This is a genomic window from Burkholderia sp. AU18528, assembly GCF_002223215.2.
Taxonomy (GTDB): domain Bacteria; phylum Pseudomonadota; class Gammaproteobacteria; order Burkholderiales; family Burkholderiaceae; genus Burkholderia; species Burkholderia semiarida.
Genome location: NZ_NKFC02000005.1, coordinates 1 through 112,491, shown reverse-complemented (window position 1 = coordinate 112,491; position 112,491 = coordinate 1). Strand labels below are relative to the sequence as shown.

The window sequence follows — 112,491 nt, the reverse complement described above, 5'->3', positions numbered from 1 at the left end:
CCTGTTGCCGAGCCGCGACGGTCGCACCGTCTACGCGGTCAACGAGCTGCCCGGCGACGACGGGCCCGCGACGCAGCGCGGCGGCGTCAGCGCGTTCCGCTTCGACGCGAAGACGGGTGCGCTCAGCTTCATCGACCGCGTATCGTCGGAAGGGAACGATCCTTGCTATCTCGCGCTGTCGCCGGACGGCAAGTACCTCGTCACCGCCAACTACTCGGTCGCGGCCGACCCGGGTGGCAGCTTCGCGGTGTTTCCGCTGCGCGACGACGGCGCGGCCGGCCAGGCCGTGCTGACCGTCCACCACGAAGGCACCGGGCCCGTGAAGGGCCGCCAGGACGGCGCGCACGTGCATTCGACGGTGTTTTCGCCGGACGGCCGCTACCTGTTCGTGCAGGATCTCGGCGCGGACAAGATCTACGGCTACCGCTACACGGTGGACGGCAGCCGCGGGCTGATCAGCCCGACCGACACGCGCTACACGCCGGTGAAGGCCGGCTCGGGCCCGCGTCACATGGTGTTCGGCGCCGACGGCCGCTTCGCTTACGTGACGAGCGAGCTCAACGCGTCGGTCGAGGTGTTCGGCTATCACGACGGCAAGCTGACGCCGGTCCAGACGGTGCCGATGACGGCGCCGGGCTTCAAGGGCAAGGTCGGCGGCGGCGCGATCCACCTGTCGCCGGACGGGCGCTTCCTGTACGTGAGCAACCGCGGCGACGCGAACGACCTCGTGATCTACGCGGTGAACAAGGCCGACGGCCGGCTCAAGCACGTCGGCCGCCAGTCGAGCCTCGGCAAGACGCCGCGCGAGTTCCTGATCGATCCGACCGGCAAGTGGCTGATCGTCGGCAACCAGGACAGCGACACGTTCTACGTGTTCAGCCGCGATGTCGAAACGGGGCAGCTCGGCGCGAATCCGCAGAAGGTCGCGGTCGGCAAGCCGGTCGACTTCAAGCTGGTGCCGGTCGAGCAGTAAATCCCGGTCGATTCCCGGCCGATGCAAGAAGGGCGCTGCCGATGCAGCGCCCTTCGTATTTGGGGCAGCCGCTTGCGCGGCGCGCCCGTATCGATGAATCGCGGCCGGCGGGCCGCCGGCCTCAGTCGGCCGCGGCCGGCACGAGCACCTCGCGGCTGCCGTTGATGCCCATCGCCGACACGAGGCCCGCCGTTTCCATCTGCTCGACGAGGCGCGCCGCGCGGTTGTAGCCGATGCGCAATTGCCGCTGCACCGACGAGATCGACGCGCGCCGCGTGCGCACGACGAACGCGACGGCTTCGTCGTACAGCGGATCGGCTTCCGCATCCGGCGCGTCGCCGAACAGGTCCTGCGTCGCGCCGTCGGCGGCCGGGCCGTCGAGGATGCCTTCCTCGTATTGCGGCTCGCCGAACTGCTTCAGATACTCGACGATCCGGTGCACTTCCTCGTCGGCGACGAACGCGCCGTGCACGCGCTGCGGATAACCGGTGCCCGGCGGCAGGAACAGCATGTCGCCCATCCCCAGCAGCGACTCCGCGCCCATCTGGTCGAGGATCGTGCGCGAATCGATCTTCGACGATACCTGGAACGCGACGCGCGTCGGGATGTTCGCCTTGATGAGGCCGGTGATCACGTCGACCGACGGACGCTGCGTCGCGAGGATCAGGTGGATGCCGGCCGCGCGCGCCTTCTGCGCGAGGCGGGCGATCAGTTCCTCGATCTTCTTGCCGGCGACCATCATCAGGTCGGCCAGCTCGTCGATCACGACGACGATCAGCGGCAGCGTCGACAGCGGCTCCGGATCGTCGGGCGTCAGCGAGAACGGGTTGCCGATCTTCTTTTCCTTCGCTTGCGCGTCGCGGATCTTCTGGTTGAAGCCCGCGAGGTTGCGCACGCCGACGGCCGACATCAGCCGGTAGCGTTTCTCCATTTCGCCGACGCACCAGTTCAGCGCGTTCGCCGCGAGCTTCATGTCGGTGACGACCGGCGCGAGCAGGTGCGGGATGCCTTCGTAGACCGACAGCTCCAGCATCTTCGGGTCGATCATGATGAGCCGCACGTCTTCCGGCGTCGCCTTGTACAGCAGCGACAGGATCATCGCGTTGATCGCGACCGACTTGCCCGAACCCGTCGTGCCGGCCACCAGCATGTGCGGCGCCTTCGCGAGATCGGTGACGACCGGGTGGCCGGTGATGTCCTTGCCCATCGCGATCGTCAGTTGCGACGGCGAATGCTGGTACTGGCGCGATTCGAGAATCTCCGACAGGCGGATCATCTGGCGCTTCGCGTTCGGCAGTTCGAGGCCCATGCAGGTCTTGCCGGGGATCGTCTCGACGACGCGGATCGACGTGAGGCCGAGGCCGCGCGACAGGTCCTTCATCAGCCCGACGATCTGGCTGCCGCGCACGCCGAGCGCGGGTTCGATCTCGAAGCGCGTGATCACGGGGCCGGCCGATGCGCCGACCACCGTCACCGGCACCTTGAATTCCTGCAGCCGCTGTTCGATCACCTGCGCGGTTTGCGCGAGGTGTTCCTCGGTGATCGTTTCGACGTCGTCGGACGCAGGCTCGAGCAGGTCGAGCGTCGGCAGTTCGACGTTGAACGACGCGGGTGCGTGGAATTCGAACGCGTTCGGGCGCGGCTGACGGGCGGGGGCCGGGGCCGGTTCGGTGGCCTCGGTCGCCTGGGTGGCCGGTGCGCCGATCGGTGCGACAGTGGGCGGTGTCGGCGCGGCAACGACGGCCGCCGGCGGATGCGGGAGGTTCGCGCCGGGGAGGGCCGTAGCCGGCGGTGCCGTGATCGGCGCCTCGGTCACGTCGTGCGACATGGACCAGCCCGACGACGTGGCGGCAGCGGCGGGCGGTGTCGTGAACGTCCGCGTTGCGACCGTGGCAGGGTCGAGCGCGATCGACGGGGCCTGCGTCGCGGCGGGCGCATCGATCGACATCAGCGGTCCGGTTGCGGCGGCAGGCAAGCCCGTGACCGGGTGAGCCGGCGTGGCGGCGAGCGCGGCTGTCGGCGCGATCGCGCTGAAGGATGGCGACGTCGTGGCGGAAACGGCCGGCGACGCGGGAAGGGCGATGGCCGGCTGCGGAGCGGCTGCGCCGGGTGAGCCGGATGAGCCGGATGGAGCGGACGTCGTCGCACCGGTCGAGGTGGTCGTCGTGTCGGCTGGACGCGTTGATGCGGGCGCGGAAGACGGCGCCGCGATCGGCGTGGTTGCGGAAAGCACGGGCGCCGACGTTCCGGCGATCGACGAAGAGGGCAGGGCGGCGAACGGGACGATGCCGTCGGCAGGCTTCACGTCGGCGTGCGCATCGGCGGCACGTTCAGGCACGTTGGCCGGTGCGGCGCGATCGATGACAGGCGCCGGTTGCGTGTCGTCCTTGTCGTCGGTATCGGGCGAGCCGGCCGGATGGCGGGTGGCCGGGTCGCGAACCGCCGTATCGTCTGCCTGCGCGGAGGCGGGATCGGCGGATTCCGATCCCGCGGTGTCCGCCAGCGGTTCGGCGACCGGATTCCCGGTCGACACGTCGAAGGCGGAAGCCGGCGGGCTGGCGACGTCTTCCCACGGCGCGACGTCGATGGGCATGTCAAACGAAGGCGCGGCGGCGATCCCGAATGCCGGCGCGGCGGGCGCATCGTCGACGGGAGGGATCTCGTCGTCGGCACGAGGCGAAAACACGCGATCGTCGACGCGGGTATCCGGCAGCGCGTGCGGGGTGGTGTCATCGAACGACGGGGTGGGCGAATCGCCGACCGGAGCCTGTGTCATGCCGGATTCCGCCGGCATGAAGGCGTCGAGCACGATCGGCGCGGTGTCGTCATGCGCAGGTGCGGCTTGGTCTTCGGCCGGGACAGGGATGTCCTGCGCTGCGATGCCGTGCGTCGCGGAGACGAACGCGTCCGACACAGCCGCCGCTGCCGGCGCGGCCACGCCACTTGCTGCCGCGGCTACGCCGGCAGCGGCTGCGGTAGCGGTTGCCACGTGCGTCGCGTCGGCCGGCTGTGCGCCGCCCAGCGCCGCCCATTGCGCGGTGCTGGCCTCGATCGCGCGCAGCGTGTCGTGAACGCTCGGCGCAGGCGTGATCGGCGCGGCCGGTTTTTCCGTCCACGCATAGAGCGGCGCGCGTGCCGGCGCGGGCGGGGCCGGGCGGCGTCGTGTCGCGTCCGCCGGCAGGCCGGCTGCCGCCGTGCCGGCGGCCGGACGCACCGGCGGACGCTGCGGTGGCGTACTGGCCGGTCGCGGCGCGACCGTGGCGCGCGGCGTAGTCTGCGTGAGCGCGGCGGTGGCCGGCCGCGCGGCGGTCGGACGCGGCCGGACGGGTTCGAATCCCGCCGGAAGCGGAGCGGGCGCGGGGCGCGGCACTTGCGCGTTCGCCGCGGCGCGCGCGAGGCTGGCGGTGCTGCCGGTGGTCGGCGGCGGCATCGCGCTGGCCGGGATCGGCGCGGGCGGCGCCGGGGTGCGTTGCGGCGCGGCGGGCTTCAGCCAGCCCGACGGCGCGACGGGCTCCGCAAGCGGGCGCGGCGGCGTCTTGCTGCGCGGCTTCGGTCGCGCCTGCGGATCGGGCTTCCACACGGTCGGGCGCGAATACCGGCCGTTCTGGCGCGGCGCCATCGAGTTCACGGTGTGCGCGGTGGTCGGCTGCACGACGTCGTCGTCGCGATGCAGCGCACTGCGCGGCAGGTCGGCGATCCCGCGCGCGTCGTCGTCGCCGTCGCGCGACAGCTTGACGCCGAACGACGTGTCGACCCACGCGGCGAACTGCCGCCAGCCGATGCCGGTCAGCCACGGCAAGCCGGCGAACAACAGCACGACCATCGCGACCGGCGTGCCGATCGGGCCGAGCACGCGGGCGAAGCCGGCCGAGCACGCATGGCCGAGCGCGTTCGTGTCGGGGCCGGACAGCGGGCTCGTCAGCGTGCAGCTGGCGACGAATACCGCGGCGAAGCCGAGCCACAGGCGAATCGAGCCGCGGCCGGCGAGCCCGCCGCCGCCGGGCAGCATCGCCTGGACGAGACGCCAGAAGAGAAGGAGGAACCAGACGGCGGAGATGCCGAACCAGCCGAAGACAACCGTGTGCATGCTTTGAAACAGGAGTGGGGAGGGGCGCGCGGGGCGCGACCCGCCGAGTTTAACCGGCCGGCGAACAAGACTCTAACGCGGCGTGATTCCGATTCACGCCGCGCGACGCACGTGAGTGGCACATGCGCGTGGCGCGCCACGCGAAGGCGGTCGGTCGGCCTTCGCGCGCGCCGGGCGTCAGGGGCTCCGGTGCGTGAACGTCAGCGTCGCGCCGGCCTCGGTCACGATCTGCAATTGCTGCGGCGCGCGCATCTGCACGCCGGTCTTCGCGATGTGGGCGAGCGCGTCGAGGTACGCGGCTTCGAGCTGGCCGCCGAGCGTGTTCGGGCAGGCCATTCGCGTGCCGGCGAGCGGGCCGAAGCTCAGCACGCCATTCTTGATCGCATAGGTGCCCACGTAGCGGTTGCAGCCCGAGAACCCGCTTGCGCGCCGGATGCCCGAATCGGTCGACAGCGCGAGCTTGATCGGCTCGCCGTTGTCGCCGTGCGGGATCGCGCGTTGCGTGCCGTCGGCGTTCACCCAGCGGGTGAGCTCCCAGCTCGTGTCGTCGAGCAACTGGACGGCGGCGGGGTTGTACGGGTCGGGCGCGGGGGCGGCGGAATCGGGATGGGTCGGCATCGCGCAGGCGGCGAGAAGCGTGGCAAGCGTCAGCGCGCAAAGCGGCGCGCGCAACGGACGAAACAGGCCGGTGCGTGCGCGTGCGGCCGCGGACAGGTGGGACATGAGCCTCGTTCCTCTTCGGATTCTGATCAAGGCGTAAGAGTAACGCACCCGCCCCGCGGCAGGCGAGCCGACACTTCGCGCGTGAAAACGTTCGCGGGCCGCCCACCGGCCTCGCACGACGACGCGCCGACGCGGCCAAACCGCCCGAACCGGCCCGGATGCCCGTGTTAACATCGAAGCCGTTTTCGTCCTCCAACAGAACCAGCGGGAAATCACATGCAGATCGGTCAGCGGCTCGGTACGCCGCTTTCACCCTCGGCCACGCGCGTCATGCTGCTCGGCGCGGGCGAACTCGGCAAGGAAGTCATCATCGCGTTGCAGCGTCTCGGCGTCGAAGTCGTCGCAGTCGATCGCTATCGGGACGCACCGGGCCACCAGGTCGCACATCGCGCGCACGTGATTGACATGACGGACCCGGCCGCGCTGCGGGCCGTCGTCGAGGCCGAGCGTCCGCACCTGATCGTCCCCGAGATCGAGGCGATCGCCACCGACGCGCTCGCGGCGATCGAGGCGGCCGGCCTCGCCGAGGTGATCCCGACCGCGCGCGCGACGCAGCTCACGATGAATCGCGAAGGGATCCGCCGGCTCGCGGCCGAGGAACTCGGCCTGCCGACCTCCCCGTATGCGTTCGCGGATTCGTTCGAAGCGTTCAGCGCGGCCGTCGCGAAGATCGGCATGCCGTGTGTCGTGAAGCCCGTGATGTCGTCGTCGGGCAAGGGGCAGTCGGTCGTGAAGACCGAGGCCGACGTGAAGCCGGCGTGGGACTACGCGATGGCCGGCGGGCGCGTGAACCACGGCCGCGTGATCGTCGAGGGCTTCGTCGATTTCGACTACGAGATCACGCAGCTGACCGTGCGCGCGATCGACCCCGCGACGCTCGACACGCGTACCTATTTCTGCGAGCCGGTCGGCCACGTCCAGGTGGCGGGCGACTACGTCGAATCGTGGCAGCCGCAGCCGATGAGCGCGGCGGCGCTCGAGAAGTCGCGCGAGATCGCGCACAAGGTGACCGAGGCGCTCGGCGGGCGCGGGCTGTTCGGCGTCGAGCTGTTCGTGCGCGGCGACGACGTCTGGTTCTCCGAGGTGAGCCCGCGGCCGCACGATACGGGCCTCGTCACGCTGGCATCGCAGCGCCAGTCGGAATTCGAGCTGCACGCGCGGGCGATTCTCGGGCTGCCGGTCGATCCGGCGCTCGGCACGCCGGCTGCGTCGGCGGTGATCTACGGCGGGCTCGACGAGCGCGGGATCGCGTTCGAAGGCGTGCGCGACGCGCTCGCGGTGCCGGGCGCGGACCTGCGCCTGTTCGGCAAGCCGGAAAGTTTCGCGAAGCGGCGCATGGGCGTCGCGCTGGCGACCGGCGCGACCGTCGACGAAGCCCGCGAACGCGCGAAGCGCGCTGCCGCGGCCGTGCGGCCCGTGTCGGCGCGCTGACGGAACGAGGAGCGGACGATGGCGTCGAGGTGGTTGCGTATCGGAAAGCTGGGCGCCGCGCTGGCGCTTGTCGCGAGTCTCGCCGGCTGCGGCCTGGCGGCCGCGCCGTGCCGCGTGGCGTCGGCGGGCCTCAAGATCGTGCCGCTCGTCGGCCATGTCGCCGCGGCGCCGACCGATGCGTGCGCGGATGTGATCGATCCCTGATTTCGGCCGCCGACGTGCCTTCCCGTCAACCGTATGGACAATCACCCCGCGCGCCGCGATGGCGCGTTTCCACCGTCTCGTGAGAGGACCTGCATGATTCGCTACACCCTCGCCGCGCTTGCGCTTGTCGGCGGTGCCGTTTCCGTCGCGCATGCCGCGCGATTGACCATCGAAGAGATCGACGCCGACACGCGCCAGCAGGTCGTCTACCAGTGCGCGAACCAGAAGCAGCCGGTGCGCGTGTCGTACTGGCTCGCGGGCAACGGCCAGAGCTTCGCGCTCGTGCCGGTCGACGGCAAGCGGTTGCTGTTCGTCGACACGGTGTCGGCGTCGGGCGCGCGCTACCAGGCCGGCCGCTATACGTGGTGGACGAAGGGCAAGGAAGCGACGCTGCGCGACGAGATCGCCGACCCGAAGTCGCCGCCGCTGCTGGGCGACTGCGTGCAGGTCGAGAAGAAAAAGAAGCAGGGCTGAGCGGCGGGCGCGGTTGCGGCACGCATTCGCGTATTCGCGCGTCGTGACGGCTGTCGGGCTGAAGGCCCGGTACGCGGATGGGCGGCGGACCGACTGGTACGAGGCTTCGGCATCGAACCCCCATTCTTGTTTACTGCCCGATACGGATAGCCCGATCGGGCGACCGCTCGCTCGCACGGGCTGGGGCAGTCCCGCCGCGCGAACCGCCGCCGCGGCCGCTCGCGGCGTTGTCGCGGACAGATTCCCGCACGGTGCTACAATACGGCCCTTTCCGCCGGCATTCGCGCCGAACGGAGTCCGCACGGCCTGGCGTCCAGCGTTCGCATTGAACCGGTCCCAAGCGCCAGAGCGGCGCCGCGCGGCGCGCCGCGGCTCCGTCTATTTCCGAATTGTGATGAGCGCAGGCCCGGCCGGCCTGACGCACGATGTCCCCGCCGCGCCTTTTGAGCGAAACGCCACCATGTCCGATTCTGTCGCCAAGCCCGTCGACGCAACCTTCGATCAATTCGGCCTTGCCGCCGATATCCTGAAAGCCATTGCGGAGCAGGGTTATACGACGCCGACGCCGATCCAGGCGCAGGCCATTCCGGTCGTGCTCGCCGGCCGCGACGTCATGGGCGCCGCGCAAACGGGCACCGGCAAGACCGCGAGCTTCTCGCTGCCGATCATCCAGCGCCTGCTGCCGCAGGCCAATACGAGCGCGTCGCCGGCGCGCCACCCCGTGCGTGCGCTGATCCTCACGCCAACCCGCGAACTCGCCGACCAGGTCGCCGCGAACGTGCACGCGTATGCGAAGCACACGCCGCTGCGCAGCGCGGTGGTGTTCGGCGGCGTCGACATGAACCCGCAATCGGCCGAACTGCGTCGCGGCGTCGAGATCCTGATCGCGACGCCGGGCCGCCTGCTCGATCACGTGCAGCAGAAGACGGCGAACCTCGGCCAGGTGCAGATCCTCGTGCTCGACGAAGCCGACCGGATGCTCGACATGGGCTTCCTGCCCGATCTGCAGCGCATCCTGAACCTGCTGCCGAAGGAGCGTCAGACGCTGCTGTTCTCGGCCACCTTCTCGGGCGAAATCAAGAAGCTCGCGTCGACCTACCTGCGCAATCCGCAGACGATCGAGGTCGCGCGCAGCAACTCGACGAACGCGAACGTCACGCAGATCGTCTACGACGTCGCCGAAGGCGACAAGCAGGCGGCCGTCGTGCAGTTGCTGCGCGATCGCGGCCTCAAGCAGGTGATCGTGTTCTGCAACAGCAAGATCGGCGCGAGCCGCCTCGCGCGCAATCTCGAGCGCGACGGCGTGGTCGCGTCGGCGATTCACGGCGACAAGACGCAGATCGAGCGGATGCAGGCGCTGGACGCGTTCAAGCGCGGCGAGATCGAGGCGCTGGTCGCGACCGACGTGGCCGCGCGCGGCCTCGACATCGCCGAGCTGCCGGCCGTGATCAACTTCGACCTGCCGTTCAGCGCGGAAGACTACGTGCACCGGATCGGCCGTACCGGCCGCGCGGGTGCGACGGGCGACGCGCTGTCGCTGTGCAGCCCGAACGAGCGCAAGCAGCTCGCCGACATCGAGAAGCTGATCAAGCGTCCGCTCGAAGTGCAGACGCTCAAGCTCGACAAGCCGGCGCGCCATCGTCACGACGATCGTGGCGGCGAGCGCGGTGGTGAACGCACCAGCGAGCGCGGTGGCGAGCGGGGCGGCCGGCGCGACCGCGACGAGCATCGCGGCGCATCGGCTCGCCGGTCGGGCAGCGCCGAGCGCGGCGGCCATCATCGCCGCCACGAAGCGCCGGTCGACGACTTCTTCCTGAAGCCGTACGAGCCGCAGGCGTCGGCGAAGCAGCCCGACGACGCGCAGCCCGCGCAGCAGCCCGAGAAGAAAGGGCCGAAGCGGCAGGTCGCCGCGCTGCTCGGCGGGTTCGGGATGCCGCGCAAGCCGTCGGCGTAAGCCGGGCGGCGGGGGCGGCGCGTGAGCGCTGCCGGCAAGCGGGCACATGCGACGAGCATGTGCCCGTTTTTCATTGGGTGACGCGATCGGGGCGGGGGGCGTGCGAGGCGGGGCTATTGCTTGCCGCGCGGGGCGGATCTTTTGATGCCGTGTCGTCGCCAGGCGTGACGGTCACGTTTCCGTCACGTCGTCACGCGGTCGGATTAGCGGCCGACGGACGCACGAGCGTAGTCGGGCACGCGCCGGTGTCCCGCAGGCGACTCAACCCGCGCGCGGGCCGAAGCGACGCGCCCACGCATCGGTCGCGGCCGCGTAGAAGGACGCCATCGTATTGCCCGGTAGATCGCCATCGTCTGCCAAACCGAGATGCGCGGCCGCGGCCCGCAGCGCCGGAAGCGGATCGTTGCGTTCGAGCGCCGTCGCGCCCGTTTGCTTGCTGAGCTTTTCGCCGTTCGCATCGACCACGACGGGCACGTGCAGATACGCGGGAGTCGGCACGCCGAGGCAGCGCTGCAGGTAGATCTGGCGCGCAGTCGAATCGAGCAGGTCGGCGCCGCGCACGACATGCGTGATGCCGGCATCGGCATCGTCGACGACGACCGCGAGTTGATACGCCCATTGGCCGTCCGCGCGTTTGAGCACGAAATCGCCGACTTCGGTCGCGAGGTTCTGCGCTTGCGTGTGCTGCCAGCGATCGTCGAACGTGACGAGCGCGTCGCTGCCGTCGGGCACGCGCAGCCGCCATGCGCGCGCGGGCTTGCCGTGCAGGCCGGTGCGGCAGGTGCCCGGATAGGCGAGCGTCGTGTGGCGTTCGTGGGCCGCGCGCAGCGAATCGGCGATTTCCTTGCGCGTGCAGCCGCACGGATAGACGAGCCCCGCCGCGACGAGCCGCTCGAGCGCGGCCGTGTAGGCCGCATCGCGCGTGCTCTGCCAGACGGGCGGCGCGTCGGGCGTCATGCCGAAATGGGCGAGCGTCGCGAGGATGTCGTCGGCCGCGCCGGGCACCGTGCGCGGGCCGTCGAGATCCTCGATGCGCACGAGCCACGTGCCGCCGTGCGCGCGCGCGTCGAGCCAGCTCGCGAGCGCGCCGACCAGCGAGCCGAAGTGCAGCGGGCCGGTGGGCGACGGCGCGAAGCGGCCGCGATAGCCGTGATTCATCGGCGGGGCGCGACGAGACGTGGCGAGGCGCGCCGTTACGCGGCGCTGGCTGCCTGCACGCAGGCCGGGCACGACTTGCCGGGCACGTAGCTCGGCGACTGTTGCGCTTGCGGCGTGACGACCGCGCGGCACGCGAAGCACGTGACGTTCGCGGTGGGCTGGAGCTGCGGATTCAGCGCGGTGCGGTAGTCGAACACGAAGCAGTCGCCGTGATAGTGCGCGCCGCCGACTTCCTCGAAGTACTTCAGGATCCCGCCTTCGAGCTGGTACACGTTCTCGATGCCGATTTCCTTCATGTGGATCGCGGCCTTCTCGCAGCGGATGCCGCCGGTGCAGAACGACACGACCGTCTTGCCTTCGAGGTCGGCGCGGTTCGCGTCGATCACTTCCGGGAATTCGCTGAACTTGTCGATCCGGTAGTCGAGCGCGTTGTCGAACGTGCCGACGTCGACTTCGAACGCGTTGCGCGTGTCGAGCATCACGACCGGGCGGCCCGTGTCGTCGTGGCCGCGGTCGAGCCACGCCTTGAGCGTGCGCGCGTCGACGAACGGCGCGCGGCCGAGTTCCGGCTTGATCGCGGGCTTCTTCATCGTGATGATCTCGCGCTTCAGGCGCACGAGCATGCGGCGAAACGGCTGCGAGTCGGACAGGCTTTCCTTGAACTGCAGCGTCGCGAACTTGCCTTCGAACAGCGGATCGTGGCGGATGTATGCGATGAATGCGTCGGTGGCTTCGCGCGTGCCGGCGATGAACAGGTTGATGCCTTCCGGCGCGAGCAGGATCGTGCCGCGCAGGCCCAGTTCGTTGCAGCGCGCGGTGACGAGCGGGCGCCATTGCTCGTTCGCGTCGAGCGATACGAAGTGGTAGGCGGCGAGGTTGACGATGGTCATGATGGTCCGACGGGAAAACGGCCGCACGCGGCCCGCAAAAAAGGGTGCGAAGCCGGGGCGTTGATTCGAAAAACCGTATTATCCCGCAAACGACGCCGGCATCGGTATCTGGCCGAACGGCCAGCCGCGCGACGCGTCGCCGCGTGCATCGGCCGAACGGCCAACGCGGGCATTTTTTGGGCAGCCCGCGCGGCGGGGCGGCTACAATAGCGCCCATGTCAGATCCTCGCTTCGTCCATCTTCGCGTTCACTCCGAATTCTCGATTGCCGACGGCATCGTGCGCATTGACGACATCGTCAAGGCGGCGGCCGCGGACGGCCAGGGCGCGCTCGCCCTCACCGATCTCGGCAATGCATTCGGCCTCGTCCGTTTCTACCAGGAAGCCCGCGGCAAGGGCATCAAGCCGATCGCCGGTTGCGACGTCTGGATCGCCAATCCGGACGACCGCGACAAGCCGTCGCGGCTGCTGCTGCTGGTCAAGGACAAGGTCGGTTACCTGAATCTCTGCGAGCTGCTGTCGAAGGCGTGGCTCACGAACCAGTACCGCGGCCGCGCGGAACTCGACGCGAGCTGGCTCGACGGCGAGCTCGCGCAGGGGCTGCTCGCGCTGTCGGGCGCGCAGCAGGGTGACATCGGGCTCGCGCTGGCCGCCGGCAACGAAGAAGCCGCGCGCCGTCACGCCGCGCGCTGGGCGAGCGTATTCCCGGGCGCTTTCTACATCGAGCTGCAGCGTTACGGCCAGCCGGGCGCCGAGGCGTACATCCAGCAGGCCGCGACGCTCGCCGCGTCGCTGAAGCTGCCGGTCGTCGCGACGCACCCGACGCAGTTCATGACCGACGACGATTTCACCGCGCACGAGGCGCGCGTGTGCATCTCGGAAGGCGACATCCTCGCGAACCCGCGGCGGCAGAAGCGTTTCACGACCGACCAGTATTTCCGCACGCAGGACGACATGGTCGCGCTGTTCGCCGACCTGCCGTCGGCGATCGCGAACACGGTCGAGATCGCGAAGCGCTGCAACCTGAAGCTCGAGCTCGGCAAGCCGAAACTGCCGCTGTTCCCGACGCCGGACGGCATGTCGCTCGACGACTACCTGGTCCAGCTGTCGAAGGAAGGGCTCGAGACCCGCCTCGCGCAGTTGTATCCGGTCGAAGCCGAGCGCGACGCGCAGCGCGACACGTACTACAAGCGCCTCGAATTCGAGTGCGGGACCATCACGAAGATGGGCTTCCCCGGCTACTTCCTGATCGTTGCGGATTTCATCAACTGGGCGAAGAACAACGGCGTGCCGGTCGGGCCGGGCCGCGGCTCGGGCGCCGGCTCGCTGGTCGCGTACGCGCTCGGCATCACCGACCTCGATCCGCTGCGCTACAACCTGCTGTTCGAGCGCTTCCTGAACCCCGAGCGCGTGTCGATGCCCGACTTCGACATCGACTTCTGCCAGCACGGCCGCGATCGCGTGATCCAGTACGTGAAGGAGAAATACGGCGCGGACGCCGTGTCGCAGATCGCCACGTTCGGCACGATGGCCGCGAAGGCGGCCGTGCGCGACATCGGCCGCGTGCTCGACCTCGGCTACATGTTCACCGACGGCGTCGCGAAGCTGATTCCGTTCAAGCCCGGCAAGCACGTGACGATTGCCGACGCGATGAAGGAAGAGCCGCAACTGCAGGAGCGCTACGACCACGAGGACGAAGTCCATCAGTTGCTCGATCTCGCGCAGCGCGTCGAAGGCCTCACGCGTAACGTCGGGATGCATGCGGGCGGCGTACTGATCGCGCCCGGCAAGCTGACCGATTTCTGCCCGCTGTACACGCAGGGCGACGACGGCGGCGTGGTCAGCCAGTACGACAAGGACGACGTCGAAGCCGTCGGCCTCGTGAAGTTCGACTTTCTGGGGCTCACGACGCTGACGATCCTCGACTGGGCCGAGCGCTACATCCGCCGCCTCGATCCGTCGAAGGCCGACTGGTCGCTCGCGCAGGTGCCGCTCGACGATCCGGCCTCGTTCCAGATCCTGAAGAAGGCCAACACGGTCGCGGTGTTCCAGCTGGAAAGCCGCGGGATGCAGGGCATGCTGAAGGATGCGCAGCCCGACCGCTTCGAGGACATCATCGCGCTCGTGTCGTTGTACCGTCCGGGCCCGATGGACCTGATCCCGAGCTTCTGCGCACGGAAGCACGGGCGCGAGAAGGTCGACTATCCGGATCCGCGCGTCGAACCCGTCCTGAAAGAGACCTACGGCATCATGGTCTATCAGGAGCAGGTGATGCAGATGGCGCAGATCATCGGCGGCTACTCGCTCGGCGGCGCCGACTTGCTGCGTCGCGCGATGGGCAAGAAAAAGCCCGAGGAGATGGCCAAGCATCGCGAGATCTTCGCCGAGGGTGCGGCGAAGAACGGCCTCACGCGCGAGAAGTCCGACGAGATCTTCGACTTGATGGAGAAGTTCGCGGGCTACGGCTTCAACAAGTCGCACGCGGCCGCGTATGCGCTGCTCGCGTATTACACCGCGTGGCTGAAGGCGCACCATCCGGCCGAATTCATGGCGGCCAACATGACGCTCGCGATGGACGACACCGACAAGGTGAAGATCCTGTTCGACGATTGCGTGTTGAACAACCTCGTCGTGCTGCCGCCGGACATCAACGCATCGCATTACCGGTTCGAGCCGGTCGCGGAAGCCGACGGCAAGCGTTCGCGCACGATCCGCTACGGCCTCGGCGCGGTGAAGGGCAGCGGCCAGAACGCGATCGAGGAAATCCTGCGGGCCCGCGAGGAAAAGGCGTTTACCGACCTGTTCGACTTCTGCGAACGGATCGACCGGCGCGTCGTCAACCGCCGCACGGTCGAGGCGCTGATCCGCGCCGGCGCGTTCGATTCGCTGAACCCGAACCGAGCGCAATTGATCGCGTCGGTGCCGCTCGCGATGGAAGCGGCCGACCAGGCCGAGGCGAACGCGATGCAGGCCGGCCTGTTCGACATGGGCGCCGAGTCGCCGCATGCGCACGCGCTCGTCGACGAACCCGCGTGGGACGACAAGCGCCGTCTGCAGGAAGAAAAGGGCGCGCTCGGGTTCTACCTGTCCGGCCACCTGTTCGACGCGTATCGCGACGAAGTGCGCCGCTTCGTGCGGCAGAAGGTCGGCGACCTGAAGGAAGGCCGCGACAAGCTCGTCGCGGGCATCATCGCGTCGCTGCGCACGCAGATGACGCAGCGCGGCAAGATGCTGATCGCGCTGCTCGACGACGGCTCGGGCCAATGCGAGATCACGATCTTCAACGAACAGTTCGAGGCGAATAAGGCGCTGTTCAAGGAAGACGAGCTGCTGATCGTGCAGGGGCAGGCGCGCAACGACGCGTTCACCGGCGGCATTCGCTTCACGGCCGATACCGTGATGGATCTCGAACGCGCGCGCAGCCGCTATGCGCAGGCCGTGCGGCTGACGATGAACGGCAACGCCGACGCGCTTGCGCTGCGCCGCGTGCTCGAGCCGCATGTGGCGAAGGACGAGCCGGCTGCCGCGAACGCGGTCGAAGCGCCCGCGCCGCGCGGCGGCGGACGCGATGGCGGTCGCCGCCCGCAGGCGCCGCTGCCGAACGGGCTGGCGGTGCAGATTCACTACAGCAATGCGCGCGCGCAAGGCGAAATGCGTCTGGGCGACGCATGGCGCGTGAAGCCGAGCGACGTGCTGCTGGCGGAGTTGCGAGCGGCGTTCGACGGCAGCGTCGTCGAAATCACGTACTGATCGCGTTCCACTTCGACGGCGGTCGCCTATGCACGGCCCGTCGCATCGCCATCGTGCGGTGCGGCGGGCCGTTTTGACGAGCGCGGGCAGGCGGGTCTTGGGCTGCCCATCCGGACGCTATACAATCCCGCGCTGACCGGATGAACTCGGCGCTGGCGCAGGTGTGCGCGGCGGCGAAGCCGGCAGCATGCGCGCAAACGGGGGCGAATTCACGCGCCGTGCGGCAGTGCGCGACAGGGCCGCTCTGGGCAGGATGCCGGGGCAGGGCTCGTCGCGACGATAAAAACTGATTGTCACCACCACAAGACCATGGCCAATGGGAACCCGATGCAGCGGATCCTCGTGATCCGGATTGATTTTCTGGGCGACATGCTGTGCACGACGGCGTTTCTCCGCGCGCTGAAGGCGCGCTGGCCGGGCGCGGAGCTGCATGTGGTCGCGAACCGCTACAACGCGGCCGCGCTGGCCGGCAACCCGGACGTGCACGCCATCCACACCTACGTGTACAGCCGCCAGTGCGAGCGCAACGACCGTCCCGGACGGATGCGCGCATTCTTCGACCGGCTGCGCCTCGTGCGCCGTCTGCGCCGCTTGCGGTTCGACCTCGTGATCGTGCCGAACGGTGGCATGCACCGCAGCAGCATGCAGTTCGCGCGCCAGCTTCGCGCGAAGGATTGCCGCTGGCACGATGCCGAGACCGAATTCGACGATCGCAAGCCCGAGCATGTCGCGCAGCGGCCGATGTGCCACGAGGCGTTGTCGGGTTTTCGCCTGGTGCCCGAACTCGGCTGCGCCGATCTCGACCGTCTCGAGCTGTCGGTTCATCCCGACCGCGCGCTGCAGGAAGTGTGGCATCGCCTGCTCGGCGCGCGCACGAAGCCGCGCGTCGGGCTGTTCGTGTCGAACAAGGCGGTCGAGCGCCGCTGGCCCGCCGAGCGCTGGCGCGACCTCGGCGAGCGGCTCGCCCCCGTCGCGGATGTCATCGTGTTTCGCGATCCAGCCATCGGCCATGCTGCCGAAGGCGACCTGTGGCGCGACGTGAATGCACGGCATGTCGCGCCGGCGTCGGTCGCCGAGCTGGTGGCGGCCGCGAGCCTGCTCGATGCGATCGTCTCGGCCGACAGCGCGCCCGTCCACCTTGCGTCGGCGCTCGGCGTACCGGTGGCCGCCCTGTTCGAGGACCGTCCCGAGAAATACCTGCGCTGGCATCCGCTCGGTGTGCCGCACGTGGTCCTGCGCGCGGGCCCGACCGTCGATGCGATCGGCGTCGATGCGGTCGAGCGCGCGGTGCGCCACCTGCTGCCGCAGGCGAGCCACCGCGACGAAGCGCCGGCCGGCACGGCGCGCGCGCGGCCGGCCGCGGCGGCGCCTGCGACCGTGACGATCGCTTCGTAGCGCCCGGCGGGCCGTACCGGCCGCACATACTGCCATGCCCGGCTGCGCAGGGACGTATCGCGGCAGCCTGCACGACCGGTGTGCGGCGCCGCGCCGGCTGCTGCAAAATCCTGTACATTGCCAGCCTTGTTCAGCCAGCCAGACGATCGCCGTGGCCCTGTTTTCTTCCGCCCGTCCGCCCAGAACCATCCTCGTCGCCGCGCCTCGCCGTATCGGCGACGTACTGTTGACGACACCGCTCGTACGGTCGCTGAAGGCCCGCTGGCCGGACGCGCAGATCGACATGCTGGTGTTTCGCGGCACCGAGGGCGTGCTCGAGCACAATCCGGACGTGCGGCGCGTGATCGTCGTCGCGCAGCGCGCGGGATTGGGCGAGCGGCTGCGCGACGCGCTGTCGATATGGCGTCGCTACGATCTCGCGTGCGCGGCGCTGAGTTCCGACCGGCCGCGTTTCTATAGCTGGTTCGCCGGCCGCAAGCGGGTCGGTCTCGTCGATCCGGATCGCGTCACGTGGCTCACGCGGATGATGCTGCACGGAATCGCGATCAATCACCACGAATCCGCGCATACGGTCGTCAGTACGCTGGCGCTCGCGCCGGTGATCGGCATCGAGCCGGTGTCCGAGGTCGTCGCGCCCGGCATCGGCGACGATCCCGCGCGGCGCGCGCGTTTCGACGCGTGCCTCGCCGAGTCGCCGGCGATCCGCGCCGGCAAGCCACTGGTCGTGCTGCATCCGTATCCGATGTTCCGTTACAAGCAATGGCGGCTCGACGGTTGGGTCGAAATGATCGGCTGGCTGCGCGAGCAGGGCTTCGCGGTGGCGTTGTCGGGCGGCCCGGCCGACCGCGAGCGCGAATATGCGGAGCAGGTCGCGACCGAGGCGGGCGGTGACGTGCTGAACCTGGTCGGCCGCCTGACGTTCGGCGAGAGCGCGGAACTCGTGCGGCGCGCGCGGCTCTTCATCGGCCCCGACACCGGCGCGACCCACGTCGCGGCCGCGACGGGCACCGACACGATCGCACTGTTCGGGCCGTCCGACCCCGTGCGCTGGGGGCCGTGGCCGCAGCACTGGCCCGCGACCGAGAATCCGTGGGCGCTGCGCGGCTCGGGCCGGCATGGGAACGTGTGGCTGTTGCAGGGGGACGGGGATTGCGTGCCGTGCCGGCACGAAGGCTGCGAGCGTCATGTCGACAGCCGCAGCGACTGCCTCGCCCATCTTGGCGCGCAGCGCGTGAAGGCCGCGGCGGCCGAGATGCTCGGGCTGACTCCGCCGGGCCCGGCCGACATTGTCGTCGACACGTCACGGCTGCGCCGCACCGGAACCGACTGAGGCGTGCCTTTTTTCGTTCGCGGACGGGTTGTTTCGCGAAGCGCCACGCGGCTCGGCCGCATCGATGGCGGACATCCGCTGCCGCCGGCGCTGGTCGGCAGGGCAGCGGAACGTATGCCGGCGTGCGTTACACGCTGCGTCGGATCGCCGACGTTTCGCGCGGCAGCGCTTCGCTGCGTTCGCCGCAGCCGAGCAGAATGCCGGCCAGCAGCACGATCAGGTGCCCTTCGGCGAAATCCAGCAGCAGCGAATTCGCGAGACTGCCGATCGCGAAGATCGCGAGCCACGCGAGCAGCAGGTGCCGCGAGCGCGGATCGAGCGCACGGCTGCCGCGCGCGATCTGCACGATCAGGTTGACGAACAGCAGCAGGCCGAGCGTGCCGAGCTGCACGGCCATCAGCAGATATTCGTTGTGCGGATTCGACGTGAGCTGGCCTTCGGCGGCCGTCTTGCCGGCCGTGAGCTTCTCGAATTCGGATTCGAGGCCGCCCGCGCCGTAGCCGATCACCGGGCGCTGGCGATACAGCTCGAGCCCCTTCTTGTACCACTCGAGGCGCAGCCCGGTCGACGTGGCTGCATCGCTCTGCCGATATTGCTGCACTTCCGTCACGACCTTCGTCAGACGGCCGTTGTGAACCGTGCATGCAGCGACCACGAGCGCAACGCCGGCCAATACGAGCACGCCGGCGGCGAGCCCCGCGCGCAGCGCGGACTGCCGGCGCAGCAACAGCACGAAACGCACCGCGACGACGAGGATCAGCAACAGCGCGATGACCTGCCCGGTGCGCCCCTGCAGCATCACGAACACGTTGACGAGCGCCAATGCCGCGACGAACGCATAGGCGGCGCGCGACAGCGTCGTGCGGGCCGCCAGCGCGAGATCGGCCGCCTGGTAGAAGAGCAGTGCGCCGAACATGCCGGCGGCGATGTGGTTCTTGAACACCCACGCGCGCGAAAGCGGCAACTGGGTCGCATACGCCGGCCCGATCGAGGTCAACCCGAGATAGTTGGTCGTCGACAGCAGCAGGACCACGCACAGCGTGCCGAACCAGCAGCGCCGCACGATCGGCGCCCAGTTCGAATGACGGAACGCGAGCACGGCGAATGGAAGCAGCAGCAGCTTGTCGTACTTCGCGACCCAGTTCCACGCCTTGTTGTGCGGCGCGACCGTATAGGCGACGCTCGCGGCCAGCGCGGCCAGGATCAGCAACGCCGCGAGCGAAGCCGGATCGGTGACGAACGAGCGCAGGTCACGCCAGAATTCGGGGGAGATCACGAGCGCGGCGGCGAACAGCCCGCAGAACACGTTGGTCAGCGCGGTCGAAACGGGCACCATGCACAGCGCGGCGACGGCGAATGCACGGGCGGCGGTCAGGCGCCGCGTGGCGGGAGTGGAAAACGAAAGCATTGGAACCTGTCGTATGGACGAATGCGGCTCGCGGACATCGCGCCCCGCGCCGCGTATCCCGGCGAGCGATCCGGGACGAACGGCGCAGTATACGCGAAGCACGACAGGTTTCCGCGCGGTTTTCGGGGTCCGATCAGCTGAACGCGCGCTTGATTCGCGAGCGCAACAGCGCGCGCTTGAGGCGACCTTCCACGACCGGCGTATCGAGCGCGATCTGCGTGCCGACCGGCTCGCCGCGATGCAGGTAATAGCGGTCGAACGTCGCCTGGGTCATGCCCCATTTGTTCAGGAACTGGCGACGGCCGTCGTTCTTGACGATCTTGCCGGTGCTCTTTTGCTGGAAGTGGTACACGAGGCTGTCGCCGACGCCGATGAAGATCCGGCAGCCCGCATCCCAGAATTTCATCGAGAAGTCGTTGTCGCTGCTCATGCCCGGCGACAACTCGCTGCTGTAGCCGCCGATGCGGTTCCACCAGTCGCGGTGCACGAGCGTCGGCGGCCACGTCGAGCCGAGCCAGTCCGCGCGCGCGAGCTTCGGCGTCGCGGCGATCAGGGCGGCGGCGTCGAACTGTTCGGCGTCGCGGCCGAAATTGCTGACGACGACGCACGGGTTGCGCGTGTCGACCGGCTCGATCATCGTGCCCGACAGCATGAACAGGTCGGTCGGCATCCGTTCGATGCGGCGCACGAGCGCCGTATCCCAGCCCGGGCAGCAGAACATGTCGTCGTTCATGTAGACGACGTAGTCGCGCGTGGCGCGCGCGGCGGCCAGGTTGACCGCATGGCAGATGCCGATGTTGGCCGGCGACGCGGTGTGCTCGATCCCTTCGTTGCGCACCCAGTCGAGCGTGCCGTCCGAGCCGTCGTTCACGTGCACGATGATCTGATGGTCGTACGCGGAGTGGCGACGCAGGCTGTCGACGACGAGCTTGAGGTACGGCAGGTTGTTCCAGGTCGGAATGATGATGGAGAACATGGCGGTCGGATTCGGTAGTCGTCGTGGCGGGCGGCGCGTGGCGCCGCCGGTCGGACGGGCACGCGCGGCGCGGGCAGGCCCGCATTGTAACGCCGGGCCGGCTGCATGCCAGGCGGGCGCTCAGCGGGCCCGTTCGTGGCCGAGCTTCAGGAAGCGGTAATACACGGTTTCCGCGTTGAACACGGCGATCATGAAGCCCGCGCGGCCGTCGAGGAAGCCGCGCCGCAGCACGTAGGTGCGCACGAACGCCCACGCGCCGCGGCCGAGCGCCTTGCCGAAGCCGCCGCGCTGGCCAGCCGCGCGGCGCTGGCGCGCGCCGGCCGTCGAATACGCGTCGAGCTTGCGCACGACCGTTTCGAAATCCTCGTACGAGTAGTGCATCAGCTTGCCGGCCAGGCGCTGTGCGGCGGTATCGAATACGAGGCGCTCGTGCACGAGATCGTCCGAGAAGCGCGCGGCGCCGCGCCGGAACAGCCGCGGCACCCAGTCCGGATACCAGCCGCTGTGATGGATCCACTGGCCGCAGAAGCTGGACAGCCGGTCGAGCGCATAGACCTGCGCGGCCGGCGCGCGGATCGCGTCGCGGATCGATCGCGCGAGTTCCGGCGTGACGATTTCGTCGGTATCGAGCGACAGGATCCAGTCGGTGTCGAGCGCGTCGAGCGCACGATTCTTCTGCGGGCCGAAGCCCGGCCAGTCGCGCTCGACGATCACGCGCGCGCCGTGCGCCTGCGCGATCGCGACGGTATCGTCGGTGCTGCCGCCGTCGATCACGACGACGTCGTCGGCGAACGACAGCGCATCGAGGCACTGCGCGAGCCGCGCGGATGCGTTGAGGGCGATGAGGGCGACGCCGAGGGTGGGTTCTGCCATGAAATCGTCGAAAAGGCGGAGAAAACGGTGAGCGGCAGTATACCCGCGCGCCGGCCGGCGGCCGCTGCGGCCACGGCCGTGCCGGTGGGGGCGGTACGGCTATAATGTTGGGCCTTTTTCGGCACCCGCCGGACGGGGCGAATCCCGGGCAGCCACGCTCCGGGCGCCGCGTCGCGGCTCAAGAAGGATTGCCTTGGAAACCCAGAACACTCTTCGCAAACCGATGGACGGCACCGGTACGTCGCCGATCACGGTTCTTAAACGCCTGTGGCCGTACATCCGGCCGCTCATCGGCATCGTGGTGCTCGCCGTGATGACGATGGGCGTCGTCGCGGCTACCGAGGCCGGGATTCCGGCGCTGCTCAAGCCGCTGCTCGACCACGGCTTCGGCGCGCACGGCAGCGACCGCGCGAAATGGTACGTGCCGATCGCGGTGATCGGCCTCGCGCTCGTGCGCGGCGTGTCGCAATACACGTCCAACTACCTGCTCAACTACGTATCGAACCGCATCCTGCTGCAACTGCGGCTCGAGATGTTCCAGCGGATGATCCATACCGGCGCGTCGTTCTTCCAGCGCGAAACCGCGAGCACGGTGATCAACGCGATCGTGTTCGAGGTCAACCAGATCCTGTCGGTGCTGACGGGCGTGATGGTCACGCTCGTGCGCGATTCGCTGACGGTGATCTTCCTGCTCGGCTACCTGTTCTACCTGAACTGGCGGCTCACGCTGATCGTCGCGGTGATCCTGCCGGGCATCGGCTGGCTCGTCAGCAAGATCAATCGCCGGCTGCGTCGCCTGAACCGCGAACACCAGACGCTCACCAACGAACTGTCGTACATCGTCGAGGAGACCGTCGGCGGCTACAAGGTCGTCAAGGTGCACAACGGCGAAGCGTACGAGATGGACCGCTTCACGACGATGAGCAAGCGCCTGCGCGGCTACGCGATGCGCATGACGATCTCGGGCGGCCTTGCGCAGCCGCTCACGCAGTTTCTCGCGTCGATCGCGCTCGCGGTCGTGATCACGATCGCGGTCGTGCAGTCGTCGAACGACCAGACGACGGTCGGCGGGTTCGTCGCGTTCGTCACGTCGATGCTGCTCGTGATCTCGCCGCTCAAGCACCTGATCGACGTCAACCAGCCGCTGCAGCGCGGGATGACGGCCGCCGAGCTGATTTTCGGGCTGATCGACGAGCCGGCCGAGCCGCAGGGCGGCGGGCGGCCGCTGTCGCAGGCGCGCGGCGAGATCGAGTTCCGCGCCGTGTCGTTCGACTACGGCGCGGCCGAGCGGCCGACGCTCGACCGCATCTCGTTCAAGGTCGCGCCGGGCGAAATGATCGCGCTGGCCGGCCCGTCCGGCAGCGGCAAGACGACGCTCGTGAACCTGCTGCCGCGCTTCTTCGACCCGACGGACGGCACGATCCTGGTCGACGGCGTGTCGGTATCCGACTACGACCTCCACGCACTGCGCAGCCAGATGGCGATGGTCAGCCAGGACGTCGTGCTGTTCAACGACACGATCGCCGCGAACGTCGCCTACGGGCAGACGCCCGACCGGGCGCGCGTGCAGGCCGCGCTCGAGGCCGCGAACCTCGCCGACGCGGTCGCCGCGATGCCCGACGGGCTCGACACGCTGGTCGGCGGCAACGGGATGCGGCTGTCCGGCGGCCAGCGACAGCGGCTCGCGATTGCGCGCGCGATCTACAAGGACGCGCCGATCCTGATCCTCGACGAAGCGACGTCGGCGCTCGATTCGGAGTCGGAGCGCCACGTGCAGGCCGCGCTCGAACGGCTGATGGAAGGTCGTACGACGCTGGTGATCGCGCACCGGCTGTCGACGATCGAGCGCGCGGACCGCATCCTCGTGCTCGAGGCCGGCAAGATCGTCGAAGAGGGCAGCCATGACGAACTGCTGCGCCACGGCGGCCTCTACGCGCACCTGCACCGGATCCAGTACCAGCAGCAGGCGGCGTGACCCAGGGTCATGCGGCCACGCGATGCCGTGTGCTATCTTCATCGGGCAGTCCTGGTCGTTTCTTGTTCGACGTGACACCACGGAGGGAAGGACAATGAAGAGGATGCACGGCATGATGCTGGCCGCACTGATCGCGGCGGGCTGCGCCGCGACGGCGGCGATGGCGCAGGATCACGGTAACCACGGCAATCGCGATGACCGCGGCGGCCCCGGCATGCATCGCGGGCATGGCCCGAAACACGTGCCGCCCGGCCACGCGATGCATCGCGACGACGTACCGCCGCGCTGGGCCGACGGGCCGCGCCGCGACTGGCACAAGGGCGACCGGCTGCCGGACGAATTCCGCGATCGTCAGTACGTGGTCGACGACTGGCGCGGCTACCACCTGAGCGCGCCGCCGCGCGGCTATCACTGGGTCGGCGTCGGCGGCGACTACCTGCTCGTGCAGATCGGCTCGGGCATCGTGCTGCGGGTCGGTCCGTAACCACCCGGCCCGTCACCCGTCACCTTCACGCAGCGTTCCGATCGTTCATCCGGCTGCCGGGCGCGTCGCCCGGCGCCGCATCACCTTGCCGCCGCGCGGCCGAACCAGCGCCGCTCGATTCTCGACATCACCCAGCACACGCCGAGCGCGCACACCGTGCCGAGCGTCACTTCGCCGAGCCGGATCAGCGGAACGTCCCACAGCGGGCCGTTGCCCGGGAACAGCAGCACGATCGTCGCGGTCACTCCGCCGAGCCGTGCCGCGCTGCCGATGTTCAGGCACCAGCAGCAGACGATCACGACCGCGACCGTGATCGCGTACGCGACGAGGCGATCGCCGCCCAGCGCCGCACCGGCGAAACCGAGTACGCCGCCGACCATCGCGCCGATGAACTGGTCGCGCGACAGCGACATCGTGTCCGAGTAGTTGTGCTGCGTGACCGCGATCGCGGTGATCGCCGCCCATACGGCCTGCTCGGTATGCATCGCGCGGCCGATCGCATACGCGAGGCACGCGCCGCACACCGCCTGCAGCGCCATCAGTCCGCCTTGCGCGAGCCGCTCGCTGAATGACAGCCCCTTGAACAGATCGAAGATCGACTGCTGGATCTGCTGACGGGCTTCGTTGAGTGTCCTGATCGTATCCATCGTGCGTCGGTCAAGAAGCGGGTAGCGGCGGTGCGCCGCCGTCAATGCGCCTGTTCGGGCGATGCGGCCGCCGGTTCGTCGGCCGTCGCATCGCCGTTCCCGACGCGCGTTTCGGGCATCACGAGCCACACCAGCAGCACCGCGAGCGCGCCGGCGGCCGCGAGCCCGAAGAAGCTGACCGCGTTGCCGAAGTGATCGGCGACGTAGCCGGCCACCGCGGTGCTGAGCGTCGCGCCGATCCCGGCCGCGAGCCCGAACAGCCCGATACACAGGTTGTAGCGGCCCTTGCCGCCCGCGACGTCGGCCGCGATCAGCGGCAGCATCACGCCGAACACGGCCGCGCTGATGCCGTCGAGCATCTGCACCGGCACGAGCAGGTACGGACTGCTGACGCCGGCGAACAGCAGCGCGCGCACCGGCAGCGCGGAGAAGCCGAGCAGCAGGATCGGCCGGCGCCCCCAGCGCTGCGCGGAGCGGCCGACCCATGGCGACAGCATCGCGACGATCGCCTGCGGCACGATGATGCACGCGGCGATCACGAGCTGCACGTTCTCGCCCATCCCGGCCGTGACTTCGCCGGCCGCGAGGTTCAGCATCGCGGCGTTCGACAGATGGAACAGCACGACGCAGGCCGCGAAGATCAGCATCCGGCGATCGCGCAGCAGTTCGAGCAGCGTTTCGCGCTCGCCGGCTTCGTCGACGTCGTCAGGCTTCGACGACTGCGGAATCACCTGGTGCGTCGGCTGGATCATCGCGAGCGCGAACAGCGCGGGCAGCGCCAGCACGGCGGTCAGCCAGAACACCGCGCGGGCGGAGAAGTATTCGCCGGTCAGCCCCATCAGGCCGGCCGCGACCGCGCTGCCGATCGACGCCCAGCGCGCGTTGCGGCCGAGCCGGTCGCCGAGGTCGGCGCGGCCGACGAGCGAGAACGAGATCGCGGCCATCGCCGGCACCAGCATGCAGCTGGCAAAACCGTGGAACACCTCGGCGGCGATCACCGGCACGATCGTCGGACTCGACGCGAGCAGCACCGCGGACAGGATGATGGCCGCGATCGCCCACGCAGCCGCGCCTTTCTTGTTTTTCAGCGCATCGACGGCGGCGCCGCCCGGCACCTGGCTGACCATCGCGCTGATCGTACCGATCGACAGCACCATGCCGATCTCGCCCTGCGTCCACTTGTGCGACGCGAGGTAGGACGCGATGAACGGACCGAACCCGGTTTGAACGTTTGCAACGAAAAAGTTGAGCCAGTCGAGGGCCCGGAGACTGCGAACGCTGACGGAATGCTTGATCGTCATCGGGTGGCACTCGCAGACGAAGCCGGCGCCGCCGGGGCAACGGGCGGGAAGACGGCGACGATCGGTTTGTCGGCCGCGTACGGCGGCGACGCCTTGATCTGCGCGTCGTTCAGGTCGAGTTGCGCGCGCAGCGCCTTGTCGCGCGTGACGAAGCGCAGCGCGCCCCAGCTCGCGGCGATCGAACGCCGGTCGGTATTGACGAGCCCGCCGAGGTCGAGCACGACGGCCTGCGGCTGGGCGCCGCGGTCGATCAGCACGTCGACGATCCGGCCGATCTTCGTGCCGTTCGGGCGCTCGACGTCGCTGTCGAGCATCGGCAGGCGCGTCGCCGGCGACGCCGCGGCCGAGCCGGACAGCGGCACGGCCTTCGGCCGCGCGGCCGGCGGCAGATCGCCCGACGGCACGTCGAGCACGATCGGCTCCTGCTTGCCGCCCGGCGTGAAGCGGAACACGCTCCACGGGAAGATGACCTTGCGGTCGCCGATGCCCATGAAGCCCTGCAGATTGACGATCATCTCGCGCGGCTTGCCGCTCGCGTCGACCACCATGTCGACCGCGCGGCCGACCACCTTGCCGTTGCGGCGCGCGACCTCGCTGTCGAGCAGCGCATGGATCTGGGTACGGTCGAGCGGGCGCGTCGCGACGATCGGCGGGGGCGGAGGCGGCGGCGGGGTCGGCGATTCGGGGCGCTGCACGGGCTTCGGCCGAGCGACCTCGCGGTGCGGCTTCTTCGGCGCTTCCGGCGTCTCCGGTTGCGTCGGCGCGGGCACGGGCGGCATCGTCAGCGGCTCGCCGGCTGTCTCCTCGACCGGCTCGACGAGCGCCTCGCTGATTGGTGCGGGCGGGTTCTGGACCGGCAGCAGTCCGCAGCCGGACAGCAGCGCGGCGGCGGCGAGAATCAGGAAGACCGTCGACGACGGCAACGACTTGCGGGATGCGGGAAACGGGAGTCCGCCGCTCATTGACACTCACTCCATGGGTCGGGGGCGGCCCGAGGGCACGCGGCTGGCGATGGATGGCGGGTGCGGGCGGCGCACCACGCGAGGTGAGAGTTTAACGTGTCTTGCTTTCAGGTCCGATTTCGATGGCGGGTTGCAGGCCGGCCGTCGGGAAAAGGAAGGGATCGAAGGCCGGCCGGCGGTCCGGCGGCGGCGCCGGATCGTCGACAACGACGCGGGCGCCGCCGGTGCGTCGGCTCGGCGAGCCGAGCCGACGCCCGCGGACAGCGACTTCAGCGTCGCAACGCCCGCCGCGATCATGACCATTCGGAAAAGCGACGCCAGCGTGGCCGGCCGTCGTGGCGGGACGGCGCGAGCGCCGTCTTAAGCCGCGTGAAATCCCGAAATCAGGCGTCCGGATACCATGCGTCGGTGAATTCGCTGACCTTGACGTCGGTCAGTTCCGGGCGGGCGGCCAGCCACCCGCGCACGCGTTCGCGGTCGGCGTCGGTCGTCGTGCCGCGCGGCGCGCCGGAGATCACGTACGCGCCGATGCCTTCGTCCGCGGACGCGACGGTCAGCAGCCCGTTCGCTTCGACGAAGTCGATGAACGCATCGATCAACTGGCCGCGCTCGAGGTCGGTCATGTCGTTGCGGTAATGCGCGGTGGCGTTGAACGCGAGTTCCTGGAATTCGCCGATGTGGAGTTTCTTGCGTTGGCGGCGGTTGTGGCCTTGGCTCATGGTGTGTGGTGAATGCGAAAAGGGTCAATGAAAGGGCGGCGGCGGGGCCGGCGCGGCATGCGCGAACAGCCCGGACGCCGCATCGGGGCACCGCCCGGCAATGCTGGCGGCGGATGGGCGAAAGGTTACATCAGCACGATGTCGTACTGCTCCTGGCTCAGGTTCGATTCCACTTGCAGCGACACCGGCTTGCCGATGAAATCGATCAGCATCGCCAGATGCTGCGACTCCTCGTCGAGGAACAGGTCGATCACCTGCTGCGCGGCGATCACGCGGAACTCGCGCGGGTTGAACTGCCGCGATTCGCGCAGGATCTCGCGCAGGATGTCGTAGCACACGGTGCGCGACGTCTTCACCTGGCCCTTGCCCTGGCAGGTCGGGCACGGTTCGCACAGCACGTGCGCGAGCGATTCGCGCGTGCGCTTGCGCGTCATCTCGACGAGCCCGAGCTGCGAGAAGCCGTTGACCGTCACGCGGGTGCGGTCGCGCGACAGCGCCTTCTTCAGCTCGGACAGCACCGCGTCGCGATGCTCGGCGTTCTCCATGTCGATGAAGTCGATGATGATGATGCCGCCGAGGTTGCGCAGCCGCAGTTGCCGCGCGATCGTGTGCGCGGCCTCGAGGTTGGTCTTGAAGATCGTGTCGTCGAAGTTGCGCGCGCCGACGTAGCCGCCCGTGTTCACGTCGATCGTCGTCATCGCCTCCGTCTGGTCGATCATCAGGTAACCGCCCGACTTCAGGTCGACGCGGCGCGACAGCGCGCGCTGGATCTCCGTCTCGATGTTGTACAGGTCGAACAGCGGCCGCTCGCCCGTGTAGTGATGCAGCTTCGGGCTCACGGCTGGCGTGAACTCGCCCGCGAATTCCGCGAGACGCGTGTACGTCTCGCGCGAATCGACCTGGATGCGCGTCGTGTCGTCGTTCGCGAAATCGCGCAGCACGCGCTGCGCGAGATCGAGATCCTGGTACAGCAGGCTCGTCGCCGGCAGCCGCTGCGCTTGCGCGACGATCGTCGCCCACGTCTTGCGCAGGTACGTGACGTCGCCGGCCAGCTCCTCGGAGGTCGCATCCTCGGCGATCGTGCGTACGATGTAGCCGCCTTTCTCGTCCGGTGGGATCACGGCCGTCAGGCGCGCGCGCACGGCCTCGCGCTCGGCCTCGCTCTCGATCTTCTGCGAGATCCCGATGTGCGGTTCCTGTGGCAGATACACGAGCGTGCGGCCCGCGATGCTGACTTGCGTCGACAGCCGCGCGCCCTTCGTGCCGATCGGATCCTTGATCACCTGGACCATCAGTGTCTGGCCTTCGAACACGATCTTCTCGATCGGCTGGTGCGGCGCGCCCGACTGCGGCTCGCCGGCGAGGCGCGGATGCCAGATGTCGGCGACGTGCAGGAACGCCGCGCGCTCGAGGCCGATGTCGATGAACGCCGACTGCATGCCGGGCAGCACGCGCACGACCTTGCCCAGATAGATGTTGCCGACCCGCCCGCGCGACAGCGTGCGCTCGACGTGAAGCTCCTGCACCGCGCCTTGCTGGACGAGTGCGACCCGCGTTTCCTGGGGCGTGAGGTTGATCAGGATTTCTTCGTTCATGGTGGGATTCAGAAGGCGAGGCGCGCGGTGCGCAGCAACGCGGCAGTCTCAAAAAGGGGCAGACCCATGATACCCGAATGGGAACCGTCGATTCGCTCGATGAATTCAGCGGCGCGCCCCTGGATCGCATACGCGCCCGCCTTGCCGAACGGCTCGCCGGTTTCGACGTAGCGCGCGAAGGCGTCGCGCGGGGCAGCCGCAAAGCGCACCGACGAGCGCGACAGCGCGGGCTGCAGCAGTTCGCCGTCGGCGCCGATCACGGCAACCGCGGTGAGCACCTCGTGTTCGCGGCCCGCGAGGCGGGTCAGCATCGCGAGCGCATCGTCGGCGTCGGCCGGCTTGCCGAGGATCGCACCGTCGATCGTCACGGTGGTGTCGGCGACGAGCACCGGCGCGGCCGGCCTGCCGCTCGCGACGAGGCGCGCCCGCGCGGCCTCGGCCTTCGCGACGGTCACGCGCCGCACGTAAGCGTCGGCGGCTTCGCCGGGAAGCTCGGCTTCGAGCGCCTCGGCGTCCTCGTCGGGGCGCGGCAGCAGCAGCTCGAAGCGTACGCCGATCTGCCGCAGCAGCTCCTGGCGGCGCGGGCTTTGCGAAGCGAGGTAGAGCGTCTGGGAAAGCGGGGTCGGGGAAAGTGCGGGAGACGTGCTGGACGGCATGGTGTCGTTATCTCGTTGAGCGCGCGCGGCGCGCGTCTCGAGGACGGCACGTCATGCGCGGTGGTAGGGGTGATTCTGCGTGATGCTCCACGCCCGGTAAAGCTGTTCGGCGAGCAGCACGCGCACCATGCCGTGCGGCAGCGTCATGCTCGAGATGCGCAGCAGCACGTCGGCGCGCGCTTTCAGCTCCGGATCGAGCCCGTCGGCGCCGCCGATCACGAACGCGACGTCGCGGCCGTCCTGCTGCCAGCCGGGCAGCGCCTGCGCGAGCTGCATCGTGGTCCAGTCGCGGCCGCGCTCGTCGAGCGCGACGAGCCGCGCGCCCTTCGGCAGCGCGGCCTCGATCTTCTGCCGCTCGGCCGCCATCACGCTGTCGGCGCTGCGGCCGCCCGAACGCAGTTCAGGCTTGATTTCGCGCAACTCGATGCGCAGCTCGGGCGGCATCCGCTTCGTGTATTCGTCGAAGCCGGATGCGATCCAGCCCGGCATCTTGTGGCCGACCGCGAGGATGAAAAGCTTCATCGGGGAGACGCGCCGCGACTCAGCGGCGGCGGGCGGCCGTCTTGCGCGCCGGGCGGGCGGGCGCTTCTTCCTCTTCCTCGTCGTCTTCGCTCGCCGTCGCGAAGCCGTTGCCCTTGCCGCCGCCGAGCTTCATCCGCACGGGCTTGTCGCCCCAGATTTCCTCGAGGTTGTAGTACTGGCGCAGCGCCGGTTGCAGGATGTGCACGACCGCGTCGCCGCAGTCGACCAGCACCCATTCGCCGGTGTCCTCGCCTTCGGAGCTGACGACGTCGCCGCCGGCTTCCTTGACCTTGTCGCGCACGTTCGACGCGAGGGCCTTGGTCTGGCGGTTGGAAGTGCCCGAGGCGACGACCACGCGGTCGAACAGTTCGGTCAGGTGGCTGGTGTTGAACACCTTGATGTCTTGCGCCTTGACGTCTTCGAGGGCGTCGACGATCACGCGCTGCAGTTTGCGAATATCCATGGGTTCAGGAATGGTAGAGGCGATGTTGAAGAATATAGGCCCATACGGCGGCTGGCACATGTTCGGCCGACGCGTCGGGCATTTGCGCATGGCGTGCGATGCATTCGCGCAGGTGCGCGCGGATGTCGGTCGCGGCGATGTCGAACGAAAGGGTCGTATCGATCAGCAGGCGGCCTGCCGGCGTCGCCTTCAGCACGTCGGCGCCGGCCTGCCGCGCGGCGATTTCCCGCGCGACGTCCGGCGGCGCCGCGCCGAGCTCGAAGCCCGGGCGCGTCGACACGCCGATGTGCGCGTAGTCGAACAGCGTGCGCCAGTCGCGCCACGTATCGAGGCGCACGAGCTGGTCGGCGCCGATCAGCAGCGACAGCGACGCATCCGGGCCGATCCGCTCGCGCCAGCGCGCGAGCGTCTCGACGGTGTAGGTCGGGCCGGTGTGCTCGATCTCGTCGGTGGCGACGGTCACGGTCACGCCCGGCACGGACAGCGTGCCGGCGGCCGCACGCGTCATCGCGAGCCGGTGCTCGGCGGCCGACACGTCGCGTTTCTGGTACGGCTGTCCGGCGGGCAGCAACACGAGCTCGGTCAGGTCGAGCAGTTCGGCGAACCGGCGCGCGAGTGCGAGATGGCCGTCGTGGATCGGGTCGAAGGTGCCGCCCAGCAAGCCGATACGGCGCGGCAGCGGGGCGGGGCGGGTGGTGGTGTCCAGAGAAACGCGTCCTTTCGTTGGGGCAGCGGGGCGGGCGGGTTCAGACCCAGTCGCGCGGCACGAGGAAGTCGCTATACAGGCGCGCTTCCGGCGAGCCCGGCTCGGGCTGCCAGTTGTAGCGCCAGTTCGCGACCGGCGGCATCGACATCAGGATCGACTCGGTCCGGCCGCCGCTTTGCAGCCCGAACAGCGTGCCGCGGTCGAACACGAGGTTGAATTCGACGTAGCGGCCGCGCCGGTAGGCCTGGAAGTCGCGCTCGCGCTCGCCGTACGGCAACTCGGCGCGGCGCTCGACGATCGGCAGGTACGCGTGCAGGAACGCATCGCCGACGCTTTGCATCAGGTCAAACGAGCGTTCGAAACCGGGCTCCGAGAAATCGTCGAAGAAGATCCCGCCGATGCCGCGCGTTTCGTTGCGGTGCTTCAGGAAGAAATATTCGTCGCACCATTGCTTGAAGCGCGGGTAGAGCTCGAGGCCGAACGGGTCGAGCGCATCCTTGCAGGTCTGGTGGAAATGCCGCGCATCGTCCTCGAAACCGTAAACCGGTGTCAGATCCATGCCGCCGCCGAACCAGAACACGGGCGCCTCGCCCGGTTTCGTCGCGATCAGCATCCGCACGTTCATGTGCACGGTCGGGCAGTACGGATTGCGCGGGTGCAGCACGAGCGACACGCCGAGCGCCTCGAAGCCGCGGCCCGCGAGCTGCGGGCGCGCCGCGCTCGCCGACGGCGGCAGCGCGTCGCCCGCGACGTCGGAAAAGCCGATTCCCGCGCGTTCGAACACGCGGCCGCCTTCGAGAATCCGCGTGCAGCCGCCGCCGCGCAGGCGTTCGGCCGGCCCGCGCTGCCACGTGTCGGTCGCGAGCGGCGTGCCGTCGAGCGCGCCGAGCGCGTCGGCGATCCGTGTCTGCAGGCCCTGGAGGTACGTGCGCACGCGCGCCACGTCGTAGGTCGAATCGGTCATGTCTGGACTGGCTGCCCCCGCCTGACGCGGGGGCCGTAAAAAAAGCGTCTGCCGGGCATTCTATCGAACCCCGGCAGAGGGGCCGCCGCCGCGAGCGCGCGGGGCGGCGACGGCGACGTCACGCGCTCTTGCGGTTGAGCGCGCGAAAGCCGATGTCGCGGCGGTACTGCATGCCTTCGAAGTTGATCTGGTTGATCGTGTCGTATGCATGCTGCTGCGCTTCGCGTACCGAATCGGCGAGGCCGACCACGCACAGCACGCGGCCGCCGGACGTCACGAGCTTGTCGCCGTCGTTGAGCGTCGTACCCGCATGGAACGTCACGGCCTGTTCGGTTTCGGCCGGGATGCCGTTGATGCGGTCGCCCTTGCGCGGCGCGTCCGGGTAACCGTGCGCGGCCAGCACGACGCCCAGCGCGGTGCGGCGATCCCAGTCGAGCTCGACCGTGTCGAGCGTGCCCGCGATCGCCTGCTCGACGACCTTCGAGAAATCGCTCTTCAGGCGCGCCATGATCGGCTGCGTTTCCGGGTCGCCCATCCGGCAGTTGAACTCGAGCGTGCGCGGATTGCCGTCCTTGTCGATCATCAGGCCCGCGTACAGGAAGCCCGTGAAGCGCATGCCGTCCTTCTCCATCCCGCGCACGGTCGGCATGATGATCTCGCGCATCACGCGTGCGTGCATCTGCGGCGTGACGATCGGCGCGGGCGAATACGCGCCCATGCCGCCGGTGTTCGGGCCGCGATCCTCGTCGAGCAGGCGCTTGTGGTCCTGGCTCGAAGCCAGTGCCAGCGCATGCTTGCCGTCGACCATCACGATGAAGCTGGCTTCCTCGCCATCGAGGAATTCCTCGATCACGACGCGCGCGCCGGCATCGCCGAGCTTGTTGCCCGACAGCATCATGTCGACGGCCGCATGCGCTTCTTCCAGCGTCATCGCGACGACGACGCCCTTGCCGGCCGCGAGGCCGTCGGCCTTCACGACGATCGGCGCGCCCTTCGCGTCGATGTACGCATGGGCGGCGGCCGCGTCGGCGAAGGTTTCGTAGTCGGCGGTCGGGATGCCGTGGCGCTTCATGAACGCCTTCGCGAAATCCTTCGAGCTTTCGAGCTGCGCGGCTTCGCGGGTCGGGCCGAATACCTTCAGGCCGCGTGCGCGGAACAGGTTGACGATGCCGGCCGCGAGCGGCGCTTCCGGCCCGACGAGCGTGAACGCGACGCCTTCGCGTTCCGCGAAATCGGCGAGTTCGTCGAGCGCCGTGATGTCGACGTTCTTCAGACGCTCGTCCCGCGCCGTGCCGCCATTGCCGGGCGCGACGTAGACCATCTGGACGCGCGGCGACTGCGCGAGCTTCCACGCCAGCGCATGTTCGCGGCCGCCGGAACCGACGACGAGTAGTTTCATGGGATTCCCCGCAGACTAGAAAACAGGGCGGCCGGCACGCTCAGGCGCGCCGGCCGCGGAATCGGTCGGGCCGCCGCCGCGACAGGTGCGCGGCGGCCGGCATCTCATTCCTCGACGATGACGGCGTTCGTGTACACGTCCTGCACGTCGTCGAGGTTCTCGAGCGCGTCCAGCAGCTTCTGCATCTTCGCCGCGTCGTCGCCGGTGAATTCGACTTCGTTCTGCGGCTTCATCGTCACTTCGGCGAGTTCGGCCTTGAAGCCCGCGGCTTCGAGCGCGTCCTTCACCGCCGAGAATGCCTGCCAGTCGCACAGCACTTCGATCGAGCCGTCGTCGTTCGTGTTGACGTCGTTCGCGCCGGCTTCGAGCGCGGCTTCCATCAGCGCGTCTTCCGACGTGCCGGGCGCGAACAGGAACTGGCCGACGTGATCGAACATGAACGCGACCGAGCCGTCGGTGCCCATGTTGCCGCCGAACTTCGAGAATGCGTGGCGCACTTCCGCGACCGTGCGCGTGCGGTTGTCGGTCAGCGTGTCGACGATGATCGCCGCGCCGCCGATGCCGTAGCCTTCGTAACGGATCTCTTCGTAGTTCGCGCCGTCCGCGCCGCCGACGCCGCGATCGATCGCGCGCTTGACGTTGTCCTTCGGCATGTTCGCGTCGGCCGCCTTGTCGACCGCGAGACGCAGGCGCGGGTTCGAGTTGACGTCGCCGCCGCCGAGGCGCGCCGCCACCTGGATTTCCTTGATCAGGCGGGTCCAGATCTTGCCGCGCTTCGCGTCGGCCGCTGCCTTCTTATGCTTGATGTTGGCCCATTTCGAATGACCAGCCATACCTTTCTCCGTGCCCGGGCGCGCGGCGCGGGCGATTGTTTCAGTGTGTCGTTGAATCGGCGGCCGTGTCGGCGGGCATGAAGCCGCGGGGCCGCGCGTGTCGAGTGGAGCGTGATTTTATCACGCGGCGACCGCCGGTTCGGGGCCGCCGCGCATGGCCGAACGGCCAGGGCGGCCGTCGCGGCGCGCCGGGCCGCGCGGCACGGCGGCGCCGGACGCCTGGTGCGGTCAGTTCTTGGTGCCGAACAGGCGGTCGCCGGCGTCGCCCAGGCCCGGCACGATGTACGCGTGCTCGTTCAGGTGCGAGTCGAGCGACGCGACGAACAGCTTCACGTCGGGGTGCGCGTCCTGGAACACCTGCACGCCCTCGGGCGCGGCGACGAGCGCGACGAACATGATGTTCGCGGCCGGCACGTTGCGGCGCTTGAGCACGTCGACCGCGTGCACGGCCGAATAGCCGGTCGCGACCATCGGGTCGCACAGGATGAAGATGCGGTCTTCCAGGTCCGGCAGGCGCACCAGGTATTCGACCGGGCGATGGTCGTCGGCGCGGTACACGCCGATGTGGCCGACGCGCGCGGACGGCACCAGGTCGAGCAGGCCGTCCGACATCCCGATGCCCGCGCGCAGCACGGGCACGATCGCGAGCTTCTTGCCGGCGATCACCGGTGCGTCGACCGCCACCAGCGGGGTTTCGACCCGCTTGGTCGTGATCGGCAGGTTGCGGGTGATCTCATAGCCCATCAGCAGCGTGATCTCGCGCAGCAGTTCGCGGAACGTGCGCGTGGACGTGTCCTTGTCGCGCATGTGCGTGAGCTTGTGCTGGATCAGCGGGTGATCGGTGATGAAGAGGTTCGGGAAACGGCTGTCCTGTTTCATGACGGGGTGCCTTGACGGCAAAAGGGGATCGGGGGCGGCGGCGGGTGTGGGCCGGCCGTCGCTCATGGCCGCAATTTTACCAAGGCGCGCCGCGCGATCCGGATATTATCGACGTCTCACGACAATCCGCGTGCCGCGCCCGCCCGTTCGCCCGTTTGCCTGCCGGCCGGCGGCAACGGGGAGCCGCGTCGGCACGCGCGCCACCAGGGAAGCGAAGATGGATCTCGGCATCGAAGGAAAGACCGCGCTCGTGTGCGCGGCCAGCAAGGGCCTCGGGCGCGGCTGCGCGGAAGCGCTGGCCGCCGAGGGCGTGAACCTCGTGATCGTCGCGCGCACGCGCGACACGCTGGAGGAAACCGCGGAAGAGATCCGCGCCGGCGCGAACGTGTCGGTCACGGCGGTCGCGTGCGACATCACGACGCCGGACGGCCGCGCGGCCGCGCTCGCCGCGTGCCCGCAGCCGGACATTCTCGTGACGAATGCCGGCGGCCCGCCGCCCGGCGACTTCCGCGATTTCTCCCACGACGACTGGATCCGCGCGCTCGACGCGAACATGCTGACGCCGATCGAGCTGATCCGCGCGACCATCGACGGGATGATCGCGCGCGGCTTCGGCCGGATCGTCAACATCACGAGTTCGGCGGTGAAGGCGCCGATCGACGTGCTGGCGTTGTCGAACGGCGCGCGCTCGGGGCTGACCGGCTTCGTCGCGGGGCTGTCGCGCAAGGTCGCGGGGCAGGGCGTGACGATCAACAACCTGCTGCCGGGGCTGTTCGATACCGACCGGATCGCGACGACGCTCGCCGCGTCGGCGAAGGCGCAGGGCGTGACGGTCGACGAGATGCGCGCGCGCCGCACGAAGGACATCCCGGCCGGGCGCCTCGGCACGCGTGCCGAATTCGGCGCGGCCTGCGCGTTCCTGTGCAGCGTGCACGCGGGCTACATCACCGGGCAGAACTGGCTGCTCGACGGCGGCGCGTATCCGGGCACGTTCTGACCCGCGCTTTTCGATTCACGACGACGACAACCGAACGACGAAGGAACTGGAGATGAGCAAACCCCGTATCGCACTGATCGCGCATGACGCGAAGAAGGACGAGATCGTCGCGCTCGCGGGTCAGTTTCGCGAGACGCTCGCGCAATGCCGGCTGGTCGCGACGGGCACGACGGGCGGCCGCATCGCGGCCGCGCACGGGCTTGAGGTCGAGCGCAAGCTGTCGGGGCCGCTCGGCGGCGACCTGCAGATCGGCGCGGAACTGGCCGACGGCCGCGTCGACCTCGTCGTGTTCCTGCGCGACCCGATGACCGCGCAGCCGCACGACCCCGACATCACCGCGCTGGTGCGCGCGTGCGACGTGCACGACGTGCCGGTCGCGACCAACGTCGCGACCGCGCGGATGCTGCTCGACGATCTGGCGAGGAGCATGCAGGACGTTTGCTAGGCGCGGGGCGGGCGCGATTGTCGTTGTACGGTGTCGCCATGTTTGGCCACTACGGCAGGGTGACGCCGCCGGTCAAGGAGAGCGGTGTGGATGACGTAGAATCCGGATACCACCGATTACCGTAGCGGCCAGAACCACACTTCGGATGCCGTCCAGTAGCAGTCTGAACCACAGAGGGCTCGCGCACCGTCGATCAGGTCGATATGCCCGCCACGCCCGTTCATGTATCCCGGAATGTTCCAGAAGGCCGCCATGCCCTTTCTGGAGGCGATGCCGGTCACGGCGTCGTCGCGCCGAAACACTTCGGCTTTGCCGAAATACGCCGGCTCGGCCAGCATCTTGGCCAGCCTGGCCTGCCCCGCCTCGATGCGGCGCCCACGGTGCGGCCCTTTCTGAATGACCAGTCCGCCGCGCAACGTTATTCCGCTTTTGACAAGTGCCACGCTGATCCGGATGGCGCACGTATTCGCATACGACGGATTCTGGATCAGGTCTTGCCAGCCCAATTCCTGAAAAAGCGCTTCCCTCGAAACGGTCTTGTTGCCTGGATAGTGGCTGCTCAGTATGGAGAACGGTGGTTTCAAGCGAGCGTTCCTCGGTTAGCGGCAAGGGAATTTTTGTCGTAAGGCGTGGGCAACCAACCTCGCTGCGCTTGCCTTCAGTACGTCTCTCGGCAGTTGGCGAAGCGCGGCGAGCACTTCCGAATCGATTTCGCCCGGTTTGACGCGACCGTTGTCGCACCAGTCCTTGCCCTCAGTCGTATCGGCGACCCCGGCCAGATACCCGGCCATCGCGTGGCGTTCGGCGTCGGCGTAGGGACTGCTGTCCGATCGACTCACGCCGTCGAGTAGCCGGGTGCCGTCGACACGAGGGACCGCAGCCGCGGTTGCGCTGCCAATACTCGCTGACAACGACGCGAAAACAAGCAAGTTCTGGACAAGAAAGCGTTTCATGGCGTGGGTTGGGTGAATTGGGCAAAGGGCAAAATAGCACGCTCGTCATCTCATAAATGTGCGTAGCACGAATTCGAATTGCCGGCCGACCCGTGTCGATGTCGCCGGTTCCGGGAGCGCAGTACGACAACGCGGCACGGGAGACGTGTCTTGCACGGGCGCAAGGCCAAATTCGCGGTGCGGCCAGCCTCGGTCAACGCGAACGGAGCGCAAATTCGCACGACCCAAAGGTCTTGATATGAATGTGACCAAGTGTGAACGCGGCCCATGCAATACATTTCCTGCGAAAACCCTACCGAGGTGAAGGGATTGCGACGACGCGCTGCACGACCGCGCACGACGCGCGAGAATCGTCCGCCATGACCCGCGTTCACACGCATCGCCGTTGGGACGACGTCGATGCATTCGCCGAACCGGATTTCCAGATTCCAGACAAACGAGGAGCGAAACGATGCCGAAAGCAATCCGATACGACCAGCCGGGCGGCCCGGACGTGATGAAGTGGGTCGACGTCGATGTCGGCGCGCCGAAGGCGGGCGAAGTCCGCATCCGGCAGCACGCGGTCGGGCTCAACTACATCGACGTGTATTTCCGCACCGGCCTGTATCCGCAGCCGTTGCCCGGCGGCCTCGGGATGGAGGCGGCGGGCGAGGTGACGGCCGTCGGCGACGGCGTGACCGCGTTCAAGGCGGGCGACCGCGTCGCCTATGTCGGGCAGCCGCCCGGCGCATACGCGCAAGAACGCGCGATGCCGGCCGAGCGGCTCGTGAAGCTGCCTGACGGAATCAGCTACGACGACGCGGCGTCGGTGATGCTGCAGGGGCTGACCGCCCACTACCTGCTGCGCCGCACGTACCCGGTGAAGGCCGGCGACACGATCCTGATCCACGCGGCGGCCGGCGGCGTCGGCCTGCTCGTGTGCCAGTGGGCGAAGGCGCTCGGCGCGACCGTGATCGGCACGGTCGGCTCCGACGAGAAGGCCGAACTCGCGAAGGCGCACGGTTGCGATCATCCGATCGTCTATACGCGTGAGAACTTCACGCAGCGCGTGAAGGAGATCACGAGCGGCGCGGGCGTACCGGTCGTCTACGATTCGATCGGCAAGGACACCTACGTCGGTTCGCTCGACTGCCTCGCGCCGCTCGGCTACTTCGTCAGCTTCGGCAACGCGTCGGGCCCGCTGCCGCCGATCGACTCGAAGGAGTTCTCGTCGCGCGGCTCGCTGTTCTTCACGCGGCCGACGCTGTTCTCGTACATCGCGAAGCGCGCCGATCTCGAAGCCGCGGCCGCCGAGCTGTTCGACGTGATCCTGTCGGGCAAGGTGAAGACCAGCATCAACCAGCGCTATCCGCTCGCCGAAGTCGGCCGCGCGCATGCCGATCTGGAAGCACGCAAGACCACCGGTTCGACGATCCTCGTTCCCTGATCCGCTCCCGCGTGCCGGCGCCGCGCCGGTACGCGCCTGTCGCGGGCGGCGCCGCCGCGCCGTCCGTCCCGCCTCGATTCGCTCCGGTCCCGCCCCGCGCGTTTACGCGTTTTTTATACCCGCCCCGACAGCTTTGACCCGCCCTTTACGCGCGTTCCCATAAGGTTCTAGTCGTCCGATTTCGACGACGGAGAACATAAAAATGGATGGGGTTTTCATCGGCGCACTGGTGCTCTTCACCGCGCTGATCCTCGGTTTGCTTGCCGGCTGCGACAAGCTCGTGCAATACGGTCGCGGGGGGCGCGCATGACCTGGATGCTTTGGCTGGCGGGCGCCTCGACGGCCCTGCTGTTCGCGTATCTCGTCTTTGCGCTGCTGCGCGCGGAGGACATCGAATGAACGCGAACAACCTGTTGCAGACGCTGCTGTTCATCGTCGTGCTGCTGGCGGCGGCCGTGCCGGTCGCGCGCTACCTGAGCGCCGTGATGGACGGCAGTTCGCGGGTCGTGCGCGTGTTCGCGCCGCTCGAACGCGTGCTGTACCGCATCTCCGGCGTCGATGCGGGCACGGAAATGAACTGGAAGCAGTACACGATCGCGACGATCGCGTTCAACGCGCTCGGCGTGCTGTTTCTTTACGCGCTGCTGCGCCTGCAGGGCTTCCTGCCCGGCAACCCGCAGCAGTTCGGCGCGATGACGCCCGATGGTGCGTTCAACACGGCCGTCAGCTTCGTCGCCAACACGAACTGGCAGGACTACGCGCCCGAGCAGACCGTCAGCTATCTGTCGCAGATGCTCGGCCTGACCGTGCAGAACTTCCTGTCGGCGGCGACCGGCATCGTCGTCGTGATCGCGCTGATCCGCGGCTTCGCGCGCCACACCGCGCAGACGATCGGGAACTTCTGGGTCGACCTCACGCGCGTGACGCTGTACGTGCTCGTGCCGATGGCGGCGCTCGTCGCCGCGCTGCTGATGAGCCAGGGTGTGCTGCAGAACATGAAGGCGTACCAGGACGTGCCGGTGTTGCAGGCGAGCACCTACGCGGCGCCGAAGCTCGACGCGCAGGGCAACCCGGTGAAGGACGACAAGGGCAACCCGGTCACGGTGACGACGCCGCTCACGAAGCAGACGCTCGCGATGGGCCCGGTTGCCTCGCAGGAAGCGATCAAGATGCTCGGCACCAACGGCGGCGGCTTCTTCAACGCCAACTCCGCGCACCCGTTCGAGAACCCGACGCCGTTCGCGAACTTTCTGCAGATCTTCTCGATCCTGATCATCCCGGCCGCGCTGTGTCTCGTGTTCGGCCGCATGATCGGCGACCGCCGGCAGGGCGTCGCGGTGCTCGCGGCGATGACGGTCGCGTTCGTCATCGCGATCGGCGTCGAGGTGAGCGCCGAGCAGGCCGGCAACCCGACGCTCGCCGCGCTGCGCGTCGACCAGTCGGCCGGTGCGCTGCAGCCGGGCGGCAACATGGAAGGCAAGGAAACGCGCTTCGGGATCGCGCAGACCGGCATCTTCACGGTCGCGACCACGGCCGCGTCGTGCGGCGCGGTCGACGCGATGCACGATTCGCTGACCCCGCTCGGCGGCCTCGTGCCGATGCTGCTGATGCAGCTCGGCGAGGTGGTCTACGGCGGGGTCGGCTCGGGCCTCTACGGGATGCTCGTGTTCGCGCTGCTCGCGGTGTTCGTCGCCGGCCTGATGATCGGCCGCACGCCGGAATACGTCGGCAAGAAGATCGAGTCGTACGAGATGAAGATGGTGTCGATCGTCGTGCTGCTCACGCCGCTGCTCGTGCTGGTCGGCACGTCGATCGCCGTGCTCGCCGACGCGGGCAAGGCCGGCATCGCGAACCCCGGCCCGCACGGCTTCTCGGAAATCCTCTATGCGTTCAGCTCCGCCGCGAACAACAACGGCAGCGCGTTCGCGGGCCTGACGGTCGGCACGCCGTTCTACAACTGGATGACCGCGATCGCGATGTGGTTCGGCCGTTTCGGCACGATCGTGCCGGTGCTGGCGATCGCAGGTTCCCTCGCCGCGAAGAAGCGCATCGCGGTGACGAGCGGCACGCTGCCGACCCACGGCCCGCTGTTCGTCGTGCTGCTGCTCGGCACGGTGATGCTGGTGGGCGCGCTGACGTACGTGCCGGCGCTCGCGCTGGGCCCGGGCGTCGAGCACCTGATGATGTGGCTGGGCGCGTGATCCACCCGTGACGCGCCCGCATGGCGACACATAAAAGACTGAAGAGCTTGAAGAGATCGCAATGACTCAACATTCCGCAACACGGTCCATGTTCGATCCGGCGCTGCTGCGCCCGGCGATCGTGGATTCGTTCAAGAAACTCACGCCGCGCACGCAGTTCCGCAACCCGGTGATGTTCTGCGTGTACGTCGGCAGCATCCTGACCACGATCCTGTGGATCGCGGCGCTCGCCGGCCAGGCCGAGGCGCCCGCGGGCTTCATCCTCGCGATCGCGCTGTGGCTGTGGTTCACGGTGCTGTTCGCGAACTTCGCCGAAGCGCTCGCCGAAGGGCGCTCGAAGGCGCAGGCCGCGTCGCTGCGCAGCGCGAAGAAGGACGTGATGGCGAAGAAGCTGAACGAGCCGCATCCGAAGTCGCCGATCCGCATCACGACCGCGTCCGATCTGCGCAAAGGCGACGTCGTGCTGGTCGAGACGGGCGACGTGATCCCGGCCGACGGCGAGGTCGTCGACGGCGTCGCGTCGGTCGACGAGTCGGCGATCACCGGCGAATCCGCGCCGGTGATCCGCGAATCGGGCGGCGACTTTTCGTCGGTGACGGGCGGCACGCGCGTGCTGTCCGACTGGATCGTCGTCAAGGTCACCGCGAACCCCGGCGAGGCGTTCCTCGACCGGATGATCGCGATGGTCGAAGGCGCGAAGCGCAAGAAAACGCCGAACGAGGTCGCGCTGACGATCCTGCTCGTCGCATTGACGATCGTGATGCTGCTCGCGACCGCGACGCTGCTGCCGTTCTCGATGTTCTCGGTCGAAGCGATGAAGGCCGGCCACGTGGTGACGATCACCGCGCTCGTCGCGCTGCTCGTGTGCCTGATCCCGACGACGATCGGCGGGTTGCTGTCCGCGATCGGCGTGGCCGGGATGAGCCGGATGATGCAGGCGAACGTGATCGCGACGTCGGGCCGCGCGGTGGAAGCGGCCGGCGACGTCGACGTGCTGCTGCTCGACAAGACCGGCACGATCACGCTCGGCAACCGTCAGGCGTCCGCGTTCGTGCCGGCGCCGGGCGTGACCGAGGAAGCGCTGGCCGATGCCGCGCAATTGTCGTCGCTCGCCGACGAAACGCCGGAAGGCCGCAGCATCGTCGTGCTCGCGAAGGAGCGCTTCAACATTCGCCAGCGCGACATGGCGCAACTGCACGCGACGTTCCTCGGCTTTTCCGCGCAGACGCGGATGAGCGGCGTCGACCTGCCGGGCCGCGAGATCCGCAAGGGCGCGGCCGACGCGATCCGCCGCTACGTCGAGACGCACGGCAGCCGCTTTCCGGACGAAGTGCGCCGCGCGGTGGACGACGTCGCGCGCCGCGGCAGCACGCCGCTCGTCGTGGCCGACCTGCAGGACGGGGTGGCGCGCGTGCTCGGCGTGATCGAGCTGAAGGACATCGTGAAGGGCGGCATCAAGGAGCGCTTCGCGGAGCTGCGCAAGATGGGCATCAAGACCGTGATGGTGACGGGCGACAACCGGCTGACGGCCGCGGCGATCGCGGCGGAAGCGGGCGTCGACGATTTCCTCGCGGAAGCGACGCCGGAAACCAAGCTCGCGACGATTCGCGAGCATCAGGCGGCCGGGCGTCTCGTCGCGATGACGGGCGACGGCACCAACGACGCGCCGGCGCTCGCGCAGGCCGACGTCGCAGTGGCCATGAACACGGGTACGCAGGCGGCGAAGGAGGCCGGCAACATGGTCGACCTCGACTCGAACCCGACGAAGCTGATCGAGATCGTCGAGATCGGCAAGCAGATGCTGATGACGCGCGGCTCGCTGACGACGTTCTCGATCGCGAACGACATCGCGAAGTACTTCGCGATCATCCCGGCCGCGTTCGTGACGACCTACCCGCAACTGCGCGTGCTCGACATCATGCACCTGACGTCGCCGGCGTCCGCGATCCTGTCCGCGGTGATCTTCAACGCGCTGATCATCGTCGCGCTGATTCCGCTCGCGCTGAAGGGCGTGACCTACCGGCCGCTCGGCGCCGCGTCGCTCTTGCGGCGCAACCTGCTGGTGTACGGCCTCGGCGGCGTGCTGCTGCCGTTCCCGTTCATCAAGCTGATCGACATGACACTCGCCGCGCTCGGCTGGGCCTGAGCCCGCCGCACTTGAAGGAACCATCATGAAATCGTTGATTCGCCCGCTCGTCGTGCTGTTCGTCATCCTGACCGCCGTGACTGGGCTCGCTTACCCGGCCGTGATGACCGTGTTCGGTCAGGCCGTGTTTCCGTCGCAGGCCAACGGCAGCCTGATCGAGCAGAACGGCAAGATCGTCGGCTCCACGCTGATCGGCCAGCCGTTCGACGCGCCGAAGTATTTCTGGGGCCGGCTGTCGGCCACCGCGCCGATGCCGTACAACGCGGCCGGCTCCGGCGGCTCGAACCTCGGCCCGCTGAACCCGTCGCTCGCCGATCAGGTGAAGGCGCGCATCGCCGCGCTGCGCGATGCCGGCACCGACCTGTCGAAGCCGGTGCCGGTCGACCTCGTGACGGCGTCGGCGAGCGGCCTCGATCCGGAGATCACGCCGGCCGCCGCCGCGTATCAGGTCGAGCGCGTCGCGAAGGCGCGCAATCTGGCGCCGGACGCGGTCGCGCAACTCGTCGCCGCGAACACGACGGGCCGCCAGTTCGGCGTGCTCGGCGAGCCGCGCGTGAACGTGCTGAAGCTGAACCTCGCGCTCGACGCGGCGCAGGCCGCGCACTGATCGATCGCGCGGGCTGACCGGCATCCGGCGCGGCCTGAACCGTGCCGGATGCGCTTTTCCCGACGGCGCGCGCGCCGTCTTTGCCTTTTGCGGCGATTTGGAACCACAATGCTCGTACCCGCGCGCATCCGGGCGCTCCGCTTTCCTCACGCATGAATCGTCCCGATCCCGACCAACTCCTCGACAAGCTGCAGCGAGACGAAGAAAAGCAGCGGCGCGGCCAGCTCAAGATCTTCTTCGGCGCGTCCGCCGGCGTCGGCAAGACCTACGCGATGCTGCAGGCCGCGCGTCAGCGCGTGCAGGAAGGCGTCGACGTCGTCGTCGGCATCGTCGAGACCCACGGCCGCGCCGAGACGGCCGCGCTGCTCGACGGCCTCGACGTGCTGCCGTCCGCCCGCATCGACTATCGCGGCCGCACGCTCGCCGAATTCGATCTCGACGGCGCGCTCGCGCGGGCGCCGCAACTGATCCTCGTCGACGAGCTCGCGCATTCGAACGTGCAGGGCGCGCGGCACCTGAAGCGCTGGCAGGACGTCTACGAGCTGCTCGACGCGGGCATCGACGTATATACGACCGTCAACGTCCAGCACCTCGAAAGCCTGAACGACGTGGTCGGCGCGATCACCGGCATCCGCGTGTGGGAGACCGTGCCCGATCGCGTGTTCGACGCGGCCGACGAAGTCACGCTTGTCGACCTGCCGGCCGAGGAGCTGCTCGAGCGGATGCGCGACGGCAAGGTCTATCTCGCGCAGCAGGCCGAGCGCGCGGTGCGCAACTTCTTCCGCAAGGGCAACCTGATCGCGCTGCGCGAGCTGGCGCTGCGGCGCACGGCCGATCGCGTCGACGCGCAGATGCGCGAGTACCGCGCCGACCGTTCGATCCAGCGCATCTGGCAGGCGCGCGAGCGGCTGCTCGTGTGCGTCGGCCCGGGCGCCGAGGCGCCGACGCTCGTGCGTGCGGCCGCGCGCCTCGCCGCGAGCCTGAAGGCCGACTGGATCGCCGTGTACGTCGAGACACCGCGCCTGCAGCGGCTGCCCGACGCGCGGCGGCAGCGCACGCTCGACGCGCTGAAGCTCGCGGCCGAGCTCGGCGCGGAGACGGCCACGCTCGCCGGCGCCGACGCGGTCGCCGCGCTGATCGGCTATGCGAAGGTGCGCAACGTGTCGAAGCTCGTCGCGGGCGGCTCGCCGAAGGTCGGGCTCGCGCGCCGCTTCGCGCGGCCGTTCGGCGAGCAACTGGCGGAACGCGCGGGCGACGTCGACCTGATGCTGATTCGCGCGTCCGCGAGCGACGAGGCGCGCGCCGCGCCGCTCGACGCGCGGGCGCGCGACTGGCGCGATGCGTTCGCGCAGTTCGGCACGCACCGCTCGCCGCCGCGCCACTACGCGTATGCGGCCGCGATCTGCGCGGCGATCACCGTCGTCGCGAGCGTCGTGTCCGCGCGGCTCGACCTCACGAACCTCGTGATGCTGTACCTGCTCGGCGTGGTGTTCTCGGCCGTCCGGCTCGGGCGCGGCCCGGGCGTGCTGCAGTCGTTCCTGTCGGTGGCCGCGTTCGATTTCTTCTTCGTGCCGCCGCGCATGTCGTTCTCGGTCAGCGACACGCAATACCTGCTGACCTTCTTCGGGATGCTGCTGACGTCGCTCGTGATCAGCCACCTGACGTCGACGCTCACGCGCCAGGCAAGCGTCGCGCAGCGCCGCGAGCGCCGCACCGGCGCGATCTACGCGATGGCGCGCGAGCTCGGCGCGGCGCTGACGACCGAGCAGATCGTCGAAATCGGCAGCCGCCACGTCGGCGAGGTGTTCCGCGCGCGCGTCGCGATCCTGCTGCCCGACAGTGCCGACCAGGTGCGCCAGAAGATCGAGGAGCCCGATGCGGCCGTCACGCTGACGGGCGCGGAGCTCGACAGCGACGTCGGCCAGTGGGTGTACGACCAACAGAAGCCGGCCGGGCGCGGCACCGATACCTTGCCGGCGACGGCCGCGCTGTACCTGCCGCTGAAGGCGCCGATGCGCACGCGCGGCGTGCTTGCGGTCGCATCGCGCGAGCCGCGCGAACTCGAGGTGCCCGAGCAGCAGCGGATGCTCGACGCATTCGCCGCGCAGATCGCGCTCGCGCTGGAGCGCGTGCACTACGTCGAGATCGCGCGCGACGCGCTCGTCAACATGGAATCCGAGCGGCTTCGCAACTCGCTGCTGTCGGCGATCTCGCACGACCTGCGCACGCCGCTCACGACGATCGTCGGCTTCTCGTCGATGCTCGCGAACGGGCGCGCGGCCGCGCAGGCCGGCGACGGCGCGGCGGCCGCGCGCCTCGCGCAGCGCGAGGGCGAGCTCGTCGACGCGATTCACGACGAGGCGCTGCGCATGACGGGCATCGTCACGAACCTGCTCGACATGGCGCGGCTGCAGGCCGGCAGCCTGCAGCTCAAGCGCCAGTGGTCGCTGCTCGAGGAAACCGTCGGCGCCGCGCTTGCCGCCTGCCGGCGCGTGCTCGCGCGCCATCCCGTGCGCGTCGCGTTGCCGGCCGACCTGCCGCTGCTGCAGATGGACGCGGTGCTGATGGAGCGGCTGTTCACCAACCTGTTCGAGAACGCGGCGAAGTACACGCCGCCCGATACGTCGCTCGACATCGGCGCGGAGCGCGTGACCGACGACGGGAGCCCGTTCGTGCGCGTGCACGTCGACGATCACGGCCCGGGCCTTCCGGCCGGCATGGAGGCGCGGATCTTCGACAAGTTCACGCGCGGCGAGAAGGAATCGGCGACGCCGGGCATCGGGCTCGGCCTCGCGATCTGCCGTGCGATCGTCGAGGCGCACGGCGGTAAAATCGGCGCACTCAACCGCACCGCGCCCGACGGCCGCGTGACGGGCGCGCGCTTCTGGTTCACGCTGCCGGTCGACACGCCGCCGGCCGCACCGGCCGTGCCCGACGACGAATCCGACCTGCCGGACGCATCGCCCCCATCCGAGTCATTGCCCGACCATGAGTGAACCCACCCTGACCGTCGTCCTGATCGAGGACGAAAAGCAGATCCGCCGCTTCGTGCGCGCCGCGCTCGAAGAGGAGGACATCGCGGTGTTCGAAGCCGAGACGGGCAAGCAGGGGTTGATCGACGCGGCGACGCGCAAGCCCGACCTCGTGATCGTCGACCTCGGGCTGCCGGACACCGACGGCCTCGACGTGATCCGCGAGCTGCGCGGCTGGTCCGAGGTGCCGGTGATCGTGCTGTCGGCCCGCACGCAGGAAGAGGAGAAGGTCGCGGCGCTCGATGCGGGCGCCGACGATTACCTGACCAAGCCGTTCGGCGTGTCCGAACTGCGCGCGCGGATTCGCGCGCAACTGCGCCGGCGCAACCAGGGCGGCGCGAACGAGTCGCCGAAGGTGACCTTCGGCGCCGTGAGCGTCGATCTCGCGCTGCGCCAGGTGTGGCGCGACGACGCGATCGTGCACCTGACGCCGCTCGAATACCGGCTGCTCGCGACGCTCGTGCGCCACGCGGGGCGCGTGCTCACGCATCGCCAGCTGCTGCGCGACGTGTGGGGGCCGTCGCACGTCGAGAGCCATCACTACCTGCGCATCTACATGGCGCACCTGCGCCAGAAGCTCGAGGCCGACCCCGCGCAGCCCGAGCACATCGTCACCGAGACGGGCGTCGGCTACCGGCTCGTCGGCGCCGTGTGACGGGCGGTGCGGGGCCGCGCGCCGGCAGGGTTGCGCCGGCGCGACAGTTTCGCGACCGCGGCCGGCCTTGCACACCGGCCGCGCAATCCCCGCTATCCTGACCGTTCCCCGAACGAAAAACGAGGAGCGTGCAATGTCCGTCCGTCTGGTCGTCATCTGTGCGCTGGCGCTGGCTGCGCCCGGCGCGTTCGCCCAGCCGCTGCCGCCCGGGCAGCAGCCGCCCGCGCGGGCGGCGCTGGCCAATCCCGCGTCGGTCAACTGCGAGAAGCTCGGCGGTCGCCATGTGATCCGTAACCTGTCGAGCGGGCAGGTCGGCATGTGCGTGTTCAAGGACGGCCGCGTGTGCGAGGAGTGGGCGCTGTACCGCGACGACCGCTGCGTCGGCGGGGGCGCGCCCAAGCGCGTGGCGAACTGACCGCGCGGCCCGCTGCGCCCCCGCACCGGCCGCCGGCAGGCCTGTAAGCCGCTTGTTATACTCGGCGCCGTCCGGGGACGACCCCGGGTCATTCGCTTCAACGGGGACGGCCCCATCCGATACGGAGTACGTCGAGATGGCGTGGGTATGGTTGTTGATCGCCGGTTTGCTGGAAGTGGCCTGGGCGGCCGGCTTGAAATCGTCGGACGGCTTCACGAAGCTCGGTCCGTCGGTGTTCACGATCGTGACGGCGCTGGCCAGCTTCGGGCTGCTCGCGGTCGCGATGCGCCAGTTGCCGCTCGGCACCGCGTACGCGGTGTGGACGGGCATCGGCGCGGTCGGCGCGTTCGTGTTCGGCATCGTGATGATGGGTGAGGCGCTGACCGCCGCGCGCGTCGCGAGCGCGGCGCTGATCGTCGCGGGGCTGGTCGGCCTGAAGCTGTCGTCGGCCGCCTGACGACGGTATCCCGGGCGCGCCTGCGCCCGGGCGCCGCGCCGCCTCGCGCAATTGCGCCGGTTGCCCGTCCAGCCTGTCTATAATGGAACGTATTCGGGCCTGAATACCGTCGTGCCTGTCGCGGCACGCGGTGCCGGTCGCCACGCGCCGCGCGGCCAGTCTGTCCGACCCGATGCGGTCAATCGGCAAAACGCACGGAAAGTGCAAGGAGAGGGCCATGATCGAAGCCATTTCCCTCGGCGCGGGGCTCGCGTGGGCGAGCGGCCTGCGCCTGTACCTGACGGTGCTGATCGCCGGCGTGCTGGCGCGGTTCGGCTGGCTCCATCTGCCCGACACGCTGGCCGTGCTGATGTCGCCATGGGTCATCGGCGCCGCTGCCGTGCTCGCCGTGACCGAATTCCTTGCCGACAAGATCCCCGCGTTCGACTCGCTGTGGGATGCCGTGCATACCTTCATTCGCATTCCGGCCGGCGCCGTGCTCGCGGCCGGCGCGCTCGGCCATGCCGATCCGACCATGCTGGCGGTCGCGGGGCTGGCCGGCGGCTCGCTCGCCGGCGCCGCGCACGTGGCGAAGGCCGGCACGCGCGCGCTGATCAACCTGTCTCCCGAACCGATTTCGAACTGGTTCGCGTCGTCGACCGAGGACGGTCTCGTGGTCGGCGGGCTCGCGCTCGCCTTCTTCGTTCCGCTCGCGTTCCTCGTGCTGCTTGCCGCGTTCATCGTGGCGTCGGCGTGGGCACTGCCGCGCCTGTGGCGCGGCGTGTCGGGCGGCTTCCGCGGAATGGCGAACCACATGGTGTCGCGGCTCAATTCGATCGGAGGGAAACGCGATTGAAGGGGCCGCAACACGCGGCGCAGCCGCCGGCCGGGCCCTCCGGCCATGACGGGCGCGTGCATGGCGGCCGCTTCGGCCTGCGCGACCTGATCCACCAGGCTGCCCGGATGACCGCGCGCGACTGGCGCGCGGGCGAACTGACGCTGCTGGTCCTCGCACTGGTGCTCGCGGTCGCGGCGCTGACGAGCGTCGGCTTTCTCGCCGACCGCCTGCGCCAGGGGCTCGAGCGCGACGCGCGCCAGATGCTCGGCGCCGATTTCGTCGTGCGCGCCGATCGTCCCGTCGATCCGTCGTTCGACCGGCAGGCCCGCGCGCTCGGTCTGCGTACCGCGACGACCGCCATCTTCCCGAGCATGATCGCGTCCGCCGCGGGCGCGCAGGCCGCCGATGCGGCGCCGTCGCGCCTTGCGGCCGTGAAGGCCGTGTCGCCCGGCTATCCGCTGCGCGGCGCGGTCGAGATCCTGCCGGCCGGCGCGGCCGTCGCGCACAAGGCGGCCGCGATTCCCGCGCCCGGCACCGTTTGGGCCGATCCGGCGCTGCTCGACGCGCTGCACCTGAAGGCGGGCGATACGGTGCGCGTCGGGCTGCGCACGTTCACGGTCGCCGCGGCGATCACCCGCGAACTCGATCGCGGCTTTTCGTTCGTCAATTTTTCGCCGCGGCTGATGATGCGCGCGGACGAACTCGCCGCGACCGGGCTCACGGGCTACGGCAGCCGCGTCACGTACCGGCTGCTGGTCGCCGGCGACGCACCGGCCGTCGCGCGCTTCGAGTCGTATGCGCATGCGCGCGTCGACGGCGGGAAGCTGCGCGGCGTCGGGCTCGAATCGTTGCGGGAAGGGCAGCCGCAGGTGCGGCAGACGCTGGATCGCGCACGTCATTTCCTGACGCTCGTCGCGTTGCTGACCGCGCTGCTCGCGGCGGTCGCGATCGCGATGGCCGCGCAGCGCTACATGCGGCGCCATCTCGACGGATGCGCGACGATGCGCTGCCTCGGCGTGAGCCGCCGCACGCTCGGCGCGCTGTTCGCGCTCGAATTCGCGGGCGTCGGCATCGTGTCGGGCGCCGCGGGCGCGGTGCTCGGCTATGGCGGGCACTGGGCGTTGCTGGCCGCGCTCGGCAGCCTGATCGACGTCGTGCTGCCGCCGCCGACCGTGTGGCCGGCGCTGATCGGCATGGGCGCGGCGCTCGTGCTGTTGCTCGGTTTCGCGCTGCCGCCGCTCGTGCCGCTCACGCGCGTGCCGCCGGTGCGCGTGCTGCGGCGCGAGTGGGGCGATGCGTCGCGCACCGCGTGGGCCGCGTATGCGGTCGGCGTCGTGCTGTTCGCGGCGCTGCTGATCGTGGCCGCCGGCAACCTGAAGCTTGGCCTGATCGTCGCGGGCGGCTTTGCCGGCGCGCTGGTCGGGTTCGCGCTGATCGCCCGGCTCGTGCTGTTCGCCGCCGCGCGCGCGGTGCGCAACGCGCGCGTGGCCGCGGGCGTCGGCTGGCGTTACGCGCTGGCGTCGCTGCACCGGCGCGGCACGGCCAGCGCGCTGCAGATCACCGCGCTCGCGCTCGGCCTGATGTGCCTGCTGCTGATCGCGATCACGCGCAACGACCTCGTGGCGGGCTGGCGGCAGTCGACGCCGCCCGATGCGCCGAACCAGTTCCTGATCGACATCCAGCCCGACCAGCGCGCCGATGTCGCCGCCTATCTGGCCGCGCACGGCGTGCGCGACGTGGTGCCCGCGCCGATGGTGCGCGGCCGCCTCGTCGCGATCAACGGCAAGCCGGTGAATCCGGACGCGTACCCGTCGGAAGAGGCGCGCCGGCTCGTCGATCGCGAATTCAACCTGTCGTACACGACCGAATTGCCGTCCGACAACCGGATCGTCGAAGGCGACTGGTTCGGCACCGCGGCCACGCCGCAGATCTCGATCGAAGCCGGCCTCGCGAAGACGCTGAACGTGAAACCGGGCGACACGCTGCGCTTCGACGTGACGGGGCTGACGGTCGACGCACCGATCACGAGCGTGCGCAAGCTCGACTGGGGCTCGTTCCGCGTCAACTTCTTCGTGCTGATGCCGCCGCCGGTGCTGAAGGATTTCCCGGCCGTCTACCTGACGAGCTTCCATCTGCCCGCATCGAATGCCGCGCTGCTCGATCCGTTGATCGCGCGCTATCCGAACCTGACCGCGATCGACGTCGCGCCGATCCTCGCGCAGTTGCAGCGCATGATGCTGCAGGTGGTCGGCGCGGTGCAGTTCCTGTTCGCGTTCACGCTCGCGGCGGGCGTGCTGGTGCTGTACACGGCGCTTGCCGGCTCGCGCGACGAGCGCGTGCGCGAGGCCGCGCTGCTGCGCGCGCTCGGCGCGTCGCGCGCGCAGGTCAATGCGGTGCAGCGCGCCGAATTCGTCGTGGTCGGCACGCTGGCCGGCGCACTCGCGTCGGCGGGCGCGATCGCGGTCGGCTGGGTGCTCGCGTCGCGCGTGTTCGACTTCCAGCTTGCCGTCGATCCATGGCTCGTGCCGGCCGGCGTCGCGGCCGGTGTCGTCTGCGCGGCTGCGGCCGGCTGGCTGAGCCTGCATAATGTGTTGCGGCGCCCCGCGCTGCAGTCGCTGCGCGACGCCTGAGCGTCGCCCGCGGCCCCGAAGATTCCGTTTCCCGACTATCCGTATGACCGATGTGAATGACGACGCGCCGTCGCAGCCGACGGCGTTCGAGCTCGTGGGCGGCGAAGCCCGCGTGCGCGAAATGGTGGACCGCTTCTACGACCTGATGGACCTCGAGCCCGAGTTCGCGCAGATTCGCGCGCTGCACCCGCCGTCGCTCGATGGGTCGCGCGACAAGCTGTTCTGGTTCCTGTGCGGCTGGCTCGGCGGCCCCGACCACTACATCGGCCGGTTCGGCCATCCGCGGCTGCGCGCGCGGCACCTGCCGTTCCCGATCGCATCGGTCGAGCGCGACCAGTGGCTGCGCTGCATGGCGTGGGCGATGGAGGACGTCGGGCTGGCGGAGCCGCTGCGCGAGCGGCTCATGCACTCGTTCTACGACACGGCGGACTGGATGCGCAACCGGCCCGGTTGATCGACCGGTACGCCGCTGCCCGCGCGCGGGACGATCTGCGTCTGGGCGCCCGTGCGGCCCGGCGCGACACTGGCCGTTTCCCCCATCGATTCGAGGCTCGCCCGATGACGACACAAGCGCTGTTTCGCGAAGACGCGTACCTCACGCAATGCGAGGCGATCGTCCAGGCCGTCGGCGACGACGGCATCCGGCTCGACCGCACGGTGTTCTATCCGCTCGGCGGCGGCCAGGCCGGCGACGCCGGTACGCTCACGCTGCCCGACGGCAGCACGATCGCGATCGCCGACACGCGCAAGGCGAAGTTCGACGGCGCGACGCCCGACGACGCCGTCCATGTGCCGGCACCGGGCCAGGCGGCGAGCGTCGCGACGCTCGCTCCCGGCACGCGCGTGGTCGCGCAGATCGACTGGCTGCGCCGCTACCGGCACATGCGCCTGCATACGGCCGCGCATCTGATGTGCGCGGTGCTGCCGTACGCGGTCGACGGCTGCAGCGTGACGGCCGACTACGTGCGGCTCGATTTCGCGACGTCCGAGTCGATCGACCGCGACGACGTCGAGCGGCGCCTCGCGGGCTTCGTCGCCGGTGCGCATCCGGTCACGACCGAATGGATCACCGACGACGAGATGGCCCAACGGCCCGAACTCGTGCGCACGATGAGCGTGAAGCCGCCGATGGGCCTCGGCCGCGTGCGGCTGCTGCGCATCGAAAACGTCGACCTGCAGCCGTGCGGCGGCACGCATGTGCGCAACACGTCCGAAATCGGCGGGCTGCGGGTCGCGAAACTGGAAAAGAAGAGCGCGCGCACACGGCGCCTCGTACTGGAGTTTGCATGACGATCGATACCGGGAAGGCGGGCGCGGCAGCGCTCGATCCGCAGGCACGGGAGATTCTCGATTTCTGGTTCGGCGAGCCGGGCTCGGCCGAATTCGGGCAGAACCGCAAGATCTGGTTCAACGGCGGCGCGGCGTTCGACGACGTGCTGCGCACGCGTTACGGCGCGCTGCTCGACGCCGCGTGCGACGGCGCCTGCGATCACTGGGCCGATTCGCCGTCGGGCGCGCTGGCGTTGATCGTCGTGCTCGACCAGTTCTCGCGCAACATCCATCGTGGCACGCCGCGCGCGTTTGCCGCCGATCCGAAGGCGCTCGCGCTCGCCCGCCGCGTCGTCGCGGCCGGCTGGGACGCGCGGTTGCCGAGCGGGCATCACCGTGCGTTCGCATATCTGCCGTTCGAGCACGACGAGTCGCTCGAGAGCCAGCGCGAGGCCGTGCGCCTGTGCGCGGGCATCCGCGACGAGGCCGGGTGCGAGAGCTATCACCGCTTCGCGTTGCTGCATGCGGCCGTCGTCGAGCGCTTCGGCCGCTTTCCGCACCGGAACGCGATTCTCGGTCGCGCGTCGACCGACGAGGAAACGGCGTTTCTGCGGGAGCCCGGCTCGTCGTTTTGATGATTCGGAGGTTGGCGGGATGAGGAGAGGGCGCGGCGAACCCTGGGACGCATGCGGGTTCGTGCCGGCGCCGGTGTTGCAAAAGGCTGCGCACCGGCCGGACGGCTGAGCGCGGCGCGCGCCGAAGAGGAAAGTGAAGGCGGGCAGGACGGCGCATCGCGCCGCCCTGTGTCACTGCGGATGCTGTTCGGGCGTGCGCACGTAGACGCGCAGCAGCTCCTCGTTGTCGCCCGGGCGGGCGCCGGCCCAGAACAGCTTCCATTCATTGCCGGGCGCCGGATCGACGGCCCGCACGCCCTGCACGATCATCCACGTGCAGCGCGTCGTCTTCGCGTCGTCGATCGGCGTGTGCTGGATGCCGGAGAAGTAGTACAGCATCGGCGCTTCCGATTCGCCGAGCCCGTGCAGGCTCGCCATGCAGTCGCCGTCGTTCCATTCGAGCGCGAGATGCGCGTTCAGGTCGTCGAACACCGAGCGGTAGCTCTTCGCGACATCGAGCCACGGCAGCAGCAGCGTATAGACGAGCCCCCACGCGACGAGCGCGCCGGCGCCCCACGACAGCGCGCCGCGCCACAGGCCCGTCGTGCGCAGCTTCGGCAGCAGCGTCAGCCAGCCGACCGTCAGCGCGAGCGCGCCGGTCACGAGCGCGGGCTGGATCGGCATCGTCCAGTCGAGCGGCAGCCAGCGGCCGAGCAGCGCGAGATCGGCGCGCGACGCGGCCGGATCGGCCATCACCGCCCAGATCGCCCATGCCAGCGCGACGACCGTGCCGAACAGGATGCGGCTCAGGTAGTCCCACGCGAAATGCACGCGGCGCGGCAGGCGGTCGATCGCCTGCGCGGCGACCAGCGCGAGCGGCGCGAAGAACGGCAGGATGTAAAGCTGGCGCGACGTCGCGGACACTTGCAGCACGACGAGCGCGATGCCGGCGAACAGCACGGGCAGCGCGATGCGCGGCGCACGCCAGTCGCGCCATGCACCGCGCGCGAGCGCGACGATCGCAAGCGGTGCGACCGGGAAGCCGACCAGCAGGAACGCGCGCAGGATAAAGAACGGCTTGTCGTTTTCCGCGCCGAGTTCGGGGACGGAGAAACCGAAGAAGCGCCCGACGTTGTTGTCCCAGAACCACGTCATGAACAGCGTTTCCGAGCGCAGGAACAGCGCGGTCGGCCAGATCAGCGCGAACGGCGCGAACACGAGCGCGGCGACGCCGAGCGCGCGTGCGAACGCGCGGGTGCGGCAGGCCGGGTAGAGCGCCAGCGTGCAGACCAGCGTGGCCGCGAACACGAGCGGCACGAACAGCCCTTTCGCCATCAGCGCGATGCCGACGCCCGCGCCGAAGAGCGGCGCGGCCCAGCGGCCGGCCGGATGCGGCGGCAGCCCGTGCCGCATCTGCTGTGCGCGCGCGACGTGCTGCATCACGAGTTCGAGCAGCCCGCAGAATCCCATCGCCGTGCCGGCAAACAGCGCGACGTCCGTCATCATGTCGTGCACGTGCTTGATGACGACGAGCGTGCTCGCGCTCAGCACGACCGGGCCGAGCACGCGCAGGTCGAACCACGTGTCCGACCGGCTGGCCACGCGGGCCGCGCGCGCGATGAAACCGAACGCGAGCGCGGCGAACAGGGCGCTTGCCAGGCGTGCCGCGTCGTGCAGCGGCATCACGCGCTGCAGCAGCCACGCGAGGCTCGTCGCGACCCACGCGTAGAGCGGCGGTTTTTCCATGAACGGCAGGCCGGCATTGGTCGGCACGACGAAGTCGCCGGTCTCGAGCATGTGCTGGATGATGCCGAACGTGTAGGTTTCGTCCTGTTTCCACGGATCGTGCCCGAGCACGCCGGGCAGCGTGTACGCGCACACCAGTGCGGCGACGAACAGCCACGCGCGCCAGCCGAGCGGCAGCGAGCGCTCGCGTGGCGGGCTGATCGCGGCGGTCGAGGCGGCGACGGGCGTGCCGGCGGCGTCCAGCGTCGCGATGGCGTCGGTATCGGCGGTCGAGCGGGTGTGCGCGGACGAGGCGGGCACGGGCGTGCGTCGCCGGCCGGGCGCTGCGGTTCCAGGCATGGAAAAGATCTCGGGTCGAGTCGAGCCGGTCCGGCGACATGGGCTGGACCGATTAGCGGCTACATTCGGGTAACGGACAGCGTGTTCAGGACACCTGTCTGGATGTCCGCTAGTAGAGCACGGAATTGTTACGAATGTTTACTGAAACTGTCACGGAATTGTGGAGATTTGTGGCGCCGTGACGAAGGGGCGTTTGTGACCGCCGTATTGTTGCGCCGCGCGTCAGCTCAGCGGCCGCCGCCGACGTCGAGCAGCGCGCCCGTCGTGTAGGACGCCGCATCGCCGAGCAGCCAGACGATCGCCTCGGCGATCTCCTGCGCTTCGCCGGCGCGGCCGAGCGGCGTCTGCGCGCCGAGGCGGGCCGCACGGCCCGGCTGGCCGCCGCTGGCGTGAATGTCGGTCTCGATCAGGCCGGGGCGCACCGCGTTGACGCGTACGCCGTGCGGGCCCAGTTCCTTGGCCAGGCCGATCGTCAGCGAATCGACCGCGCCTTTCGAGCCCGCGTAGTCGACGTACTCGTTCGGCGAGCCGAGCCGCGACGCGATCGACGACACGTTGACGATCGCGCCGCCGCGCCCGCCGCGGTCGGTGGACAGCCGGCGCGCGGCTTCGCGGGCGCACAGGTACGCGCCGAGCACGTTGGTATCGAACATCCGCCGCAGCCGGTCGACCGGCATGTCGGCGAGCGGCATCGACGGCGCGACGATGCCCGCATTGTTGACGAGCGCGTCGAGCCGCCCGAACGCCTCCGCGACGGTATCGAACATCGCGACGACGTCCGCCTCGTTCGCGACATCGCCCGCGACGATGCACGCGCGGCCGCCCGCGTCGCGCACGGCCTGCGCGGTCAGTTCGGCGGCCGCCGCGTCGCGCGCGTAGTTGATGCCGACGTCCCAGCCGCGCTCGGCGGCGAGCACGGCGGTCGCGCGGCCGATGCCGCGGCTCGCGCCGGTGATGAGGACGGCCTTGCGGTCGGACGGTGCGGTCATCGCGTGCGGTTTCCGGTGAAGGTTACTTCGCTGCGTCGGGCGCCCACTTGTCGCGGGCGGGCGGCTGGTAGCGGCGCAGCCGCTCGATCAGCGCGACGGGCTCCGATTCGACGCACAGCGCGTCGAAATAGGCCGGCCGCATGAAGCCTTCGTCGACCGTATGGCGCAGCAGCGCGATCAGTGGATCGTAGAACGAAGCGATGTTGTAGAGCGCGACGGGCTTGCGGTGATAGCCGAGCTGCGCCCACGTGTAGACCTCGAAGAGCTCCTCGAGCGTGCCTGCGCCGCCGGGCATCGCGACGAACGCGTCGGAGAGGTCGGCCATCATTTTCTTGCGATGATGCATGTCGGGCACGACGTGCAGTTCCGACAGCCCCGTATGGCCGACTTCCTTGTCGACGAGCAGCTCGGGGATCACGCCGACCGCACGGCCGCCGGCCGCCATCACTTCGTCGGCGATCACACCCATCAGGCCGACGCGGCCGCCGCCGTACACGAGCGTGAGACCTGCGTCGACGAGCGCGCGGCCGAACGCGCGCGCGGCATCGGCGTAGACGGGGCGCACGCCGGACGACGAGCCGCAGTAAACGCAGACCGCCTTCATTGCTTCGCGTCCTTGGCGGGGGCCGGGCCGGTGGCGACGGGGCTGCCGGCCGGGCGCGGCGAACCGTCGCGCGGGGGCAGGTAATCGGTGAACTGGCGCTTGGGCAGCTTGCCGGAGACGAGATCGTCGAACAGCTGGCGCGAACGGCCGCGCAGGTACGGCGCCATGATCGAGATCACGTGCATGCTCACCTGGTGCAGCTCTTCGCGGATCGCGTCCTGGTCGTTGTACTTGCGCGGATGCATCACGTACTGGTACGACAGCCAGTACGTCGAGATCACCGCCATGTTGGTGGCGATGACTTCGATCTCGGCGGGCGTCGCGACCATTTCGGCATCGGAGACGAGCAGTTCGCACATGTCGTGCGCGAAGCGCACCTTGTGGCTGATGATCTGCTTGAAGTGCGTCTCGAGCGTGCGGTTGCGGGCGAGCAGGTCGTTGAGGTCGCGATACAGGAACCGGTAGGTCCACATGAAATCGGCCATGTACTGCAGGTACGACCAGGTTTCGTCGATCGTCGGACGGTGATCTTCGGGGAAGCGCAGCCGCCGTTCGATCTGCTGCTCGAACTGCGCGAAGATGCTGTTGATGATGTCGTCCTTGTTGCGGAAATGGTAGTACAGGTTGCCTGGACTGATTTCCATTTCCTCGGCGATCGTCGTGGTGGTGACGTTCGGTTCGCCGATCTCGTTGAAGAGTTTCAACGACAACTCGAGAATCCGTTCGCGGGTGCGGCGGGGAGGTTTCGCTTCCATGTCGTCCGGCCCTGTGTGTGCCGGACTGGCGGGCGCTGCAATCGATGCTGCGTGATTCGTCCGGCGCGGGTTGCTGTTCTATGTCTGGCCGACGATTATAAACCGGGGTTTCGCCCCATCGGGGCATTTCGTGAGCGCGGCCGCCGCGCGGCGCATGGTGCAGCGCCGCACGCGGGCGGCGGGAAAGAGGCCCGCCGGTTGCTAGAAGCCGAGCCAGCGTGCGACGACCGGTCCGAGCACGAAGCCCCACGTCGTCACGCATGCGAACAGCGCGACCGTCACGGCCGCGCTGCCGAGGTCCTTCGCGCGCTTCGAGAGTTCGTGACGCTCGAGCGAGATGCGGTCGATCGCGGCTTCGACGCTCGAGTTCAGCAGCTCGACGATCAGCACCAGCAGCACCGAGCCGATCAGCAGCGCGCGCGACGCGGCCGGCACCGGCGCGAACGCGCCGATCGGCAGCATCAGCGCGGCGAGCGTGAGCTCCTGGCGAAACGCGCTCTCCTCGCGGATCGCGACGCGAAAGCCGTTCAGCGAATGCTTGAGCGCGAACCACGCGCGCGTGATGCCGCGGTGGCGCTTGTACGGGTTCGGCGGCAGCGGCGCGAGCCGATCGTCGGGGCCGAGCGGCTCGTGCGTGTGCGCGTCGGCGTCGGCGTGCGGCTCTTCCTCGTCGAACGGGCGGTGCCGTGGCGGCGTCGCGGCGGGGGGCGGAATCTTGTCGTTCAGGTCTCGTTTCAAACGGCGGCACCTTCGGCTGGCGAGTACGCGGTCTTCGGCAGCGGCTTCAGATGCGACGCGAACTGCTCGGATGCCGCGCGCCACGAGAAGCGTTCGGCCCACGCGCGCGCAGTCGTGCGTTCGATCTTCAGCGCCTCGAGGCAGGCTTCCTGCAGGTCCTCGTGCATCGCGCCGGCATGGCCTTCGCCGAGCACGTCGATCGGGCCCGTGACGGGATACGCGGCCACCGGCGTGCCGCAGGCGAGGGCTTCGAGCAGCACGAGGCCGAACGTGTCGGTGCGACTCGGAAACACGAACACGTCGGCCGCAGCATACACCTTCGCGAGCTCCGTCTGTGACAGCACGCCGAGATAGTTCGCTTCCGGGTAGCGCGACTTGAGCTCCGCGAGCGCGGGGCCTTCGCCCGCGACCCACTTCGAGCCGGGCAGGTCGAGGCGCAGGAACGCCTCGACGTTCTTCTCGATCGCGACGCGGCCCACGTACAGGAAGATCGGCCGCGCGGTATTGAGCACCTTCGACTCCATCGGCCGGAAGATGTCGAGATCGACGCCGCGGGTCCACAGCACCACGTTCGTGAAGCCGAATTTCTCGAGGTCCTGTTTGACGACCGGCGTCGGCGCCATCACCGCGAGCGACGGGCCGTGGAACCAGTGCAGGAAGCGGTAGGTCGCGGCGAGCGGAATGCCGAAGCGCGCCTGCACGTATTCCGGAAAGCGCGTGTGGTACGCGGTCGTATACGGCAGCTTGCGGGCGCGCGCATAGCGCCGTGCGGCGAGGCCGAGCGGGCCTTCGGTCGCGATGTGCAGCGCGTCGGGTGCGAACGCATCGATCCGTGCGCGCAGCTTGCGGTACGGCAGGATCGACAGGCGGATCTCGGGGTAGGTCGGGCAGGGCACCGTGCGGAATTCCAGCGGCGTGAGCAGTTCGACGCGGTGGCCGAGCGCCGCGAGTTCGCGCGACGTGCTCTTCAGCGTGCGCACGACGCCGTTGACCTGCGGTTCCCACGCGTCGGTGACGATCATGATCTTCATCGCGGCATGTCCTGTAAGTTGGGTTGTGTCAGGCAGCGGCCTTGGCCTTGCGCGACGTGGCTTCCGACGGCGCGGTGCGCATCACCGTCCAGTAGACGATCTTCAGTTCGCCTTCCATCGTTTCGACGAGCGCGGACAGGCTTTCGACCCAGTCGCCGTCGTTGCAGTACAGCACGCCGTCGATGTCGCGGATCTCCGCCTTGTGGATATGGCCGCACACGACGCCGTCGCAGCCGCGGCGGCGCGCCTCGTCGGTCATCACGGTCTCGAACTGCGAGATGAAGTTGACCGCGTTCTTGACCTGGTGCTTCAGGTACTGCGACAGCGACCAGTACTGGAAACCGAGCCGGCTGCGGATCCGGTTGAACCAGCGGTTCAGCACGAGGATCAGCGTGTAGAGCGTGTCGCCGAGGTAGGCCAGCCATTTCGCGTGCTGGATCACGCCGTCGAACAGGTCGCCGTGCACGATCCACAAACGTTTGCCCGCGAGCGTCGTGTGGAACGCCTCGCCGCGCACCTGGATGTCGCCGAACGCGAGATCGCAGAACTGCCGCGCGCCTTCGTCGTGGTTGCCGGGGATGTAGACGACCTGCGTGCCCTTGCGCGCCTTGCGCAGGATCTTCTGCACGACGTCGTTGTGCGCCTGCGGCCAGTACCAGCCTTTCTTCAACTGCCAGCCGTCGATGATGTCGCCGACGAGGTACAGGTATTCCGAGTCGTTGTGACGCAGGAAATCCAGCAGGTAGGGCGCCTGGCAGCCGCTCGAGCCGAGGTGGATGTCGGACAGCCAGATGGTGCGGTAGCGGTGGGCGGACGGCTCGGGATCCTCGTGTTGCGTGGTGTGCGCGACGGGCGGCTGTTGGGACGCCACGCCGTCGGTTGCCCCCGTGCCGGACAGGAACGCAGTGGCGGCGCGGGCGCCGATGGGGTGGCGAAACAGTGAGGTCGCGGACGTTTTCTGGCCCATGCATGACTCGCGCCGGTTGACATTACCGGCATTCCGCCATGCGGGCGTGACTGTGCCGTGACAGTCACGAGACGTTCTTATTACGACCGTCGACGGGTGTTTAGCCGTGAATGAACGGACGTTGCGTAATCTCCCGCACTGAACGGCTGAGGCTTGTCCGGTCAGGCCAGCCCGGCTGGATGAAGCGGCGCCGGACGAACGGCTTTCGTCTGCTGAATGCGGCGCGTCAGCGCGGCAGGGCGACGACGCGTGTGCGGGCGATGCGGTCGTGCGGGAACTGGCGGCCAGCGTGCAGCCGCGCGGCGCCGGCCCACACGACGATCCACGCGGCGGTAAGCGCGAGCGTGACGGGTACCGACAGGCCGAGGAGCGGGTGCAGCGCGAGCGGCGGCAGGAACCACAGCCAGCCGAGCACGTAGCGGACGAGCGCGTGGCCGGCGCTCAGCGGCCGGCCGCTCGACGATTCGAGCCGCAGCCGCCAGGTTTTCATCGGCAGCGTCTGGCCGCCGTGCGTCCAGAACCACACGAAATACGCGCCGACGACGAGCGCGATCCACGCGGCAAGCAGGTTGTGATGGACGAGGCCGTTGCGTTGCTGCGTCGCGAGGCTGAACACGAGCCCGGCGAAGAATACGACGCCGAACAGCAGCACGCCTTCGTAGAGCAGCGCGGCGAGGCGCCGCCGTACGGACGGCGCGGCGGCCGGGGGCTCGGGCGCGCGGACCTTCGCCACGGCCGCTCAGGAGCCCTTGAACAGCGACGGCGCATCGGCCGGCGACACCGGCGCCACGGCAGGCGGTGCGGATGCGGCGCCGGACGTCGACGATGCAGGCGCCGGCAGCGCGGCCGCGCTGGCCGAGGCGGGCGCCGGGGCGGCGGCCGCGCCGCTGGCCGGATGTTCGTGCGCATTGACGAGGCGGCGGACGTCGCGGTCGGCGACGGTCGGCGGCGCGCTGACGACACTCGGCCTGCGGCGGCGCTCGGCGGCGGCCAGCCGTTCCTTCTGCTCCTCGGGGAGCTGCTGGTAGGCCTTCCATGCGCGCTCGCGCGCCTGCGCCGACAACTCCTTCGCGCTCTGGTAGTTCTCGCGCGCGACGCGGCGTTGCTCGGGCGTCATCTTCGCCCATTCGGTCATCCGTTCCTGCAGGCGCTTCTGGTCATCCGGCGACAACTTCGCGAAACGTGATGCGATCTTCAGCCATTTTCGTTTGCGGGCGTCGCTGAAGCCGTCCCACTGGTCGGCGAACGGGGCGAGGGCCGCGTGCTGGGCCGGCGTGAGGCGCGCCCACGACAGCGGGCCGGCGGCGGCCGGCAGCGGCAGGGGCAGCGGGGGGAGGTCGGTGGTCAGCCCGGTCGCCGCCGACGCCGGCGCGGCGGGGCTGGTGGTCGCGACGGGCGCCGTCGCCGGGGCCGGGTGGAATCGGGAATACGTGGCGACGTAGGAAACGGCGATCGCGATCACGCATCCGAAAAATACGGCCAGGCCGCGCTTCTGACTCACCCGTGCGATCCCCTCGTTATTGTCTGTCAGTGAGCGCGCGACAGATACGCGTTGAACCCGTGGTCGAGATACGCGTTGAGCGGCAGATCGTCGCTGAGCATCGCCGCGTCGATGTCGGCGAGCTCGGCGGTGCGCTGCATGTCTTCCCAGTACGCGATGCCGACGAGCCCCGCCAGCAGCAGCGCGAGCGGCCATGCACGCAGCAGGCGACGGGCGAACGACGCGGACGTGCGGCCGGCCGGCGGGCGGTTCGCGGGCGTCGAGCCGTAGGCGCCGGCCGCGCCGGCGAAGGCCGGCACGAACACCGGCGCGCTCGCGGCTTCGGGCTTCTTGCGCGCGAGCGCCGCCCGACGGGCGACGGCCAGCCGATCGGTGGTCGCGGCAGGCAGCGCGGCCGCGCGCTCGTCCAGCGCGCGGCGCACCTTCAGCGCGAATTCGTGTTCTCGGTTTGCGGAGCTCATAGCGTGATTCCTTTGGCCTTGAGCGCTTGCGCCAGGGTGTGAGTGGCCCGCGAGCAGTGCGTCTTGACGCTGCCCTCGGAGCACCCCATTGCGGCGGCAGTCTCGGCGACATCCATATCTTCCCAATAACGCATCAGGAACGCTTCCCGTTGACGCGCCGGAAGCTTCTGGATTTCTTCGTCGATCAGGGCCAGAACCTGCTCTCGTTCGAGGCGGTGCTCGCTGCTCTCGACGCCCGCGTTGTCGTCCGCGGATTCGAGCGTTTCGAGCGGGTCGAAGTCTTCGTCGTCGGTGCTGTTCAGCGACGAGAACAGCGTGACCCACGTGTTGCGGACCTTCTGCCGCCGGAACCAGTCGTGGATCGCGTTCTGCAGGATCCGCTGAAAGAGCAGCGGCAGCTCGGCCGCCGGCCGGTCGCCGTACTTTTCCGCGAGCTTGATCATCGCGTCCTGCACGATGTCGAGCGATGCATCGTCGTCACGCACGGCGTACGCGGCCTGCTTGAACGCGCGCCTTTCGACGCCCGCCAGAAAGTCGGCGAGTTCCTTGTCTGATGCCATTCCGTGAAGGTATGCGCTGCGGCCCGCTGCGTGGTGAAAAAGGTCGAAAAATTTCGTAAAACCCGCGGATGCTATCAAATTTTCATGCGACTTGGCACCGGATCGGGCGCCGCACGTTGCGCGCCAACCGCGCCGGTCGGGCGCCGGGCGGCGCGCATGATGCGCTGCGGGATATTTTTCTTGACGAGCTAATCACGACCCGCTATCGTCAGCGATTCGCAACATGAAGTGATGGTCTCATTTGAGGCTGGCCCAAGAAGCCCGCCCTTCAAACTGGACGCGCCGCTTGAACCCGAGCCACAAGCCCGGCAGAGAGCACCCGATCAATTTTTTGCCGAAAATTCGAAAGGTCGAAATGAACATGCCCAGCGCGGAATTCTCCACGTCGGAACCCCTTTCCCCTCCCGATAGCGACTCCATCGGCGGCACCGTGCTCATGAAGGCACTGGCCGACGAAAACGTCGAATTCATCTGGGGCTACCCCGGCGGCTCGGTTCTCTATATCTACGACGAGCTGTACAAGCAGGACAAGATTCAGCACGTGCTGGTGCGCCATGAACAGGCGGCCGTGCACGCAGCCGATGCGTATGCGCGCTCCACCGGCAATGTCGGCGTCTGTCTCGTGACGTCGGGCCCCGGTGTCACCAACGCGGTGACCGGCATCGCGACGGCCTACATGGATTCGATCCCGATGGTCGTGATCAGCGGCCAGGTGCCGACGGCCGCGATCGGCCAGGATGCCTTCCAGGAATGCGACACCGTTGGCATCACGCGTCCGTGCGTGAAGCACAACTTCCTCGTGAAGGACGTGCGCGACCTCGCGGAAACCGTCAAGAAGGCGTTCTATATCGCCCGCACCGGCCGTCCGGGCCCCGTGCTGATCGACATCCCGAAGGACATCTCGAAGACGCCGTGCCAGTACGAGCCGATCAAGAGCGTGTCGCTGCGTTCGTACAACCCCGTCACGAAGGGCCATTCGGGCCAGATCCGCAAGGCCGTGTCGCTGCTGCTGTCGGCCAAGCGTCCGTACATCTACACGGGTGGCGGCATCATCCTCGCCGACGCGTCGCGTGAGCTGAACCAGTTCGCGGACCTGCTCGGCTACCCGGTCACGAACACGCTGATGGGCCTCGGCGGCTATCGCGCGTCGGACAGGAAATTCCTCGGCATGCTCGGCATGCACGGCACCTACGAAGCGAACATGGCGATGCAGCATTGCGACGTGCTGATCGCGATCGGCGCCCGCTTCGACGACCGCGTGATCGGCGACCCGGCGCACTTCGCGTCGCGCCCGCGCAAGATCATTCACATCGACATCGACCCGTCGTCGATCTCGAAGCGCGTGAAGGTCGACATCCCGATCGTCGGCGACGTGAAGGAAGTGCTGAAGGAACTGATCGAGCAACTGCAGACGGCCGAGCATGGCCCCGACACCGAGGCGCTCGCGCAATGGTGGAAGGACATCGAGGGCTGGCGCGCGAAGGACTGCCTGAAGTACGACCGCGAAAGCGAGATCATCAAGCCGCAGTACGTGGTCGAGAAGGCGTGGGAGCTGACGGACGGCAATGCGTTCGTGTGCTCGGACGTCGGCCAGCACCAGATGTGGGCCGCGCAGTTCTACCGTTTCAACAAGCCGCGTCGCTGGATCAACTCCGGCGGCCTCGGCACGATGGGCTTCGGGCTGCCGGCGGCGATGGGCGTGAAGATGGCCCATCCGGACGACGACGTGCTGTGCATCACGGGCGAAGGCTCGATCCAGATGTGCATCCAGGAACTGTCGACCTGCCTGCAGTACGACACGCCCGTGAAGATCATTTCGCTGAACAACCGCTATCTCGGCATGGTCCGCCAGTGGCAGCAGATCGAATACAGCAAGCGCTATTCGCATTCGTACATGGATGCGCTGCCTGACTTCGTGAAGCTCGCCGAAGCGTACGGCCACGTCGGCATGCGGATCGAAAAGACTTCGGATGTGGAGCCGGCGCTGAAGGAAGCGCTGCGCCTGAAGGACCGCACCGTGTTTCTCGACTTCCAGACCGATCCGACCGAAAACGTCTGGCCGATGGTACAGGCCGGCAAGGGCATCACCGAGATGCTGCTCGGATCGGAAGATCTGTAACGGCGCGACGCGCGCTCGGGCCCGATGCGGCCGCCTTCACGAAGGGCGGTGCGGCACGCGGCGGCGCGCGGCGCGAGTGAATCGACACGGCACATTCTGGAAGAAGCGAACATGAGACACATCATTTCCGTCCTGCTGGAGAACGAACCGGGCGCGCTGTCGCGCGTGGTCGGCCTGTTTTCCGCACGCGGCTACAACATTGAAACCTTGACGGTGGCGCCGACCGAAGACCAATCGCTGTCGCGGCTCACCATCGTTTCCATCGGCTCCGACGACGTGATCGAACAGATCACGAAGCATCTGAACCGCCTGATCGAGGTGGTGAAAGTGGTGGACCTGACCGACGGTGCACACATCGAACGCGAGCTGATGCTGATCAAGGTACGTGCAGTGGGCAAGGAGCGCGAAGAAATGAAGCGGATGTCGGATATTTTCCGCGGCCGCATCATCGACGTGACCGAGAAGACCTACACGATCGAATTGACGGGCGCGAGCGACAAGCTCGACGCATTCATCCAGGGGCTGGACGCGGGCGCGATCCTCGAGACCGTGCGCACCGGCAGCTCAGGCATCGGGCGCGGCGAGCGCATCCTCAAGGTGTGATGCCGACGCCGGGTGCGCCGTCATGTCCCGGCCCGCAGTACTCCATCCGAACGAATTGTTGAATTTTTGAATTAGCGAAGGAACCATCATGAACGTTTTCTACGACAAAGACGCCGACCTCTCCCTCATCAAGGGCAAGCAAGTCACGATCATCGGCTACGGCTCGCAAGGCCATGCACACGCGCTGAACCTGAAGGACAGCGGCGTGAACGTGACGGTCGGCCTGCGCAAGGGCGGCGCGTCGTGGAGCAAGGCCGAGAACGCCGGCCTGTCGGTCAAGGAAGTCGCCGAAGCGGTGAAGGGCGCGGACGTCGTCATGATGCTGCTGCCGGACGAGCAGATCGCCGACGTGTACGCGAAGGAAGTGCACGGGAACATCAAGCAGGGCGCGGCGCTCGCGTTCGCGCACGGCTTCAACGTCCACTACGGCCAGGTGATCCCGCGCGCCGACCTCGACGTGATCATGATCGCGCCGAAGGCGCCGGGCCACACCGTGCGCGGCACGTACTCGCAAGGTGGCGGCGTGCCGCACCTGATCGCGGTGGCGCAGAACAAGTCGGGCGCGGCGCGCGACATCGCGCTGTCGTATGCGGCGGCGAACGGCGGCGGCCGTGCCGGCATCATCGAGACGAACTTCCGTGAAGAAACCGAAACCGACCTGTTCGGCGAGCAGGCTGTGCTGTGCGGCGGTACCGTCGAGCTGATCAAGGCCGGTTTCGAGACGCTGGTCGAAGCCGGCTACGCGCCGGAAATGGCGTACTTCGAGTGCCTGCACGAACTGAAGCTGATCGTCGACCTGATCTACGAAGGCGGCATCGCGAACATGAACTACTCGATCTCGAACAACGCCGAATACGGCGAGTACGTGACGGGCCCGCGCGTCGTCACGGAAGAGACGAAGAAGGCGATGAAGCAGTGCCTGACCGACATCCAGACGGGCGAGTACGCGAAGAGCTTCATTCTCGAGAACAAGGCGGGCGCCCCGACGCTGCAGTCGCGCCGCCGCCTGACGGCCGAGCACCAGATCGAGCAGGTCGGTGCGAAGCTGCGCGCGATGATGCCGTGGATCGCGAAGAACAAGCTCGTCGACCAGACGAAGAACTAAGCGCGCCGTGCCGTTCCGGCCCTTCGAATGGAGGGTCGGCATCAAAAAGCCGTCCGAAGGCAGCAGTGCCCCGGGCGGCTTTTGCTATGCTACATGCTTTGCAATTCACCGAACACAGAACGAATCCATGAACTATCCTCATCCGATCATCGCGCGCGAAGGCTGGCCGTTCATCGCGATTGCAGCCGTCATCGCGCTGTTGATCCATGCCGTCGGGGGCTTCGGCTTCGCGTGGCCGTTCTGGCTGCTGCTCGTCTTCGTCGTCCAGTTCTTCCGCGATCCGCAGCGCCCGATCCCGGCGCAGCCGAACGCGGTGCTGTGTCCGGCGGACGGCCGCATCGTCGCGGTCGAGACCGCGCAGGATCCGTACGCGAACCGCGAAGCGCTGAAGATCAGCGTGTTCATGAATGTCTTCAATGTTCATTCGCAGCGTTCGCCGGTCGATGGCGCGATCAGCAAGGTCGAATACTTCCCGGGCGCGTTCCTGAACGCGGCGATCGACAAGGCGTCGACCGAGAACGAGCGCAATGCGGTCGTGATCCAGACGGCGAGCGGCAAGACGGTCACCTCGGTGCAGATCGCCGGCCTGATCGCCCGCCGGATTCTCTGCTACGTCCGTGCCGGCGAGCCGCTGTCGCGCGGCCAGCGCTACGGGTTCATCCGCTTCGGTTCGCGCGTCGACGTGTACCTGCCGCTCGGCAGCCGCGCGAAGGTGTCGATCGGCGAGAAGGTCTACGCGTCGTCGACGATCCTCGCCGAGCTCGAACAGTAACCGGCGGGGCGCACGATGGCCGCATTCAAACCGCGTCGGCCGCGCAACGGCGCCGGCCAGACGCCACGCCCGTTCCGCCGCAACAAGGTGATGGCGCCGGATTCGGCGCCCATCGAGAGCCGCCGCGCCGCGCGCCAGCGGTTCCTGAAGACGCGCGGCATCTACCTGCTGCCGAATGCATTCACGACCGCCGCGCTGTTCTGCGGCTTCTTCGCGGTCGTGCAGGCAATGAACGTGCGCTTCGAGATCGCCGCGATCGCGATTTTCGTCGCGATGGTGCTCGACGGGATGGACGGGCGCGTCGCGCGCATGACGCATACGCAGAGTGCGTTCGGCGAACAATTCGACAGTCTGTCGGACATGGTGTCGTTCGGCGTCGCGCCCGCGCTCGTGATGTACGAGTGGGTGCTGAAGGATCTCGGCCGCTGGGGCTGGCTCGCCGCGTTCGTCTATTGCTCGGGCGCCGCGCTGCGCCTTGCGCGCTTCAACACGAACATCGGCGTGGTCGACAAGCGCTTCTTCCAGGGGCTGCCGAGCCCGGCCGCGGCCGCGCTGATCGCGGGCTTCGTGTGGCTCGCGACAGACAACCGCGTGCCGATGAAGCTCGGCTGGCTGCCGTGGGTCGCGTTCGTGCTGACGATCTACGCGGGCGTGACGATGGTGTCGAACGCGCCGTTCTACAGCGGCAAGGCGCTCGACGTGCGCCACCGCGTGCCGTTCGCGGCGATCCTGCTGGTCGTCGTCGCGTTCGTGCTCGTGTCCTCCGATCCGCCGCTGATGCTGTTCTGCCTGTTCGTGCTGTACGGGCTGTCCGGCTACGTGTTCTGGGCCTACATGGCCGTGCGCGGGCGGGCGAACCCGGCGCGCTCGTCGCAGCGCGAGCACTGACGCCGACACGCGATTTGCCCGGAAACGGCGGCCTCGGGGCCGCCGTTTCCATTTGCCCCTTTTTCTAGTCGGGCCGCGCCGATTCCCGGGTGCCGTCCGATTGCGCGGCCAACGGAATGTCGCTATAGTCTTTGGCATGACTGCATTTCCCCGCCTCTCCCTCCTTCTAGCCGGTGCGCCGCTACGCGCGCTAGCTTCGGCGCGCCTGCCGCGCTGACCGTTCTCGCCCTCCGTCAAGCCTCGTCTGTTGTTGAGCGTCGCCAGCGGTGGCGCGATCTCGTTACGTTTGACTTCCGTATAAAAGAGCCCTGGAGCCCCCCATGACAGACAAGCTGATCATTTTCGATACGACGTTGCGTGACGGCGAGCAATCGCCCGGCGCGTCGATGACGAAAGAAGAGAAAATCCGCATCGCGAAGCACCTCGAGCGGATGAAGGTCGACGTGATCGAGGCCGGCTTCGCCGCCAGCTCGAACGGCGATTTCGACGCGATCCACACGATCGCCGGTCTCGTGAAGGACAGCACGATCTGCTCGCTGGCTCGGGCCAACGACAAGGACATCCAGCGCGCGGCCGACGCGCTGAAGCCGGCCAACAGCTCGCGGATCCACACGTTCATCGCGACGTCGCCGCTGCACATGGAGAAGAAGCTGCGGATGACGCCGGACCAGGTGTTCGAGCAGGCGCGTCTCGCGGTGCGTTTCGCGCGCAAGTTCACCGACAACGTCGAATTCTCGCCGGAAGACGGCAGCCGTTCGGATCTCGATTTCCTGTGCCGCGTGCTGGAAGCCGTGATCGCGGAAGGCGCGACGACGATCAACATTGCCGACACGGTCGGCTATGGCGTGCCGGAGCTGTACGGCAACCTCGTGAAGACGCTGCGCGAGCGCATTCCGAACTCGGACAAGGCGATCTTCTCGGTGCATTGCCACAACGACCTCGGGATGGCGGTGGCGAACTCGCTCGCCGGCGTGAAGATCGGCGGTGCGCGCCAGATCGAGTGCACGATCAACGGCCTCGGCGAGCGCGCGGGCAATACGTCGCTCGAAGAAATCGTGATGGCCGTGAAGACCCGCAAGGACTACTTCGGTCTCGACGTCGGCATCGACACGACGCAGATCGTACCGACGTCGAAGCTCGTGTCGCAGATCACCGGTTTCGTCGTGCAGCCGAACAAGGCGGTGGTCGGCGCGAACGCGTTCGCGCACGCGTCGGGCATTCACCAGGACGGCGTGCTGAAGGCGCGCGACACCTACGAGATCATGCGCGCGGAAGACGTGGGCTGGACCGCGAACAAGATCGTGCTCGGCAAGCTGTCGGGCCGCAACGCGTTCAAGCAGCGGCTGCAGGAGCTCGGCGTATCGCTCGACAGCGAAGCCGAATTGAATGCCGCGTTCATGCGCTTCAAGGATCTGGCCGACCGCAAGGCGGAGATCTTCGACGAGGACATCATCGCGATCGTGTCCGAGGAATCGGCGCTCGCGCACGAGCAGGAGCACTTCAAGTTCGTGTCGCTGTCGCAGCGTTCGGAGACGGGCGAGCAACCGCAGGCGAAAATCGTGTTCGCGGTCGAAGGCAAGGAAGTGACCGGTGAAGCGCGCGGCAACGGCCCGGTCGACGCGACGTTCAATGCGATCGAGGGCGAAGTCGGCAGCGGGTCCGAGCTGCTGCTGTACTCGGTGAACGCGATCACGACCGGCACGCAGGCGCAGGGCGAAGTGACGGTCCGGCTGTCGAAGAGCGGGCGGATCGTCAACGGCGTCGGCACCGATCCGGATATCGTCGCCGCGTCCGCGAAGGCGTACATTTCCGCGCTGAACAAGCTGCACTCGAAGGACGACAAGGTCAATCCGCAGCGCTCGTAAGCGCGGCGCAGGACGCAGCCTCGAAACGCCCCGTGCGGCCCTGCGCCGCCGGGGCGTTTGTTTTCATTGGCCGCTCATTCGGCGGCCGGCGCGCGGAACAGCCAGCGGCGGGCGGCCGCGCGCGGCGCGGGGTTGCGCCGGCGGAACTCCACCGCGATCCCGCGCCGCGGCGCATCGGCGACGAACGCGTCGAGCAGCTCGAGCACGTCGTGGTCGATGTAGTCGGCGCGGGTTGCGTCGATGATCACGGCCGCCCGGTCCGGAATGTGTCGCAGGTGGTGCTTGACCTGCACCTTGCCCAGAAACGACACGTCCTTGCGGAACGACAGCAGGAAGTGGTCGTCGTGCTGCGCGAGCGTGACGGGGCTCTTCAGGTTCGCGACGGCCACGGCCAGCACGCTGCACGCGAGGCCGAGCGCGATGCCGAACAGCAGGTCGACCGCCAGCACGCCGACGATCGTCGCCGCGAACGGTGCGAACGCGGCCGGGCCTTGCTTCATGACCGAGCGGAACAGCGCCGGTTTCGCGAGCTTCATGCCGGTGTGGATCAGGATCGCGGCCAGGCTCGCGAGCGGGATCAGGTTGATCAGGCCGGTGAGCGCGAACACGCTCGCGAGCAGCAGGATCCCGTGCACGATCGCGGACATCCGGCTTTGCGCGCCGGCGTTGACGTTGGCCGAACTACGCACGATCACCGACGTGATCGGCAGGCCGCCGACGGCGCCCGCGACAAGGTTGCCGACGCCCTGTGCCTTCAGCTCGCGATCGGGCTGCGTCGGACGTCGCTTCGGATCGATCTGTTCGACCGCCTCGAGGCACAGCAGCGTCTCGAGGCTCGCGACGACCGCAAGCGTGATCGCCACGCGCCATACGTCCGGATTCAGCAGTTGCGCGAAGTTCGGGCCGAGTTCCGCATGCTTGAGCGATGCCGCGAGCGCCGCAAACGAGTCGAACTCGGGCAGCGTGACGCGATGGGCGGCGCCCGGTGCGGCTGCCGGAGCGACCATGCCGAGCACGAGCGTCGCGCCGATGCCGAGCACGACGACCGCGAGCGGGGCGGGTACCGAGCGTACCCACGCGAAGCGCTTGAGCGCCGGCGTGTCCCACGCGATCAGCAGCGCCAGCGACACGAGCGCGATCGCCGTGGCGGCCCATGCGGTCGGCAAATGCAGCCAGTTCGCAAACGATTGCGCGGCCGGGCCGCCGATGCCGAATGCGAACGGAAGCTGCTTCACGATCAGCAGCAGGCCGATCGCGGCGAGCATGCCCTTGATGACGGGCGACGGCACGTAGGCGGCGAAGCGGCCGGCGCGCAGCATGCCGAACCCGAACTGCAGCACGCCGGACAGCAGCACCGCGAGCAGGAACGCGGAGAAGCTGCCGAGCTGCGCGATCCCTTCGACGACGATCACGACGAGGCCGGCGGCCGGCCCGCTGACGGACAGGGACGAGCCGCTCAGCAGCGCGACGACGATGCCGCCGACGATGCCCGATACGAGCCCGGCGAACGGTTCGACGCCGGAGGCGTTGGCGATGCCGAGGCAGAGCGGCAGCGCGACGAGAAAAACGACGATGCCGGCGACGATGTCGCGCGGCAAGGTGGACAGGCGCTCGTTCAGTTTCATGATTGGGGTGATTTCGTTGACATGGAGGGCAGGGCGCGGGTCAACCGAGCGCGACGGCCGTCGCGGCAGGCTCGGGCTCGGCTTCGGCTTCGGCTTCGGCCGGCGATGGCGCATAGCCGGAATCGAGTTCCTTCAGGTGGCCGTCGGCGAGCGAGAAGATCCAGCCGTGCACGAGCGGCGGCCGTTCGCGCCCGCGCACGATCGGCGACGCACGCAGCAGCCGCACCTGTTCGAGCACGTTCAGCTCGGCGAGGCGATCGGCGGCAGCCATGTCGTCGAGCCCGTCGAGCGTATCGCGATGGCGCCGCGCGAGCGCGCAGAGCGGCGCGATGCGGCGCGCGACGTGCGGCAGGTCGGCAGGCGGCGGCAGCAGCGATGCGCGCACGCCGCCGCACCCGTAGTGCCCGCACACGATCACGTGGTCGACCTTCAACACCCGCACCGCGTACTCGAGCACGCTGGCGGAATTGTCGTCGTCCGGGTGGAACAGGTTCGCGATGTTGCGATGGACGAACAGCTCGCCGGGCGCGCAGTGCGTGATGGTCTCGGCCGGCACGCGGCTGTCGGCGCAGCCGATCCACAGTACGCGCGGATTCTGGCCGCGTGCGAGCGCGTCGAAGAAGCCGGGCGTGTGTTCGCGCGTCTCGCGGGCCCAGGCAATGTTGGCAACCAGCATGCTCTTGGGGCGATTCATGAGGACTCCTTTTTGATCAAGGCAAATAAATATCGAGCGAAATGGCGCAGTCGCATTCTTTCTAAATTGAAAGGTTCGATTTCGACTGATATTAGGGGTATGCCCTAGCACTCGGGGTGGGTTGAAACAAATTGTTTCAAATTGATTGGGCGTAGTGCATTGCCTGCACCAGTGCGACGCATGACATGCACTGGCTATGCCTATTTAGCTCAAGCGCCCGCATGACGGGGCGTTCAGCGTATTGCCATCGGAATATTAACGATCGGAAAAGTTTTCCGTCTTATTCCTGAAATTAAATAACGCAGCGGAAAAAATGAAATGGCCATTCGGCAATCATTCGTGAATGGCCATTGCGACAATTGCGTGTCGATGCGCAATCGGTCAGAACAGGGTGCGGCGATCGGGATCGTGCAGCGGGTCCGGCGTTTTCTGCGTGGTGCGCAGGATGCCCTGCGGATCGAAGTAGAAGCTGTACATCATGTACCAGACGTTGTCCTCGAGATACCGGTACGTCCATACCTCGCGCTTCATCAGCGGGAAGTAGGAGGTCTCGACCGGGCGCCCGAAATTGACGAGGACGTCGGTTTTCGTCCACTTGCCGATCTCCGCGCGATAGAACTCGCTCGGCTGCAGCACCTGGCGCACGTTGACGATCCGGTGGGCGGCATCGACGTCGGCCGCGATCGTGATCTCGCCCATCGGCTGGGTCGGCCACATCAGGCGCTTGCCGCCGCCGGGCAGGTCGTAGATCTCACGCGGCGGGCCCATGCGCGCGACGATCGCCGACTCGTCCTGGCCGGCCTGGTATTGCTGCCACGGTTGCGCGCAACCGGCCAGCAGCGCGGCGGCGCAGGCGGCGAGCACCGGCAGGCGCGCGGGAATGCGAATGCGCATCGGATTCTCCAGAACACGGAAACAGGTCCCGTTTTATCACGGACGGCGCGCGATCGCGCATCGGCAGGAAAAAATCGATGCGGATCGGGCCCGCCGCGCTTGCGGGCGGCCGGCGCACCGGCCTATGATCCGCGCTTCTCGGGCAGATTGAAGGGCAGGTGGCCGATGCAGGGATGGAAGCGGTGGGCGCTCGCGTGGAGCGCGGGGTGGATGCTGGTGTCGTCCGCGTGTGCCGGCGGCGAGCCGGTGCGGATCGCGCTGATCGAAGGGATGTCGGGCCCGTTTGCGAACGCGGGCGCGGCGGTCGAGCGCAACCTGCGCTTCGGCGTCGAGCAGGTCAATGCGGCGGGCGGCGTGAAACTGCGCGACGGCGCGCACCCGCTCGAACTCGTCGTGCTCGACAGCAAGGGCAGCCCGGAAGAGGCGCTCGTGCAGTTGCGCGCGGGGGCCGATCGGCATATCGGCTTCGTTGCGCAGGGCAACAGCTCGGCCGTCGCCGCCGCGCTCGTCGCGGCGCTCGACAAGCTGAACGCGCGCGATCCGGACAGCCGGATGCTGTTCCTGAATTACTCGGCGGACGATCCGGCGCTGACCGGCGCGCGCTGCAGTTTCTGGCATTTCCGTTTCGATGCGCACGCCGGCATGCGAATGGCCGCGCTCGCGGACGTGATGGCGCGCGATCGCGCGCTGCACAAGGTCTATCTGCTGAACCAGGACTACAGCTTCGGCCATGACGTCAGCACCCTCGCGCGGCAGGCCCTGGCCGCGCGGCGCCCGGACGTGACGATCGCCGGCGACGAATTCCACCCGATCGGCCGGATCAAGGACTTCTCGCCGTATATCGCGAAGATCCGGGCGAGCGGCGCGGACGCCGTCGTGACCGGCAACTGGGGCAACGACCTCACGCTGCTCGTGAAGGCGGCGCGCGAACAGGGGCTGAACGCGAAGTTCTATACGTTCTACGGCAACAGCCTCGGCGCGCCGGCGGCCCTGGGCGACGCGGGCGTCGGCCGCGTCGTGGCGGTGGCCGACTGGCATCCGAACGCCGGCGGCGCCAGATCCGACGCGTTCTACCGCGCGTTCCGCACCCGTTTCCCGGCCGCGCAGGACGACTATCCGGTGCGGCGGATGAGCCAGATGATCGAGATGCTGGCCGCCGCGATGACCCGCGCGGGTTCGGCCGACCCCGTCGCGGTCGCGCGTGCGCTCGAGGGCCTGCCGTTCGACGACGGCTTCCACGCGTCGCGGATGCGCGCGCAGGATCACCAACTGATCCAGCCCCTTTACGTGATGGAAATGGACAAGGTCGGCACGCCGGGCGTGCGCTTCGACAACGAGGGATCGGGCTACGGCTTCCGGACGGTCCTGGCGGTGCCGGCGCAGCGCACGGAGATGCCGTCGGCGTGCTCGATGACGCGCCCGTGACGGGAGGCGGCAAGAACGGCACCGAGTTGTGCTACAATGCGCGCCGGTTGTAAGTCACGGCACGGCCATTCTTCCGTGTCCGCCTGTTCAGTTAGAAAGGAAATCACATGTCTGTTGCAGATATCAAGAAGTCGGAAGTCGTTGCTCAGTTCGCCCGCGGTACCAACGACACGGGGTCGCCCGAAGTCCAGGTCGCACTGCTGACCGCACGTATCGTCGAACTGACGGGTCACTTCAAGACCCACGCGAAGGATCACCACAGCCGCCGCGGCCTGCTGCGCATGGTGAGCCGCCGCCGCAAGCTGCTCGACTACCTCAAGGGCAAGGATGCCGATCGTTACCGCGCACTGATCGAGAAGCTGGGTCTGCGTAAGTAATCGAGGCGATTGCCGCCAGCAAGATGCCTGTGTCAGTCCGCTGATACAGGCATTTTGTTTTTGCGCGGTGCGTAGCGTCACACGCATCGCAGGCTGTCCGGCACGGTCGTGCGGGGCCGCCGCCACGACCGATACCGGGGCAGGATTTGTGTCATTCCAGCGCGTCGCTGCGTGAGCGCCGCGCTGGAATGGCATAAAAAACACACCTTGCTCCGGGTGATTCGGTCGGGACGCCGCCGCGCGGGGGTCGCCGGCGCGGCGAATGAAATGCATGAATACAAAGGAGCAACCATGTCCATGTTCAACAAGGTCGTGAAGGAATTCCAGTGGGGCCAGCACAAGGTGCGCCTCGAAACCGGTGAAGTCGCTCGCCAGGCAAGCGGCGCCGTGATCGTCGACGTCGAGGATACCGTCGTGCTGGCAACCGTCGTCGGCGCGAAGTCGGCGAAGCCGGGCCAGGATTTCTTCCCGCTGACCGTCGACTACCTCGAGAAGACCTACTCGGCTGGCAAGATCCCGGGCGGCTTCTTCCGTCGCGAAGGCCGTCCGTCGGAGCACGAGACGCTGACGTCGCGCCTGATCGACCGCCCGCTGCGCCCGCTGTTCCCGGAAGGCTTCTACAACGAAGTCCAGGTCGTGATCCACGTGCTGTCCGTGAACCCGGAAATCCCGGCGGACATCCCCGCGCTGATCGGCGCATCGGCCGCGCTCGCCGTGTCGGGCCTGCCGTTCAACGGCCCGGTCGGTGCCGCGCGCGTGGCGTACATCGACAACGCGTACGTGCTGAACCCGACGCGTGACCAGCTCAAGGCATCGAGCCTCGACCTCGTCGTCGCGGGTACGGAGCGCGCCGTGCTGATGGTCGAGTCGGAAGCCGATCAGCTGTCGGAAGAAGTGATGCTGGGCGCCGTGGTGTTCGGCCACGAGCAGATGCAGGTCGCGATCGACGCGATCCACGAACTGGTGCGCGATGGCGGCAAGCCCGAGTGGGACTGGCAGCCGGCGCCGAAGAACGAGGCGCTGATCGCGCGCGTCACCGAGCTTGCGCAGAACGATCTGCTCGCCGCTTACCAGCTCCGCGACAAGCAGGCGCGCTCGGCGAAGCTGAAGGAAGTCTACGCGGCGACCTCGGCGAAGCTCGAGGAAGACGCGCTGGCGGCCGGCACGGTCGCGGCCGACAAGGCCACGGTCGGCAATATCCTGTTCGACATCGAAGCGAAGATCGTCCGTTCGCAGATCCTGAACGGCGAGCCGCGCATCGACGGTCGCGACACGCGCACCGTGCGCCCGATCGAGATCCGCACCGGCGTGCTGCCGCGCACCCACGGCTCGGCGCTGTTCACGCGCGGCGAAACGCAGGCGCTGGTCGTCGCGACGCTCGGCACGAAGGGTGACGAGCAGATCATCGACGCGCTCGAAGGCGAATACCGCGAGCGCTTCATGCTCCACTACAACATGCCCCCGTTCGCGACCGGCGAAACGGGCCGCGTCGGCTCGCCGAAGCGCCGCGAAATCGGCCACGGCCGCCTCGCGAAACGCGCGCTGGTCAAGTGCCTGCCGAGCGCCGACGAATTCGGCTACTCGATCCGCGTCGTGTCGGAAATCACCGAGTCGAACGGTTCGTCGTCGATGGCGTCGGTGTGCGGCGGCTGCCTCGCGCTGATGGACGCCGGCGTGCCGATGAAGGCGCACGTCGCCGGTATCGCGATGGGCCTGATCCTCGAAGGCAACAAGTTCGCGGTGCTGACCGACATCCTCGGCGACGAAGATCACCTCGGCGACATGGACTTCAAGGTGGCCGGCACGGAGCAAGGCGTGACGGCGCTGCAGATGGACATCAAGATCCAGGGCATCACGAAGGAAATCATGCAGGTCGCGCTCGCGCAGGCGAAGGAAGGCCGCCTGCACATCCTCGGCAAGATGACGTCGGCGGTGTCGGGTGCGAACACGCAACTGTCGGAATTCGCGCCGCGCATGATCACGATCAAGATCAACCCGGAAAAGATCCGCGACGTGATCGGCAAGGGCGGTTCGGTGATCCGCGCGCTGACGGAAGAAACGGGCACGACCATCGACATTTCGGACGACGGCGTCGTGACGATCGCGAGCACGAGCAGCGAAGGCATGGCCGAAGCGAAGAAGCGCATCGAGCAAATCACGGCCGAGATCGAAGTCGGCCAGGTGTACGAAGGCACGGTGCTCAAGCTGCTCGATTTCGGTGCGATCGTGAACCTGCTGCCGGGCAAGGATGGGCTGCTGCACATCTCGGAAATCGTCAACGAGCGCGTGAAGGACATCAACGACTACCTGAAGGAAGGTCAGCAGGTGAAGGTCAAGGTGATCCAGACGGACGAGAAGGGTCGCGTGCGTCTGTCGGCCAAGGCGCTGCTGAATGAAGCAGCGGCGGCAGCGCAGTCGGATACGCCGCCGCAGCAGTAAGCGGACAGGCGGATCAACGGCCGGCAGTGCGAAAGCGTGCCGGCCGTTTTTTCTGTAGCATCGTTGCGCGGCGCAGCAGCGCCGGCGAGGCGCTCGCGCCGTGCGCGCGCGTGCCATCCGATTCCGATCCTGGAGCGATTCTCACCATGAAAGCCATCGAAATCACCGAATTCGGCGCGCCCGACGTGCTGAAGCTCGCGGAGCGTCCGCGCCCCGAACCGAAGCGCGGCGAGGTGCTGATCAAGGTGGCGGCTTCCGGCGTGAACCGGCCCGACGTGTTCCAGCGCAAGGGCGCCTATGCGCCGCCGCCGGGTGCGTCGGATCTGCCGGGCCTCGAGGTCGCGGGCGAGATCGTCGGCGGCGATGTGTCCGATGCGGCACTGAACCCGTTCGGCCTGAAGCTCGGCGATCGCGTGTGCGCGTTGCTCGCGGGCGGCGGCTATGCCGAATATGCGGTCGCGCCGCTGCCGCAGTGTCTGCCGGTGCCGGACGGTCTCACCGATATCGAAGCCGCGTCGCTGCCCGAGACGTTCTTCACCGTGTGGAGCAACGTGTTCGACCGCGCGCGGCTCGGCGCGGGCGAGGGCGGCGGGCAGGAGACGCTGCTCGTGCAGGGCGGCTCGAGCGGCATCGGCGTGACGGCGATCCAGATCGCGCATGCGCTCGGCTTTCGCGTGTTCGCGACGGCCGGCACCGCCGACAAGTGCCGTGCGTGCGAGGCGCTCGGCGCCGAGCGCGCGATCGACTACAAGACCGAAGACTTCGTCGAAGTCGTGAAGTCGCTGACGCACGATCGCGGCGTCGACGTGATCCTCGACATGGTGGCGGGCGCGTACGTGCCGCGCGAGTTGTCCGCGCTCGCGGACGGCGGCCGCCTCGTGCTGATCGCGCTGCTCGGCGGTGCGAAGGCCGAGGTCAACCTCAACGAGATCCTGCGCCGCCGGCTGACGGTGACGGGCTCGACGCTGCGCCCGCGTCCGGTCGAGTTCAAGGCGCGCATCGCCGCGCAGTTGAAGGCGCGCGTGTGGCCGCTGCTGGCCGACGGTCGCATCAAGCCCGTGATCTATCGTGTGCTGCCGGCCGGCGAGGCCGCGCAGGCGCATGCGCTGATGGAGAGCGGCGAGCACATCGGCAAGATCGTGCTTGATTGGGGCGCGAACGCGTGACGCCCGCGCGGCGGGCTTGACATGCGCGGTTTGACCGGTTCAAGCCGCGCGCAGTAAAATCGCGGGTTTGCTTCGCCAGATCCAACCTGACGGCCGGGTTCCGGCACGTTAATGACAAGATAGTGACGAGACAGACACGATGTCGAAACAACGAACAAAGCGAGTGATCGGCAACTGGAAGATGCACGGCCGGCTGGCCGGCAACCAGGCGCTGCTGAACGAAGTGGTGCAGGGTGCGGGCTTGGTGGCGGCTGAAACGTCGATCGGCGTGTGCGTGCCGTTCCCGTATCTCGCGCAGGTTCAGGCCCAGCTCGGCGGTGGCCGTGTCGCGTTCGGTGCGCAGGACGTGTCCGCGCACGAGCAAGGCGCGTTCACCGGTGAGGTGGCGGCCGCGATGGTGGCGGAGTTCGGCGCGCAGTATGCGATCGTCGGTCATTCGGAGCGTCGCGCGTATCACGGCGAAAGCAACGAGACGGTCGCGGCGAAGACGCAGCGCGCACTCGCGGCCGGCCTCACGCCGGTCGTGTGCGTCGGCGAGACGCTCGACGAGCGTGAGGCGGGTGCGACCGAGCAGGTCGTCGGTGCGCAGCTCGACGCGGTGCTGGCCGTGCTGACGGCTGACGAGGCCGCGCACATCGTCGTCGCGTACGAGCCGGTCTGGGCGATCGGCACCGGCAAGAGCGCGACGTCGGCGCAGGCGCAGGACGTACACGCGTTCCTGCGTGCGCGCCTGGCGGCAAAGGGTGCGGCGGACGTGTCCGTGCTGTACGGCGGCAGCGTGAAGCCGGACAACGCGGAAGAGTTGTTCGCGCAGCCGGACATCGACGGCGGCCTGATCGGCGGCGCGTCGCTGAAGGCGGAAGATTTCCTGGCGATCTGCCGGGCCGCGCGTTGAGCGGTCCGGGATCGAATTGAACCATGACGGCGGCCGGTCGGTCCGGTCGCCCGATCCAATCGGGTGGGTGTGATGCTGTTATTCAAGACGCTGATTATTGTGGTGCAGGTGCTGTCGGCACTCGGTGTGATTGGGCTCGTGCTGCTGCAGCACGGCAAGGGTGCCGACATGGGCGCCGCCTTCGGCAGCGGCGCGTCGGGCAGCCTGTTCGGCGCGACGGGCTCGGCGAACTTCCTGTCGCGCACGACGGGCATTCTCGCGACGATCTTCTTCGTCGCGACGCTCGCGCTGACTTACCTCGGTTCGTACAAGTCGACGCCGTCGGCGGGCGTGCTCGGCACGGCCGCGACCGCGCCGGCCTCGGCTCCTGCGGCATCGGCGCCGGCTGTCGCGGCGTCCGCCGCCGCCGGTTCGGCCGCGAGCGCGCCGGGCCAGGATGTCCCGAAATAAAAAGTTAATTTTTTTGCGGTTGTGCGTTGAACAAATCCAGGACTCGGGTTAGAATTTAATTCTTGAAGCGATTCGCGGGAACCAGCAGCACAACCCGAGTTGCATGCAGTGCCGACGTGGTGAAATTGGTAGACACGCTATCTTGAGGGGGTAGTGGCGAAAGCTGTGCGAGTTCGAGTCTCGCCGTCGGCACCAAAGTTACTCAATGCCAGCCGCTTCTAGTGGCTGGCATTTTTCATTTCTGGGGTGTGCTTGCGGTTGTCTTGCGATCGCCTGTACTCCGAAATGATTCCTTCCGCCGGAAGTGGTATTCTCCGGACGCTCAGAACCAACCGATAGAGGATTGCCTTGAACCTCGCAGCCTATTACCCCGTCTTGTTGTTCCTCCTCGTGGGCACTGGTTTAGGTATAGCGCTGGTCAGCATCGGCAAGCTCCTTGGTCCCAACAAGCCGGACGTCGAGAAGAACGCACCGTACGAGTGCGGCTTCGAAGCCTTTGAAGACGCCCGGATGAAATTCGACGTCCGGTACTACCTCGTCGCCATCCTGTTCATCATCTTCGATCTCGAAACCGCATTCCTGTTCCCGTGGGGCGTCGCGCTCCGGGACATCGGCTGGCCGGGTTTCATCGCAATGATGATTTTTCTGCTCGAATTCCTGCTGGGCTTTGCCTATATCTGGAAGAAAGGCGGGCTCGACTGGGAGTGATGGGTTAATCGCCGGTTTGCATGGGCGGCCGCGCTCGGTCGCTCGTCTGGAGTGGAAAGCAAATGAGTATCGAAGGGGTCTTGAAGGAAGGGTTTGTCACCACGACGGCTGACAAGCTGATCAACTGGACGCGTACCGGCTCGCTGTGGCCGATGACGTTCGGGCTCGCGTGTTGCGCCGTCGAGATGATGCATGCGGGCGCGGCCCGTTACGATCTGGACCGGTTCGGCGTCGTGTTCCGCCCGAGCCCGCGTCAGTCGGACGTGATGATCGTCGCCGGCACGCTGTGCAACAAGATGGCGCCCGCGCTGCGCCGCGTGTACGACCAGATGGCCGAGCCGCGCTGGGTGATCTCGATGGGGTCGTGCGCGAACGGCGGTGGTTACTACCACTACTCGTACTCGGTGGTCCGCGGCTGCGACCGGATCGTGCCGGTCGACGTCTACGTGCCGGGCTGCCCGCCCACGGCCGAGGCGCTGGTCTACGGCGTGATCCAGTTGCAGGCGAAGATCCGCCGCACCAATACCATCGCCCGTCAATAAAGCCCCGAGCGTCCCCTCAATATGGCAAGCAAAATCGAGACCCTGAAGGCGAACCTCGACGCCGCGCTCGGCGCGCGCGTGGTGAGCCTCACCGAAGCGATCGGTGAATTGACACTCGTCGTGAAGGCGAGCGATTACCTCGAAGTCGCAAAGACGCTGCGCGACGATCCGAAGCTCCGTTTCGAGCAACTGATCGACCTCTGCGGCGTCGACTACCAGACCTTCGGCGACGGCGCCTACGACGGCCCGCGCTTCGCGGCCGTGTCGCACCTGCTGTCGGTCACGAACAACTGGCGCCTGCGCCTGCGCGTGTTCGCGCCGGACGACGATCTGCCGATCGTGGCGTCGCTGGTCGACATCTGGGCTTCCGCGAACTGGTACGAGCGCGAAGCGTTCGACCTGTACGGCATCGTGTTCGAAGGCCACCCCGACCTGCGCCGCATCCTCACCGACTACGGCTTCATCGGTCACCCGTTCCGCAAGGACTTCCCGGTGTCGGGCTACGTCGAAATGCGTTACGACCCGGAAGAGAAGCGGGTCGTGTACCAGCCGGTGACGATCGAGCCGCGCGAAATCACGCCGCGCGTGATCCGCGAGGATCGCTATGGCGGTCTGAAACATTAAGGGGGCGTCATGGCAGAAATCAAGAACTACACGCTCAACTTCGGCCCGCAGCACCCGGCAGCGCACGGCGTGCTGCGCCTCGTGCTCGAGCTCGACGGCGAAGTCATTCAGCGTGCCGATCCGCACATCGGCCTGCTGCATCGCGCGACGGAAAAGCTCGCCGAATCCAAGACCTTCATCCAGTCCGTGCCGTACATGGACCGTCTCGACTACGTGTCGATGATGGTCAACGAGCACGGCTACGTGCTCGCGATCGAAAAGCTGCTCGGCATCGACGTGCCGGAGCGCGCGCAGTACATCCGCGTGCTGTTCGACGAAATCACGCGCGTGCTGAACCACCTGATGTGGATCGGCGCGCACGCGCTCGACGTCGGCGCGATGGCCGTGTTCCTGTACGCATTCCGTGAACGCGAAGACCTGATGGACGTGTACGAAGCGGTGTCCGGCGCCCGGATGCACGCGGCCTACTATCGTCCGGGCGGCGTCTACCGCGATCTGCCTGACGCAATGCCGCAATACAAGGCGTCGAAGATTCGCAACGAGAAGGCGCTCGCGAAGATGAACGAGGCGCGCAGCGGCTCGGTGCTCGACTTCATCGACGATTTTTTCACGCGCTTCCCGAAGTGCGTCGACGAATACGAAACGCTGCTCACCGACAACCGGATCTGGAAACAGCGTCTGGTCGGGATCGGCGTGGTGAGCCCGGAACGTGCGCTGCAGATGGGCCTGACGGGCCCGATGCTGCGCGGCTCGGGCATCGCGTGGGACCTGCGCAAGAAGCAGCCCTACGAAGTGTACGATCGCATGGATTTCGACGTGCCGGTCGGCGTGAACGGCGATTGCTACGACCGCTATCTGGTGCGCGTCGAAGAAATGCGCCAGTCGGTCCGCATCGCGAAACAGTGTATTGAGTGGCTCCGCAAGAATCCGGGGCCGGTGATGACGGACAATCACAAGGTTGCCCCGCCGTCGCGCGTCGGCATGAAGACCAACATGGAAGACTTGATTCACCACTTCAAGCTCTTCACCGAAGGTTTCCATGTGCCGGAAGGCGAAGCGTACGCGGCGGTCGAGCATCCGAAGGGTGAATTCGGCATCTACCTCGTGTCGGACGGCGCCAACAAGCCGTATCGCCTCAAGATTCGCGCGCCGGGTTTCGCGCACCTGGCGTCGCTCGACGAAATGGCGCGCGGTCACATGATCGCCGACGCCGTCACGATCATCGGTACGCAGGACATCGTGTTCGGCGAAATCGATCGCTAATGGTTGCGCCGCCCGCGAGCGCGGGCGGCGAGCAGTCAGTCACACGCGAAGCACCATGCGGTATGCGCCGAACCGGCGCGGCTTCGCAAGCTGTCAACAGAGTGAGCGCCAGGTCTGCCGTCCATGCACCCCAGTGTGCGGCAGGTTGTTCGTTCGGTAGGAATTGAAAGAGTCGTGTCTGAAAATGATCTCAGCTGAAGGCCTGAAGGAAATCGATCGAGCGTTGACGAAGTATCCCGCCGATCAGAAACAGTCCGCCGTGATGTCGGCGTTGGCCGTGGCTCAGGAAGAGCATGGCTGGCTGTCGCCCGAACTGATGCAGTTCGTCGCGGACTATCTCGGCATGCCGGCCGTTGCCGTGCAGGAAGTCGCGACGTTCTACACGATGTACGAGCTCAAACCGGTCGGCAAGCACAAGATCACGCTCTGCACGAACCTGCCGTGCCAGCTCGGCCCGCACGGCGGCGCGGAAGCGACTGCCGACTACCTGAAACAGAAGCTGGGCATCGGCTTCGGCGAGACCACGCCCGACGGCAAGTTCACGCTGAAGGAAGGCGAATGCATGGGCTCGTGCGGCGATGCGCCGGTGCTGCTGGTGAACAATCACAGAATGTGCAGCTTCATGAGCCGCGAGAAGATCGACCAGCTGCTTGAGGAGCTCTCGAAATGACGTCCCTCCACGACCGTCACATCAAACCGCTGATCCTCGCTGGTCTGAACGGCGAGAACTGGCACCTCGAAGATTACGTTGCGCGCGGCGGCTACAAGCAGCTGCGCCGCATTCTCGAAGAAAAGATTCCGCCCGAGCAGGTGATCGCCGACGTGAAGGCGTCGGGCCTGCGCGGCCGCGGCGGTGCGGGCTTCCCGACCGGCCTGAAGTGGAGCTTCATGCCGCGCCAGTTCCCGGGGCAGAAGTACCTCGTCTGCAACTCGGACGAAGGCGAGCCGGGCACGTTCAAGGATCGCGACATCCTGCGCTGGAACCCGCACGCGCTGATCGAAGGCATGGCCATCGGCGCGTACGCGATGGGCATCACCGTCGGCTACAACTACATCCACGGCGAAATCTTCGAAGTGTATCGACGCTTCGAAGCCGCGCTCGATGAAGCGCGCGCGGCCGGGTTCCTCGGCGACAACATCATGGGCTCGGAATTCTCGTTCCAGCTGCACGCGCATCACGGCTACGGCGCGTACATCTGCGGCGAGGAAACGGCGCTGCTCGAGTCGCTCGAAGGCAAGAAGGGCCAGCCGCGCTTCAAGCCGCCGTTCCCGGCGAGCTTCGGCGTGTACGGCAAGCCGACCACGATCAACAACACCGAGACGTTCGCCGCGGTGCCGTTCCTGCTGTCCATCGGGCCGCAGAATTATCTCGAGATCGGCAAGCCGAACAACGGCGGCACGAAGATTTTCTCGGTGTCGGGCGACGTCGAGCGCCCGGGCAACTACGAAGTGCCGCTCGGCACGCCGTTCGCGACGCTGATGGAGCTCGCCGGCGGGATGCGCGGCGGCAAGAAGATCAAGGCCGTGATTCCGGGCGGTTCGTCGGCGCCGGTGATCCCGGGCGACATCATGATGCAGACCGATCTCGACTACGATTCGATCGCGAAGGCGGGCTCGATGCTCGGTTCCGGCGCGGTGATCGTGATGGACGAGACGCGCTGTATGGTGCGCTCGCTGCTGCGCCTGTCGTACTTCTACTACGAGGAATCGTGCGGCCAGTGCACGCCGTGCCGCGAAGGCACCGGCTGGCTGTATCGCGTCGTGAACCGTATCGAGCACGGCGAAGGCCGCCAGGAAGATCTGGATCTGCTGAACTCGGTGGCCGAGAACATCATGGGTCGCACGATCTGTGCACTCGGCGATGCGGCGGCGATGCCGGTACGCGGGATGCTCAAGCACTACTGGGACGAATTCGCGTACCACGTCGAGCACAAGCACTGCATGGTCGGCGGCCACGCGCACGCGGCGGCAGCCTGAGCGAACCCGGTTGCGGAATTTGAGCGCACGGTCGGGCGAACGCGCGAACGGGCGGAAATAGGTTAAGGACCATTCACCATCATGGTTGAACTTGAAATAGACGGCAAGAAGGTCGAGGTGCCCGAAGGCAGCATGGTGATCCAGGCTGCGCACAAGGCGGATACGTACATTCCTCACTTCTGCTATCACAAGAAACTGTCGGTCGCGGCCAACTGCCGGATGTGTCTCGTCGAAGTCGAGAAGATGCCGAAGGCCGTGCCTGCCTGCGCGACCCCCGTGTCGGCCGGCATGATCGTGCGCACGCAATCCGACAAGGCCGTGAAGGCGCAGCAGTCGGTGATGGAATTCCTCCTCATCAATCACCCGCTCGATTGCCCGATCTGCGATCAGGGCGGCGAATGTCAGCTGCAGGATCTGGCGGTCGGCTACGGCAAGTCGTCGTCGCGCTACTCGGAAGAAAAGCGCGTGGTGTTCCACAAGAACGTGGGCCCGCTGATCTCGATGGAAGAGATGTCGCGCTGCATCCACTGCACGCGCTGCGTCCGCTTCGGCCAGGAAATCGCCGGCGTGATGGAGTTCGGCATGCTGGGCCGCGGCGAGCACTCGGAAATCACGACGTTCGTCGGCAAGACGGTCGACTCCGAAATGTCGGGCAACATGATCGACCTGTGCCCGGTCGGCGCGCTGACCAGCAAGCCGTTCCGCTACAGCGCCCGTACGTGGGAACTGTCGCGCCGCAAGTCGGTGAGCCCGCACGATTCCGTCGGCGCGAACCTCGTCGTGCAGGTGAAGAACAACCGCGTGATGCGCGTGCTGCCGTTCGAGAACGAAGCGATCAACGAATGCTGGATCTCGGACAAGGACCGCTTCTCGTATGAAGCCCTCAACAGCGAAGAGCGCCTGACGAAGCCGATGCTGAAGCAGGGCGGCCAGTGGATCGAAACCGACTGGCAGACCGCGCTCGAATACGTCGCGAAGGGCCTGAAGGGCATCGCCGCGGATCACGGCGCGAACGCGCTGGCGATGCTCGCGAGCGCGCACAGCACCGCGGAAGAGCTGTTCCTCGTGAAGCAGCTCGCCAACGAACTGAACACGCCGAACGTCGACTTCCGTCTGCGCCAGCAGGATTTCTCGGCGCCGGTCCAGGGCGCGCCGTGGCTCGGCATGCCGATCGCCGATCTGTCGAACGTGGACGCCGCGTTCGTCGTCGGTTCGTTCCTGCGCCGCGACCACCCGCTGTTCGCATCGCGCCTGCGTCAGGCGGCGAAGAACGGCGCGAAGCTGCACTTCCTGCACGCGACCGCTGACGATTCGCTGATCCCGACCGCGCAACGCATCGTCGCCGCGCCGTCCGCATGGCTCGACGAGCTGGCCGGCATCGCCGCGGCCGTCGCGCAGCTGCGCGGCGTCGCGCTGCCCGACGCGCTCGCAGGCGTCACCGCGTCGCCGGCGGCCCAGGCTGTCGCGCAGTCGCTCGCGAACGGCGAACGCCGCGCGGTGCTGCTCGGCAACGTCGCGGTCCGTCATCCGCAATTCGCGAAGCTGCACGCCGTCGCGCAGTGGATCGCCGACAACACCGGCGCCACGTTCGGTTTCCTGACGGAAGCGGCGAACACGGTCGGTGCGCACGTCGTCGGCGCGCTGCCGGGCGAAGGCGGCCTGAATGCACGCGAAGCATTCGCGCAGCCGCGCAAGGGCTACGTGCTGCTGAACGTCGAACCGGAATTCGACACCGCCGATCCGGCACAGGCATTGGCCGCGCTGAACCAGGCGGAGATGGTCGTCGTGATGTCGCCGTTCAAGCACGGCCTCGACTACGCCGACGTGCTGCTGCCCGTCGCACCGTTCACGGAAACGGCCGGTACGTTCGTCAACGCGGAAGGCACCGTGCAGAGCTTCAACGGCGTCGTGCGCCCGCTCGGCGACACGCGCCCCGCCTGGAAGGTGCTGCGCGTGCTCGGCAGCCTGCTCGGCCTGCCGAACTTCGAATACGAGACCGCGGAAGAAGTGCGTGTCGCCGCGCTCGGCGACGCCGGCGTCGCGGGCCGCCTGTCGAACCAGACGTCGGTCGCGCCGGCCCGCGCCGCGGCGAATGCCGCGAACGGCGGTTTCGAGCGCCTGGCCGACGTGCCGATCTATCATGCCGACGCGCTCGTGCGCCGTGCAGGTGCGCTGCATCTGACGGCCGCCGCGAAGGCGGCGCATGCCGCAGCCCTGCCGGCCGCGCTGTTCGACAAGCTGGGCTTGAAGGAAGGCGACGCCGTGCGCGTGCGCCAGGGCGAGCGTGCGGTGCAGTTGCCGGCCGTGCGCGACGCGAATCTTGCGGAGACGGTCGTTCGCGTGTCGGCGGCGACGCCTGCCGGCGCAGCGCTCGGCAGCCTGTCCGGTGAACTGGTGGTGGAGAAGGCGTAAATGAGCTTGTTCGATACGATCAACGCGGGCGGGGCCGAGCTTCTCGGCTTCGCGTGGCCGACGGTGTGGGCAGTCGTGCGCATTCTCGTCGTCTCCGTCGTCATCCTGCTGTGCGTCGCGTACCTGATTCTCTGGGAGCGCAAGCTGATCGGCTGGATGCACGTGCGTCTCGGCCCGAACCGCGTCGGCCCCGGCGGCCTGCTGCAGCCGATCGCCGACGTGCTGAAGCTGCTGCTGAAGGAAGTCATTCAGCCGAGCGCCGCCAGCCGCTGGCTGTACCTGATCGCGCCGGTGATGACCGTCGTGCCGGCGTTCGCCGTGTGGGCGGTGATCCCGTTCCAGGCGGAAGCCGTGCTCGCGAACGTGAACGCGGGCCTGCTGTACGCGATGGCGATCTCGTCGATCGGCGTGTACGCGGTGATTCTGGCCGGCTGGGCGTCGAACTCGAAGTACGCGTTCCTCGGCGCGATGCGCGCCGCGGCACAGATGGTGTCGTACGAAATCTCGATGGGCTTCGCGCTGGTGCTCGTGCTGATGACGGCCGGCAGCCTGAACCTGTCGGAAATCGTCGGTTCGCAGCAGCACGGCTTTTTCGCCGGCCACGGCGTGAACTTCCTGTCGTGGAACTGGCTGCCGCTGCTGCCGGCGTTCGTCGTCTACTTCATCTCGGGCATCGCCGAAACGAACCGTCACCCGTTCGACGTGGTGGAAGGGGAGTCGGAGATCGTCGCGGGTCACATGATCGATTACTCGGGCATGGCGTTCGCGCTGTTCTTCCTCGCCGAGTACATCAACATGATCGTGATCTCGGCACTGGCCGCGACGCTGTTCCTCGGCGGCTGGGACGCCCCGTTCGAATTCCTGTCGTTCATCCCGGGCATCTTCTGGCTGGTGCTGAAGGTCTTCGCGCTGCTGTCGGTGTTCATCTGGGTCCGCGCGACGTTCCCGCGCTTCCGTTACGACCAGATCATGCGTCTGGGCTGGAAGGTGTTCCTGCCCGTCACGGTGATCTGGGTGGTCGTGGTCGGCTTCTGGATGATGTCGCCGCTGAACATCTGGGTGAAGTAAAGATCGGACGAAATCATGACGGCAATCCAACACTTCTTTAAGACTTTCTTCCTGACCGAGCTGCTGAAGGGGCTCGCGCTGACCGGTCGTTACACGTTCAAGCGCAAGTTCACCGTGCAGTTCCCGGAAGAGAAGACCCCGATTTCGCCGCGTTTCCGCGGGCTGCACGCACTGCGCCGCTATGAAAACGGTGAAGAGCGCTGCATCGCGTGCAAGCTGTGCGAGGCCGTGTGCCCCGCGCTGGCGATCACGATCGAGTCGGAAACGCGCGCGGACAACACGCGCCGCACGACGCGCTACGACATCGACCTGACGAAGTGCATCTTCTGCGGTTTCTGCGAAGAGAGCTGCCCGGTCGATTCGATCGTCGAGACGCAGATTCTCGAGTACCACGGCGAAAAGCGCGGCGACCTGTATTTCACGAAGGAAATGCTGCTCGCGGTGGGCGACCGCTACGAGAAGGACATCGCCGCGGCGAAGGCTGCCGACGCGCCGTATCGTTGATTGTGTTTGCAGTGCCGGCCCGGCATGAACGATGAACGGGCCGAGCCGCCGCGACGGGTGCGGGCGTCCCGCAAGCCGCGCCTGACTATGGCCTAACGATGAACCGGTAATCATGGAATTCACGACCGTACTGTTCTACATCTTCGCGCTGCTCCTGGTGGTATCAGGGCTGAAGGTGATCACTTCGCGCAACCCGGTGGCGTCTGCGCTTTTCCTTGTGCTGGCGTTCTTCAACGCCGCCGCGATCTGGATGCTGCTGGAGGCCGAATTCCTCGCGATCCTGCTGGTTCTGGTCTACGTGGGCGCGGTGATGGTGCTGTTCCTGTTCGTCGTGATGATGCTGGACATCAACATCGACTACCTGCGCCGCGACTTCAAGCGCTTCGTCCCGATGGCAACCGTGGTCGGCGCGATCATCGTGATCGAAACCGCGCTGATCCTGTGGCGCGGCTACGGCGACACGCACACCGTGCATGCGATGGCGACGGGCGAGATGGCCAACTGGTCGAATACGCGCCTGATCGGCAAGGTGATCTACACCGACTACATCTTCGCGTTCGAAATCGCCGGCCTCGTGCTGCTGGTCGCGATCATTGCCGCGATCGGGCTGACCGAGCGCAAGGGCAAGGACAGCAAGCGCCAGCGCGTGTCGGATCAGGTCAAGGTGCGCCGCAACGACCGCGTGCGCCTCGTGAAGATGGAAGCGGACAAGCCGCAGCCGGAAACGGCGCAGAGCGAAGCCGGTTCGGGCACCAACGGCTAAGCGGAGGAAAAGAAAACCATGCTGACTCTTGCTCACTACCTTGTGCTCGGCGCGATCCTCTTTGCGATCGCGATCGTCGGGATCTTCCTGAACCGCCGCAACGTCATCATCATCCTGATGTCGATCGAACTGATGCTGCTGGCGGTGAACACCAACTTCGTCGCGTTCTCGCATTACCTCGGCGACGTGCACGGCCAGATCTTCGTGTTCTTCGTGCTGACCGTCGCCGCAGCGGAAGCCGCGATCGGTCTCGCGATTCTGGTGACCCTGTTCCGTAAGCTCGACACGATCAATGTCGAGGATCTCGATCAGCTCAAAGGTTAATTTCAGGCAACGCTGTTATGTCAACGACACTCAATGAAAACCTGCTGCTGGCGATTCCGCTCGCTCCGCTGGCCGGCTCGCTGATTGCGGGGCTGTTCGGGAACGCAGTCGGGCGCAAGGGCGCACACCGGATCACGATCCTCGGCGTATTGATCGCGTTCCTCCTGTCGGCGAAAGTCTTCCTCGACGTGATGGGCGGCGCGAGTTTCAACGCGACCGTCTACGAATGGATGAACGTCGGCTCGCTGAAGCTCGAGGTCGGCTTCCTCGTCGATTCGCTGACCGCGATGATGATGGTCGTCGTGACCTTCGTCTCGCTGATGGTGCACGTATACACGATCGGCTACATGGCGGAAGAGGACGGCTACCAGCGCTTCTTCTCGTACATCTCGCTGTTCACGTTCTCGATGCTGATGCTCGTGATGAGCAACAACTTCCTGCAGCTGTTCTTCGGCTGGGAAGCGGTGGGTCTGGTGTCGTACCTGCTGATCGGCTTCTACTTCACGCGCGAAAGCGCGATCTACGCGAACATGAAGGCGTTCCTCGTGAACCGCGTGGGCGACTTCGGCTTCCTGCTCGGCATCGGCCTGCTGCTCGCGTTCGCCGGCTCGATGAACTACGGCGAAGTGTTCGCGAAGCGCGCGGAGCTCGCGAGCCTGCACTTCCCGGGCACCGACTGGGGCCTGCTGACCGTTGCCTGTATCTGCCTGTTCATCGGCGCGATGGGTAAATCGGCCCAGTTCCCGCTGCACGTGTGGCTGCCCGATTCGATGGAAGGCCCGACCCCGATCTCGGCGCTGATTCACGCGGCGACGATGGTGACGGCCGGCATCTTCATGGTGTCGCGCATGTCGCCGCTGTTCGAGCTGTCGGATACCGCGCTGTCGTTCATCACGGTCATCGGTGCGATCACGGCGCTCTTCATGGGCTTCCTCGGCATCGTCCAGAACGACATCAAGCGCGTGGTCGCGTACTCGACGCTGTCGCAGCTCGGCTACATGACCGTCGCGCTCGGCGTGTCCGCTTACCCGGTCGCCGTGTTCCACCTGATGACGCACGCGTTCTTCAAGGCGCTGCTGTTCCTCGGCGCCGGCTCGGTCATCATGGGCATGCACCACGACCAGGACATGCGCAACATGGGCGGCCTGCGCAAGTACATGCCGAAAACGTGGATCACGTCGCTCGTCGGCTCGCTCGCGCTGATCGGCACGCCGTTCTTCTCGGGCTTCTACTCGAAGGACTCGATCATCGACGCGGTGAAGCTGTCGCACCTGCCGGGCTCGGGCTTCGCGTACTTCGCGGTCGTCGCGAGCGTGTTCGTCACCGCGCTGTACTCGTTCCGCATGTACTTCCTGGTGTTCCACGGCGAAGAGCGCTTCCGCAAGCCGAAGCATCCGGAATCGCCGATGGGCATGGCCGCTGCACATGGCCACGACGATCACGGCCATGGCCACGGTCATGACGACCACGCGCACGAGCCGCACGAGACCCCGTGGGTCGTGTGGGTGCCGCTGGTCCTGCTGGCGATCCCGTCGGTGATCATCGGCGCGATCGCGATCAGCCCGATGCTGTTCGGTGATTTCTTCCAGCACGGCGTCGCATTCGACAAGGTGATCTTCATCGGCGAAAACCATCCGGCGCTGGCCGAGATGGCCGAGGAGTTCCACGGCTGGGTGGGCATGGGCCTGCACTCGGTGTCGGGCCTGCCGGTGTGGCTCGCGCTTGCCGGTGTCGTCGTCGCGTGGTTCCTGTACCTGAAGCGTCCGGAGCTGCCGGCGTCGATCCGCCGCGCGTTCGGCCCGATCTACACGCTGCTGGACAACAAGTACTACATGGACAAGATCAACGAAGTGGTGTTCGCCCGCGGTTCGGTGGCGATTGGCCGCGGCCTGTGGAAGGAGGGCGACGTCGTGGTGATCGACGGCCTCGTCAACGGCAGCGCCCGGTTCATCGGCTGGTTCGCCGGCGTGATCCGCTTCCTCCAATCCGGTTACATCTATCACTACGCGTTCGCCATGATCATCGGCATGCTGGGGCTCCTGACCCTGTTTGTAACGCTCGGCGGCAAATAAGGCGGGGAGACAACACTAATGCACGCTTTTCCGATTCTCAGTACCGCGATCTGGCTGCCGATCGTTTTCGGCCTCCTCGTGCTGGCGGTGGGTAACGACAAAAATCCGGGGACGGCTCGCTGGGTCGCGCTGATCGGCGCGCTGCTCGGTCTCGCGGTCACGATCCCGCTGATCACGGGCTTCGACTCCAGCACGGCTGCGCTGCAGTTCGTCGAGAAGTCGACCTGGATCGAACGCTTCGACATCGCGTATCACCTCGGCGTCGACGGCATCTCGATGTGGTTCGTCGTGCTGACCGCGCTGATCACGGTGATCGTCGTGATCGCCGCATGGGAAGTGATCACCGAGAACGTCGCGCAGTACCTCGCCGCGTTCCTGATCCTGTCCGGGATCATGATCGGCGTGTTCTCGGCGGCCGACGGCCTGCTGTTCTACGTGTTCTTCGAGGCGACCCTGATCCCGATGTACATCATCATCGGCGTGTGGGGCGGCCCGAACCGCGTGTATGCGGCGTTCAAGTTCTTCCTGTACACGCTGGCCGGTTCGCTGCTGATGCTGGTCGCGCTGATCTACCTGTACACGGAAACGCACTCGTTCGACCTCGCGACGTGGCAGAACGCGAAGATCGCGATGACGCCGCAGATCCTGCTGTTCATTGCGTTCTTCCTCGCGTTCGCGGTGAAGGTGCCGATGTGGCCGGTGCACACGTGGCTGCCGGACGCGCACGTGGAAGCGCCGACGGGCGGCTCGGTCGTGCTGGCGGCGATCATGCTCAAGCTCGGCGCATACGGTTTCCTGCGCTTCTCGCTGCCGATCACGCCCGACGCGAGCCACTTCCTGGCGCCCGTCGTGATCACGCTGTCGCTGATCGCGGTGATCTACATCGGTCTCGTCGCGATGGTGCAGGCCGACATGAAGAAGCTGGTCGCGTATTCGTCGATCGCGCACATGGGTTTCGTCACGCTCGGCTTCTTCATCTTCAACCAGCTCGGCGTCGAAGGCGCGATCGTCCAGATGATCTCGCACGGCTTCGTGTCGGGCGCGATGTTCCTGTGCATCGGCGTGCTGTACGACCGCGTGCACTCGCGCCAGATCGCCGATTACGGCGGCGTCGTCAACGTGATGCCGAAGTTCGCGGCGTTCGCGATGCTGTTCTCGATGGCCAACTGCGGCCTGCCGGGCACGTCGGGTTTCGTCGGCGAGTTCATGGTGATTCTCGCCGCCGTCCAGTACAACTTCTGGATCGCATTCGGTGCGGCATTCACGCTGATCCTCGGCGCGGCCTACACGCTGTGGATGTACAAGCGCGTGTATTTCGGCGCGGTCGCGAACGATCACGTCGCCAAGCTGAAGGACATCGGCCGTCGTGAATTCCTGATGCTGGCCGTGCTCGCCGCGTTCACGCTGCTGATGGGCCTGTATCCGAAGCCTTTCACCGACGTGATGCACGTTTCCGTGGAAAACCTCCTCTCCCACGTCGCGCAGTCGAAGCTGCCGCTGGCCCAGTAATCGCGAGCGGAGGAACTCAAGATCATGCAAAACGCCCCTATGAATGTTCTGTTGCCTGACGCGCTGGTGCTGGCCGCCATCGTCGTCGCATGGCTGAACGACACCTTTACCGGTGCGTCCGGCCGCCGCCTGACCTATCTGATCGCGGTCGTCTCGTCGGTCGTCGCCGGCGTGTGGTTCGCGGTCCAGGCGCTCGACCCGCAGCAGTACTACTTCTTCTCGAAGATGGTCGTCGTCGACTCGTTCGCGAGCATGATGAAGGCCGTCGTGTCGTTCGGTTTCGCGGTCTCGCTCGTCTATTCGCGCAAGTACCTCGAAGACCGCGACATGTTCCGCGGCGACGTGTTCCTGCTCGGCATGTTCTCGCTGCTCGGCCAACTGGTCATGGTGTCGGGCAACAACTTCCTGACGCTGTACCTCGGTCTCGAACTGATGTCGCTGTCGCTGTACGCCGTCATCGCGCTGCGCCGCGACGCCGCGCAGTCGAGCGAAGCCGCGATGAAGTACTACGTGCTGGGGGCGCTCGCATCGGGCTTCGTGCTGTACGGCATCTCGATGCTCTACGGCGCGACCGGCTCGCTCGAGCTCGGCGAAGTGTACAAGGCGGTCGGCGGCAACACCGACGCGGCCGTGCTGATGTTCGGCGTGATCTTCATCGTCGCCGGTATCGCGTTCAAGCTCGGCGCCGTGCCGTTCCACATGTGGGTGCCGGACGTCTACCAGGGCGCGCCGACCGCGATGACGCTGTTCGTCGGCGGCGGTCCGAAGGTTGCCGCGTTCGCGTGGGGCCTGCGCTTCCTGGTGATGGGCCTGCTGCCGCTCGCCCAGAACTGGCAGACCGCGCTCGTGATCCTCGCCGCGCTGTCGCTGATCGTCGGCAACATCACCGGTATCGTCCAGCGCAACATCAAGCGGATGCTCGCGTACTCGGCGATCTCGAACATGGGCTTCGTGCTGCTCGGCCTGCTCGCCGGCATCGTGAAGGGCGACGCGGCGGCGCCGGCGAACGCCTACAGCTCGGCGATGTTCTACGCGATCGTCTACCTGATCACGACGCTCGGCTCGTTCGGCGTGGTGATGCTGCTCGCGCGCCGCGATTTCGAAGCCGAAACGATCGACGACTTCAAGGGCCTCAACAAGCGCAGCCCGGTGTTCGCGTTCGTGATGATGGTCATGATGTTCTCGCTGGCCGGCATTCCGCCGACCGTCGGCTTCTACGCGAAGCTCGCGGTGCTCGAGGCGACCGTCAACGCGGGCCTCACGTGGCTGGCCGTGCTGGCCGTGATCACGTCGCTGTTCGGCGCGTTCTACTACCTGCGCATCGTGAAGCTGATGTACTTCGATGCGCCGCAGGATTCGACGCCGATCTCGGGCGATTTCTGCAAGCGCACGATCCTCGTGCTGAACGGCCTGGCCGTCGTCGTGCTCGGCCTGATCCCGAGCCCGCTGCTGACCGCCTGCCTGCAGGCAATCCGCCACACGCTGCCGCTGTAATGTCGGCAGCCGGCTGGTTCATCGTGCTGTTGGCGCTCGTATGCGCCAACCTGCCGTTCCTGAACCAACGCCTCTTCGCCGTCGTGCCGTTCGGCGCGACGAAGAAGAGTGCGTGGGTGCGGATCGGCGAGCTGATCGTGCTGTACTTCATCGTCGGCGCGCTCGGCTTCTGGCTCGAGTCGCGCGCCGGCAACCGCTTCGAACAGGGCTGGCAGTTTTACGCGATCACGTTCAGTCTCTTCGTCGTGTTCGCGTTTCCCGGCTTCACGTTCCAGTATCTCGTCAAACGACGCTGACGGCTTCGGCCGTCCGTCGTGCTCATCCAGGAGCCGCCGATGGCCGAACTACCCAATCACGACGCCGCACTGACCGAAACCTGCCTCGAGAGCGAGGCGATCTTCGAAGGCGCGTTCCTCAAGCTCAAGCGCGATACCGTCCGTCTGCCGGACGGCAAGAAAGCCACGCGCGAATACGTGCAGCATCCGGGCGCGGTGATGGTGATCCCGCTGTTCGACGACGGCCGCGTGCTGATGGAGAGCCAGTTCCGCTATCCGATCGGCAAGGTGATGGCCGAATTCCCGGCCGGCAAGCTCGATCCGAACGAAGGCGCGCTCGCGTGCGCGGCGCGCGAGCTGCGCGAGGAAACCGGCTACACGGCGCGCGAGTACGTGTTCCTGGCCCGCATTCATCCGATCATTTCCTATTCGACCGAATTCATCGACCTGTACCTCGCGCGCGGGCTGACGGCCGGCGAGCGCAAGCTCGACGAAGGCGAATTCCTCGAAACCTTCACCGCGACGCTGGACGACCTGCAGGAGTGGGTGCGCACGGGCCAGATCTCCGACGTGAAGACGATCATCGGCACCATGTGGCTCGACAAGGTGCTGTCCGGCACGTGGCCGCTCGGCCCGATCGTCACGCCCTGAGCGCGGCGTCGGCGGCGGCCTGGGCGCCGCGTTACAATCTGGCGACGCAGTGCGTTCGCGCTGCGCAATCCGGATTTAGCACGATCGTTCACAAAACCGCTTTTTGCGCTACACTCGTCACACGCCCTGATTCAGCATGAAGGTCCTCGATTTACAGTGTCCGCACGGTCATCGGTTCGAAGGCTGGTTCGCTTCCGCCGATGAATTCGAAGCGCAGTTGTCCCGCAAGCTGGTCGAATGTCCGGTGTGCGGAACGACGGAGATCAACCGGATGCCGTCGGCGCCGCGCCTGAACCTGTCGGGCGCGACGCAGCCGCAGCCGGCCGATCCGCGTGCGCTGCAGGCGCAGGTGATGCGCGCGCTGCGCGAGGTGCTGGAGAAGACCGAGAACGTGGGCGAGCGCTTCGCCGAGGAAGCGCGGCGCATTCATTACAACGAGGCGCCGGCACGCAGCATTCGTGGCGTCACGACGCCGGAGGATGCGCAGTCCTTGCTCGAAGAAGGCATCGACGTGATGCCGCTGCCGATTCCTGCCGCGCTGAAAGAACCGCTGCAATGACGTACGCAGTGTGTCCTTGGCCGGGGACGGCCGCGGACAGCTTTGCATGAGATCAGAGCAGGCGCTAAAGCGTTAACTCGGGTCGACAGGAGACACTGCGCATGGATCTGGATTATTCCCCCGCCGACGACGCGTTCCGCGCCGACGTCCGCGCCTGGCTCGAGGCCAACCTGCCTCACGCACTGCGCGCCAAGGTACTCGATCACAAACGACTCGACCGCGAGGATTTCGCGAGCTGGCACCGGATTCTCGGCCAGCGCGGCTGGTCCGCGCCCGCCTGGCCAGTCGAATATGGCGGCCCGGGCTGGAACGCGACGCAGCGGCACATCTGGGACGAGGAGTGCGCGCGCATCGGTGCGCCGACCGTGCTGCCTTTCGGGGTGTCGATGGTCGCGCCGGTCCTGATGAAATACGGCAGCGAAGCGCAGAAGCGCCGCTATCTGCCGCGTATTCTCGACGGCTCGGACTGGTGGTGCCAGGGTTATTCGGAGCCGGGTTCCGGGTCCGATCTCGCATCGCTGCGCACGCGCGCCGAGCGCCACGGCGATCATTACGTCGTCAACGGCCAGAAGACCTGGACCACGCTCGGCCAGTACGCCGACATGATGTTCTGCCTCGTGCGCACCGATCCGGCCGCGAAGAAGCAGGAAGGCATCTCGTTCCTGCTGATCGACATGAAAACGCCCGGCATCACGGTGCGCCCGATCGTGATGCTCGACGAGGACCACGAGGTCAACGAGGTGTTCTTCGAGGACGTGAAGGTGCCGGTCGAGAACCTCGTCGGCGACGAGAACCGCGGGTGGACCTACGCGAAATACCTGCTCGGCCACGAGCGCACCGGCATCGCGCGCGTCGGCGCGTCGAAGCGGGAGCTCGCGTTCCTGAAGCGCATCGCGTCGAACCAGCGCAAGAACGGCAAGCCGTTGCTCGCCGATCCCGTGTTCGCCGCGAAGGTCGCGGCGCTCGAGGTCGAGCTGATGGCGCTGGAAGTGACGGTGCTGCGCGTCGTCAGCCGCGAGACGAGCGGCAAGGGGCCGGGCCCCGAAGCGTCGATGCTGAAGATCAAGGGCACCGAGGTGCAACAGGCGCTCACCGAGCTGATGGTCGAAGCGATCGGCCCGCTGGCCGCACCGTTCGACGTGCCGTTCCTCGCCGGCGAGCGCGAGCACAGCATCGCCGGCGACGACGATGCGGCGCCGCTCGCCGCGTACTACTTCAATTACCGGAAGACGTCGATCTACGGCGGGTCGAACGAGATCCAGAAAAACATCATCGCGCAGATGATTCTGGGGCTGTGATCAGGGAACGGAGACAACCATGGATTTCAGCTTTACCGATGAGCAGCAGCAGTTCGCCGATGCGCTGCGTCGGTATCTCGGCGAGCAATACGGCTTCGAGGCGCGTCAGGCGATCGTGCGCAGCGATACCGGTGTGTCCGACGCGCAGTGGAGCGCATTCACCGAACTCGGATTGACCGCGTTGCCGGTGCCGGACGCCCAGGGCGGCTTCGGCGGCGGGCCGGTCGACATGCTGGTCGTGATGCAGGAACTCGGCCGCGCGCTCGTGATCGAGCCGTACTGGGCCACGGCGGTCGGCGTCGAGGCGTTGCGGATCGCCGGCTCCGGCGCGGGCGACGACGCCGCGCTGCTGGAGGCGATTGCACAAGGACAAAAGCGCGTGGCGGTCGCGTTCCATGAGCCGCAGGCGCGCTACGACCTGTACGAACTCGACACGCGCGCGCGCGAGCAGGACGGCACGTACCGGCTGACCGGTATCAAGTCGGTCGTTCAGCACGGCGCCCAGGCGCACGTCTGGATCGTGCCCGCGCGTGTCGACGGCGGCGGCATCGGCCTCTTCGTCGTCGAACGCGATGCGGCCAACGCGAAGGTGGTCGACTACCGGACCATCGACGGCCAGCGCGCCGCGACGCTCACGTTCGACGCCACGCCGGCCCGACTGCTGACGGGCGGGGCGCGAGACGCGGCGGCGCTCGAGCAGATTGCCGATTACGCGACCTTTCTGCTATGCGCGGAAGCGGTTGGCGCGCTCGACGAGCTGAATCGCGCGACGGTCGAATACACGAAGACGCGTGAGCAGTTCGGTGTGCCGATCGCGCGCTTTCAGGCGCTACAGCACCGGATGGTCGACATGCTGATTCATGCCGAGCAGGCGCGTTCGCTGACCTATCTCGCGGCGGTGCGCTATGCGAACGGCGATGCCGATGCGCGGCGCAAGGCCGTGTCGGCCGCGAAGGCGCGGGTCGGATCGGCCGCGCGCTTCGTCGGCCAGCAGGCGATCCAGTTGCACGGCGGCATGGGCGTGACCAACGAGGTGGCCGCCGCGCACCTGTTCAAGCGGCTGTCGATCATCGAGACGACGCTCGGCGATACCGATCATCACCTCGCCCGCCTCGCGGCGCTGCCCGATTTCGCGCAGACCGACGTAGCATGACGGCGACGCGCGAGCGCGCCAGACAAGGAGACTTATCAGTGGGCATCAGTTACGAAGATCTGGTGGTGGGCAGTACCACCGAAGTGGGCCGCTACACGTTCGAGCCGGACGACATCAAGACGTTCGCGCAGCGCTACGATCCGCAGCCGTTCCATGTCGACGAGGAAGCAGGGAAGGCATCGCACTTCGGCGGGCTCGTCGCGAGCGGCTGGCATACGTGTTCGGTGTTCATGAGCCTGCTGGTCCAGAAGCTGGGGCCGGATTCGACCAGCATGGGCTCGCCGGGCATCGATTCGATCCGCTGGCTGAAGCCGGTGCGCGCCGGCGACACGATCACGATGTACCAGAAGGTGCACGACAAGCGCGTGTCGGAGAGCAAGCCCGATCGCGGCATCGTGTCGACGGAATGGGTCGGCGTGAACGAAGCCGGCGAGACGGTGATCAGCGTGCACACCAAGGTGATTTTCGGGCTGCGCCATCCGGCAGGCGCGAACGCATGACCGACGTGACCTTGCCGCTGATCGCGTCCGCGCAGGCGCTGCAGGCGCGGGTTGGCGCGGAACCGCTCGCGAGCGGCTGGATCGAGATCGACCAGCCGCGCGTCGACGGTTTCGCCGACGCGACCGGCGATCACCAATGGATTCACGTCGACCCCGAACGCGCGCGGCGCGAGTCGCCGTTCGGTGGGCCCATCGCGCACGGGTTCCTGACGCTGTCGCTGATTCCTGCATTGATGACCGACGCAATGCGCTTCGAGCAGAAGATGGGCGTGAACTACGGGCTCAACCGCGTACGGTTCTTGAAGCCGGTGCCGGTCGGGGCGCGCGTGCGCGCGCTGTTCGCGGTGAAGGAAATCGCCGACGCCGCGCGCGGCGGTATTCAGGTGACGTGGTCGGTATCGATGCAGATCGAGCGTCCCGACGCGCCGCTGCCGGTATGCGCGGCGGAATTCATCACGCTGCATTACTTCTGAAGCCCGCAGCGGCACGCGGATGCCGCTGCGTCCACCCTGCGTGTCAGTGCTTCGCGTATTGCGTTGCGCCGAACAGCACCTCGCGTGCCTTGTCGTCCTGCAGCGCCTTGCGCATCGACGCGAGTACCTCGACGCCACGCTGCACGGCCGGTCGCGCGGCGATCGCCTCGTGCCAGCGCTTCACGTTCGGCAACGCGTCGAGCTCGATGCCCTGGTTCCGCCACGAACGCGTCCACGGGAACGTCGCAATGTCCGCGATCGTATACGTGTCGCCCGCGAGATACTCGGATTCGCCGAGCCGCTTTTCCATCACGTTGTACAGGCGCTTCGCTTCGTTCGTGTAGCGGTTGACCGCGTACTCGATCTTCTCCGGCGCATACAGCCGGAAGTGGTGCGCCTGCCCGAGCATCGGGCCGACACCGCCCATCTGGAACATCAGCCACTCGAGCGTCGCATAGCGCGCGGCCGGATCGGTCGGCAGGAACTTGCCGGTCTTCTCCGCGAGGTAGATCAGGATCGCGCCCGATTCGAACAGCGAGATCGGTTGGCCGCCGGGGCCATCCGGATCGACGATCGCGGGGATCTTGTTGTTCGGGCTGATCTTCAGGAACGCTGGCTCGAACTGGTCGCCCGCACCGATATCGACCGGATGGGCGCGATACGCGAGGCCCGTTTCCTCGAGCATGATGTGCACCTTGTGGCCGTTCGGGGTCGCCCAGCTATAGACGTCGATCATCGTCAACTCCTGTGTGGCATGCGCGAAAACGGCGCCTGCGGCGCCGCGACAGGCGGTCATTAGAGCATGGATCGACGCGGGCTGCTGGTGGCGGAAACGCCCGTGCCGGCGGGCATGCGCGGCCGGGTCGGCGAGCGTCGCCAGCGGTGCACGCGGCGTCGACGTGCCGCACCGAATGGACGCGGTGGCGTGGCGTCGGGACGCGGTGGATCAGCGCTTGTAGCGCGGTTGGCGCTTCTCGAGAAAGGCGCTGATGCCTTCGAGCCCGTCCGCGTGATGCAGCGACGCGACGAAATGATCGCGCTCGGTGCCGAGGTGCGCGTCCAGCGGTTGGGCGGTGGCGTCGTCGAGCAGCGACTTGATGCGCGTGAGCGCGTTCGGCGAGATGCCGGCGAGCGTGTCGGCCCACGCCAGGGCGTCGCTCAGCGCCGTGCCAGGCGCGGCGAGCCGATTGACGACGCCCAGCGCATGCAGGCGTTCCGCGGCAACGGGTTTGCCTTCGAACAGGATCTCGGCGGCGGTCGCACGCGGCAACGCGCGGGCGAGAAACCACGAGCCGCCGCCGTCGGGTGTCAGGCCGACGCGTGCATACGACATCACGAATTTCGCGTCGTGTGCGGCAACGATCAGGTCGCACGCGAGCGCGAGCGAGAAGCCGGCGCCGGCCGCGGCGCCCTCGACGGCCGCGATCACCGGCTTCGTCGACGCGCGGATCGCCATGACCCATGCCGCGAGCTGATCGATGCTATCGGCCTGGAAGGACGGATCCTTCGAGCGATTCTCGAGCAACCGGTTCAGGTTGCCGCCTGCGCAGAAGAAGCGATCGGCACCCGTCAGCACGACGGCGCGAATCGCCGGATCGCGCTCGGCGGTGGCGAGCGCTTCGATGCCGGCCGCATACATGTCGGGATGCAGTGCGTTGCGCGCGCCGGGATTGGACAGCGTGAGGACGAGCGTCGATTCGCTCTCGGGCGGGCGCGAGGCCAGCAGTTCAGCACTCATGCGAGCGTGTCTCCATCGGGTGGCGCGGCGACGCCGAGTGTATCCCGCGAACAGCGAGGTCCGTCGCCGCAGCGGATGTAATGTTGTCGTGGCGGACGAAAAACTTGCTTTAGACTAGCACGAACGTGCTTTTCGGCGCGATGAATCTCGAGGCGGCCGGCGTCGATGCGGCCGTGCTCCAGCAACGAAGGAGACTCCGATGCTACAGCTGTGCGGTATCCCGTTGTCCAACTACTACAACAAGGTGAAGTTCGTCCTGCTCGAGCACGATATTCCGTTCGAGGAGTCGGTGTGCGCTTTGCCGGTCAGCGATCCGGTGCAGCTCGCCGATTCGCCGCTCGGCAAGATTCCGTTCCTGAAGACCGAAGAGGGTGCGCTGTTCGAGTCCCAGGTGATCATCGAATACCTGGCGGCGCGCTATCCCGAGAAAGGCATTTTGCCCGCGAGCCCGTTCGCGGCGGCGAAGGTGCGCGAACTGGTCGAGACGCTCGAGCTGTATCTCGAATGGGTGGCGCGCGAGGTGTACACGGAAGCGTTTTTCGGCGGCAAGGTCAGCGACGGAATGAAGGCGCACGTCGAGAAGCGCCTGCCGCGCGCGATCGATGCGTTCAAGCAGATGACGCGGTTTTCGCCGTATGTGCTCGGCGAGTCGTTCGGCCTCGCGGACATTGCCGCGTGGGTTCATCTGCCGGTGATCGGGATGGCGACGAAGGCCATATTCGGCCGCGACTTCCTGCTCGATGCAGGCATCGACTGGAAGTCGCACGCGAAGACGGTGAGTGAACGCCCTGCCGCGCAGCGCGTGGCAGCCGAGCGCAAGGCGTATGTCGAAGCGGCGAACGTCGCGCGTTCGTAACCGCGTTTCCCGAAGGGCGGCGTGCGGCCGCCCCGTGCGGGTCTTACAGGCGGGCGAGCCGCTCGAGCGCGGATGCGAGCGTGCTTTCCCGCTTCGCGAAGCAGAAGCGCACGACGCCCGATTCGTGCGGCTCGTGATAGAACGCCGACACTGGAATGGCGGCCACGCCGATCTCCGACGTGAGCCACGTCGAGAATTCCGCTTCGGGCAGGTCGCTGATCGCCGAGTAATCGACGCACTGGAAGTACGTGCCCGTGCACGGCAGCAGCTTGAAGCGCGTGCGCTCGAGGCCGGCCCGGAAGAAGTCGCGCTTTTGCTGATAGAAGCCGGCGAGCGACAGGTACGGCGTCGGGTCGCGCAGGTAGTCGGCGAGCCCGATCTGCATCGGCGTGTTCACCGTGAATACGTTGAACTGGTGGACCTTGCGGAATTCAGCGGTCAGCGCGGCAGGCGCCGCGACGTAACCGACCTTCCAGCCGGTCACGTGATAGGTCTTGCCGAAGCTCGACACGATGAAGCTGCGTGCGGCGAGTTCCGGATAGCGCGCGACGCTCTCGTGGCGGGCGCCGTCGTAGACCATGTGTTCGTAGACCTCGTCGGACAGGATCAGCACGTTGGTGCCGCGCACGATGTCCTCGAGCTTGCGCATGTCCGCCTCGCGCCACACGGTGCCCGTCGGGTTGTGCGGCGTGTTGATCAGGATCATCCGCGTTTTCGGCGTGATCGCGGCCGCGAGACGGTCGAACGGGATCGCGTAGTCAGGCGCCTCCAGCGTGACGAACACGGGCTTGCCACCGGCGAGCTCGATCGACGGCAGGTAGCTGTCGTAGGTCGGCTCGACGACGATCACTTCGTCGCCCGGATGCACCGCGCACAGGATTGCCGTCAGCAGCGCCTGCGTCGCGCCGGCCGTCACGGTGATTTCGGCGGCCGGATCGTAGCGCCGGCCGTACACCTGCGCGATCTTGTCGGCGATCGCGTCGCGCAGCGGCGCGACGCCGGCCATCGGCGGGTACTGGTTGTGCCCGTTGCGCATCGCGGCGGCCACCGCATCGACGATGCGCGGATCGCAATCGAAATCCGGGAAACCCTGGCCGAGGTTCACCGCCCCTTTTTCGGCGGCAAGCGCGCTCATCACCGTGAAGATCGTCGTGCCGACGTTCGGCAGGCGCGAGGGGAAAACGGGTGTCGTTGGCATATCTGAAGGAGCGTTCATCGATACGGTCGGAATCGGGTGAGGTGCGTCAGGCCGGCGTCGCCGTGACGGGCGGCGCGGCGTCGAGTGCGCAGGCTTGCGCAAATGGCGCGGGTTGCGCGATCCGGAAACCGAAGTCGCGGGCGGTGCGCTTCGCGAGCTTCAGCAGCGCGCGGTCTTTCGACACGAGCCAATCGGCGTGCGCGGCGCGCGCGAGTTCGAGAAACTTCTGGTCGTCGCGGTCCTTGCACTTCGGCAGCGGCGGCGCGCCGGCGTCGACGGGCGGCGGTTCGACGAGGCTCGCGAGCCGGGCGACGGTCGCGAGCGCGGCCGCCTTGTCGATCGCGCGCGACTGGAACTGCGGATAGTCGAGCACGTATTCGAGTTCCGTCAGGCAGCGGCCGTCGATCACGGCGGCCAGCGTGCCGTGCTCCAGCGCGGCGCGGATCGGGCGCGTGGCGGGGTCGTCGAATACGAGAATGTCGATCCAGACGTTCGAGTCGAGCACGACGCGGTGTGCGGCATGCGGGGCGAGAGAGCGGGTCATTCGTTACAATCGGTGGTTTTCGTCTGACCGCAAGGCACGGCGTGCCAGCGAGCCTCTATGATAATCGTTCTCTCTCCCGCCAAATCCCTCGACTACGACACGCCCGCGCACGTCCAGTCTTACACGAAGCCTGCATTCGTCGACGATGCGTCGGAGTTGATCGACGGCCTGCGCAAGCTGTCGCCGCAGGACATCGCGACGCTGATGGATATCTCCGATCCGCTCGCGCGCCTGAATTTCCAGCGCTACGCCGACTGGTCGCCGACCTTCACGCCGGCCAACGCGAAGCAGGCTGTGCTGGCGTTCAACGGCGACGTCTACGAGGGTTTCGACGCGAAATCGCTGTCGTCCGCCGATCTCGACTATGCACAGCATCACGTGCGCGTGCTGTCGGGCCTGTACGGGCTGCTGCGTCCGCTCGACCTGCTGCAGCCGTACCGGCTCGAGATGGGCACGCGGTTCGCGAACGCGCGCGGCAAGGATCTGTATGCGTTCTGGGGCGATCGCATCACGCGGGCGCTGAACGAGCAACTCGAGACGCGCAGCGGCGCGGCGCGCGTGCTCGTCAACTGCGCGTCGACCGAATACTTCAAGTCGGTCAAGCCGAAGCTGCTGGCCGCACCGGTCATCACGCCGGTATTCGAGGACTGGAAGGGCGGCCGCTACAAGATCATCAGTTTTCATGCGAAACGCGCGCGCGGCCTGATGGCGCGTTTTGTCGTCGAGAACCGTATCGCCGACCCGAAGGCGCTGAAGGAATTCGCCACCGAAGGCTATGCGTTCGATGCGGCTGCGTCGAACGATTCGACTTACGTATATCGCCGGCGCGTCGGCGAGTGACCTGCCGGCCGTTCGCGAGACGGTCGGCGCATGCGTGAGGCCGGACCGGCGACATACCGCCTGCTTCGGTCGACCGCTTTGCATGGGACCGGCGTAAGCGCTGAAGCGCCAGCGCCGGTCGACAAAGGAGATGGACAGATGGCCCTTTCGATCACCAGTAATTTCGACGCAGGCGCAATCGACGTCGTGTCGTGCGACAGCCCCGACGCAATCCGGCTGCGCGTGCGCGGCGACAATCGTTCGGAATTCGCGCAATGGTTTTACTACCGCTTGACGGGTGCACGCGGCGAGCGATGCGTGATGACGTTCGAGAACGCAGCCGAATGCGCGTATCCGTCGGGCTGGCGCAACTACCACGCGGTGGCGAGCTATGACCGCGTCGACTGGTTCCGCGTGCCGACGACGTTCGACGGCAAGACGATGACCATCGACCATACGCCGGAGTTCGACAGCATCTACTACGCGTATTTCGAACCGTACTCGGAAGAGCGTCACGCCGCGTTTCTCGGCGCGGTCCAGCAGTTGCCTCAGGCGAGCGTCGTCGAACTCGGCCGCACGGTCGAAGGCCGTCCGATGTCGCTGCTGACGCTCGGCACGCCGGAACTCGACGGCGCGCCGAAGAAGAAGGTGTGGATCATCGCGCGCCAGCATCCGGGCGAGTCGATGGCCGAGTGGTTCGTCGAAGGGCTGGTCAAACGGCTGGCCGGATGGGGCGACTGGGCCGGCGATCCGGTTGCGCGCAAGCTCTACGATCGCGTGACGTTCTACATCGTGCCGAACATGAATCCGGACGGCAGCGTGCACGGTAACCTGCGCACCAATGCGGCCGGCGCGAACCTGAACCGCGAGTGGATGGCGCCCGATGCCGAGCGCAGCCCCGAAGTGCTGGCCGTGCGCGACGCGATCCACGCGATCGGCTGCGACATGTTCTTCGACATTCACGGCGACGAGGATCTGCCGTGCGTGTTCGTCGCCGGCTCGGAGATGCTGCCGAGCTTTACCGAGCAGCAGGGCAAGGAGCAGGCCGCGTTCATCGAAGCGTTCAAGGTCGCGAGCCCGGACTTCCAGACCGAGCATGGCTACGCGGCGAGCAAGTACAAGGAAGATGCGCTGAAGCTCGCGTCGAAGTACATCGGCCACCAGTTCGGCTGCCTGTCGTTGACGCTCGAAATGCCGTTCAAGGACAACGCGAACCTCCCCGACGAGCGCGTCGGCTGGAACGGCGAGCGTAGCGCGGCGCTCGGCGCGGCGATGCTCGCCGCGATCCTGGTGCACGTCGACACGTTCGCGTAGGCGCTGCCGTCGTCGCATGAAAAAAGCCGGTGCATCGCGAGATGCGCCGGCTTTTTGCTGCTGTCGTTGCCGCTCCGTCGTATCAGGATTTCTTCGCGGTTTTCTTCTTCACGGCTTTCTTTTGGCCGCCTGATTTCTTCGTCGAGACGGCCTTCTTGCTGCCGGTGCGGCCCGATGCCTTCGCCTTGGCTTTGCCGCGGTGCGACTTGCCCTTGAACTTCTTCGTCGAGGACGACGAGCGCTCGACGCGCGGCTTCAGCGGCGGAACCGGGTCGTTCCAACTGAACGCAAGCATTTGCTGGCCGACATAGCCGCAGCGAAACTTCAGCGGCGTCGGATCGCTGCCGTTGCTGTGGATGCCGAGCCCGTCGACGGTGACGATGTTGTCGACTTTCACGCGCTGCTTGCCCTGGTCGAACGAGTCGTTCCACGGCGTGATCGTCGCGTTGCCGCTGTCGAATGCGTTCGGCGCGAAGTCCACGCGGTCGAACGCCGTCGATGTGCTGGCGATGAAGCTGCCGTGCGCCGCACAATCCGCGGCGAGCGGATCGGCATGCATCTCGTTGACGAATTTGTTGATCAGTTCGGAGCGCTGGTCGAGCAGGTCGGCAAATACCGGAGCGGGAAGCGCAAGCGACAGGCCCGCGATACAGGCTGCCAGCTTGCCGAGCGCCCGGAAAATCCGGAGCGAGGCAGGTGAGCTGTCCATCTGGTTATTGGTGAGGAGCGAAGGAGACATCGGGCACGTATAGAGGCCCGATGAAGAACAGGAGTTCAATCTTAGCGTAAAAAAGTTGTGCGGCAGTAGGCGACGTACTCGGAGCGCGCCGCGGAAAGTGCCCCGGCACGCAGATGCGTCGAGCCGATCCGGAGGAAATTCAGGCGCGCGGGCCGCCGAGGCGGTAGCGCCGGACGTCGAAGGTCGTGACCCATGCAGGGCGATAGACGGCGATGAGTGCCGTTGCCATACCGGTGAACCATGCTTCGCCGAGCGCGAGCAGCGCGGTGTTCAGCAAATAGCCGGCCGGAATCACGACGGGCACGCCGTCCGCGAGCGCGAGCTGAACACCGGCCGCCGCGGCGGCGACCGCGACGATCGCGATGGCGGGCGACAGGAAGCCCTGTCCGGTGATGAATGACGCGAGGTTGTGCGGCAGCCAGGCGAGCGCGGCGCGTTGCAGCAATGCCGACACGCCGACAGGCAGCGCACCGTAGACCAGATAGGTCAGGCCGACGCCTTGCCACGGCGCGTCGAATATCACTGCGGCCATCGCCGTGACGGCGCCCATCGCGACCAGTGCGAGTGTCCAGTCGAACAGCGTGACGAGCAGCGTTGCGCCAAGCAGATGCATGACGATGCCATCTTCGAGCCATGCGTTCGAGGCCCACAGGACCGTGATCGCAGTGACGAGCGCGAGCCACACGTGCTGAAGCGTGGCGTCCTGCAGGCGTACGAACGGGCGATTCCACATCGCGAGCGCGAGCAGGGCCACGGCGGCGATCCAGCCACCGATGCCAACCCAGAGCGGAAGCGGTGTGAAAAGAAAACCCATGCGTCCATATTACTCGTTGAGCATCAAAGGTGGGAGCCTGCACATGCCCGACCGTCGCAATATCGAGACTGTTGGCCTAGCGTCCGCGCCGGAACCGTGCCGGCGGCTCGGCGGCGAGCGGCAGGTCCTGTGTGCCGGCGTTGGCGATAGGCAACGGGTACGGACGGTCATGCCGTTGTGTTCGCAGCGGAGCGGGGCCGTGTTCGCCGATGGCCAGCTTGCGGGCGCGATTGCGGTTCGCCAGCAGTACCTCGAGATGGGGCGACAGCCAGCCGTTGTAGATCGCGACCGCGGCGGCGCGGTTTGCGGCGCCGAGCTGCTGGAAGATGCTCGCGAGGTGGATCTTCACGGTGCCTTCGCTGATGCCGAGCGTACGGGCAATCATCTTGTTCGTGCTGCCCATGTGGACGAACCGCATGATCTGGGCTTGGCGCGGCGACAGGAGGCCGCTCGGCGGGCGCCGTGGAAGCGAGCCGGCGAGCGTCTGGAAATGGGCGTCGTGGCGAGCCATTGCCGTTGACGGCAGCAGGCTGAGGGCGATCGGCGGAATGTAGTGTCCGCCCAGCAGTACGATCTCGAGCGCACGCACGATCAGGTGCGGCCGCGTGGAATGCGGGATGACGCCCGCGACGCCGTAATTGAAGAAGCGCTGGATGGCTTCGGGCGAGATGTCGTCGACCAGAACGGCGACCGGTGTCGGCGAGCATGCGTTGCCGAGCGCCTGAAGCTCGCTGAGCCGGCCCACGTCCAGCCAGTCGATCGCGACGAGGTCGAAACGCTGGGTGCGCAGCAGCCGGCGTGCCTGGAAACCGTCAGGCGCGTCGTTGATGCTGGCGTGCCGGTCGATCTGCCGCAACAGGGTCTTCAGTCCGTCACGCCGTTCGGCGTCTGAGTTAAGTACCAAGAACCGCATATTCAACCTCCATAAGGTGAGTCATTGATTGCCGTTGGGTATAAGCTGGCCCCGATAATGACAAAGACCTTACACGATGTCTGCTTGGCTGAAAGGCTTAGGAAAAGTTCGAAATTTTGGGCGGCGGGGCAGCGGACAAGAAAAAAGCCGCTCCGGTGGTCACCGGAAGCGGCTTTGGGCGGGGCAGGCTGTCGGGGCCTGCGGGGTGGATCAGTGAAAGTGCGGTTGGGCGGGCGACGCGTCTTCCGGCATTTCCGCATGGACGATTTCACCGAGCGGATCGGCGTAAAGCGGTACGCCGCAGTCGTCGCAGTATTCGGGTTCGAAACGGCCCGCGTGCCGCCGGACGTCGGTTACGCCGCATTCTTTCAGCAGGCTCACGATTTCCTCGAGCGGTCCTTCGATCGGCGCTTCGCCCTCGAGCGTCGCGCTATCGATCGATACGTCGCCGTTTTCACGGCCGTAGAGCGGCCACACGACACCATAGATCACGTCGTTGCTGGCACGCCGCGTGAAGCCGACGCGATACTCGTCGATGCGACGTTCGCCGAAGCCGGCGACCACCGCGCGCAGCTCTTGCGGCGCTGCACCAAGTGTGTCGAATAGATAACGAATGGCCGTTCGGACGGTGTGCGGACGCACGCGTTCGTCCGCATCGCGGCAGGCCGAGTAGTACGCGTCCGGAAGCAGGCATTCGAATTCGCAGCCAGGCAGCGCGATCGACAGGTTCGGGCCGCCCTGTGCGGCCCATTGTTCGAGGCACTGACCGCGCTCGATACGGCTGCCGTTTTCTTCTTCCTGCCAGCGGAACAGCGGCGAACCGGCCGGCGCGGCGACGACTGCCAGCAGGAAGCGCGGATCGGCCAGGATCGGCGAAGTTTCCGGCAGGTCGCCGAAGCTCAGCTTCGGCGTGTGCTGGCCGATCGCCGCATGTGCGAGCTGCTGGGCGAGCCGGTAGGTTTCCACATGGTGTCGCGGCAACTGGTCGATGCTGTAGAGGAATGGGGCGAGCCCGACGAGCGTGCCGTCCGCCAGCACGTGCGCTTGCAGGTGTGTTCGCAGCGCGTCGGCAACGTCGCCCTTGAGCGGACCGGACGGAATCATGTAGCGCGTCCAGGCGAGAACCGGGACGGCGACCAGCAGCGCATCGTACGGTTGGCCGTCGTGTTCGATCACCATCGACTCGCTGTGCGTCTCGGCCATGTCGGCGAGCGCGCCGTAGGCGTCGGGATGATTCTGTTGAAGATGGTCGAGCGCGGCATCGAGCGTCGTCTGATTGCCGTTGCGGACAATCTTGGCGAGCAGCGCATCGAGCTTCGCTTCCCAGAAGCGATCCTCGATGCGGCTGCCCGACGCGAAGAGCGCAAGTGACAGACCGACCAGTTTGTCGGCATCGGGGGGAAGGCGTTTGGCGATTCGCTGGCGCATATTAAAGACGTATATAGAAAGAGGCGAAGAACCTCACATTCTAGTCCGTTCTTTGCACCATAAGCGGTCTGGTGCCGACGCATGGCCGGACGGCCGAATTGCGTAAAAAAGTTGCTGCAAGCCCCTTGCGCGAATGCCGCGAGCTGCTTAGAATCACGCCTCTTTCGCGCTAACGGAAACGCGGCGCGGGAGGAAGGGAAGCGGTGCTGTTGGGGTTCGGTGGTAACGAGCCCGGCGGCGCAGGAAGTTGAGCCCCGCGGTCACAACGAAGTCGTTCAGAAAGTTGTTGACGAGCTGCGAAACACGGTTCATAATCTCGCTTCTCTGCTGCTGAAAACGCAGCGCTGCTGGGAAACACGGAGTTTCTCGCAGACGTGCTCTTTAAAAATTAACAGCCGATAAGTGTGGGCGCTTGATGAAAGCGAGCTGGTCCTCGGATCAGATAGCGAAAGTATCAAGAGTCTCACACTAAAGTAAGTCAGGTTTATGAAGTGATTCATATTCCTGTCAGCTTTGAGTGAGCGACCGGTTCTACGGAACCGAAAACAGTAACAGGT

General features: G+C 67.3%; 106 protein-coding genes and 1 tRNA gene (1 of these 107 only partly in view). 63 read left to right on the top strand and 44 right to left on the bottom strand.

Going from position 1 to position 112,491, the window contains the following annotated elements; all coding sequences use genetic code 11:
* Positions 1 to 973 carry the 3' portion of a lactonase family protein gene (locus CFB52_RS12000; RefSeq protein ID WP_099316675.1) on the top strand. 275 nt of this gene lie to the left of the window's left edge, so 973 of the gene's 1,248 nt are visible here — the last part of the coding sequence; its start codon lies beyond the left edge, outside the window; its stop codon occupies positions 971 to 973.
* Positions 974 to 1,094: 121 nt separating this feature from the next.
* Here CFB52_RS12000 and CFB52_RS35035 read toward each other — a convergent pair whose 3' ends face one another.
* Together CFB52_RS35035 and CFB52_RS11990 are read right to left on the bottom strand one after the other, a co-directional pair.
* Complete coding sequence (locus CFB52_RS35035; RefSeq protein WP_099316674.1) at positions 1,095 to 5,060, bottom strand: DNA translocase FtsK; 3,966 nt, start codon at positions 5,058 to 5,060, stop codon at positions 1,095 to 1,097.
* A gap of 177 nt (positions 5,061 to 5,237) precedes the next feature.
* On the bottom strand, positions 5,238 to 5,783 hold the full coding sequence (locus CFB52_RS11990) for an META domain-containing protein (protein WP_099316673.1): 546 nt from the start codon (positions 5,781 to 5,783) through the stop codon (positions 5,238 to 5,240).
* A gap of 216 nt (positions 5,784 to 5,999) precedes the next feature.
* Between CFB52_RS11990 and purT the strand changes: the two genes are divergently transcribed.
* The 4 genes from purT (at position 6,000) to CFB52_RS11965 (ending at position 9,846) form a co-directional block, all read left to right on the top strand.
* On the top strand, positions 6,000 to 7,214 hold the full coding sequence (gene purT / locus CFB52_RS11985) for a formate-dependent phosphoribosylglycinamide formyltransferase (protein ID WP_059583706.1): 1,215 nt from the start codon (positions 6,000 to 6,002) through the stop codon (positions 7,212 to 7,214).
* An 18-nt stretch (positions 7,215 to 7,232) separates the two neighbouring features.
* Positions 7,233 to 7,418: a DUF6726 family protein gene (locus tag CFB52_RS11980; RefSeq protein ID WP_006497052.1), complete on the top strand. Its 186-nt coding sequence runs from the start codon at positions 7,233 to 7,235 to the stop codon at positions 7,416 to 7,418.
* A 93-nt stretch (positions 7,419 to 7,511) separates the two neighbouring features.
* Positions 7,512 to 7,892 (top strand): MliC family protein, encoded by a 381-nt coding sequence (locus tag CFB52_RS11975; RefSeq protein WP_059583703.1) that lies wholly within the window; start codon positions 7,512 to 7,514, stop codon positions 7,890 to 7,892.
* A gap of 394 nt (positions 7,893 to 8,286) precedes the next feature.
* Positions 8,287 to 9,846, top strand: a complete 1,560-nt coding sequence (locus tag CFB52_RS11965; protein ID WP_059583701.1) for a DEAD/DEAH box helicase — start codon at positions 8,287 to 8,289, stop codon at positions 9,844 to 9,846.
* Positions 9,847 to 10,107: 261 nt separating this feature from the next.
* Here CFB52_RS11965 and gluQRS read toward each other — a convergent pair whose 3' ends face one another.
* Both gluQRS and CFB52_RS11955 read right to left on the bottom strand, forming a co-directional pair.
* A complete protein-coding gene (gene gluQRS, locus CFB52_RS11960; RefSeq protein WP_059646495.1) occupies positions 10,108 to 11,004 on the bottom strand; it encodes a tRNA glutamyl-Q(34) synthetase GluQRS in 897 nt (298 codons plus the stop codon).
* A gap of 35 nt (positions 11,005 to 11,039) precedes the next feature.
* Positions 11,040 to 11,894 carry a sulfurtransferase gene (locus CFB52_RS11955; RefSeq protein WP_059583698.1) on the bottom strand — a complete coding sequence of 285 codons (855 nt, stop codon included), beginning with the start codon at positions 11,892 to 11,894 and terminating at the stop codon, positions 11,040 to 11,042.
* 215 nt (positions 11,895 to 12,109) lie between these two features.
* Here CFB52_RS11955 and dnaE point away from each other — a divergent pair, with 215 nt between their 5' ends.
* The 3 genes from dnaE (at position 12,110) to CFB52_RS11940 (ending at position 18,368) form a co-directional block, all read left to right on the top strand.
* Entirely contained in the window at positions 12,110 to 15,643 is a 3,534-nt protein-coding gene (gene dnaE / locus CFB52_RS11950; protein ID WP_059583697.1) for a DNA polymerase III subunit alpha, read from the top strand.
* Between the two features lie 309 nt (positions 15,644 to 15,952).
* Positions 15,953 to 17,038 carry a glycosyltransferase family 9 protein gene (locus CFB52_RS11945; protein WP_060312002.1) on the top strand — a complete coding sequence of 362 codons (1,086 nt, stop codon included), beginning with the start codon at positions 15,953 to 15,955 and terminating at the stop codon, positions 17,036 to 17,038.
* Between the two features lie 151 nt (positions 17,039 to 17,189).
* Entirely contained in the window at positions 17,190 to 18,368 is a 1,179-nt protein-coding gene (locus tag CFB52_RS11940; RefSeq protein WP_059583693.1) for a glycosyltransferase family 9 protein, read from the top strand.
* 127 nt (positions 18,369 to 18,495) lie between these two features.
* Here the strand turns inward: CFB52_RS11940 and CFB52_RS11935 are convergent, their stop codons facing one another.
* From CFB52_RS11935 to CFB52_RS11925, 3 genes are all read right to left on the bottom strand, one after another.
* Positions 18,496 to 19,776 carry an O-antigen ligase gene (locus CFB52_RS11935; RefSeq protein ID WP_089465021.1) on the bottom strand — a complete coding sequence of 427 codons (1,281 nt, stop codon included), beginning with the start codon at positions 19,774 to 19,776 and terminating at the stop codon, positions 18,496 to 18,498.
* A 133-nt stretch (positions 19,777 to 19,909) separates the two neighbouring features.
* Complete coding sequence (locus CFB52_RS11930; RefSeq protein WP_060966836.1) at positions 19,910 to 20,752, bottom strand: glycosyltransferase family 2 protein; 843 nt, start codon at positions 20,750 to 20,752, stop codon at positions 19,910 to 19,912.
* Between the two features lie 120 nt (positions 20,753 to 20,872).
* Positions 20,873 to 21,625 carry a glycosyltransferase family 2 protein gene (locus tag CFB52_RS11925; RefSeq protein ID WP_099316672.1) on the bottom strand — a complete coding sequence of 251 codons (753 nt, stop codon included), beginning with the start codon at positions 21,623 to 21,625 and terminating at the stop codon, positions 20,873 to 20,875.
* Between the two features lie 223 nt (positions 21,626 to 21,848).
* Between CFB52_RS11925 and msbA the strand changes: the two genes are divergently transcribed.
* Together msbA and CFB52_RS11915 are read left to right on the top strand one after the other, a co-directional pair.
* Positions 21,849 to 23,600, top strand: coding sequence for a lipid A export permease/ATP-binding protein MsbA (msbA, locus tag CFB52_RS11920; RefSeq protein ID WP_059646519.1), 1,752 nt, complete (start codon positions 21,849 to 21,851; stop codon positions 23,598 to 23,600).
* Between the two features lie 94 nt (positions 23,601 to 23,694).
* Positions 23,695 to 24,084, top strand: coding sequence for an RcnB family protein (locus CFB52_RS11915; RefSeq protein WP_059646521.1), 390 nt, complete (start codon positions 23,695 to 23,697; stop codon positions 24,082 to 24,084).
* An 80-nt stretch (positions 24,085 to 24,164) separates the two neighbouring features.
* On the opposite strand, the gene CFB52_RS11910 is transcribed toward CFB52_RS11915, so the two are convergent.
* The 13 genes from CFB52_RS11910 to upp all read right to left on the bottom strand — a co-directional run bounded on the left by CFB52_RS11910 (position 24,165) and on the right by upp (position 35,730).
* Positions 24,165 to 24,731 carry an aromatic acid exporter family protein gene (locus CFB52_RS11910; RefSeq protein ID WP_059583684.1) on the bottom strand — a complete coding sequence of 189 codons (567 nt, stop codon included), beginning with the start codon at positions 24,729 to 24,731 and terminating at the stop codon, positions 24,165 to 24,167.
* Between the two features lie 41 nt (positions 24,732 to 24,772).
* Entirely contained in the window at positions 24,773 to 26,032 is a 1,260-nt protein-coding gene (locus CFB52_RS11905) for an MFS transporter (protein ID WP_059583682.1), read from the bottom strand.
* The gene (locus CFB52_RS11900; RefSeq protein ID WP_099316670.1) at positions 26,029 to 26,994 is read right to left on the bottom strand and encodes a PRC-barrel domain-containing protein; all 966 of its coding nucleotides are present in this window, start codon (positions 26,992 to 26,994) and stop codon (positions 26,029 to 26,031) included. The genes CFB52_RS11905 and CFB52_RS11900 overlap by 4 nt, the downstream gene beginning before the upstream one ends.
* 383 nt (positions 26,995 to 27,377) lie before the next feature.
* Entirely contained in the window at positions 27,378 to 27,713 is a 336-nt protein-coding gene (locus tag CFB52_RS11890; RefSeq protein ID WP_059583676.1) for a YggL family protein, read from the bottom strand.
* A gap of 125 nt (positions 27,714 to 27,838) precedes the next feature.
* On the bottom strand, positions 27,839 to 29,308 hold the full coding sequence (gene rng, locus CFB52_RS11885) for a ribonuclease G (protein ID WP_059583675.1): 1,470 nt from the start codon (positions 29,306 to 29,308) through the stop codon (positions 27,839 to 27,841).
* A gap of 8 nt (positions 29,309 to 29,316) precedes the next feature.
* Positions 29,317 to 29,964: a nucleoside triphosphate pyrophosphatase gene (locus CFB52_RS11880; protein WP_099316669.1), complete on the bottom strand. Its 648-nt coding sequence runs from the start codon at positions 29,962 to 29,964 to the stop codon at positions 29,317 to 29,319.
* A gap of 51 nt (positions 29,965 to 30,015) precedes the next feature.
* On the bottom strand, positions 30,016 to 30,486 hold the full coding sequence (rlmH, locus tag CFB52_RS11875; protein WP_048249282.1) for a 23S rRNA (pseudouridine(1915)-N(3))-methyltransferase RlmH: 471 nt from the start codon (positions 30,484 to 30,486) through the stop codon (positions 30,016 to 30,018).
* 19 nt (positions 30,487 to 30,505) lie between these two features.
* Positions 30,506 to 30,949: a ribosome silencing factor gene (gene rsfS / locus CFB52_RS11870; RefSeq protein WP_006484266.1), complete on the bottom strand. Its 444-nt coding sequence runs from the start codon at positions 30,947 to 30,949 to the stop codon at positions 30,506 to 30,508.
* 4 nt (positions 30,950 to 30,953) lie between these two features.
* Complete coding sequence (locus tag CFB52_RS11865; protein ID WP_373453012.1) at positions 30,954 to 31,730, bottom strand: nicotinate-nucleotide adenylyltransferase; 777 nt, start codon at positions 31,728 to 31,730, stop codon at positions 30,954 to 30,956.
* Positions 31,696 to 32,619, bottom strand: a complete 924-nt coding sequence (gene hemF, locus CFB52_RS11860; protein ID WP_060312048.1) for an oxygen-dependent coproporphyrinogen oxidase — start codon at positions 32,617 to 32,619, stop codon at positions 31,696 to 31,698. The genes CFB52_RS11865 and hemF overlap by 35 nt, the downstream gene beginning before the upstream one ends.
* 118 nt (positions 32,620 to 32,737) lie before the next feature.
* Positions 32,738 to 34,018 carry a phosphoribosylamine--glycine ligase gene (purD, locus tag CFB52_RS11855; protein WP_099316668.1) on the bottom strand — a complete coding sequence of 427 codons (1,281 nt, stop codon included), beginning with the start codon at positions 34,016 to 34,018 and terminating at the stop codon, positions 32,738 to 32,740.
* A 104-nt stretch (positions 34,019 to 34,122) separates the two neighbouring features.
* On the bottom strand, positions 34,123 to 34,851 hold the full coding sequence (locus CFB52_RS11850; protein ID WP_059583669.1) for a YebC/PmpR family DNA-binding transcriptional regulator: 729 nt from the start codon (positions 34,849 to 34,851) through the stop codon (positions 34,123 to 34,125).
* A gap of 228 nt (positions 34,852 to 35,079) precedes the next feature.
* Positions 35,080 to 35,730 carry a uracil phosphoribosyltransferase gene (gene upp / locus CFB52_RS11845; protein ID WP_006481871.1) on the bottom strand — a complete coding sequence of 217 codons (651 nt, stop codon included), beginning with the start codon at positions 35,728 to 35,730 and terminating at the stop codon, positions 35,080 to 35,082.
* A 217-nt stretch (positions 35,731 to 35,947) separates the two neighbouring features.
* Here upp and CFB52_RS11840 point away from each other — a divergent pair, with 217 nt between their 5' ends.
* Together CFB52_RS11840 and CFB52_RS11835 are read left to right on the top strand one after the other, a co-directional pair.
* Positions 35,948 to 36,727, top strand: a complete 780-nt coding sequence (locus CFB52_RS11840; protein WP_060312052.1) for an SDR family oxidoreductase — start codon at positions 35,948 to 35,950, stop codon at positions 36,725 to 36,727.
* Positions 36,728 to 36,779: 52 nt separating this feature from the next.
* Positions 36,780 to 37,172 (top strand): methylglyoxal synthase, encoded by a 393-nt coding sequence (locus tag CFB52_RS11835; protein WP_060312056.1) that lies wholly within the window; start codon positions 36,780 to 36,782, stop codon positions 37,170 to 37,172.
* 116 nt (positions 37,173 to 37,288) lie between these two features.
* Here CFB52_RS11835 and CFB52_RS11830 read toward each other — a convergent pair whose 3' ends face one another.
* Both CFB52_RS11830 and CFB52_RS11825 read right to left on the bottom strand, forming a co-directional pair.
* Positions 37,289 to 37,756 (bottom strand): T6SS effector amidase Tae4 family protein, encoded by a 468-nt coding sequence (locus tag CFB52_RS11830; RefSeq protein ID WP_081059377.1) that lies wholly within the window; start codon positions 37,754 to 37,756, stop codon positions 37,289 to 37,291.
* Positions 37,757 to 37,771: 15 nt separating this feature from the next.
* Positions 37,772 to 38,125: a Rap1a/Tai family immunity protein gene (locus tag CFB52_RS11825; protein ID WP_059646539.1), complete on the bottom strand. Its 354-nt coding sequence runs from the start codon at positions 38,123 to 38,125 to the stop codon at positions 37,772 to 37,774.
* A 451-nt stretch (positions 38,126 to 38,576) separates the two neighbouring features.
* Here CFB52_RS11825 and CFB52_RS11820 point away from each other — a divergent pair, with 451 nt between their 5' ends.
* From CFB52_RS11820 to CFB52_RS11755, 14 genes are all read left to right on the top strand, one after another.
* A complete protein-coding gene (locus CFB52_RS11820) occupies positions 38,577 to 39,551 on the top strand; it encodes a quinone oxidoreductase (protein WP_089465015.1) in 975 nt (324 codons plus the stop codon).
* A 306-nt stretch (positions 39,552 to 39,857) separates the two neighbouring features.
* Positions 39,858 to 39,950, top strand: coding sequence for a K(+)-transporting ATPase subunit F (gene kdpF / locus CFB52_RS11815; RefSeq protein ID WP_006752209.1), 93 nt, complete (start codon positions 39,858 to 39,860; stop codon positions 39,948 to 39,950).
* Positions 39,947 to 41,752 (top strand): potassium-transporting ATPase subunit KdpA, encoded by a 1,806-nt coding sequence (gene kdpA / locus CFB52_RS11810; protein WP_099316667.1) that lies wholly within the window; start codon positions 39,947 to 39,949, stop codon positions 41,750 to 41,752. Before kdpF ends, kdpA begins: the two co-directional genes overlap by 4 nt.
* 61 nt (positions 41,753 to 41,813) lie before the next feature.
* A complete protein-coding gene (kdpB, locus tag CFB52_RS11805; protein ID WP_060312065.1) occupies positions 41,814 to 43,898 on the top strand; it encodes a potassium-transporting ATPase subunit KdpB in 2,085 nt (694 codons plus the stop codon).
* Positions 43,899 to 43,923: 25 nt separating this feature from the next.
* On the top strand, positions 43,924 to 44,505 hold the full coding sequence (gene kdpC, locus CFB52_RS11800; RefSeq protein WP_059583657.1) for a potassium-transporting ATPase subunit KdpC: 582 nt from the start codon (positions 43,924 to 43,926) through the stop codon (positions 44,503 to 44,505).
* A gap of 152 nt (positions 44,506 to 44,657) precedes the next feature.
* Positions 44,658 to 47,501 carry a DUF4118 domain-containing protein gene (locus tag CFB52_RS11795; protein WP_089465013.1) on the top strand — a complete coding sequence of 948 codons (2,844 nt, stop codon included), beginning with the start codon at positions 44,658 to 44,660 and terminating at the stop codon, positions 47,499 to 47,501.
* Positions 47,494 to 48,192 carry a two-component system response regulator KdpE gene (gene kdpE, locus CFB52_RS11790; protein WP_059583654.1) on the top strand — a complete coding sequence of 233 codons (699 nt, stop codon included), beginning with the start codon at positions 47,494 to 47,496 and terminating at the stop codon, positions 48,190 to 48,192. Before CFB52_RS11795 ends, kdpE begins: the two co-directional genes overlap by 8 nt.
* 133 nt (positions 48,193 to 48,325) lie before the next feature.
* A complete protein-coding gene (locus tag CFB52_RS11785; RefSeq protein WP_059583653.1) occupies positions 48,326 to 48,607 on the top strand; it encodes a DUF333 domain-containing protein in 282 nt (93 codons plus the stop codon).
* Between the two features lie 136 nt (positions 48,608 to 48,743).
* Positions 48,744 to 49,064 carry a quaternary ammonium compound efflux SMR transporter SugE gene (gene sugE, locus CFB52_RS11780; protein WP_034190777.1) on the top strand — a complete coding sequence of 107 codons (321 nt, stop codon included), beginning with the start codon at positions 48,744 to 48,746 and terminating at the stop codon, positions 49,062 to 49,064.
* 217 nt (positions 49,065 to 49,281) lie between these two features.
* On the top strand, positions 49,282 to 49,899 hold the full coding sequence (locus CFB52_RS11775) for a DUF4126 domain-containing protein (RefSeq protein ID WP_060312073.1): 618 nt from the start codon (positions 49,282 to 49,284) through the stop codon (positions 49,897 to 49,899).
* Positions 49,896 to 52,511, top strand: coding sequence for an ABC transporter permease (locus CFB52_RS11770; RefSeq protein WP_180278205.1), 2,616 nt, complete (start codon positions 49,896 to 49,898; stop codon positions 52,509 to 52,511). Before CFB52_RS11775 ends, CFB52_RS11770 begins: the two co-directional genes overlap by 4 nt.
* A 43-nt stretch (positions 52,512 to 52,554) precedes the next feature.
* On the top strand, positions 52,555 to 52,965 hold the full coding sequence (locus CFB52_RS11765) for a group II truncated hemoglobin (RefSeq protein WP_059583648.1): 411 nt from the start codon (positions 52,555 to 52,557) through the stop codon (positions 52,963 to 52,965).
* 104 nt (positions 52,966 to 53,069) lie between these two features.
* The gene (locus CFB52_RS11760) at positions 53,070 to 53,801 is read left to right on the top strand and encodes an alanyl-tRNA editing protein (protein ID WP_059583647.1); all 732 of its coding nucleotides are present in this window, start codon (positions 53,070 to 53,072) and stop codon (positions 53,799 to 53,801) included.
* Positions 53,798 to 54,415, top strand: a complete 618-nt coding sequence (locus CFB52_RS11755; protein WP_059583645.1) for a DUF924 family protein — start codon at positions 53,798 to 53,800, stop codon at positions 54,413 to 54,415. Before CFB52_RS11760 ends, CFB52_RS11755 begins: the two co-directional genes overlap by 4 nt.
* 171 nt (positions 54,416 to 54,586) lie before the next feature.
* Here CFB52_RS11755 and CFB52_RS11750 read toward each other — a convergent pair whose 3' ends face one another.
* The 11 genes from CFB52_RS11750 to CFB52_RS11700 all read right to left on the bottom strand — a co-directional run bounded on the left by CFB52_RS11750 (position 54,587) and on the right by CFB52_RS11700 (position 64,085).
* Positions 54,587 to 56,479 (bottom strand): glycosyltransferase family 39 protein, encoded by a 1,893-nt coding sequence (locus CFB52_RS11750; protein ID WP_099316666.1) that lies wholly within the window; start codon positions 56,477 to 56,479, stop codon positions 54,587 to 54,589.
* Positions 56,480 to 56,706: 227 nt separating this feature from the next.
* Complete coding sequence (locus CFB52_RS11745; RefSeq protein ID WP_059583641.1) at positions 56,707 to 57,468, bottom strand: SDR family oxidoreductase; 762 nt, start codon at positions 57,466 to 57,468, stop codon at positions 56,707 to 56,709.
* Between the two features lie 22 nt (positions 57,469 to 57,490).
* Positions 57,491 to 58,072, bottom strand: coding sequence for a TIGR00730 family Rossman fold protein (locus CFB52_RS11740; protein WP_099316665.1), 582 nt, complete (start codon positions 58,070 to 58,072; stop codon positions 57,491 to 57,493).
* Positions 58,069 to 58,827, bottom strand: a complete 759-nt coding sequence (locus tag CFB52_RS11735) for a TetR/AcrR family transcriptional regulator (RefSeq protein ID WP_059583638.1) — start codon at positions 58,825 to 58,827, stop codon at positions 58,069 to 58,071. The genes CFB52_RS11740 and CFB52_RS11735 overlap by 4 nt, the downstream gene beginning before the upstream one ends.
* A gap of 201 nt (positions 58,828 to 59,028) precedes the next feature.
* Positions 59,029 to 59,565, bottom strand: coding sequence for a diacylglycerol kinase (locus CFB52_RS11730; RefSeq protein ID WP_059583636.1), 537 nt, complete (start codon positions 59,563 to 59,565; stop codon positions 59,029 to 59,031).
* Entirely contained in the window at positions 59,562 to 60,596 is a 1,035-nt protein-coding gene (locus CFB52_RS11725; protein ID WP_099316664.1) for a glycosyltransferase family 1 protein, read from the bottom strand. Before CFB52_RS11725 ends, CFB52_RS11730 begins: the two co-directional genes overlap by 4 nt.
* 28 nt (positions 60,597 to 60,624) lie before the next feature.
* The gene (locus CFB52_RS11720; protein WP_059583633.1) at positions 60,625 to 61,563 is read right to left on the bottom strand and encodes a UDP-2,3-diacylglucosamine diphosphatase; all 939 of its coding nucleotides are present in this window, start codon (positions 61,561 to 61,563) and stop codon (positions 60,625 to 60,627) included.
* A 226-nt stretch (positions 61,564 to 61,789) separates the two neighbouring features.
* Complete coding sequence (locus CFB52_RS11715) at positions 61,790 to 62,296, bottom strand: RDD family protein (protein WP_099316663.1); 507 nt, start codon at positions 62,294 to 62,296, stop codon at positions 61,790 to 61,792.
* A gap of 6 nt (positions 62,297 to 62,302) precedes the next feature.
* The gene (locus CFB52_RS11710; RefSeq protein WP_099316662.1) at positions 62,303 to 63,064 is read right to left on the bottom strand and encodes a DUF3106 domain-containing protein; all 762 of its coding nucleotides are present in this window, start codon (positions 63,062 to 63,064) and stop codon (positions 62,303 to 62,305) included.
* Positions 63,065 to 63,090: 26 nt separating this feature from the next.
* A complete protein-coding gene (locus tag CFB52_RS11705) occupies positions 63,091 to 63,525 on the bottom strand; it encodes a DUF3619 family protein (protein WP_099316661.1) in 435 nt (144 codons plus the stop codon).
* Positions 63,522 to 64,085, bottom strand: a complete 564-nt coding sequence (locus tag CFB52_RS11700; RefSeq protein ID WP_059583625.1) for an RNA polymerase sigma factor — start codon at positions 64,083 to 64,085, stop codon at positions 63,522 to 63,524. Before CFB52_RS11700 ends, CFB52_RS11705 begins: the two co-directional genes overlap by 4 nt.
* 355 nt (positions 64,086 to 64,440) lie before the next feature.
* Between CFB52_RS11700 and CFB52_RS11695 the strand changes: the two genes are divergently transcribed.
* From CFB52_RS11695 to CFB52_RS11665, 6 genes are all read left to right on the top strand, one after another.
* The gene (locus CFB52_RS11695; protein ID WP_059583623.1) at positions 64,441 to 66,204 is read left to right on the top strand and encodes an acetolactate synthase 3 catalytic subunit; all 1,764 of its coding nucleotides are present in this window, start codon (positions 64,441 to 64,443) and stop codon (positions 66,202 to 66,204) included.
* 111 nt (positions 66,205 to 66,315) lie between these two features.
* The gene (gene ilvN / locus CFB52_RS11690) at positions 66,316 to 66,807 is read left to right on the top strand and encodes an acetolactate synthase small subunit (RefSeq protein WP_006398781.1); all 492 of its coding nucleotides are present in this window, start codon (positions 66,316 to 66,318) and stop codon (positions 66,805 to 66,807) included.
* Between the two features lie 88 nt (positions 66,808 to 66,895).
* Positions 66,896 to 67,912, top strand: a complete 1,017-nt coding sequence (gene ilvC / locus CFB52_RS11685; protein ID WP_099316660.1) for a ketol-acid reductoisomerase — start codon at positions 66,896 to 66,898, stop codon at positions 67,910 to 67,912.
* A 127-nt stretch (positions 67,913 to 68,039) separates the two neighbouring features.
* Positions 68,040 to 68,684 carry a phosphatidylserine decarboxylase gene (locus tag CFB52_RS11680; protein WP_006491035.1) on the top strand — a complete coding sequence of 215 codons (645 nt, stop codon included), beginning with the start codon at positions 68,040 to 68,042 and terminating at the stop codon, positions 68,682 to 68,684.
* A 15-nt stretch (positions 68,685 to 68,699) separates the two neighbouring features.
* A complete protein-coding gene (gene pssA, locus CFB52_RS11675; RefSeq protein ID WP_059583621.1) occupies positions 68,700 to 69,572 on the top strand; it encodes a CDP-diacylglycerol--serine O-phosphatidyltransferase in 873 nt (290 codons plus the stop codon).
* A 320-nt stretch (positions 69,573 to 69,892) separates the two neighbouring features.
* A complete protein-coding gene (locus CFB52_RS11665; protein ID WP_060312095.1) occupies positions 69,893 to 71,437 on the top strand; it encodes a 2-isopropylmalate synthase in 1,545 nt (514 codons plus the stop codon).
* Between the two features lie 74 nt (positions 71,438 to 71,511).
* Here CFB52_RS11665 and CFB52_RS11660 read toward each other — a convergent pair whose 3' ends face one another.
* The 3 genes from CFB52_RS11660 to CFB52_RS11650 form a co-directional block, all read right to left on the bottom strand.
* Entirely contained in the window at positions 71,512 to 73,062 is a 1,551-nt protein-coding gene (locus CFB52_RS11660; RefSeq protein WP_059583618.1) for a SulP family inorganic anion transporter, read from the bottom strand.
* Positions 73,063 to 73,102: 40 nt separating this feature from the next.
* Positions 73,103 to 73,756, bottom strand: a complete 654-nt coding sequence (locus tag CFB52_RS11655; protein WP_059646593.1) for a carbonic anhydrase — start codon at positions 73,754 to 73,756, stop codon at positions 73,103 to 73,105.
* 381 nt (positions 73,757 to 74,137) lie between these two features.
* Complete coding sequence (locus tag CFB52_RS11650; protein WP_059583614.1) at positions 74,138 to 74,650, bottom strand: hypothetical protein; 513 nt, start codon at positions 74,648 to 74,650, stop codon at positions 74,138 to 74,140.
* Between the two features lie 165 nt (positions 74,651 to 74,815).
* On the opposite strand from CFB52_RS11650, the gene CFB52_RS11645 reads away from it, so the two are divergent.
* The 28 genes from CFB52_RS11645 (at position 74,816) to CFB52_RS11505 (ending at position 101,571) form a co-directional block, all read left to right on the top strand.
* Complete coding sequence (locus CFB52_RS11645; protein ID WP_099316659.1) at positions 74,816 to 76,075, top strand: branched-chain amino acid ABC transporter substrate-binding protein; 1,260 nt, start codon at positions 74,816 to 74,818, stop codon at positions 76,073 to 76,075.
* Positions 76,076 to 76,182: 107 nt separating this feature from the next.
* Entirely contained in the window at positions 76,183 to 76,452 is a 270-nt protein-coding gene (rpsO, locus tag CFB52_RS11640; RefSeq protein WP_006398792.1) for a 30S ribosomal protein S15, read from the top strand.
* A gap of 291 nt (positions 76,453 to 76,743) precedes the next feature.
* Positions 76,744 to 78,891: a polyribonucleotide nucleotidyltransferase gene (gene pnp / locus CFB52_RS11630; RefSeq protein ID WP_059583611.1), complete on the top strand. Its 2,148-nt coding sequence runs from the start codon at positions 76,744 to 76,746 to the stop codon at positions 78,889 to 78,891.
* A 146-nt stretch (positions 78,892 to 79,037) separates the two neighbouring features.
* Positions 79,038 to 80,057 (top strand): NAD(P)H-quinone oxidoreductase, encoded by a 1,020-nt coding sequence (locus CFB52_RS11625; RefSeq protein WP_099316658.1) that lies wholly within the window; start codon positions 79,038 to 79,040, stop codon positions 80,055 to 80,057.
* Positions 80,058 to 80,196: 139 nt separating this feature from the next.
* Positions 80,197 to 80,952 (top strand): triose-phosphate isomerase, encoded by a 756-nt coding sequence (gene tpiA / locus CFB52_RS11620; RefSeq protein ID WP_099316657.1) that lies wholly within the window; start codon positions 80,197 to 80,199, stop codon positions 80,950 to 80,952.
* Positions 80,953 to 81,024: 72 nt separating this feature from the next.
* Positions 81,025 to 81,402: a preprotein translocase subunit SecG gene (secG, locus tag CFB52_RS11615; protein ID WP_059533209.1), complete on the top strand. Its 378-nt coding sequence runs from the start codon at positions 81,025 to 81,027 to the stop codon at positions 81,400 to 81,402.
* A 110-nt stretch (positions 81,403 to 81,512) separates the two neighbouring features.
* Positions 81,513 to 81,597 (top strand) — tRNA-Leu (locus tag CFB52_RS11610).
* 153 nt (positions 81,598 to 81,750) lie between these two features.
* The gene (locus tag CFB52_RS11605; RefSeq protein WP_006398798.1) at positions 81,751 to 82,110 is read left to right on the top strand and encodes an NADH-quinone oxidoreductase subunit A; all 360 of its coding nucleotides are present in this window, start codon (positions 81,751 to 81,753) and stop codon (positions 82,108 to 82,110) included.
* Between the two features lie 62 nt (positions 82,111 to 82,172).
* Complete coding sequence (locus CFB52_RS11600; protein WP_006398799.1) at positions 82,173 to 82,652, top strand: NADH-quinone oxidoreductase subunit B family protein; 480 nt, start codon at positions 82,173 to 82,175, stop codon at positions 82,650 to 82,652.
* Positions 82,653 to 82,673: 21 nt separating this feature from the next.
* Positions 82,674 to 83,276 (top strand): NADH-quinone oxidoreductase subunit C, encoded by a 603-nt coding sequence (locus CFB52_RS11595; protein ID WP_099316656.1) that lies wholly within the window; start codon positions 82,674 to 82,676, stop codon positions 83,274 to 83,276.
* 9 nt (positions 83,277 to 83,285) lie between these two features.
* On the top strand, positions 83,286 to 84,539 hold the full coding sequence (locus CFB52_RS11590) for an NADH-quinone oxidoreductase subunit D (protein WP_059583605.1): 1,254 nt from the start codon (positions 83,286 to 83,288) through the stop codon (positions 84,537 to 84,539).
* Positions 84,540 to 84,723: 184 nt separating this feature from the next.
* Positions 84,724 to 85,209 carry an NADH-quinone oxidoreductase subunit NuoE gene (nuoE, locus tag CFB52_RS11585; RefSeq protein WP_006478266.1) on the top strand — a complete coding sequence of 162 codons (486 nt, stop codon included), beginning with the start codon at positions 84,724 to 84,726 and terminating at the stop codon, positions 85,207 to 85,209.
* Positions 85,206 to 86,516, top strand: coding sequence for an NADH-quinone oxidoreductase subunit NuoF (gene nuoF, locus CFB52_RS11580; RefSeq protein WP_006478267.1), 1,311 nt, complete (start codon positions 85,206 to 85,208; stop codon positions 86,514 to 86,516). The genes nuoE and nuoF overlap by 4 nt, the downstream gene beginning before the upstream one ends.
* 81 nt (positions 86,517 to 86,597) lie before the next feature.
* Positions 86,598 to 88,928, top strand: a complete 2,331-nt coding sequence (gene nuoG / locus CFB52_RS11575) for an NADH-quinone oxidoreductase subunit NuoG (RefSeq protein ID WP_060312106.1) — start codon at positions 86,598 to 86,600, stop codon at positions 88,926 to 88,928.
* Complete coding sequence (gene nuoH, locus CFB52_RS11570; protein ID WP_034207963.1) at positions 88,929 to 89,996, top strand: NADH-quinone oxidoreductase subunit NuoH; 1,068 nt, start codon at positions 88,929 to 88,931, stop codon at positions 89,994 to 89,996.
* Positions 89,997 to 90,011: 15 nt separating this feature from the next.
* Positions 90,012 to 90,500, top strand: coding sequence for an NADH-quinone oxidoreductase subunit NuoI (gene nuoI / locus CFB52_RS11565; protein WP_006478270.1), 489 nt, complete (start codon positions 90,012 to 90,014; stop codon positions 90,498 to 90,500).
* Between the two features lie 112 nt (positions 90,501 to 90,612).
* Complete coding sequence (locus CFB52_RS11560) at positions 90,613 to 91,263, top strand: NADH-quinone oxidoreductase subunit J (protein ID WP_011545812.1); 651 nt, start codon at positions 90,613 to 90,615, stop codon at positions 91,261 to 91,263.
* 18 nt (positions 91,264 to 91,281) lie between these two features.
* Positions 91,282 to 91,587 carry an NADH-quinone oxidoreductase subunit NuoK gene (nuoK, locus tag CFB52_RS11555; RefSeq protein WP_006478272.1) on the top strand — a complete coding sequence of 102 codons (306 nt, stop codon included), beginning with the start codon at positions 91,282 to 91,284 and terminating at the stop codon, positions 91,585 to 91,587.
* A gap of 17 nt (positions 91,588 to 91,604) precedes the next feature.
* Positions 91,605 to 93,659, top strand: coding sequence for an NADH-quinone oxidoreductase subunit L (nuoL, locus tag CFB52_RS11550; protein WP_059646611.1), 2,055 nt, complete (start codon positions 91,605 to 91,607; stop codon positions 93,657 to 93,659).
* Positions 93,660 to 93,677: 18 nt separating this feature from the next.
* A complete protein-coding gene (locus CFB52_RS11545) occupies positions 93,678 to 95,168 on the top strand; it encodes an NADH-quinone oxidoreductase subunit M (protein WP_099316655.1) in 1,491 nt (496 codons plus the stop codon).
* Positions 95,169 to 95,207: 39 nt separating this feature from the next.
* Complete coding sequence (gene nuoN / locus CFB52_RS11540) at positions 95,208 to 96,662, top strand: NADH-quinone oxidoreductase subunit NuoN (RefSeq protein WP_059583598.1); 1,455 nt, start codon at positions 95,208 to 95,210, stop codon at positions 96,660 to 96,662.
* Entirely contained in the window at positions 96,662 to 96,958 is a 297-nt protein-coding gene (locus CFB52_RS11535; RefSeq protein ID WP_059583597.1) for a DUF2818 family protein, read from the top strand. The genes nuoN and CFB52_RS11535 overlap by 1 nt, the downstream gene beginning before the upstream one ends.
* A 39-nt stretch (positions 96,959 to 96,997) precedes the next feature.
* Positions 96,998 to 97,588 carry an NUDIX domain-containing protein gene (locus tag CFB52_RS11530; RefSeq protein ID WP_099316654.1) on the top strand — a complete coding sequence of 197 codons (591 nt, stop codon included), beginning with the start codon at positions 96,998 to 97,000 and terminating at the stop codon, positions 97,586 to 97,588.
* A gap of 136 nt (positions 97,589 to 97,724) precedes the next feature.
* Positions 97,725 to 98,147 (top strand): DUF1178 family protein, encoded by a 423-nt coding sequence (locus CFB52_RS11525; protein ID WP_059583593.1) that lies wholly within the window; start codon positions 97,725 to 97,727, stop codon positions 98,145 to 98,147.
* A gap of 101 nt (positions 98,148 to 98,248) precedes the next feature.
* Complete coding sequence (locus CFB52_RS11520; RefSeq protein WP_059583591.1) at positions 98,249 to 99,445, top strand: acyl-CoA dehydrogenase family protein; 1,197 nt, start codon at positions 98,249 to 98,251, stop codon at positions 99,443 to 99,445.
* Between the two features lie 19 nt (positions 99,446 to 99,464).
* Positions 99,465 to 100,598 (top strand): acyl-CoA dehydrogenase family protein, encoded by a 1,134-nt coding sequence (locus tag CFB52_RS11515; protein ID WP_099316653.1) that lies wholly within the window; start codon positions 99,465 to 99,467, stop codon positions 100,596 to 100,598.
* A 38-nt stretch (positions 100,599 to 100,636) separates the two neighbouring features.
* Positions 100,637 to 101,098, top strand: coding sequence for a MaoC family dehydratase (locus tag CFB52_RS11510; protein ID WP_059583588.1), 462 nt, complete (start codon positions 100,637 to 100,639; stop codon positions 101,096 to 101,098).
* Complete coding sequence (locus tag CFB52_RS11505) at positions 101,095 to 101,571, top strand: MaoC family dehydratase (RefSeq protein ID WP_059583586.1); 477 nt, start codon at positions 101,095 to 101,097, stop codon at positions 101,569 to 101,571. The genes CFB52_RS11510 and CFB52_RS11505 overlap by 4 nt, the downstream gene beginning before the upstream one ends.
* Before the next feature lie 43 nt (positions 101,572 to 101,614).
* On the opposite strand, the gene CFB52_RS11500 is transcribed toward CFB52_RS11505, so the two are convergent.
* On the bottom strand, positions 101,615 to 102,307 hold the full coding sequence (locus tag CFB52_RS11500; protein ID WP_059583763.1) for a glutathione binding-like protein: 693 nt from the start codon (positions 102,305 to 102,307) through the stop codon (positions 101,615 to 101,617).
* Positions 102,308 to 102,517: 210 nt separating this feature from the next.
* Positions 102,518 to 103,309 (bottom strand): oxepin-CoA hydrolase, alternative type, encoded by a 792-nt coding sequence (locus CFB52_RS11495; protein ID WP_099316652.1) that lies wholly within the window; start codon positions 103,307 to 103,309, stop codon positions 102,518 to 102,520.
* Positions 103,310 to 103,508: 199 nt separating this feature from the next.
* On the opposite strand from CFB52_RS11495, the gene CFB52_RS11490 reads away from it, so the two are divergent.
* A complete protein-coding gene (locus CFB52_RS11490; protein WP_099316651.1) occupies positions 103,509 to 104,165 on the top strand; it encodes a glutathione S-transferase in 657 nt (218 codons plus the stop codon).
* 43 nt (positions 104,166 to 104,208) lie between these two features.
* Here CFB52_RS11490 and CFB52_RS11485 read toward each other — a convergent pair whose 3' ends face one another.
* Together CFB52_RS11485 and CFB52_RS11480 are read right to left on the bottom strand one after the other, a co-directional pair.
* Positions 104,209 to 105,381 (bottom strand): pyridoxal phosphate-dependent aminotransferase, encoded by a 1,173-nt coding sequence (locus CFB52_RS11485; RefSeq protein WP_059583579.1) that lies wholly within the window; start codon positions 105,379 to 105,381, stop codon positions 104,209 to 104,211.
* A 28-nt stretch (positions 105,382 to 105,409) separates the two neighbouring features.
* Positions 105,410 to 105,907, bottom strand: coding sequence for a putative toxin-antitoxin system toxin component, PIN family (locus CFB52_RS11480; RefSeq protein ID WP_059583577.1), 498 nt, complete (start codon positions 105,905 to 105,907; stop codon positions 105,410 to 105,412).
* A gap of 57 nt (positions 105,908 to 105,964) precedes the next feature.
* Between CFB52_RS11480 and yaaA the strand changes: the two genes are divergently transcribed.
* Positions 105,965 to 106,747 (top strand): peroxide stress protein YaaA, encoded by a 783-nt coding sequence (gene yaaA, locus CFB52_RS11475; protein WP_059583575.1) that lies wholly within the window; start codon positions 105,965 to 105,967, stop codon positions 106,745 to 106,747.
* A gap of 138 nt (positions 106,748 to 106,885) precedes the next feature.
* On the top strand, positions 106,886 to 108,040 hold the full coding sequence (locus tag CFB52_RS11470) for a M14-type cytosolic carboxypeptidase (RefSeq protein WP_099316650.1): 1,155 nt from the start codon (positions 106,886 to 106,888) through the stop codon (positions 108,038 to 108,040).
* An 82-nt stretch (positions 108,041 to 108,122) separates the two neighbouring features.
* On the opposite strand, the gene CFB52_RS11465 is transcribed toward CFB52_RS11470, so the two are convergent.
* From CFB52_RS11465 to CFB52_RS11450, 4 genes are all read right to left on the bottom strand, one after another.
* On the bottom strand, positions 108,123 to 108,779 hold the full coding sequence (locus CFB52_RS11465) for a BspC domain-containing protein (protein ID WP_059583571.1): 657 nt from the start codon (positions 108,777 to 108,779) through the stop codon (positions 108,123 to 108,125).
* A gap of 139 nt (positions 108,780 to 108,918) precedes the next feature.
* Positions 108,919 to 109,593 (bottom strand): energy-coupling factor ABC transporter permease, encoded by a 675-nt coding sequence (locus tag CFB52_RS11460; protein ID WP_059583569.1) that lies wholly within the window; start codon positions 109,591 to 109,593, stop codon positions 108,919 to 108,921.
* Positions 109,594 to 109,669: 76 nt separating this feature from the next.
* On the bottom strand, positions 109,670 to 110,506 hold the full coding sequence (locus tag CFB52_RS11455; RefSeq protein ID WP_059583567.1) for a response regulator transcription factor: 837 nt from the start codon (positions 110,504 to 110,506) through the stop codon (positions 109,670 to 109,672).
* 210 nt (positions 110,507 to 110,716) lie between these two features.
* Complete coding sequence (locus CFB52_RS11450; protein WP_060312122.1) at positions 110,717 to 111,934, bottom strand: DUF2863 family protein; 1,218 nt, start codon at positions 111,932 to 111,934, stop codon at positions 110,717 to 110,719.
* Positions 111,935 to 112,491: the final 557 nt, after the last annotated feature.

Excerpts from the sequence above, each read along its gene's own strand:
- CFB52_RS11750 (WP_099316666.1), bottom strand. The coding sequence starts at position 56,479 with ATGCCTGGAACCGCAGCGCCCGGCCGGCGACGCACGCCCGTGCCCGCC.
- pssA (WP_059583621.1), top strand. The coding sequence starts at position 68,700 with ATGGCCGCATTCAAACCGCGTCGGCCGCGCAACGGCGCCGGCCAGACG.
- CFB52_RS11745 (WP_059583641.1), bottom strand. The coding sequence starts at position 57,468 with ATGACCGCACCGTCCGACCGCAAGGCCGTCCTCATCACCGGCGCGAGC.
- dnaE (WP_059583697.1), top strand. The coding sequence starts at position 12,110 with ATGTCAGATCCTCGCTTCGTCCATCTTCGCGTTCACTCCGAATTCTCG.
- nuoN (WP_059583598.1), top strand. The coding sequence starts at position 95,208 with ATGAATGTTCTGTTGCCTGACGCGCTGGTGCTGGCCGCCATCGTCGTC.
- CFB52_RS11990 (WP_099316673.1), bottom strand. The coding sequence starts at position 5,783 with ATGTCCCACCTGTCCGCGGCCGCACGCGCACGCACCGGCCTGTTTCGT.
- CFB52_RS11755 (WP_059583645.1), top strand. The coding sequence starts at position 53,798 with ATGACGATCGATACCGGGAAGGCGGGCGCGGCAGCGCTCGATCCGCAG.
- CFB52_RS11470 (WP_099316650.1), top strand. The coding sequence starts at position 106,886 with ATGGCCCTTTCGATCACCAGTAATTTCGACGCAGGCGCAATCGACGTC.
- CFB52_RS11660 (WP_059583618.1), bottom strand. The coding sequence starts at position 73,062 with ATGAAACTGAACGAGCGCCTGTCCACCTTGCCGCGCGACATCGTCGCC.
- CFB52_RS11480 (WP_059583577.1), bottom strand. The coding sequence starts at position 105,907 with ATGACCCGCTCTCTCGCCCCGCATGCCGCACACCGCGTCGTGCTCGAC.
- CFB52_RS11705 (WP_099316661.1), bottom strand. The coding sequence starts at position 63,525 with ATGAGCTCCGCAAACCGAGAACACGAATTCGCGCTGAAGGTGCGCCGC.
- nuoI (WP_006478270.1), top strand. The coding sequence starts at position 90,012 with ATGACGGCAATCCAACACTTCTTTAAGACTTTCTTCCTGACCGAGCTG.
- ilvC (WP_099316660.1), top strand. The coding sequence starts at position 66,896 with ATGAACGTTTTCTACGACAAAGACGCCGACCTCTCCCTCATCAAGGGC.
- CFB52_RS11785 (WP_059583653.1), top strand. The coding sequence starts at position 48,326 with ATGTCCGTCCGTCTGGTCGTCATCTGTGCGCTGGCGCTGGCTGCGCCC.
- nuoL (WP_059646611.1), top strand. The coding sequence starts at position 91,605 with ATGTCAACGACACTCAATGAAAACCTGCTGCTGGCGATTCCGCTCGCT.
- sugE (WP_034190777.1), top strand. The coding sequence starts at position 48,744 with ATGGCGTGGGTATGGTTGTTGATCGCCGGTTTGCTGGAAGTGGCCTGG.
- kdpE (WP_059583654.1), top strand. The coding sequence starts at position 47,494 with ATGAGTGAACCCACCCTGACCGTCGTCCTGATCGAGGACGAAAAGCAG.
- CFB52_RS11975 (WP_059583703.1), top strand. The coding sequence starts at position 7,512 with ATGATTCGCTACACCCTCGCCGCGCTTGCGCTTGTCGGCGGTGCCGTT.
- kdpC (WP_059583657.1), top strand. The coding sequence starts at position 43,924 with ATGAAATCGTTGATTCGCCCGCTCGTCGTGCTGTTCGTCATCCTGACC.
- CFB52_RS11695 (WP_059583623.1), top strand. The coding sequence starts at position 64,441 with ATGAACATGCCCAGCGCGGAATTCTCCACGTCGGAACCCCTTTCCCCT.
- CFB52_RS11775 (WP_060312073.1), top strand. The coding sequence starts at position 49,282 with ATGATCGAAGCCATTTCCCTCGGCGCGGGGCTCGCGTGGGCGAGCGGC.
- CFB52_RS11905 (WP_059583682.1), bottom strand. The coding sequence starts at position 26,032 with ATGACGATCAAGCATTCCGTCAGCGTTCGCAGTCTCCGGGCCCTCGAC.
- CFB52_RS11530 (WP_099316654.1), top strand. The coding sequence starts at position 96,998 with ATGGCCGAACTACCCAATCACGACGCCGCACTGACCGAAACCTGCCTC.
- CFB52_RS11645 (WP_099316659.1), top strand. The coding sequence starts at position 74,816 with ATGCAGGGATGGAAGCGGTGGGCGCTCGCGTGGAGCGCGGGGTGGATG.
- purD (WP_099316668.1), bottom strand. The coding sequence starts at position 34,018 with ATGAAACTACTCGTCGTCGGTTCCGGCGGCCGCGAACATGCGCTGGCG.
- CFB52_RS11450 (WP_060312122.1), bottom strand. The coding sequence starts at position 111,934 with ATGCGCCAGCGAATCGCCAAACGCCTTCCCCCCGATGCCGACAAACTG.
- CFB52_RS11935 (WP_089465021.1), bottom strand. The coding sequence starts at position 19,776 with ATGCTTTCGTTTTCCACTCCCGCCACGCGGCGCCTGACCGCCGCCCGT.
- CFB52_RS11665 (WP_060312095.1), top strand. The coding sequence starts at position 69,893 with ATGACAGACAAGCTGATCATTTTCGATACGACGTTGCGTGACGGCGAG.
- CFB52_RS11495 (WP_099316652.1), bottom strand. The coding sequence starts at position 103,309 with ATGAGTGCTGAACTGCTGGCCTCGCGCCCGCCCGAGAGCGAATCGACG.
- kdpF (WP_006752209.1), top strand. The coding sequence starts at position 39,858 with ATGACCTGGATGCTTTGGCTGGCGGGCGCCTCGACGGCCCTGCTGTTC.
- CFB52_RS11945 (WP_060312002.1), top strand. The coding sequence starts at position 15,953 with ATGGCCAATGGGAACCCGATGCAGCGGATCCTCGTGATCCGGATTGAT.
- CFB52_RS11465 (WP_059583571.1), bottom strand. The coding sequence starts at position 108,779 with ATGTCTCCTTCGCTCCTCACCAATAACCAGATGGACAGCTCACCTGCC.
- CFB52_RS11850 (WP_059583669.1), bottom strand. The coding sequence starts at position 34,851 with ATGGCTGGTCATTCGAAATGGGCCAACATCAAGCATAAGAAGGCAGCG.
- CFB52_RS11840 (WP_060312052.1), top strand. The coding sequence starts at position 35,948 with ATGGATCTCGGCATCGAAGGAAAGACCGCGCTCGTGTGCGCGGCCAGC.
- CFB52_RS11545 (WP_099316655.1), top strand. The coding sequence starts at position 93,678 with ATGCACGCTTTTCCGATTCTCAGTACCGCGATCTGGCTGCCGATCGTT.
- CFB52_RS11795 (WP_089465013.1), top strand. The coding sequence starts at position 44,658 with ATGAATCGTCCCGATCCCGACCAACTCCTCGACAAGCTGCAGCGAGAC.
- CFB52_RS11825 (WP_059646539.1), bottom strand. The coding sequence starts at position 38,125 with ATGAAACGCTTTCTTGTCCAGAACTTGCTTGTTTTCGCGTCGTTGTCA.
- CFB52_RS11500 (WP_059583763.1), bottom strand. The coding sequence starts at position 102,307 with ATGATCGACGTCTATAGCTGGGCGACCCCGAACGGCCACAAGGTGCAC.
- CFB52_RS11965 (WP_059583701.1), top strand. The coding sequence starts at position 8,287 with ATGAGCGCAGGCCCGGCCGGCCTGACGCACGATGTCCCCGCCGCGCCT.
- CFB52_RS11625 (WP_099316658.1), top strand. The coding sequence starts at position 79,038 with ATGAAAGCCATCGAAATCACCGAATTCGGCGCGCCCGACGTGCTGAAG.
- CFB52_RS11735 (WP_059583638.1), bottom strand. The coding sequence starts at position 58,827 with ATGGAAGCGAAACCTCCCCGCCGCACCCGCGAACGGATTCTCGAGTTG.
- nuoH (WP_034207963.1), top strand. The coding sequence starts at position 88,929 with ATGAGCTTGTTCGATACGATCAACGCGGGCGGGGCCGAGCTTCTCGGC.
- CFB52_RS11900 (WP_099316670.1), bottom strand. The coding sequence starts at position 26,994 with ATGAGCGGCGGACTCCCGTTTCCCGCATCCCGCAAGTCGTTGCCGTCG.
- nuoE (WP_006478266.1), top strand. The coding sequence starts at position 84,724 with ATGATCTCAGCTGAAGGCCTGAAGGAAATCGATCGAGCGTTGACGAAG.
- nuoG (WP_060312106.1), top strand. The coding sequence starts at position 86,598 with ATGGTTGAACTTGAAATAGACGGCAAGAAGGTCGAGGTGCCCGAAGGC.
- rpsO (WP_006398792.1), top strand. The coding sequence starts at position 76,183 with ATGTCTGTTGCAGATATCAAGAAGTCGGAAGTCGTTGCTCAGTTCGCC.
- CFB52_RS11460 (WP_059583569.1), bottom strand. The coding sequence starts at position 109,593 with ATGGGTTTTCTTTTCACACCGCTTCCGCTCTGGGTTGGCATCGGTGGC.
- CFB52_RS11600 (WP_006398799.1), top strand. The coding sequence starts at position 82,173 with ATGAGTATCGAAGGGGTCTTGAAGGAAGGGTTTGTCACCACGACGGCT.
- CFB52_RS11740 (WP_099316665.1), bottom strand. The coding sequence starts at position 58,072 with ATGAAGGCGGTCTGCGTTTACTGCGGCTCGTCGTCCGGCGTGCGCCCC.
- rsfS (WP_006484266.1), bottom strand. The coding sequence starts at position 30,949 with ATGGATATTCGCAAACTGCAGCGCGTGATCGTCGACGCCCTCGAAGAC.
- tpiA (WP_099316657.1), top strand. The coding sequence starts at position 80,197 with ATGTCGAAACAACGAACAAAGCGAGTGATCGGCAACTGGAAGATGCAC.
- purT (WP_059583706.1), top strand. The coding sequence starts at position 6,000 with ATGCAGATCGGTCAGCGGCTCGGTACGCCGCTTTCACCCTCGGCCACG.
- secG (WP_059533209.1), top strand. The coding sequence starts at position 81,025 with ATGCTGTTATTCAAGACGCTGATTATTGTGGTGCAGGTGCTGTCGGCA.
- CFB52_RS11765 (WP_059583648.1), top strand. The coding sequence starts at position 52,555 with ATGACCGATGTGAATGACGACGCGCCGTCGCAGCCGACGGCGTTCGAG.
- CFB52_RS11535 (WP_059583597.1), top strand. The coding sequence starts at position 96,662 with ATGTCGGCAGCCGGCTGGTTCATCGTGCTGTTGGCGCTCGTATGCGCC.
- rng (WP_059583675.1), bottom strand. The coding sequence starts at position 29,308 with ATGAACGAAGAAATCCTGATCAACCTCACGCCCCAGGAAACGCGGGTC.
- CFB52_RS35035 (WP_099316674.1), bottom strand. The coding sequence starts at position 5,060 with ATGCACACGGTTGTCTTCGGCTGGTTCGGCATCTCCGCCGTCTGGTTC.
- CFB52_RS11955 (WP_059583698.1), bottom strand. The coding sequence starts at position 11,894 with ATGACCATCGTCAACCTCGCCGCCTACCACTTCGTATCGCTCGACGCG.
- kdpB (WP_060312065.1), top strand. The coding sequence starts at position 41,814 with ATGACTCAACATTCCGCAACACGGTCCATGTTCGATCCGGCGCTGCTG.
- CFB52_RS11835 (WP_060312056.1), top strand. The coding sequence starts at position 36,780 with ATGAGCAAACCCCGTATCGCACTGATCGCGCATGACGCGAAGAAGGAC.
- CFB52_RS11880 (WP_099316669.1), bottom strand. The coding sequence starts at position 29,964 with ATGCCGTCCAGCACGTCTCCCGCACTTTCCCCGACCCCGCTTTCCCAG.
- CFB52_RS11485 (WP_059583579.1), bottom strand. The coding sequence starts at position 105,381 with ATGAACGCTCCTTCAGATATGCCAACGACACCCGTTTTCCCCTCGCGC.
- CFB52_RS11820 (WP_089465015.1), top strand. The coding sequence starts at position 38,577 with ATGCCGAAAGCAATCCGATACGACCAGCCGGGCGGCCCGGACGTGATG.
- CFB52_RS11890 (WP_059583676.1), bottom strand. The coding sequence starts at position 27,713 with ATGAGCCAAGGCCACAACCGCCGCCAACGCAAGAAACTCCACATCGGC.
- yaaA (WP_059583575.1), top strand. The coding sequence starts at position 105,965 with ATGATAATCGTTCTCTCTCCCGCCAAATCCCTCGACTACGACACGCCC.
- gluQRS (WP_059646495.1), bottom strand. The coding sequence starts at position 11,004 with ATGAATCACGGCTATCGCGGCCGCTTCGCGCCGTCGCCCACCGGCCCG.
- kdpA (WP_099316667.1), top strand. The coding sequence starts at position 39,947 with ATGAACGCGAACAACCTGTTGCAGACGCTGCTGTTCATCGTCGTGCTG.
- rlmH (WP_048249282.1), bottom strand. The coding sequence starts at position 30,486 with ATGAAGCTTTTCATCCTCGCGGTCGGCCACAAGATGCCGGGCTGGATC.
- CFB52_RS11595 (WP_099316656.1), top strand. The coding sequence starts at position 82,674 with ATGGCAAGCAAAATCGAGACCCTGAAGGCGAACCTCGACGCCGCGCTC.
- nuoF (WP_006478267.1), top strand. The coding sequence starts at position 85,206 with ATGACGTCCCTCCACGACCGTCACATCAAACCGCTGATCCTCGCTGGT.
- CFB52_RS11915 (WP_059646521.1), top strand. The coding sequence starts at position 23,695 with ATGAAGAGGATGCACGGCATGATGCTGGCCGCACTGATCGCGGCGGGC.
- CFB52_RS11760 (WP_059583647.1), top strand. The coding sequence starts at position 53,070 with ATGACGACACAAGCGCTGTTTCGCGAAGACGCGTACCTCACGCAATGC.
- ilvN (WP_006398781.1), top strand. The coding sequence starts at position 66,316 with ATGAGACACATCATTTCCGTCCTGCTGGAGAACGAACCGGGCGCGCTG.
- CFB52_RS11980 (WP_006497052.1), top strand. The coding sequence starts at position 7,233 with ATGGCGTCGAGGTGGTTGCGTATCGGAAAGCTGGGCGCCGCGCTGGCG.
- CFB52_RS11505 (WP_059583586.1), top strand. The coding sequence starts at position 101,095 with ATGACCGACGTGACCTTGCCGCTGATCGCGTCCGCGCAGGCGCTGCAG.
- nuoK (WP_006478272.1), top strand. The coding sequence starts at position 91,282 with ATGCTGACTCTTGCTCACTACCTTGTGCTCGGCGCGATCCTCTTTGCG.
- CFB52_RS11930 (WP_060966836.1), bottom strand. The coding sequence starts at position 20,752 with ATGTTCTCCATCATCATTCCGACCTGGAACAACCTGCCGTACCTCAAG.
- hemF (WP_060312048.1), bottom strand. The coding sequence starts at position 32,619 with ATGACCGATTCGACCTACGACGTGGCGCGCGTGCGCACGTACCTCCAG.
- upp (WP_006481871.1), bottom strand. The coding sequence starts at position 35,730 with ATGAAACAGGACAGCCGTTTCCCGAACCTCTTCATCACCGATCACCCG.
- CFB52_RS11725 (WP_099316664.1), bottom strand. The coding sequence starts at position 60,596 with ATGAAGATCATGATCGTCACCGACGCGTGGGAACCGCAGGTCAACGGC.
- CFB52_RS11520 (WP_059583591.1), top strand. The coding sequence starts at position 98,249 with ATGGATCTGGATTATTCCCCCGCCGACGACGCGTTCCGCGCCGACGTC.
- CFB52_RS11680 (WP_006491035.1), top strand. The coding sequence starts at position 68,040 with ATGAACTATCCTCATCCGATCATCGCGCGCGAAGGCTGGCCGTTCATC.
- CFB52_RS11650 (WP_059583614.1), bottom strand. The coding sequence starts at position 74,650 with ATGCGCATTCGCATTCCCGCGCGCCTGCCGGTGCTCGCCGCCTGCGCC.
- CFB52_RS11455 (WP_059583567.1), bottom strand. The coding sequence starts at position 110,506 with ATGCGGTTCTTGGTACTTAACTCAGACGCCGAACGGCGTGACGGACTG.
- CFB52_RS11525 (WP_059583593.1), top strand. The coding sequence starts at position 97,725 with ATGAAGGTCCTCGATTTACAGTGTCCGCACGGTCATCGGTTCGAAGGC.
- CFB52_RS11720 (WP_059583633.1), bottom strand. The coding sequence starts at position 61,563 with ATGGGCCAGAAAACGTCCGCGACCTCACTGTTTCGCCACCCCATCGGC.
- CFB52_RS11700 (WP_059583625.1), bottom strand. The coding sequence starts at position 64,085 with ATGGCATCAGACAAGGAACTCGCCGACTTTCTGGCGGGCGTCGAAAGG.
- CFB52_RS11910 (WP_059583684.1), bottom strand. The coding sequence starts at position 24,731 with ATGGATACGATCAGGACACTCAACGAAGCCCGTCAGCAGATCCAGCAG.
- CFB52_RS11655 (WP_059646593.1), bottom strand. The coding sequence starts at position 73,756 with ATGAATCGCCCCAAGAGCATGCTGGTTGCCAACATTGCCTGGGCCCGC.
- CFB52_RS11560 (WP_011545812.1), top strand. The coding sequence starts at position 90,613 with ATGGAATTCACGACCGTACTGTTCTACATCTTCGCGCTGCTCCTGGTG.
- pnp (WP_059583611.1), top strand. The coding sequence starts at position 76,744 with ATGTCCATGTTCAACAAGGTCGTGAAGGAATTCCAGTGGGGCCAGCAC.
- CFB52_RS11925 (WP_099316672.1), bottom strand. The coding sequence starts at position 21,625 with ATGGCAGAACCCACCCTCGGCGTCGCCCTCATCGCCCTCAACGCATCC.
- CFB52_RS11590 (WP_059583605.1), top strand. The coding sequence starts at position 83,286 with ATGGCAGAAATCAAGAACTACACGCTCAACTTCGGCCCGCAGCACCCG.
- CFB52_RS11490 (WP_099316651.1), top strand. The coding sequence starts at position 103,509 with ATGCTACAGCTGTGCGGTATCCCGTTGTCCAACTACTACAACAAGGTG.
- CFB52_RS11515 (WP_099316653.1), top strand. The coding sequence starts at position 99,465 with ATGGATTTCAGCTTTACCGATGAGCAGCAGCAGTTCGCCGATGCGCTG.
- msbA (WP_059646519.1), top strand. The coding sequence starts at position 21,849 with ATGGACGGCACCGGTACGTCGCCGATCACGGTTCTTAAACGCCTGTGG.